The organism is Diaphorobacter sp. J5-51, assembly GCF_001023515.1.
GTDB classification, from domain to species: Bacteria; Pseudomonadota; Gammaproteobacteria; order Burkholderiales; family Burkholderiaceae_C; genus Diaphorobacter; species Diaphorobacter nitroreducens.
The window spans coordinates 1-101,838 of the sequence record NZ_JSYI01000085.1; the positions used below are offsets into that span (position 1 = coordinate 1).

General features: G+C 66.3%; 92 protein-coding genes, 1 tRNA gene, 4 pseudogenes and 1 riboswitch. Of the genes and pseudogenes, 55 read left to right on the plus strand and 42 right to left on the minus strand.

The window, feature by feature from the left end:
- Positions 1-43: 43 nt before the first annotated feature.
- Both OX89_RS11960 and OX89_RS11965 read right to left on the minus strand, forming a co-directional pair.
- Positions 44-751, minus strand: a pseudogene (locus tag OX89_RS11960) (betaine/proline/choline family ABC transporter ATP-binding protein); the annotation flags it as partial.
- A 656-nt stretch (positions 752-1,407) separates the two neighbouring features.
- Positions 1,408-2,018 (minus strand): annotated as a pseudogene (locus OX89_RS11965) (TIGR00645 family protein).
- Between the two features lie 205 nt (positions 2,019-2,223).
- On the opposite strand from OX89_RS11965, the gene acs reads away from it, so the two are divergent.
- Positions 2,224-4,221 carry an acetate--CoA ligase gene (gene acs, locus OX89_RS11970; RefSeq protein WP_047350768.1) on the plus strand — a complete coding sequence of 666 codons (1,998 nt, stop codon included), beginning with the start codon at positions 2,224-2,226 and terminating at the stop codon, positions 4,219-4,221.
- 476 nt (positions 4,222-4,697) lie between these two features.
- A complete protein-coding gene (locus OX89_RS11975) occupies positions 4,698-5,207 on the plus strand; it encodes a hypothetical protein (RefSeq protein ID WP_011804503.1) in 510 nt (169 codons plus the stop codon).
- 86 nt (positions 5,208-5,293) lie between these two features.
- Here the strand turns inward: OX89_RS11975 and OX89_RS11980 are convergent, their stop codons facing one another.
- A complete protein-coding gene (locus OX89_RS11980) occupies positions 5,294-5,599 on the minus strand; it encodes a c-type cytochrome (protein WP_011804504.1) in 306 nt (101 codons plus the stop codon).
- A 108-nt stretch (positions 5,600-5,707) separates the two neighbouring features.
- Between OX89_RS11980 and OX89_RS11985 the strand changes: the two genes are divergently transcribed.
- Positions 5,708-5,950 (plus strand): TIGR04438 family Trp-rich protein, encoded by a 243-nt coding sequence (locus tag OX89_RS11985; RefSeq protein ID WP_011804505.1) that lies wholly within the window; start codon positions 5,708-5,710, stop codon positions 5,948-5,950.
- 132 nt (positions 5,951-6,082) lie between these two features.
- Here the strand turns inward: OX89_RS11985 and ilvD (OX89_RS11990) are convergent, their stop codons facing one another.
- Positions 6,083-7,777, minus strand: coding sequence for a dihydroxy-acid dehydratase (gene ilvD, locus OX89_RS11990; protein WP_047350769.1), 1,695 nt, complete (start codon positions 7,775-7,777; stop codon positions 6,083-6,085).
- A 229-nt stretch (positions 7,778-8,006) separates the two neighbouring features.
- Here ilvD (OX89_RS11990) and ilvD (OX89_RS11995) point away from each other — a divergent pair, with 229 nt between their 5' ends.
- On the plus strand, positions 8,007-9,863 hold the full coding sequence (ilvD, locus tag OX89_RS11995; RefSeq protein WP_047350770.1) for a dihydroxy-acid dehydratase: 1,857 nt from the start codon (positions 8,007-8,009) through the stop codon (positions 9,861-9,863).
- A 154-nt stretch (positions 9,864-10,017) separates the two neighbouring features.
- A complete protein-coding gene (locus tag OX89_RS12000; protein ID WP_047350771.1) occupies positions 10,018-10,446 on the plus strand; it encodes a PaaI family thioesterase in 429 nt (142 codons plus the stop codon).
- A gap of 13 nt (positions 10,447-10,459) precedes the next feature.
- On the opposite strand, the gene bfr is transcribed toward OX89_RS12000, so the two are convergent.
- Entirely contained in the window at positions 10,460-10,942 is a 483-nt protein-coding gene (gene bfr / locus OX89_RS12005) for a bacterioferritin (RefSeq protein ID WP_011804509.1), read from the minus strand.
- 181 nt (positions 10,943-11,123) lie between these two features.
- Here bfr and lgt point away from each other — a divergent pair, with 181 nt between their 5' ends.
- The 6 genes and pseudogenes from lgt (at position 11,124) to OX89_RS12035 (ending at position 17,804) form a co-directional block, all read left to right on the plus strand.
- Positions 11,124-11,948: a prolipoprotein diacylglyceryl transferase gene (gene lgt, locus OX89_RS12010; protein WP_199856238.1), complete on the plus strand. Its 825-nt coding sequence runs from the start codon at positions 11,124-11,126 to the stop codon at positions 11,946-11,948.
- A 235-nt stretch (positions 11,949-12,183) separates the two neighbouring features.
- The gene (locus tag OX89_RS12015) at positions 12,184-12,855 is read left to right on the plus strand and encodes a GntR family transcriptional regulator (RefSeq protein WP_011804511.1); all 672 of its coding nucleotides are present in this window, start codon (positions 12,184-12,186) and stop codon (positions 12,853-12,855) included.
- Positions 12,852-14,318, plus strand: coding sequence for a malonyl-CoA decarboxylase (locus tag OX89_RS12020; protein ID WP_047350773.1), 1,467 nt, complete (start codon positions 12,852-12,854; stop codon positions 14,316-14,318). The genes OX89_RS12015 and OX89_RS12020 overlap by 4 nt, the downstream gene beginning before the upstream one ends.
- A 35-nt stretch (positions 14,319-14,353) precedes the next feature.
- Positions 14,354-15,329, plus strand: a pseudogene (locus OX89_RS12025) (Bug family tripartite tricarboxylate transporter substrate binding protein); the annotation flags it as partial.
- Between the two features lie 67 nt (positions 15,330-15,396).
- A pseudogene (locus OX89_RS12030) lies at positions 15,397-16,223 on the plus strand (enoyl-CoA hydratase/isomerase family protein).
- 21 nt (positions 16,224-16,244) lie between these two features.
- Positions 16,245-17,804 carry a malonyl-CoA synthase gene (locus tag OX89_RS12035; protein ID WP_047350775.1) on the plus strand — a complete coding sequence of 520 codons (1,560 nt, stop codon included), beginning with the start codon at positions 16,245-16,247 and terminating at the stop codon, positions 17,802-17,804.
- Positions 17,805-17,909: 105 nt separating this feature from the next.
- Here the strand turns inward: OX89_RS12035 and OX89_RS12040 are convergent, their stop codons facing one another.
- Positions 17,910-18,353: a universal stress protein gene (locus OX89_RS12040; protein WP_011804516.1), complete on the minus strand. Its 444-nt coding sequence runs from the start codon at positions 18,351-18,353 to the stop codon at positions 17,910-17,912.
- Between the two features lie 103 nt (positions 18,354-18,456).
- Between OX89_RS12040 and OX89_RS12045 the strand changes: the two genes are divergently transcribed.
- The 9 genes from OX89_RS12045 to OX89_RS12085 all read left to right on the plus strand — a co-directional run bounded on the left by OX89_RS12045 (position 18,457) and on the right by OX89_RS12085 (position 26,409).
- A complete protein-coding gene (locus tag OX89_RS12045; protein WP_234305557.1) occupies positions 18,457-20,904 on the plus strand; it encodes a cation-translocating P-type ATPase in 2,448 nt (815 codons plus the stop codon).
- Entirely contained in the window at positions 20,904-21,041 is a 138-nt protein-coding gene (ccoS, locus tag OX89_RS12050; RefSeq protein WP_047350777.1) for a cbb3-type cytochrome oxidase assembly protein CcoS, read from the plus strand. Before OX89_RS12045 ends, ccoS begins: the two co-directional genes overlap by 1 nt.
- A gap of 65 nt (positions 21,042-21,106) precedes the next feature.
- Positions 21,107-22,546 (plus strand): cytochrome-c oxidase, cbb3-type subunit I, encoded by a 1,440-nt coding sequence (gene ccoN, locus OX89_RS12055; RefSeq protein ID WP_047350778.1) that lies wholly within the window; start codon positions 21,107-21,109, stop codon positions 22,544-22,546.
- 19 nt (positions 22,547-22,565) lie between these two features.
- Positions 22,566-23,198: a cytochrome-c oxidase, cbb3-type subunit II gene (gene ccoO, locus OX89_RS12060; RefSeq protein WP_047350779.1), complete on the plus strand. Its 633-nt coding sequence runs from the start codon at positions 22,566-22,568 to the stop codon at positions 23,196-23,198.
- Positions 23,199-23,229: 31 nt separating this feature from the next.
- A complete protein-coding gene (locus OX89_RS12065; RefSeq protein ID WP_047350780.1) occupies positions 23,230-23,367 on the plus strand; it encodes a cbb3-type cytochrome c oxidase subunit 3 in 138 nt (45 codons plus the stop codon).
- Between the two features lie 24 nt (positions 23,368-23,391).
- Entirely contained in the window at positions 23,392-24,309 is a 918-nt protein-coding gene (gene ccoP, locus OX89_RS12070; RefSeq protein ID WP_047350781.1) for a cytochrome-c oxidase, cbb3-type subunit III, read from the plus strand.
- A gap of 39 nt (positions 24,310-24,348) precedes the next feature.
- Positions 24,349-25,797, plus strand: a complete 1,449-nt coding sequence (gene ccoG / locus OX89_RS12075; RefSeq protein WP_047350782.1) for a cytochrome c oxidase accessory protein CcoG — start codon at positions 24,349-24,351, stop codon at positions 25,795-25,797.
- Between the two features lie 42 nt (positions 25,798-25,839).
- Entirely contained in the window at positions 25,840-26,112 is a 273-nt protein-coding gene (locus tag OX89_RS12080) for a FixH family protein (protein ID WP_047350783.1), read from the plus strand.
- Positions 26,113-26,139: 27 nt separating this feature from the next.
- Positions 26,140-26,409, plus strand: a complete 270-nt coding sequence (locus OX89_RS12085) for a hypothetical protein (RefSeq protein WP_047350784.1) — start codon at positions 26,140-26,142, stop codon at positions 26,407-26,409.
- Positions 26,410-26,452: 43 nt separating this feature from the next.
- Here the strand turns inward: OX89_RS12085 and fnr are convergent, their stop codons facing one another.
- The gene (gene fnr / locus OX89_RS12090) at positions 26,453-27,196 is read right to left on the minus strand and encodes a fumarate/nitrate reduction transcriptional regulator Fnr (protein ID WP_047350785.1); all 744 of its coding nucleotides are present in this window, start codon (positions 27,194-27,196) and stop codon (positions 26,453-26,455) included.
- Positions 27,197-27,367: 171 nt separating this feature from the next.
- Between fnr and hemN the strand changes: the two genes are divergently transcribed.
- The gene (gene hemN, locus OX89_RS12095; RefSeq protein ID WP_011804527.1) at positions 27,368-28,750 is read left to right on the plus strand and encodes an oxygen-independent coproporphyrinogen III oxidase; all 1,383 of its coding nucleotides are present in this window, start codon (positions 27,368-27,370) and stop codon (positions 28,748-28,750) included.
- 3 nt (positions 28,751-28,753) lie between these two features.
- Complete coding sequence (locus OX89_RS12100; protein WP_047350786.1) at positions 28,754-29,473, plus strand: sulfite exporter TauE/SafE family protein; 720 nt, start codon at positions 28,754-28,756, stop codon at positions 29,471-29,473.
- Between the two features lie 640 nt (positions 29,474-30,113).
- Here the strand turns inward: OX89_RS12100 and OX89_RS12105 are convergent.
- The gene (locus tag OX89_RS12105; RefSeq protein WP_047350787.1) at positions 30,114-30,458 is read right to left on the minus strand and encodes a cell division protein ZapA; all 345 of its coding nucleotides are present in this window, start codon (positions 30,456-30,458) and stop codon (positions 30,114-30,116) included.
- Complete coding sequence (locus OX89_RS12110; protein WP_015912724.1) at positions 30,455-30,694, minus strand: hypothetical protein; 240 nt, start codon at positions 30,692-30,694, stop codon at positions 30,455-30,457. The genes OX89_RS12105 and OX89_RS12110 overlap by 4 nt, the downstream gene beginning before the upstream one ends.
- Positions 30,695-30,728: 34 nt before the next feature.
- Positions 30,729-30,973: riboswitch (cobalamin riboswitch) on the plus strand.
- 79 nt (positions 30,974-31,052) lie between these two features.
- Between OX89_RS12110 and OX89_RS12115 the strand changes: the two genes are divergently transcribed.
- From OX89_RS12115 to OX89_RS12160, 10 genes are all read left to right on the plus strand, one after another.
- Positions 31,053-32,933, plus strand: coding sequence for a TonB-dependent receptor domain-containing protein (locus OX89_RS12115; protein WP_047350788.1), 1,881 nt, complete (start codon positions 31,053-31,055; stop codon positions 32,931-32,933).
- Positions 32,934-32,955: 22 nt separating this feature from the next.
- Complete coding sequence (locus OX89_RS12120) at positions 32,956-34,314, plus strand: cobyrinate a,c-diamide synthase (RefSeq protein WP_047350789.1); 1,359 nt, start codon at positions 32,956-32,958, stop codon at positions 34,312-34,314.
- On the plus strand, positions 34,311-34,913 hold the full coding sequence (locus OX89_RS12125) for a bifunctional adenosylcobinamide kinase/adenosylcobinamide-phosphate guanylyltransferase (RefSeq protein ID WP_199856239.1): 603 nt from the start codon (positions 34,311-34,313) through the stop codon (positions 34,911-34,913). The genes OX89_RS12120 and OX89_RS12125 overlap by 4 nt, the downstream gene beginning before the upstream one ends.
- Positions 34,910-35,800, plus strand: coding sequence for an ABC transporter substrate-binding protein (locus OX89_RS12130; protein ID WP_047350790.1), 891 nt, complete (start codon positions 34,910-34,912; stop codon positions 35,798-35,800). The genes OX89_RS12125 and OX89_RS12130 overlap by 4 nt, the downstream gene beginning before the upstream one ends.
- Before the next feature lie 44 nt (positions 35,801-35,844).
- The gene (locus OX89_RS12135; RefSeq protein ID WP_187148609.1) at positions 35,845-36,879 is read left to right on the plus strand and encodes an iron ABC transporter permease; all 1,035 of its coding nucleotides are present in this window, start codon (positions 35,845-35,847) and stop codon (positions 36,877-36,879) included.
- Positions 36,876-37,658 carry an ABC transporter ATP-binding protein gene (locus OX89_RS12140; RefSeq protein WP_047350791.1) on the plus strand — a complete coding sequence of 261 codons (783 nt, stop codon included), beginning with the start codon at positions 36,876-36,878 and terminating at the stop codon, positions 37,656-37,658. The genes OX89_RS12135 and OX89_RS12140 overlap by 4 nt, the downstream gene beginning before the upstream one ends.
- Positions 37,659-37,731: 73 nt before the next feature.
- On the plus strand, positions 37,732-37,983 hold the full coding sequence (locus tag OX89_RS12145) for a hypothetical protein (protein WP_157497435.1): 252 nt from the start codon (positions 37,732-37,734) through the stop codon (positions 37,981-37,983).
- Positions 37,984-38,020: 37 nt separating this feature from the next.
- Entirely contained in the window at positions 38,021-38,590 is a 570-nt protein-coding gene (gene cobO, locus OX89_RS12150) for a cob(I)yrinic acid a,c-diamide adenosyltransferase (RefSeq protein WP_047350792.1), read from the plus strand.
- A 15-nt stretch (positions 38,591-38,605) separates the two neighbouring features.
- Complete coding sequence (locus tag OX89_RS12155; protein ID WP_047350793.1) at positions 38,606-39,136, plus strand: methylated-DNA--[protein]-cysteine S-methyltransferase; 531 nt, start codon at positions 38,606-38,608, stop codon at positions 39,134-39,136.
- A gap of 170 nt (positions 39,137-39,306) precedes the next feature.
- Positions 39,307-39,567: an MAPEG family protein gene (locus OX89_RS12160; protein ID WP_199856240.1), complete on the plus strand. Its 261-nt coding sequence runs from the start codon at positions 39,307-39,309 to the stop codon at positions 39,565-39,567.
- A 282-nt stretch (positions 39,568-39,849) separates the two neighbouring features.
- Here the strand turns inward: OX89_RS12160 and OX89_RS12165 are convergent.
- The 3 genes from OX89_RS12165 to OX89_RS12175 form a co-directional block, all read right to left on the minus strand.
- A tRNA-Ser gene (locus OX89_RS12165) sits at positions 39,850-39,937 on the minus strand.
- Positions 39,938-40,008: 71 nt separating this feature from the next.
- Complete coding sequence (locus tag OX89_RS12170) at positions 40,009-40,335, minus strand: hypothetical protein (protein WP_047350795.1); 327 nt, start codon at positions 40,333-40,335, stop codon at positions 40,009-40,011.
- Positions 40,336-40,502: 167 nt separating this feature from the next.
- Positions 40,503-41,189: a DUF3334 family protein gene (locus OX89_RS12175; RefSeq protein WP_047350796.1), complete on the minus strand. Its 687-nt coding sequence runs from the start codon at positions 41,187-41,189 to the stop codon at positions 40,503-40,505.
- Between the two features lie 277 nt (positions 41,190-41,466).
- On the opposite strand from OX89_RS12175, the gene OX89_RS12180 reads away from it, so the two are divergent.
- Genes OX89_RS12180 through OX89_RS12190 form a run of 3 tightly spaced genes read left to right on the plus strand, consistent with a single transcriptional unit; the run spans position 41,467 to position 43,280 of the window.
- Positions 41,467-42,033, plus strand: a complete 567-nt coding sequence (locus OX89_RS12180; RefSeq protein WP_047350797.1) for a cytochrome b — start codon at positions 41,467-41,469, stop codon at positions 42,031-42,033.
- A 47-nt stretch (positions 42,034-42,080) separates the two neighbouring features.
- The gene (locus OX89_RS12185; protein WP_041838970.1) at positions 42,081-42,659 is read left to right on the plus strand and encodes a YceI family protein; all 579 of its coding nucleotides are present in this window, start codon (positions 42,081-42,083) and stop codon (positions 42,657-42,659) included.
- A 45-nt stretch (positions 42,660-42,704) separates the two neighbouring features.
- Entirely contained in the window at positions 42,705-43,280 is a 576-nt protein-coding gene (locus OX89_RS12190) for a YceI family protein (protein ID WP_015912739.1), read from the plus strand.
- 103 nt (positions 43,281-43,383) lie between these two features.
- Here the strand turns inward: OX89_RS12190 and OX89_RS12195 are convergent, their stop codons facing one another.
- Entirely contained in the window at positions 43,384-44,109 is a 726-nt protein-coding gene (locus tag OX89_RS12195) for a haloacid dehalogenase type II (protein WP_047350798.1), read from the minus strand.
- Between the two features lie 143 nt (positions 44,110-44,252).
- Here OX89_RS12195 and OX89_RS12200 point away from each other — a divergent pair, with 143 nt between their 5' ends.
- A complete protein-coding gene (locus OX89_RS12200; RefSeq protein WP_047350799.1) occupies positions 44,253-45,488 on the plus strand; it encodes an MFS transporter in 1,236 nt (411 codons plus the stop codon).
- 74 nt (positions 45,489-45,562) lie between these two features.
- On the opposite strand, the gene OX89_RS12205 is transcribed toward OX89_RS12200, so the two are convergent.
- The 8 genes from OX89_RS12205 to OX89_RS12240 all read right to left on the minus strand — a co-directional run bounded on the left by OX89_RS12205 (position 45,563) and on the right by OX89_RS12240 (position 56,610).
- Positions 45,563-46,702 (minus strand): FUSC family protein, encoded by a 1,140-nt coding sequence (locus OX89_RS12205; RefSeq protein WP_052952266.1) that lies wholly within the window; start codon positions 46,700-46,702, stop codon positions 45,563-45,565.
- A 4-nt stretch (positions 46,703-46,706) separates the two neighbouring features.
- Entirely contained in the window at positions 46,707-47,183 is a 477-nt protein-coding gene (locus OX89_RS12210; RefSeq protein WP_047350800.1) for a MarR family winged helix-turn-helix transcriptional regulator, read from the minus strand.
- 96 nt (positions 47,184-47,279) lie between these two features.
- Positions 47,280-49,589, minus strand: a complete 2,310-nt coding sequence (locus OX89_RS12215; protein ID WP_047350801.1) for an NADP-dependent malic enzyme — start codon at positions 49,587-49,589, stop codon at positions 47,280-47,282.
- Between the two features lie 189 nt (positions 49,590-49,778).
- Positions 49,779-51,266, minus strand: coding sequence for a nucleobase:cation symporter-2 family protein (locus OX89_RS12220; RefSeq protein WP_015912744.1), 1,488 nt, complete (start codon positions 51,264-51,266; stop codon positions 49,779-49,781).
- Between the two features lie 573 nt (positions 51,267-51,839).
- A complete protein-coding gene (locus OX89_RS12225) occupies positions 51,840-53,129 on the minus strand; it encodes a M20/M25/M40 family metallo-hydrolase (protein WP_047350802.1) in 1,290 nt (429 codons plus the stop codon).
- Between the two features lie 7 nt (positions 53,130-53,136).
- Entirely contained in the window at positions 53,137-54,906 is a 1,770-nt protein-coding gene (gene uraD, locus OX89_RS12230; protein WP_047350803.1) for a 2-oxo-4-hydroxy-4-carboxy-5-ureidoimidazoline decarboxylase, read from the minus strand.
- A 70-nt stretch (positions 54,907-54,976) separates the two neighbouring features.
- Complete coding sequence (gene puuE / locus OX89_RS12235) at positions 54,977-55,936, minus strand: allantoinase PuuE (protein ID WP_047350804.1); 960 nt, start codon at positions 55,934-55,936, stop codon at positions 54,977-54,979.
- Positions 55,933-56,610 carry a GntR family transcriptional regulator gene (locus tag OX89_RS12240; RefSeq protein ID WP_011804551.1) on the minus strand — a complete coding sequence of 226 codons (678 nt, stop codon included), beginning with the start codon at positions 56,608-56,610 and terminating at the stop codon, positions 55,933-55,935. The genes puuE and OX89_RS12240 overlap by 4 nt, the downstream gene beginning before the upstream one ends.
- Before the next feature lie 42 nt (positions 56,611-56,652).
- On the opposite strand from OX89_RS12240, the gene OX89_RS19280 reads away from it, so the two are divergent.
- From OX89_RS19280 to uraH, 3 genes are all read left to right on the plus strand, one after another.
- On the plus strand, positions 56,653-56,778 hold the full coding sequence (locus tag OX89_RS19280; protein ID WP_255352820.1) for a hypothetical protein: 126 nt from the start codon (positions 56,653-56,655) through the stop codon (positions 56,776-56,778).
- Positions 56,779-56,835: 57 nt separating this feature from the next.
- Positions 56,836-58,158 (plus strand): glycerate kinase, encoded by a 1,323-nt coding sequence (locus OX89_RS12245; protein WP_047350805.1) that lies wholly within the window; start codon positions 56,836-56,838, stop codon positions 58,156-58,158.
- A 321-nt stretch (positions 58,159-58,479) separates the two neighbouring features.
- Positions 58,480-58,830: a hydroxyisourate hydrolase gene (uraH, locus tag OX89_RS12250; protein ID WP_047350806.1), complete on the plus strand. Its 351-nt coding sequence runs from the start codon at positions 58,480-58,482 to the stop codon at positions 58,828-58,830.
- 186 nt (positions 58,831-59,016) lie between these two features.
- Here the strand turns inward: uraH and OX89_RS12255 are convergent, their stop codons facing one another.
- Positions 59,017-59,490 (minus strand): hypothetical protein, encoded by a 474-nt coding sequence (locus OX89_RS12255; RefSeq protein ID WP_015912752.1) that lies wholly within the window; start codon positions 59,488-59,490, stop codon positions 59,017-59,019.
- A 160-nt stretch (positions 59,491-59,650) separates the two neighbouring features.
- On the opposite strand from OX89_RS12255, the gene xdhC reads away from it, so the two are divergent.
- The gene (gene xdhC / locus OX89_RS12260) at positions 59,651-60,487 is read left to right on the plus strand and encodes a xanthine dehydrogenase accessory protein XdhC (RefSeq protein WP_047350807.1); all 837 of its coding nucleotides are present in this window, start codon (positions 59,651-59,653) and stop codon (positions 60,485-60,487) included.
- Between the two features lie 61 nt (positions 60,488-60,548).
- Here the strand turns inward: xdhC and OX89_RS12265 are convergent, their stop codons facing one another.
- Entirely contained in the window at positions 60,549-62,006 is a 1,458-nt protein-coding gene (locus OX89_RS12265) for an aldehyde dehydrogenase family protein (RefSeq protein WP_047350808.1), read from the minus strand.
- 117 nt (positions 62,007-62,123) lie between these two features.
- Here OX89_RS12265 and OX89_RS12270 point away from each other — a divergent pair, with 117 nt between their 5' ends.
- The 7 genes from OX89_RS12270 to OX89_RS12295 all read left to right on the plus strand — a co-directional run bounded on the left by OX89_RS12270 (position 62,124) and on the right by OX89_RS12295 (position 69,099).
- Positions 62,124-62,816 (plus strand): GntR family transcriptional regulator, encoded by a 693-nt coding sequence (locus tag OX89_RS12270; protein WP_047350809.1) that lies wholly within the window; start codon positions 62,124-62,126, stop codon positions 62,814-62,816.
- A 188-nt stretch (positions 62,817-63,004) separates the two neighbouring features.
- Complete coding sequence (locus OX89_RS12275) at positions 63,005-64,210, plus strand: urate hydroxylase PuuD (RefSeq protein WP_047350810.1); 1,206 nt, start codon at positions 63,005-63,007, stop codon at positions 64,208-64,210.
- Between the two features lie 33 nt (positions 64,211-64,243).
- Positions 64,244-65,527, plus strand: a complete 1,284-nt coding sequence (guaD, locus tag OX89_RS12280; RefSeq protein WP_047350811.1) for a guanine deaminase — start codon at positions 64,244-64,246, stop codon at positions 65,525-65,527.
- Positions 65,528-65,617: 90 nt separating this feature from the next.
- Positions 65,618-66,184, plus strand: a complete 567-nt coding sequence (gene dcd, locus OX89_RS12285; protein WP_011804563.1) for a dCTP deaminase — start codon at positions 65,618-65,620, stop codon at positions 66,182-66,184.
- A gap of 213 nt (positions 66,185-66,397) precedes the next feature.
- Positions 66,398-66,586 (plus strand): hypothetical protein, encoded by a 189-nt coding sequence (locus tag OX89_RS18600; RefSeq protein WP_157497437.1) that lies wholly within the window; start codon positions 66,398-66,400, stop codon positions 66,584-66,586.
- A 79-nt stretch (positions 66,587-66,665) separates the two neighbouring features.
- The gene (locus OX89_RS12290; protein ID WP_047350812.1) at positions 66,666-67,529 is read left to right on the plus strand and encodes a neutral zinc metallopeptidase; all 864 of its coding nucleotides are present in this window, start codon (positions 66,666-66,668) and stop codon (positions 67,527-67,529) included.
- 115 nt (positions 67,530-67,644) lie between these two features.
- Positions 67,645-69,099 carry a DEAD/DEAH box helicase gene (locus OX89_RS12295; protein ID WP_047350813.1) on the plus strand — a complete coding sequence of 485 codons (1,455 nt, stop codon included), beginning with the start codon at positions 67,645-67,647 and terminating at the stop codon, positions 69,097-69,099.
- A gap of 93 nt (positions 69,100-69,192) precedes the next feature.
- On the opposite strand, the gene OX89_RS12300 is transcribed toward OX89_RS12295, so the two are convergent.
- From OX89_RS12300 to OX89_RS12335, 8 genes are all read right to left on the minus strand, one after another.
- Positions 69,193-69,807 carry a nitrous oxide reductase accessory protein NosL gene (locus tag OX89_RS12300; protein ID WP_047350833.1) on the minus strand — a complete coding sequence of 205 codons (615 nt, stop codon included), beginning with the start codon at positions 69,805-69,807 and terminating at the stop codon, positions 69,193-69,195.
- Positions 69,808-69,871: 64 nt separating this feature from the next.
- Complete coding sequence (locus tag OX89_RS12305) at positions 69,872-70,420, minus strand: nitrous oxide reductase accessory protein NosL (protein WP_011804567.1); 549 nt, start codon at positions 70,418-70,420, stop codon at positions 69,872-69,874.
- Complete coding sequence (locus OX89_RS12310; RefSeq protein ID WP_011804568.1) at positions 70,417-71,232, minus strand: ABC transporter permease; 816 nt, start codon at positions 71,230-71,232, stop codon at positions 70,417-70,419. The genes OX89_RS12305 and OX89_RS12310 overlap by 4 nt, the downstream gene beginning before the upstream one ends.
- Before the next feature lie 20 nt (positions 71,233-71,252).
- Positions 71,253-72,185 carry an ABC transporter ATP-binding protein gene (locus OX89_RS12315; protein ID WP_011804569.1) on the minus strand — a complete coding sequence of 311 codons (933 nt, stop codon included), beginning with the start codon at positions 72,183-72,185 and terminating at the stop codon, positions 71,253-71,255.
- Positions 72,160-73,431 carry a nitrous oxide reductase family maturation protein NosD gene (locus OX89_RS12320; RefSeq protein WP_047350814.1) on the minus strand — a complete coding sequence of 424 codons (1,272 nt, stop codon included), beginning with the start codon at positions 73,429-73,431 and terminating at the stop codon, positions 72,160-72,162. The genes OX89_RS12315 and OX89_RS12320 overlap by 26 nt, the downstream gene beginning before the upstream one ends.
- Positions 73,428-76,049 carry a NosR/NirI family protein gene (locus OX89_RS12325; protein ID WP_047350815.1) on the minus strand — a complete coding sequence of 874 codons (2,622 nt, stop codon included), beginning with the start codon at positions 76,047-76,049 and terminating at the stop codon, positions 73,428-73,430. The genes OX89_RS12320 and OX89_RS12325 overlap by 4 nt, the downstream gene beginning before the upstream one ends.
- Positions 76,050-76,150: 101 nt before the next feature.
- Positions 76,151-78,088, minus strand: a complete 1,938-nt coding sequence (gene nosZ / locus OX89_RS12330) for a TAT-dependent nitrous-oxide reductase (RefSeq protein WP_047350834.1) — start codon at positions 78,086-78,088, stop codon at positions 76,151-76,153.
- 11 nt (positions 78,089-78,099) lie between these two features.
- Positions 78,100-78,360: a hypothetical protein gene (locus tag OX89_RS12335; protein ID WP_234305558.1), complete on the minus strand. Its 261-nt coding sequence runs from the start codon at positions 78,358-78,360 to the stop codon at positions 78,100-78,102.
- A gap of 320 nt (positions 78,361-78,680) precedes the next feature.
- Here OX89_RS12335 and OX89_RS12340 point away from each other — a divergent pair, with 320 nt between their 5' ends.
- On the plus strand, positions 78,681-79,121 hold the full coding sequence (locus tag OX89_RS12340) for a cytochrome c5 family protein (RefSeq protein ID WP_172206568.1): 441 nt from the start codon (positions 78,681-78,683) through the stop codon (positions 79,119-79,121).
- An 18-nt stretch (positions 79,122-79,139) separates the two neighbouring features.
- A complete protein-coding gene (locus OX89_RS12345) occupies positions 79,140-80,228 on the plus strand; it encodes an FAD:protein FMN transferase (protein WP_047350817.1) in 1,089 nt (362 codons plus the stop codon).
- 106 nt (positions 80,229-80,334) lie between these two features.
- On the opposite strand, the gene OX89_RS12350 is transcribed toward OX89_RS12345, so the two are convergent.
- Complete coding sequence (locus tag OX89_RS12350) at positions 80,335-81,180, minus strand: symmetrical bis(5'-nucleosyl)-tetraphosphatase (protein ID WP_047350818.1); 846 nt, start codon at positions 81,178-81,180, stop codon at positions 80,335-80,337.
- A gap of 338 nt (positions 81,181-81,518) precedes the next feature.
- Between OX89_RS12350 and OX89_RS12355 the strand changes: the two genes are divergently transcribed.
- From OX89_RS12355 to OX89_RS12365, 3 genes are all read left to right on the plus strand, one after another.
- Positions 81,519-81,815, plus strand: coding sequence for an H-NS histone family protein (locus OX89_RS12355; RefSeq protein WP_011804577.1), 297 nt, complete (start codon positions 81,519-81,521; stop codon positions 81,813-81,815).
- A gap of 389 nt (positions 81,816-82,204) precedes the next feature.
- Positions 82,205-85,123, plus strand: coding sequence for an aconitate hydratase (locus OX89_RS12360; protein WP_047350819.1), 2,919 nt, complete (start codon positions 82,205-82,207; stop codon positions 85,121-85,123).
- 126 nt (positions 85,124-85,249) lie between these two features.
- Positions 85,250-86,494, plus strand: a complete 1,245-nt coding sequence (locus tag OX89_RS12365; protein WP_047350820.1) for an FAD-dependent monooxygenase — start codon at positions 85,250-85,252, stop codon at positions 86,492-86,494.
- Positions 86,495-86,581: 87 nt separating this feature from the next.
- On the opposite strand, the gene OX89_RS12370 is transcribed toward OX89_RS12365, so the two are convergent.
- From OX89_RS12370 to OX89_RS12385, 4 genes are read right to left on the minus strand one after another with little or no spacing between them, the layout of a single operon-like run.
- Positions 86,582-87,844 carry an MFS transporter gene (locus OX89_RS12370; RefSeq protein WP_047350821.1) on the minus strand — a complete coding sequence of 421 codons (1,263 nt, stop codon included), beginning with the start codon at positions 87,842-87,844 and terminating at the stop codon, positions 86,582-86,584.
- Between the two features lie 59 nt (positions 87,845-87,903).
- Positions 87,904-88,602 carry a LytTR family DNA-binding domain-containing protein gene (locus OX89_RS12375; protein WP_199856241.1) on the minus strand — a complete coding sequence of 233 codons (699 nt, stop codon included), beginning with the start codon at positions 88,600-88,602 and terminating at the stop codon, positions 87,904-87,906.
- Entirely contained in the window at positions 88,599-89,705 is a 1,107-nt protein-coding gene (locus OX89_RS12380) for a sensor histidine kinase (protein WP_047350822.1), read from the minus strand. The genes OX89_RS12375 and OX89_RS12380 overlap by 4 nt, the downstream gene beginning before the upstream one ends.
- A gap of 43 nt (positions 89,706-89,748) precedes the next feature.
- Positions 89,749-90,069, minus strand: a complete 321-nt coding sequence (locus OX89_RS12385) for a 2TM domain-containing protein (protein ID WP_047350836.1) — start codon at positions 90,067-90,069, stop codon at positions 89,749-89,751.
- Between the two features lie 231 nt (positions 90,070-90,300).
- On the opposite strand from OX89_RS12385, the gene OX89_RS12390 reads away from it, so the two are divergent.
- Positions 90,301-91,125, plus strand: a complete 825-nt coding sequence (locus OX89_RS12390) for an undecaprenyl-diphosphate phosphatase (RefSeq protein WP_047350823.1) — start codon at positions 90,301-90,303, stop codon at positions 91,123-91,125.
- A gap of 5 nt (positions 91,126-91,130) precedes the next feature.
- On the opposite strand, the gene OX89_RS12395 is transcribed toward OX89_RS12390, so the two are convergent.
- The 4 genes from OX89_RS12395 to mutS form a co-directional block, all read right to left on the minus strand.
- Entirely contained in the window at positions 91,131-92,921 is a 1,791-nt protein-coding gene (locus OX89_RS12395; protein WP_047350824.1) for a diguanylate cyclase, read from the minus strand.
- 108 nt (positions 92,922-93,029) lie between these two features.
- Positions 93,030-93,845, minus strand: coding sequence for an alpha/beta fold hydrolase (locus tag OX89_RS12400; protein WP_047350837.1), 816 nt, complete (start codon positions 93,843-93,845; stop codon positions 93,030-93,032).
- Positions 93,846-93,853: 8 nt separating this feature from the next.
- The gene (locus tag OX89_RS12405) at positions 93,854-94,681 is read right to left on the minus strand and encodes a proteasome-type protease (RefSeq protein WP_047350825.1); all 828 of its coding nucleotides are present in this window, start codon (positions 94,679-94,681) and stop codon (positions 93,854-93,856) included.
- 166 nt (positions 94,682-94,847) lie between these two features.
- A complete protein-coding gene (gene mutS / locus OX89_RS12410) occupies positions 94,848-97,439 on the minus strand; it encodes a DNA mismatch repair protein MutS (RefSeq protein ID WP_234305559.1) in 2,592 nt (863 codons plus the stop codon).
- Between the two features lie 306 nt (positions 97,440-97,745).
- Here mutS and OX89_RS12415 point away from each other — a divergent pair, with 306 nt between their 5' ends.
- On the plus strand, positions 97,746-99,398 hold the full coding sequence (locus OX89_RS12415; protein WP_047350827.1) for a tyrosine-type recombinase/integrase: 1,653 nt from the start codon (positions 97,746-97,748) through the stop codon (positions 99,396-99,398).
- A gap of 132 nt (positions 99,399-99,530) precedes the next feature.
- Entirely contained in the window at positions 99,531-100,112 is a 582-nt protein-coding gene (locus OX89_RS17820) for a helix-turn-helix domain-containing protein (protein WP_052952267.1), read from the plus strand.
- 9 nt (positions 100,113-100,121) lie between these two features.
- On the opposite strand, the gene OX89_RS12425 is transcribed toward OX89_RS17820, so the two are convergent.
- Positions 100,122-101,507: an AAA family ATPase gene (locus OX89_RS12425; RefSeq protein ID WP_052952268.1), complete on the minus strand. Its 1,386-nt coding sequence runs from the start codon at positions 101,505-101,507 to the stop codon at positions 100,122-100,124.
- Positions 101,504-101,838: hypothetical protein (locus tag OX89_RS19130; protein WP_234305560.1), on the minus strand; the 335-nt coding region annotated here is incomplete at its 5' end. The genes OX89_RS19130 and OX89_RS12425, both read right to left, overlap by 4 nt.

Below are 101,838 nucleotides of genomic sequence, written 5' to 3' on the forward strand. Positions count from 1 at the left end.
CGCGATGGGAATGGAATCACTGTCCGCCATCAGTGGAATGCGCAGCGATGCGGTCGCCGATGCGCATGGCCTCGTCCAGGTCGTGCGAGATGAAGACGATGGTGCGGCGCTTGATCTGCTGCAGGCGCAGCAGCTCGCTTTGCATCTCGGTGCGGATGATGGGGTCCAGCGCGGAGAACGCCTCGTCCATGAGCAGGATGGACGGGTCGGCTGCCAGCGCGCGCGCCAGCCCCACGCGTTGCTGCATGCCGCCCGAGAGTTCGTCGGGGTAGCTGGCGCCCCAGGCGCCCAGGCCCACCTGCTGCAGGGCCTCCTGCGCTGCCTGCTGGCGCTCGGCACGGTCCACTCCGGCGAGTTCCAGCCCGAAGGCGGCGTTGTCCAGCACCGTCATGTGCGGCATCAGGGCGAACGACTGGAACACCATGCTGATGTCCTTGCGCCGCAGCGCGCGCAACTCGCGGTCGCCCAGGCGGTTGATGTCCTGGCCGTCCACCAGGATGCGGCCGCTGGTGGGCTCGATCAGGCGGTTGAGCATGCGCACCAGCGTGGACTTGCCCGAGCCCGACAGGCCCATGACGACGAAGATTTCGCCGGCCTCGATGGTGAAGCTGGCATCGAACACGCCGATGGAATGGCCCGTGCGCTCCAGGATCTGCTGCTTGCTCAGGCCCTGCTGCACCAGGCGCAGCGCTTCCTGCGGCGAGTCGCCGAAGACCTTGAAGACATGGTCGATGATGATTTGCTTGGCCACCGTGTGGGTCCTTCCTCGGTTGTGACGGGTTGAACGGGCCCCTGCCGCACCAATGGCGGCAGGAACGCAAAGGCCAAAGCGGCACACACGACCCCGATGCGGCGTCCCCGCGAGGGCACGCGCGTCGCCAATCGACGGGCGCGGCCTGCAGGGCCGGGAAGAGGGCGGACACGAAAAGTGACCAGATCGGCCCGAATGGCACGCGAACGGTGCGCAAGGGCCTGGGTGCGCGGCGCAAGAGGTCTGGCTGAGGACTTGCGCAGTCACGCGGGTACCGTGCGCCGCGCATTGGCGGCAGGGCACCCTGGGGCATCAGGGGCGAATACTTCGGCCTGTGTGCCAGGGCCGCCAGCAGTGGGAGGCGCGTTGGCACGGGGCGCTCTCGGGCAACGCAGCCACAAAGAGCGAATTACCTGCGTGGCAGGTTGTAAAACACCGTGAAAGTATAGTTATTCGGTATTTTTTAGTCAAAAAACGGGTTTTTTGATTTGTGCTATTTCGCGCGTGGACGGATGGCAGGCTCGCCGATCGCTGCAAAATTAATAGCTGCTCGCGCTTGCTGCATGGGCGCTGGAGGGCTTTTGAAGCAAAAAACCCATGGAGCGCGGGCGTTCCATGGGTTTGCGGGCGATTGGCCGGGTGACCGGCCGCATGCCTCAGTGCTTGTCCTCGGAAGTGTGCAGCAGCCGGTCGGTGAGTGCGATGGCCAGCGCGCTGAACAGGAAAGTGACGTGGATGATGGTCTGCCACATCAGCACCTTCTCGCTGTAGTTGGCGGCGTTGATGAAGGTCTTGAGCAGGTGGATCGAACTGATGCCGATGATCGACAGGCCCAGCTTCACCTTGAGCACCGAGGCGTTCACATGGCCCAGCCACTCGGGCTGGTCGGGGTGGCGATCCAGGCCAAGGCGGCTCACGAAGGTCTCGTAGCCCCCGACGATCACCATGATGAGCAGGTTGGAGATCATCACCACATCGATCAGCGCCAGCACCACCAGCATGATCACCGTCTCGTTGAGCGAGGTGACGGGCGCGTCCGGCTTGTAGCCGATGCTGGTGATGAGCGCCTGCAGCGCGGCCTCGTGGCCGAAAGCCGCTTCCACCAGGTGCCACAGTTCCAGCAGGAAGTGCCAGACATAGACGCCCTGGGCGGCGATCAGGCCCAGGTACAGGGGCAGTTGCAGCCAGCGGCTGCAAAGATCAGGGCGGGCAGGGGGCGCAGCGGGGCGTTTGCCATGTGGGCGGAATGGGGGGAAGGGGAAGTCATGGTGACGGGAAATGCGTCGGGAAGGTGAGGCGCGCCATTTTAGGGGCAGCCCGTTTCGCCCCGAAGACATGCCACCGTCAGGCATTTCACGCATGCCAGGGCATGGCGCTGGAGCGCTGCCGTATGCTGTGGCGCTCCGTCAGTGGCCTGTAAGTACCAGGGCTGAAAGTACCACTCAAAATTCTTAGCTTCAGGAGACAAACCCATGAGTGCATCGTCCAATGCCATCGAATCCGTATTGGTGGAGAACCGCGTCTTCCCGCCTGCCGATAGCGTGGTGAAGGCGGCCCGCGTGTCGGGCATGGCCGGCTACGAGGCCCTGTGCGCCCAAGCCAACAAGGATCCCGAGGGCTTCTGGGCGCGCCTGGCGCGCGAGCACCTGCAATGGACCAAGCCGTTCACGCAGACGCTGGACGAGTCCAAGGCGCCGTTCTACCAGTGGTTTGCCGACGGCGAGCTCAACGCCAGTGCCAACTGCCTGGACAAGCACATGGGGACGCCGGTCGAGAACAAGGCCGCCATCCTCTTCGAGGCCGACGACGGAACCGTCACCCAGGTCACTTACCGGCAACTGCTGGAGCGCGTGAGCCAGTTCGCCAATGCCCTGAAGGCGCACGGCGTGCAGCAGGGCGACCGCGTGCTCATCTACATGCCGATGGGCGTGGAAGGCGTGGTGGCCATGCAGGCCTGCGCGCGCATCGGCGCCACGCACAGCGTGGTGTTCGGCGGTTTCTCTGCCAAGGCGCTGAACGAGCGCATCATCGATGCGGGCGCCGTGGCGGTGATCACGGCCAACTACCAATTGCGCGGCGGCAAGGAACTGCCCCTGAAGGCCATCGTGGACGAGGGCCTGTCCATGGGCGGCTGCGACAGCATCAAGAATGTCTTCGTATACCAGCGCACGGCCACGGCCTGCGACATGGTGGCGGGGCGTGACAAGACCTTCTCCGAGATCCTGGCCGGGCAGAGCACCGAATGCCCACCCACGCCCGTGGGCGCGGAGCATCCGCTGTTCATCCTCTACACCAGCGGCTCCACGGGCAAGCCCAAGGGCGTGCAGCACAGCACCGGCGGCTACCTGCTGTGGGCCAAGGTGACGATGGAGTGGACCTTCGACATTCGCCCCGACGACGTGTTCTGGTGCACGGCCGATATCGGCTGGATCACGGGCCACACCTACGTGGCCTACGGTCCGCTGGCTGCGGGTGCCACGCAGGTGGTGTTCGAGGGCGTACCCACGTACCCCAACGCCGGGCGCTTCTGGCAGATGATCGAGCGCCACAAGGTCACGGTGTTCTACACGGCGCCCACTGCCATCCGCTCGCTCATCAAGGCGGCCGACTCCGACGAGAGCGTGCACCCCAAGAACTGGGATCTGTCGAGCCTGCGCATCCTGGGCAGCGTGGGCGAGCCCATCAACCCCGAGGCCTGGATGTGGTACTACCGCCATGTGGGCGGCGAGCGCTGTCCCATCGTGGACACGTTCTGGCAGACCGAAAACGGCGGCCACGTCATCACCCCGCTGCCGGGTGCCACGCCGCTCGTGCCGGGTTCGTGCACCTTGCCGCTGCCGGGCATCCAGGCCGCCATCGTCGATGAAACCGGCAAAGACCTGCCCAACGGCGCGGGCGGCATGCTCGTGATCAAGCGGCCCTGGCCCTCGATGATCCGCACCATCTGGGGCGACCCCGAGCGCTTCAAGAAAAGCTATTTCCCCGAAGAGTTGGGGGGCACCACCTACCTGGCCGGCGACGGCGCCGTGCGCAGTGCCGACCGTGGCTACTTCCGCATCACGGGCCGCATCGACGACGTGCTGAACGTGTCTGGCCACCGCATGGGCACGATGGAGATCGAGTCCGCCCTGGTCGCCAAGACGGACCTCGTGGCCGAGGCAGCCGTGGTGGGCCGTCCCGACGACCTGACGGGCGAGGCGATTTGCGCCTTCGTGGTGCTCAAGCGCTCGCGCCCCACGGGCGAGGAGGCCAAGCAGATCGCCACCGAACTGCGCAACTGGGTCGCCAAGGAGATCGGCCCCATCGCCAAGCCCAAGGACATCCGCTTCGGTGACAACCTGCCCAAGACCCGCAGCGGCAAGATCATGCGCCGCCTGCTGCGCTCGATCGCCAAGGGCGAACCCATCACCCAGGACACCAGCACCCTGGAAAACCCCGCAATCCTGGATCAGTTGGCGCAGTCCAACTGATGCAGGAGTCGCCGCAAGGCGCCGGCGCGCAGCGCTTGCGGGGTTGGACGGCACTCATATCTGCGCAGCAGATGTGACGTGCTGGCAAAAACATTGGATCAGTTGGCGCAGTCCAACTGATGCAGGAGGCGCCGCAAGGCGCCGGCGCGCAGCGCTTGCGGGGTTGAACGGCACTCCTATCTGCGCAGCAGATGTGGCGTGCCGGCAAAACCTGCATCGGTGGGCCCAGCCTTGCGGGTGAAGGGGTGCCGCGAGGCGTCGGCGTCCAGACTTTGCAGACCCAAACCGCTTCTTGCCAGGCGGCTTTTTTCGTTTCGGGCGAAGCAGTTTTGAACCCTGGCGTTGTAGGAGCAGGGCGCAAATACCGGGTTGGGCCATGACGGGCGTGCCGCCATGGGGTACAACCCGCGCATTGGCCGCACATCCCGTGGGTTGAACACAGATAGCGGTCCAGCTGGCCATCAGGAGTCCCTTGCATGAAGCTCAAAACCCTCATCCTTTTATTGATCGTCGTGGCCATCGGTGCGTTGGCAGCACTCAATTGGGCGACGCTCTCGGTGCCCACCGTCGTTTCATTGGGCGTGGCCACGGTGCAGGCGCCCCTGGGGCTCATCATGCTGGGGCTGACCGTCCTGCTGGGGGCCTTTTTCTTGGCCTATGTGCTGACGCTGCAGGGCTCTGTGCTCATGGAAACGCGCCGCCATGCCAAGGAGATGGCGGCGCAGCGCGAACTGGCCGACCGGGCGGAGGCATCGCGTTTCACGGAGCTGCGCCAGTTCCTGGAAACCCAGCACCGCACGGGCTACGACGCCCTGATGGCGCGCCTGGACGCGCTGGAGGCGCGCCTGAGCGCGCGGGCGCAGGAATCGGACAACATCACTGCCGCCTACGTGGGACAGTTGGAAGACCAATTGCACCGCCGGGGCGAGCCGAAAGCCGTACAGCCCGTGCCGCCGGTGCGCACCGAGCCGGAACTCAGGCTCTGACGGCCCTTACGCCATAAAAAGGCCGCAGAGCGTGAGCGCTGCGGCCTTTTTGCAGGGCGCGCCGCGAAGGCGCTTTCCCCTCTGGATTACTTGAGCGACAGGACCCAGGTCGCCAGCTTCTTGGCGTCGGCGGCGTTCACCTGGGCGTTGGCGGGCATGGGTACGGGGCCCCACACGCCGGAACTTCCCTTCATGATCTTCTCGGCCAGCTTGTCTGCGGCGCCTGCTTGGCCCGCGTATTTGGCGGCAACGTCCTTGTAGGACGGACCCACCAGCTTCTTGTCCACGGCGTGGCAAGCCATGCAGTTCTTGGAGGTTGCCAGGGCCTGGTCGGCGAATGCAGGGGCTGCAACCGACAGCGTCATGGCGAGGGTGATCAGTGTGCGCTTCATCGCGGGGTTTCCTCTAGGGTTGGGGTACATTTAGCCTTCAATGGGATTGTAGTGTTCGCCGTTGACGGGCTCCAGGCCAAAGCTCGCGCGGCACCAAAGGATGTGACCATGTATGCGCTGCTTTTAGGCATCTTGTTGATACTTCTCAAATATCTGGAGATCGGCCCTGTGGCGAATTGGTCATGGTGGTGGGTGTTGTCTCCTTTTGCGGTAGCTGCGGCCTGGTGGGCCTGGGCGGATGCCACCGGCTACACCAAGCGCAAGGCCATGGAAAAGATGGACCAGCGCCGCAAGGACCGCATCAACAAACAGAAGGAATCCATGGGCATGGGTCCGCGCCGACCGCGCTGAGGGCTTCTTCCCTGTCCAGACAACCCGCAGCGGTGCACGCGCCCTGCGGGTTTTTCTTGGGCGGTGCTGGCGCAGCAATGATCCTGTTTTGATAGCTGCTGGCGCTTATTGGATAAGCGTTGGCGGCATTTTTCATGAAAAGTCATCCAGCACCGCACCCTTGCTGGCGCTGGAGGCGTTGAAGGCAAACTTGGCCTGCACGCCCCGCATGTAGCGCGGCGTGGGTGGCTGCCAGGCGGCGCGGCGCTGTGCCAGCGTGGCGTCGTCCACGTGCAGCTGCAGCAGCAGTTGGTGGGCGTCGATGGTGATTGTGTCGCCCTCATGCACCAGCGCAATAGTGCCCCCCGCAGCCGCCTCGGGCGCGACGTGGCCCACCACCATGCCCCAGGTGCCGCCCGAGAAGCGCCCGTCGGTGATCAAGCCCACGCTTTCGCCCAGGCCCGCACCGATCAGCGCGCCCGTGGGGGCCAGCATCTCCGGCATGCCCGGGCCACCCTTGGGGCCGAGGTAGCGCAACACCATCACGTCGCCCGCGACGATCCTGCCGTCCAGGATGGCCTGCAGCGCCGACTGCTCATCGTCGAACACACGCGCGGGCCCGGTGATGACGGGGTTCTTCAGCCCGGTGATCTTGGCCACGGCGCCCTCGGGACTCAGGTTGCCCTTGAGGATGGCGAGGTGCCCCTCGCGGTACAGCGCCTTGTCGATCGGGTGAATCACGTCCTGGTCCGGCCGTGGCGCGTCGGGTACGTCGGCCAGGGTTTCGGCGATGGTTTTGCCGGTGATGGTCATGCAGTCGCCGTGCAACAGGCCGGCATTCAGCAGCACCTTCATCACCTGGGGAATGCCGCCCGCGCGGTGCAGGTCGACGGCCAGGTACCGGCCGCTGGGCTTGAGGTCGCAGATCACTGGGACCTTCTTGCGCATGCGCTCGAAGTCGTCGATGGACCACTCCACACCCGCCGCGTGCGCGATCGCCAGGAAGTGCAGCACCGCGTTGGTGGAGCCGCCCGTGGCCATGATCACGGCCACGGCGTTCTCGATGGCCTTGCGCGTGACGATGTCGCGTGGCTTCAAGTCCTTGCGGATGGCCTCGATCAGCACCCGGGCGGATTCGCGGGCCGAGTTCATTTTCTCGTCGTGCGGATTGGCCATGGTGGAGGAGTAGGGCAGGCTCATGCCCAGCGCCTCGAAGGCCGAGGACATGGTGTTGGCCGTGTACATGCCGCCGCACGAACCCGTGCCCGGGATGGCGTGCTGCTCGATGTCCTTGAGTTCCTGGTCGGTCATCCTGCCTGCCGCGTTCTGGCCCACGGCTTCGAACACGCTCACGATGTTCAGGTCCTGCCCCTGCCAGCGGCCCGGCAGGATGGTGCCGCCATACACGTAGATCGCCGGCACGTTGGCGCGCAGCATGCCCATCAGGCCGCCGGGCATGTTCTTGTCGCAGCCGCCGATGACGACCACGCCGTCCATCCACTGGCCCTGCACGCAGGTCTCGACGCAGTCGGCAATCACCTCGCGGCTCACCAGGCTGTACTTCATGCCCTCGGTACCCATGGCCATGCCGTCGCTGATGGTGGGCGTGCCGAAGACCTGGGCGTTGCCGCCCGCTTCCTCGATGCCTGCGATGGCCGCGTCGGCCAGGCGTTGCAGGCCGCTGTTGCAGGGCGTGATGGTGCTGTGCCCGTTGGCCACGCCCACCATGGGCTTGGCGAAGTCGCCCTCCTGGTAGCCCATGCCGTAGAACATGGAGCGGTTGGGCGCGCGCGCCTTGCCCTGGGTGATGTGGGCGGAGCGGCGGTTCAGCGGCAGCGGGTCGGTCATGGCGGGTCCTGCTTCTGCGGTGGCGAGACGGCCGAGTGTGGACGCCGCCGCAGCGGCTGTCCATGCGGGTGAATGCGGGGCCCGGGCGCCAGCGTGGGTACCGGGGCTACGACATAATCAAACGGTTTTGCCTAGGGCGGGGCTCAAGAGGTTTCCGCTGCGGCGCGCGCAGGCCCCCAAGCGCACGGGCCCATCGACTTTCCTGAGCCACTCATCTCCCGCAACCACGATGCCCGCATACCGTTCCAAAACCTCCACCGCCGGCCGCAACATGGCAGGGGCCCGCTCCCTGTGGCGCGCCACCGGCATGAAAGACGCCGATTTCTCCAAGCCCATCATCGCGGTGGTCAACTCGTTCACCCAGTTCGTGCCCGGCCATGTGCACCTGAAGGACCTGGGCCAGCTCGTGGCGCGCGAGATCGAGGCCGCCGGCGGCGTGGCCAAGGAATTCAACACCATCGCCGTGGATGACGGCATCGCCATGGGCCACGACGGCATGCTGTATTCGCTGCCCAGCCGCGACATCATTGCCGACAGCGTGGAATACATGGTGAACGCGCACTGTGCCGACGCCATGGTCTGCATCAGCAACTGCGACAAGATCACCCCCGGCATGCTCATGGCCGCCATGCGGCTGAACATTCCGGTGATCTTCGTCTCCGGCGGCCCCATGGAGGCCGGCAAGGTGCAGCAGGCCGTGCCCGGCACCAGCACCATCCAGATCAAGAAGCTGGACCTGATCGACGCCATGGTGATGGCCGCCGACGACAAGGTGAGCGACGCCGACCTGGCCGAGGCCGAGCGCAATGCCTGCCCCACCTGCGGCTCCTGCTCGGGCATGTTCACCGCCAACTCCATGAACTGCCTGACCGAGGCGCTGGGCCTGTCCCTGCCCGGCAACGGCACCGTGGTGGCCACGCACGCCGACCGCGAGCAGCTCTTCAAGCGCGCGGGCCGGCGCATCGTGGAGCTGGCGCGCCAGTACTACGAGCAGGGCGACGAGCGCATCCTGCCGCGCTCGGTCGGCTTCAAGGCCTTCGAGAACGCGATGACGCTGGACATCGCCATGGGCGGCTCCACCAACACCATCCTGCACCTGCTGGCCATTGCACAGGAGGCCGGCATCGACTTCAGCATGGCCGACATCGACCGCCTGTCGCGCAGCGTGCCGCAGCTGTGCAAGGTCGCACCCAACACCGACAAGTACCACATCGAGGACGTGCACCGCGCCGGCGGCATCTTCGCCATCCTGGGCGAGCTGGAGCGTGCGGGCAAGCTGCACACCGACGTGCCCACCATTCACGCACCCACACTGGGCGAGGCGCTGGCGCAGTGGGACGTGACGCGCACGCAGGACGAAGCCGTTCAGACGTTCTACAAGGCCGGCCCCGGCGGCGTGCCCACGCAGGTCGCCTTCAGCCAGAGCGTGCGCTGGCCGAGCCTGGACCTGGACCGCGCCGCGGGCTGTATCCGCTCCGCGGAGCACGCCTTCAGCAAGGAAGGCGGCCTGGCGGTGCTCACCGGCAACATCGCCAAGGACGGCTGCGTGGTCAAGACCGCGGGCGTTCATGAATCCATCCTGGTCTTCGAAGGCCCGGCGCATGTGGTCGAAAGCCAGGACGAGGCGGTGGAGAACATCCTGGCCGACAAGGTCAAGGCCGGCGACGTCGTGGTGGTGCGCTACGAGGGCCCCAAGGGCGGCCCCGGCATGCAGGAAATGCTCTACCCCACGAGCTACATCAAGTCCAAGGGCCTGGGCAAGGCCTGCGCGCTGCTGACCGACGGGCGCTTCTCTGGCGGCACCTCGGGCCTGTCCATCGGCCACTGCTCGCCCGAGGCGGCTGCCGGCGGCGCGATCGGCCTGGTGCGCGACGGCGACCGCATCCGCATCGACATTCCCAACCGCACCATCAACGTACTGGTGAGCGACGAGGAGTTGGCCCAGCGCCGCGCCGAGCAGGACGCCAAGGGCTGGAAGCCCGCCCAGCCACGTCCGCGCAAGGTCTCGGCCGCGCTCAAGGCCTATGCCAAGCTCGTGACGTCGGCCGACAAGGGCGCCGTGCGCGACGTGTCGCTGCTGGACTGACGTGGTGCGGTGCACGCCCATGCCGGGCGTGCGCTCCTGATTTATGAGCTGCTCGCGCTGGACGGACGCGATTTACAGGTGCGTTTAAGCTTCAAATGGCCACGCTGCCAGCGCCAACAGCTCTTTTTGTTGTAGCAACGAAATGCCATCGCCCATGAACGAGTTCCAGCAACGCATCGCAGCCAGCTTCGCGGCACAAGGTTTGATGGCCACCCTCGGCGCCCGGCTGGCGCTGGTGGCGGAGGGTGAGGTGCATATCGAGATGCCGTTTTCCACCCACCTGTCGCAGCAGCAGGGCTTCGTGCACGCGGGGGCCATCACCAGCATCGTGGACAGCGCCTGCGGCTACGCGGCGCTGACCCGCTCGCCCCCCGGCTGCGAGATCGTCACGGCCGAATTCAAGACCAACTTCATGCGGCCCGCGCTGGGCCGGCGCTTCCTCGCCGTTGGCAAGGTGCAAAACGCCGGGCGCATGCTCACCGTGTGCACCGGCGAAGTGCGCGCGTACACGGGCGACGGGCCCGACTACAAGGTGGTGGCGTTGATGCAGGCCACCATGGTCAACGTGCCGGCCGGCGCCTGAGAGCGCCGCAGCCTCACGAGCCCGAAGGGCCGCCCGCCTGGGTCTGCAGGTAGTTGGGCAGGCCGATCTTCTCGATCAGGCCGAGCTGCTTTTCCAGCCAGTAGGCGTGGTCTTCCTCGGTGTCGCGCAACTGGGCCAGCAGCATGTCGCGGCTCACGTAGTCGCGGTGGGATTCGCACAGGGCCATCGCGGCCTTCAAGCGGGCCTGCACGGTGTATTCGGTGTCCAGGTCCTTGCGCAGCATCTCCTGCGCGGATTCGCCGGGCGTGAAGTCGTGCGGGCGCATGTCAGGGCGCCCGCCCAGCATCAGGATGCGGCGCAGGATGGCGTCGGCATGCTGGGTTTCCTCCTCCATCTCGTGGCCCATGCGCTCGTACAGGCGGGTGAGGCCCTGGTCCTCGTACTGGCGGGAGTGGATGAAGTACTGGTCGCGCGCGGCCAGCTCGCCGCGCAGCAGATCCTTGAGGCAGTCGATGACTTCCGGGTGGCCTTGCATGTTGGTGTTCTCATGGGGGTGGTGATGGCGTGAGTATCCGGCGCCTTGCGCGCCGGTTCAATGGCGGCCGTCAATTACCGGGCATGGGCGCCCTGGATGCGGGCCGTACGCAGGCGCATTCTCATCCTGGCAGCGTTGGACAGGCGCGGGCGTGTCACGGCCCTGCGGCACAATGCCCGCCATGCTGATGTACCCCCAAATCGACCCCGTGGCCCTGCAGGTCGGGCCTTTGTCCATCCACTGGTACGGCCTGACCTATCTGGCCGGTTTTGCGCTGTTCATGTTCCTGGGCATGCGGCGCCTGAGCCACCAGCCCTACGCATCCCTGCGTGGCGACCAGGCGTGGTCGCGCAAGGACGTGGAGGACATCCTGTTCCTGGGCGTGCTGGGCGTGGTGGTGGGCGGGCGGCTGGGGTACTGCCTGTTCTACAAGCCGGGCTACTACCTGAGCCACCCGCTGGAGATCTTCTACGTGTGGCAGGGCGGCATGAGCTTTCACGGCGGGTTGCTGGGCGTGATCGGCTCCATGCTGTGGTTTGCGCATTCGCGCCGCAGGCCCTGGCTGCAGGTGGCCGATTTCGTGGCGCCCTGCGTGCCCCCGGGGTTGGCGGCCGGGCGCATCGGCAACTTCATCAACGGCGAACTGTGGGGGCGCTTCGCGCCGCCGGATCTGCCCTGGGGCATGGTGTTCCCGCAAAGCGGCTCCATGCTGCCGCGCCATCCGTCGCAGATCTACCAGTTCCTGCTCGAAGGCCTGCTGCTGTTCGTGCTGCTGTGGCTGTATGCGCGCCAGCCGCGCAAGCGTGGCGAGGTAGCGGCGGCGTTCCTCGTGGGCTATGGCGTGCTGCGCTTCACGGCCGAATACTTCCGCGAGCCCGACAGCTTCCTGGGCCTGTTGTCGCTGGGCATGAGCATGGGCCAGTGGCTGTGCATCCCGATGGTGGCGGCCGGGGTGGCGATGTGGGTCTGGGCGCAGCGGCAGGATGCTCCGGAGGGATTTGCATAAAAGAAGGCGCCAGCGCTTGTCCAGCAAGCGCCGGCAGCTCTCATTTTTGATTGTTCCTTGCGGGCGGCGCGGTGGCGGAGTGTTGCCGCGTTGCGTCAATATGCCCCGCTAGGGATAGTCCCCATCCCGGCGGCTTGGCATGCTTTCATAATTATTGAAAATTACGCGAAATGATGCAGTTTCGCGACCCCTTGTGTGCCATTCGTGACGTCATAACGCCTGCCGCCCATTCACCATGCGCCGTCCGCCCGCCAATTCCCTGCACCACCAGGCCGCCGAGATGCTGCGTCAGCAGATCTTTGCGGGCGAACTGGCGCCGGGCAGCTTCGTGGACGAGGCCGCGCTGTGCGAGCGGCTGGCCGTGTCGCGTACGCCGCTGCGCGAGGCGCTCAAGGTGCTGGTGGCGGAAGGGCTGCTGCGCCATGAGCCGCGCCGCGGCTGCTTCGTGGCCGAGATCACGGAGCGCGATCTGCAGGAGATCTTCCCCGTGATCGCGCTGCTGGAGGGCCGTGCGGCCTATGAGGCCACCGAGCACGCAGGCCCCGCCGACATCGACGCGCTGCAGGTGCTGCACCAGCGCCTGCAGGACCATGCCGAGGCGGGGCGCATCACCGAATACTACGAAGCCAACTACGCCATCCACGAGGCCTTCATCACCCTGGCGGACAACCGCTGGCTGGCCCAGGTGATCGGCGACCTGCGCAAGATCCTGCGCCTGGCGCGGCACCAGACGTTGCAGGTGCCCGGCCGGCTGCAGCAGAGCCTGTCGGAGCACCGGCAGGTGTTCGCCGCACTCCAAAAGGGCGACGCCGCCGCGGCTGAGCAGGCCATGCGCAACCACCTTCTGGCGCAGCGCGACGCGCTGCGCGAGCTTGCACGCAACCACCCCTCACGGATCACACCATGAACGCCGCCTCCACCTGGATCTCGCGCAACGTGGACCGCCTGCGGTCCGCAGACAGCAAAGCCGCCAGCAAGAACAAGGACAAGGACGGCGCAAGCGCCGCGTCGCCCAAGCCTGCGGCCGAACGTTCCACGCACGAGCGCCTGCAGGCCACGCTGCGCAGGAGCGGCGAGGCGCTGTCGCCCCGCGTGCTGCGCCGGTTGCTGACCGACCTGCAGGCAGTGGTGGCCCCGCGCGTGAGCGAGATCGAAGGCGGGCGCCGCGCGCAGGCCATTGCCGCGTGGTACGCCGAGGCCACGCCCGAAGAGCGGCGCGACCTGTGGTTGCTGATGTGCGAGCAGTTCGCGCCCGATGCCACGCGTTTCAAATCGGCCCAGCAGCGCTACGAGGCCGCCGCCGGCACCGATGATGCGCCCCAGGCCGAAGCCCACCTGCGCCGCGCCATGGTGTCGCCGCGTACACGGCTGCTGCAGCGCTTTGCGGTGTTTCCGGAAGGCATGCGCTTCCTCGTGGACTTGCGCGCCGAGCTGCTGCCCCTGCTCAAGAGCGACAAGCGCCTGCTGCCGCTGGACGCGGAGCTGGAGCAATTGTTCTCCACCTGGTTCGATGTGGCGTTCCTCGAACTGAGGCGCCTGTCGTGGGATTCGCCCGCCTCGCTGATCGAAAAGCTCATCAAGTACGAAGCGGTGCACGACATCCGCAGCTGGGCGGACCTGAAGAACCGACTGGACAGCGACCGCCGCTGCTACGGGTTCTTTCACCCCCGCCTGCCCAATGAGCCGCTGATCTTCGTGGAGGTGGCGCTGGTCAACGAGATTTCGTCCAGCATCACCCCGCTGCTGGACGAGGCCGCCGAGGCCGCCGACATCCAGCGTGCCACCACGGCGATCTTCTACTCGATCAGCAGCACGCAGACGGGGCTGCGCGGCGTGAGCTTCGGCGATTCGCTCATCAAGCACGTGGCCGAGACGCTCACGCAGGAATTCCCGCGCCTGCGCACTTTCGCCACGCTCTCGCCGATCCCGGGCTTTCGTTCCTGGCTGTCCAAGAACTGCGCCGCGCAGCTGGAGCAGCTCGACGAGAAGCGCCTGGCCGAACTGGGCCGCGCCGTGGGCTTCGAGCCGCCGCAGGCCGCGCATGTGCTGGCCGCGGCCGACAAGGCGCTGGAGCTGCCGCCCAAGTCACCCGTGCGCCAGCTGCTCATGCAGTGCGCGGCGCGCTACCTGGGGCGCGAGCTGCACGACGGCAAGCCGGTGGACCCGGTGGCGCGCTTTCACCTGGGCAATGGCGCGCGCGTGGAGCGGTTGAACTGGGCGGGCGACCCGTCGGCCAAGGGGCTCAAGCAGTCCTTCGGGCTGATGGTCAACTACCTGTATGACCTCAAGCGCATCGACAAGCACCACGGCCTGCTTGCGCAGGGGCGCGTGCCCGTGTCGGGCGATATCGACAGCCTGTGCCGTGACTGACGGCGCGCTGCCTCGGCGCCGGCGGGCGCGGCGGNCCGTGACATGCTGCGCGCAGCCGGCGCTGCGGGCCTGGCGCTGGCCACGGGCGGTGCCTGGGCGCAAGGCGCCAGCGGCTGGCCGACCAAACCGGTCAACATGGTGGTGCCGTTCCCCGCGGGCGGCGGCACGGATGCCTTTGCGCGCCCATTGGCTGCGCAGTTCGCCAAGTCCACGGGCAAGACGCTGGTGATCGACAACCGCGGCGGCGCGGGCGGCACCGTGGGTGCCAGCGTGGCGGCCAAGGCGCCAGCCGATGGCTACAACCTGTTCATGGGTGGCGTGCACCATGTGATTGCACCGTCCATGTACCCCAAGCTGGACTACGACCTGGAAAAGGACTTCGTGCCGCTGGCCTTGGTGGCCAACGTGCCGCAGGTGCTGGTGGTGAACCCGCGCAACGTGACGGCCACCAACATGAAGCAATTCATGGACTTCGTGAAGGCCAACCCCGCCAAGCTGAACTATGCGTCGGCCGGCTCGGGCACCTCGCACCACCTGGCGGGCGAGCTGTTCAAGCTGCAGACGGGGACTTTCATCACCCACATCCCCTATCGCGGCGCGGGCCCTGCGCTGCAGGACCTGATCGGCGGCAACGTGGACATGCTGTTCGACGGCCTGGGCTCGTCGGCCTCGCACATCAAGGGCGGGCGCATCAAGGCGCTGATGGTGTCGGGCTCCAAGCGCAACCCGGCCTTCCCCGACGTGCCCTGCGCGGCAGAGGTGGGCCTGCCGGACTACACCGTGTCCACCTGGTATGGCCTGTGGGCACCCAAGGGCACGCCGGCCGATCTGCAGGCGCGCATCGTCGAGGAGATCCGCAAGCTCGGCCAGGCCGAGGAGCTCAAGGCCATCTGGGCCGGCAACGGCGCGGAGTTCGGCACGCTGTCGCAGGCGGACTTCGCCAAGATGGTCAGCAGCGAGATCAAGCGCTGGGCGCAGGTGGTGAAGGCCTCGGGCGCCAAGCTGGAGTGATGTAGTCCCCCACTGCGGCGCCCCTCCAGTGGCGCCGCCGCCACCCCCACGAAGAGAGTCCGATCGCATGCCAGGTGAAGTTGTCGCGGCCATGGCCGCAGGAGAGGCCGCTGGCCGCGGCGTGGTGCGCGTGACGCTGCGCCACGAGGGCAGGCTCAACGCCATGTCGCGCGCCATGTGGCGCCAGTTGCGCACGGTGTTCCAGGACATCCAGCGCAGCGATGGCGTGCGCTGCGTGCTCATCGAGGGGGCAGGGGAGGCGTTCTGCGCGGGGGGGATATTTCCGAGTACCCCGCCTTTCGCTTCGACCCCGCGCAGCTGCGCGACTTCCACGAGAGCGATGTCTGGGGCGGGCTGGCGGCCATGCTGGACTGCGACGTGCCCATCGTCGCGCGCATCGCAGGCGCCTGCATGGGCGCGGGCGTGGAGATCGCCAGCTGCTGCGACATCCGCATTGCCGCTGCCGGCGCGCGTTTCGGCGCGCCCATCGCCAAGCTGGGCTTTCCGATGGCGCCGCGCGAGGCTGCCTTGGTGGCGGGCGCCGTGGGCGACGTGACGGCGCGCCAGATGCTGTTGGAGGCGGCCACCTTCAGCGCCGCCGAGATGGCGCAGCGGGGCTTTCTGAGCCGCGTGGTCGACACCGAGCAGCTGGACGCGCAAGCCCTGGGCACGGCGCTGCGCATCGCAGCCTTGGCGCCCGGTGCGGCCCGGCTCAACAAGCAGACCTTGCGCGCTATACGAAAAAATGTGCCGCTAGCGCCCGACCAGCAAGCGCAAGCAGCTTCTGATTTGATAGCGCATAACGCACTGGCCGACCCCTACGCCTATGCCGACAGCGCCGAACACCGCGAGGGCATCAACGCCTTCCTGGCCAAGCGCGCTCCCGTTTTCTGAATCCTTTGTGTGTGCACCACCATGAGCTCCTCCTCCCAGAACCTGTTTTCCGCGCTGCGCGCCGCCTTTCCTGCTGACCTGGACCAGACCGCCGTCGAGGCCGCCTCGGCCGCGGGCGCGCCGCTGCTCTACACCTGGCGCGACCTGGACCGCGCCAGCGCCCGCATCGCCAACCTGCTGGCATCGCTGAAGCTGCCCGAGGGCAGCCGCATCGCCGTGCAGGTGGAAAAGTCGGTCGAAGCCATGCTGCTGTACCTGGCCACGCTGCGCGCCGGCTACGTGTTCCTGCCGCTGAACACCGCCTACCAGAGCGCAGAGATCGAGTACTTCATCGGCAATGCCGAGCCGGCCGTGGTGGTCTGCACGCCAGGCAACTTCGGCTGGGTGTCGAAGATCGCCTTTACTGCCGGCACGCAACATGTGTTCACGCTGGGCGACGACCGCACCGGCAGCCTGCTGGAGCGCGCCGCGCACTTCGGCGACGAGCACCGCGCCATCCCGCGCAAGGCTGACGACCTGGCTGCCATCCTCTACACCAGCGGCACCACGGGACGCAGCAAGGGCGCGATGCTCACGCATGGCAACCTGCTGTCCAATGCCCAGGTGCTCAAGGACTACTGGGGCTGGAAGCCCGGCGACGTGCTGATCCACGCGCTGCCCATCTTCCACGTGCACGGCCTGTTCGTGGCCATCCATGGTGCGCTGATCAATGGCAGCAAGATGATCTGGATGGCGAAGTTCGACCCCAAGGCGGTGATCGCCGCCATGCCGCGCGCCACGGTGTTCATGGGCGTGCCCACGCTCTACGTGCGCATGCTGGCCGAGCCGGCGCTGACCCAGGCCGCGGCCAGCCACATGCGGCTGTTCATCGCGGGCTCGGCGCCGCTGCTCATCGAGACTTTCAAGGAATGGCAGGACCGCACGGGCCACACCATCCTGGAGCGCTACGGCATGAGCGAGACCATCATGCTCACCAGCAATCCCTACGCGGCCGACGCGCGCCATGGCGGGCAGGATGAGCGCCGCGGCGCCACCGTGGGCTTTGCGCTTCCCGGCGTGGGCCTGCGCGTGGTGGGCGATGACGGCCAGCCGCTGCCCGTGGGTGAGATCGGCAACATCCAGGTCAAGGGCCCCAACGTGTTCAAGGGCTACTGGCGCATGCCCGAGAAGACCAAGGAAGAGTTCAGCGCCGACGGCTGGTTCAAAACCGGCGACGTCGGCAAGGTGGATGAGCGCGGCTACGTGAGCATCGTGGGCCGCAGCAAGGACCTGATCATCAGCGGTGGCTACAACGTCTACCCGGCCGAGATCGAGGGCTACGTCAACGAGATGCCCGGCGTGGCCGAGAGCGCCGTGGTCGGCGTGCCGCACCCGGACTTCGGCGAAGTGGGTGTGGTGGTGGTCATCCCCAAGCCCGGTGCAAAGGTGGATGGCGACGCGGTCATCGCATCGCTCAAGAGCCAACTGGCCAACTTCAAGATTCCCAAGCGCTGCTTCGTCACCACCGAACTGCCGCGCAACACCATGGGCAAGGTGCAAAAGAACCTGCTGCGCGACCAGTACAAGGGGCTGTTCGCCTGAGCCGGCGCGGCATTGCAATGCAAAAAGGCGGCCTGGGCCGCCCTTTGCTATTTGGATGATAGCTGCTAGCGCTTGATAGCCGGGCGCTAGAGCCTGATTTGATGCTTAGCGCAGCACCAGCACCGGAATGTGCGAGTGCGTCAGCACGTGCTGCGTCTCGCTGCCCAGCAGCAGGCGCTTGATGCCCTTGCGGCCGTGCGAGGCCATCACGATCAGGTCGCACTTGTGCTTCTTGGCGGCGGCGATCACGGCTTCGGCGATCAGGTCGGACTTGGCGACCACGGTCTTCACGGTCACGCCTTCGTCGGTGCCCTGCACCTTGACCTTGTCCACCAGTTCCTGGGCCGCATCCGCCCACTGCTTCTCGATGCGCTTGATGTCCGCGGCGTCCACGGGCAGGCCGCCTTCGAAATAGCTGCGCGGATACCGGGGAACGACCTTCAAGGCGACCACCGACGCACCTGTGAGCCCCGCCAGCGAGAGCCCGCTTTCCACGGCCTTTTGCGACAGGGGGGAACCGTCGGTGGCGATCAGGATGCGTTTGTACATGTGCAGCTCCTCGTTTCGTTAAGAACGGTAAAAGCATAGAATAGTTCGTGGTCCATGTCTTAAGTCAATGAGTCCTTCGCGCAATCCGAATAGTCTTGAGGCTATGTCAAATCCTGATACCGACCCGTGGGCGTCGCCCCTCTCCACAGCTGCACCGGATGAGGTCGCGTTGCTTGATGACCCCCAGGAATGGCTGGCGTTCGGCCGTCCCTGCACCCCTGCAGGCAGCCCCTTGCCGGGTGGTGCCGCTGACCCTGCCACGGCCGACGCTGCAGCCACCGCGTGGGACTCCCATGTGGTGCTGGAGGGCATGCACTGCGCGGCCTGTGCCCTTACGATCGAAGACGCCCTGCGAGCCGTGCCGGGCGTGTTGCAGGCCGATGTGAGCGCCGCCACGCGTCGGGCCCGGGTGGTGTGGCAGCCTGGCCAAGTGAAGCCGTCGCAGTGGATGGAAGCCGTGCGCCACGCGGGTTACCGCGCCATGCCCGCCATGGATGCGTTTGCGCGCGACCAGCGCTTGCGCGAGAGCCGCCGCGCGCTGTGGCGCTGGCTGGTGGCGGGCTTTTGCATGATGCAGGTGATGATGTACGCGTGGCCCGCCTACGTGGCGCAGCCGGGCGACCTGTCGGGCGAGATGGAGCAGCTGTTGCGCTGGGCCTCATGGGTCATCACGCTGCCCATGGTGGTGTTTTCCTGCGGCCCCTTTTTTACCAGCGCGCTGCGTGACATTCGCCTGCGCCGCGTCAGCATGGACCTGCCCGTGGCGTTGGGCATGCTCATCACCTTCGTGGTCAGCATGGCGGGCACGTTCGATCCGACCGGCCCCTTTGGCCGCGAGGTCTACTACGACTCGCTGACCATGTTCGTCTTTTTCCTGCTCACGGGCCGCTGGCTGGAGTTGCGCCTGCGCGATCGCACGGCAGGGGCGCTGGAAGCCGTGATGAACCGATTGCCCGACAGCGTGGAGCGGCGGGCGGAAGACGGTAGCTTCACGCGCGTGGCCACGCGCCGTCTGCAGGCCGGCGACGTGGTGCGCGTGTTGCCGGGGGAGGCCTTTCCCGCGGATGGCCGCATCCTTTCAGGCGGTACCCAGGCCGACGAGGCGCTGCTCACCGGTGAATCCACGCCTGTGGACCGACCCGAAGGCAGCCGCGTGACGGCGGGCAGCTACAACCTGCGCGCACCGGTCACGGTGGAGGTTTTGGCGCTGGGCAGTGAGACGCGCTTTGGGCAGATCGTGTCATTGATGGAGAGCGCGTCTTTGCAAAAGCCCCGCCTGGCGCAGCTGGCGGACCGGGTGGCCCGGCCTTTCCTGGTGGCGGTATTGTTGGCCGCGGGTCTGGCGGCAGTGTGGTGGTGGCCGAGCGACCCCAGCCACGCCCTGATGGTGGCGGTGGCGGTGCTCATCGTTACGTGCCCCTGCGCGCTGTCTCTGGCCACGCCGGTCGCCATGCTGACGGCTGCGGGCACCTTGGCGCGGCGGGGCGTGCTGGTGCGCAACCTGCAAGGGCTGGAGGTGCTGGCCGCGGTGGATACGGTGGTCTTCGACAAGACGGGCACGCTGACCCGCGATGGGCTTGCGCTGCATGCCGTGCATGTGGCGCCAGGGGCCGGCTGGGGCGAGGGCGAGGCGCTGGCCCTGGCTTCGGCGCTGGCGGCGCATTCACTGCATCCCGCCTCGCGCGCGCTGGCATCCGCGGCGCAGTCTGCCGCGGCGCCCGCGGGCTGGACGGTCCATGCCGTGCAGGAGCTGCCGGGTGCAGGCCTGGTGGCCCGTGCATCGTCACCGTCACACGCCCAGGAAACGATACTGCGCCTGGGCTCTGCGGCCCATGCCCGCGTGCCCGCCGTGGACGGCGATGCGGGGCCGCAGGTCGTGCTGTCGATGGAATGCGAAGGCGCGGCAGTGGAAATCGCGCGGTTCGTGCTGAGCGAACAACTGCGCCCCGAGGTCGCGGCGGTCGTGCGCGGGCTGCGCGCCGAAGGCGTGGCGGTCGAGCTGCTGTCCGGTGACCGGGCCGAGTCCGTGCAACGGGTGGCTGCCCAGGCGGGCATCGGCCAGGCCCGGGGAGACTGCACCCCGCAGGACAAGCTCGCGCATCTGCAGACGTTGCAGGCGCAAGGACACTATGTGGCGATGGTGGGCGACGGCCTCAATGATGGCCCGGTGCTGGCGGGGGCGCATGTGTCGTTCGCGTTTGGTCGTGCGGTGCCGCTGGCGCAGTCCCAGGCCGATTTTGTGGTGCTGGGCGACAGCCTGGCGCTGGTGCCCCAAACCGTGATGCTGGCCCGCCGCACGCTGCGCGTGGTGCGCCAGAACCTCTGGTGGGCGGCGGGCTACAACGCGCTGTGCGTGCCGCTGGCCGTGGTAGGCTGGATGCCTGCCTGGCTGGCCGGGCTGGGCATGGCGCTCAGTTCGCTGCTGGTGGTGCTGAACGCCGCGCGCCTGGCGCGGGATCTGCCTGCACTGCCGTCGCCGGGACTGGCGCAACAGCGCCCGCACGGCACGGCACCCATCGATATCACCAAGACACGGCTGGAGGCCGCCTGATGGACATTCTTTATCTGCTGATTCCGCTGTCGGTCGTTCTTGTGCTGATGATTCTGGGAGGCCTGTGGTGGGCCGTCTACCGTGGCCAATTTGAGAACGTCGATCAGGAGGGGGAGCGCATTCTGAGGGACGGTTGATGTTCGTCAATAGGCCTACTGCGAGCTTGGTTAAAACTTTTTACTGCAAATACTAGAGGTGCCCGATGGATTCTTCACAAACAAGAGTTGCGCACTACGACGACACCGTAGTGCGCCAGTTTTCTATCATGGCTGTCGTATGGGGGGTGGTCGGCATGCTGGTGGGCGTTTTCATCGCCGCCCAGCTGGCCTGGCCTGAACTTAACTTCGGCATTCCCTGGCTCAGCTACGGGCGCCTGCGCCCCTTGCACACCAACGCGGTGATTTTTGCCTTTGGCGGCTGCGCGCTGTTTGCCACCAGCTTCTACGTGGTGCAACGCACCTGCCAGGCCCGGCTGTTTGGCGGGCCGCTGGCGGCTTTTGTGTTCTGGGGCTGGCAGCTGGTCATCGTGGCGGCAGCCATCAGCCTGCCGCTGGGCTTCAACCAGGTCAAGGAATACGCCGAGCTGGAGTGGCCGATCGACATCCTGATCACCGTCGTCTGGGTGGCCTACGCCATTGTGTTTTTCGGCACCATCGGCGTCCGCAAGGTCAAGCACATCTACGTGGCCAACTGGTTCTTTGGCGCCTACATCCTGGCCATCGCGCTGCTGCACATCGTCAACAACGTGGCGATTCCGGCGGGCTTCATGAAGAGCTACTCGGCCTATGCGGGCGTGCAGGACGCCATGGTGCAGTGGTGGTACGGCCACAATGCCGTGGGCTTTCTGCTGACGGCGGGTTTCCTCGGGATGATGTACTACTTCATCCCCAAGCAGGCAGGCCGTCCGGTGTATAGCTACCGCCTGTCCATCGTGCACTTCTGGGCCCTGATCTTCACCTACATGTGGGCCGGCCCGCACCACCTGCACTACACCGCGCTGCCCGACTGGACGCAGTCCGTGGGCATGGTGTTCTCGCTCATCCTGCTGGCTCCCAGCTGGGGCGGCATGATCAACGGCATCATGACGCTGTCGGGCGCATGGCACAAGCTGCGTGACGACCCCATCCTGCGCTTCCTGATCGTGTCGCTGTCGTTCTACGGCATGTCCACGTTCGAGGGCCCGATGATGTCCATCAAGACCGTCAACGCCCTGAGCCACTACACCGACTGGACCGTCGGCCACGTGCACTCCGGCGCGTTGGGCTGGGTGGGCCTGATCTCTATGGGTTCGCTGTACTACCTGGTGCCCCGCTTGTTCGGCAAGGACAAGATGCACTCCGTCAAGGCGATCGAGCTGCACTTCTGGATGGCGACCATCGGCATCGTGCTGTACATCGCCGCGATGTGGATTGCCGGTGTGATGCAGGGCCTGATGTGGCGCGCCATCAACCCCGACGGCACACTGACCTACACCTTCGTTGAAAGCGTGAAGGCGACCTATCCCTTCTACGTGATCCGTGTGTCCGGTGGCCTGCTGTACCTGGGCGGGATGATCGTGATGGCATGGAATGTGTGGATGACTGCGATCTCCGGCCGTTCGGTCAAGGTGGCAATCCCTGCCGTGAACGCGGCACACGCCTGAGTCCGAAGGAGCTTTACCCATGTCCAACAACAACACATCTGCTTCGACCGGCTTCACCCACGAAAAGGTGGAAACCAACAACTTCCTGATGATCGTGCTGATCCTGATCGTGATCGCCATTGGTGGTCTGGTCGAGATCGTGCCCCTGTTCTTCCAGAAGTCCACGACCGAGGCGGTCAAGGGTGTGGAGCCCTACAACGCCATGCAGCTGGTGGGGCGCGACATCTACATCCGTGAGGGCTGCTACAACTGCCACACGCAGATGATCCGCCCCTTCCGCGCTGAGACCCTGCGCTACGGCCACTATTCGGTGGCGGGCGAGTTCGTCTATGACCACCCCTTCCAGTGGGGCAGCAAGCGCACCGGGCCTGACCTGCACCGCGTGGGCGGCAAGTACAGCGACGAGTGGCACCGCATCCACCTCGTCAACCCGCGCGACGTGGTGCCCGAGTCCAACATGCCCGCCTATCCCTGGCTGGAGAAAAACGCGGTGGACCCCGCCAGCGTGGCACCGCGCATGAAGGCGCTGCGCACCGTGGGCGTGCCTTACACCGACGAGCAGATCGCCAAGGCCGGTGACGAGGTGAAGGGCAAGACCGAGATGGAAGCCCTGATTGCCTACCTGCAGGTCATGGGCCGTGCGCTCAAGTAAGCCCGACAACCGTTAGCCAAGGAGAAACACCATGGACGTTACTTCCATGCGCATTGTCGTCACGCTGGCTTCGATGGCCTGTTTTGTCGGTATCTGGGTTTGGGCCTACAGCGCCCGCAACAAGACCCGGTTCGATGAGGCGGAGCAGCTGCCGTTTGATCAAGATTGACCCCCACCAGAACGAGAACACCTCATGAGTGATTTCACCAGCAACTTCTGGTCGCTCTTTGTGACCACGCTGACCTTGGTTGGCATCGTCGGCTGCGGCATCCTGCTGTGGATGACCGGCCGTAAGAAGGTTTCGGCCACGGCCGACAACACCACGGGCCACGTCTGGGACGAGGATTTGGTCGAAATGAACAACCCCCTGCCGCGCTGGTGGGTGTGGCTGTTCGTCATCACCATCGTCTTTGGCCTGGGCTACCTGGCGGCGTACCCCGGCCTGGGCACCTATGCGGGCAAGCTGGGCTGGACCCAGCTGGGCGAGTACGAGGCCGAGATGAACAAGGCCAAGACCGAGCTGGAGCCGCTGTATGCGCGCTTTTCGGCCATGAAGCCTGAAGACATGGCCAAGGACCCGCAGGCCATGGCCATTGGCGAGCGCCTGTTCATGAACAACTGCGCGCAGTGTCATGGTTCCGATGCCCGCGGCAGCAAGGGCTTCCCCAATCTGGCCGATGCCGATTGGCTGCATGGCGGAACCCCCGAGAAGATCCGCGAGACGATCGAGAAGGGCCGTGTCGGCAACATGCCTCCGCTGGCCGCCGCTGTGGGCTCGCCCGAAGACGTGCGCAACCTGTCGCACTACGTGCTGAGCCTGTCGGGCAGCCCGCACGACTCGCTGCGCGCCTCGCTGGGCAAGTCCAAGTTTGGCGTCTGCGCTGCCTGCCACGGCATGGACGGCAAGGGCAACCAGGCCCTGGGCGCGCCCAACCTGACCGATGACATCTGGCTGCACGGCTGGGGCGAGGCCACGATCACCGCCATGATCAACAACGGCAAGGTCAACGAAATGCCCGCCCAGGCCGGCAAGCTGACCGAGGCGCAGATTGGGGTGCTGTCGGCCTATGTCTGGGGTCTTTCCGGGCGTCAGCAGGCGGCGGCGCAGTAACGCTGTAACCTGACACTTGTAGAGCACTGCACCTTCACCATGACATCATCCAGCGAGAAGCCCCCGCGCAAGGTCATTCCCATCACGCCGGTCGCCGCCGGGGATTCGTCCCAGGCGGAGATGGTGTCGCTGTACGAGGCGCAGAAAAAGATCTACCCGCGCTCCATCAGCGGCCTGCTCTCGCGCTGGCGCTGGGCCATGGTGTTCCTCACGCAGCTGGTCTTTTATGGCCTGCCATGGCTGGAATGGGGGCAGCGCCAGATGGTCCTTTTTGACCTGGGTGCGCGGCGGTTTTACATCTTCGGGCTGGTTCTTTACCCGCAGGATTTCATCTACCTCACGGGCCTGCTCATCATCTCGGCGCTGGCGTTGTTCCTGTTCACGGCGGTGGCAGGGCGGCTGTGGTGCGGCTTTACCTGCCCGCAAACGGTCTATACCGAAATGTTCATGTGGATCGAGCACAAGATCGAAGGCGATCGCAGTGCCCGCCTGCGCCTGGACCATGGCCCCTGGACCTTTGAAAAAATCCGCAAGAAATTCCTCAAGCAGGTGGTGTGGATTGCGGTGGCGCTGTGGACGGGCTTCACCTTCGTGGGCTACTTCGTGCCCATCCGCGAGCTGGGCGCCGAGCTGCTGGCCTTGCAGGGCGGCTGGCAGATCTTCTGGGTGCTGTTCTACGGCTTTGCCACTTACGGCAACGCGGGCTACATGCGTGAGCAGGTCTGCAAGCACATGTGCCCCTATGCGCGCTTTCAAAGCGCCATGTTCGACCGCGACACCCTGATCGTCAGCTACGACCCCGAGCGCGGCGAGCCCCGAGCCCCGCGCAAGAAGGACATCGACTACAAGGCCCAGGGGCTGGGCGACTGCATCGACTGCACGCTGTGCGTGCAGGTCTGCCCCGTGGGCATCGACATCCGCGATGGCCTGCAGTACGAGTGCATTGGCTGCGGCCTGTGCGTGGATGCCTGCAACACCGTGATGGACAAGATGCAGTACCCGCGCGGGCTGATCCGTTTTTCTACGCAGAACGGTGTGGCCAAGCGCTGGAGCCAGTCGCAGATGCTGCGGCGCGTGCTGCGGCCCCGCGTGCTGATCTACACCGCCGTGCTGGTGGCGCTGTGCGTGGCCATGCTGGCCAGCCTGGTCACGCGCACACCGCTGAAGGTGGACGTGGTGCGGGACCGCGCTGCGCTCTCGCGCATCGTGGCAGGTGGCAAGCTGGAGAACATTTACCGGCTGCAGATCATGAATGCCACCGAAGGCCCCCAGCGCTACCGCATCAGCGCACGCGGGCTTGAGGGGCTCGCTGTGGCCTCGGACGCCGAGGTCGAGATTGCCGCCGCCGAGTCCCGCTGGGTGGCGGTGCGGCTGCAGATACCGTATGGCACGGTGCCGCCGGGCTCGCACGCGGTGCAGTTTGATGTGCAGGCCCTGGGCAGCGCCGCCCATGTGACGGAAAAGTCCGTGTTCCTGGTGCCGCGCTGAGCCTGTTTTTTTTGCCACTGATTACCAGGAGTTCACCCCGCCATGCCTGCAAGCCCTACTCTGGAGACCACGCCTGAGCCGTGGTGGAAGTTTGGCCATGTCTGGCTCGTCATTGCCGGGCCGGTCATCGTCATCATTGCGGGCTTTGTCACCCTGTGGCTGGCCGTGTCGCGGCCCGACCCGGTGGTGGCCGAGGACTATTACCGCCAGGGTATCGAGATCAACAAGACGCTCGAAAACCCCGAAAAAAGCCTGGCCCCGGCCATGAAGGGCCGCAACCACGCGGCCACGCCCGTGCAGGACCAGCCGCGCTGAGCGCGCCCCCGGCAGGAGACCGCAAGCATGTGGACGCAACGACTGATGTGGATTGTCTGGCCCGCCTTTTTGACGGCGTGCGTGCTGGAGATGCTGGTGTTTGCCATGGTGGACCCGGAGGACCTGCACTGGTTTGGCCAGCCGCTGGCGCTGTCGCGCCTGGGCGTCTATACCGTGGCGTTCTTTGTGTTCTGGGCGGTGTCCATGGGCTCTGGCGCGCTGACCGCGCTGCTGGCGATGTCGTCGCGGGAGCTGAACCGCGACCAGGTGCCGGGCGACGACGACCCGACCGCCTGAGCCTGTCCCTGAGCCTGTCCCTGAGCCTGTCCCTGAGTCTGCCTTAGTGGCAGGCCTGCTGGCTGTTCACGATGCCCTTGAGCGCATCCGTATCCAGTATGCGCACGTGGCGCTGCTTGACTTCGACAATGCCTTCTTCCACGAACTTGGAAAACGTGCGGCTGACGGTTTCCAGTTTCAATCCCAGGTAGCTGCCGATCTCTTCGCGTGTCATGCGCAGCACCAATTCGGATTGTGAGAAACCCCGGGCATGCAAGCGTTGTACGAGATTCAACAGGAATGCGGCAAGGCGTTCCTCGGCACGCATACTCCCCAGCAACAGCATGACCCCATGCTCGCGAACAATCTCGCGGCTCATGATCTTGTGCACATGGTGCTGTAGTGCCGTTACTTCGCGCGACAACTCTTCAATACGATCGAAAGGCATGACGCATACTTCGGCGTCTTCAAGCGCTACCGCATCGCAAGTGTGACGGTCGCTCACGATGCCATCCAGGCCGATGATCTCGCCCGCCATTTGAAAACCCGTCACTTGGTCGCGACCGTCTTCGGTGGCGACACAGGTCTTGAAGAATCCGGTGCGGATGGCAAAAAGGGATGTGAAGGGTTCACCGTTCCGGAAAAGCGTGCCGCCACGCTTGATCTTGCGTCGTACAGCAACAATGTCATCGATGCGCTTGAGTTGCTGGTCGTCCAGACCCACGGGCATGCACAGCTCACGCAGATTGCAGTTTGAGCAGGCAACTTTGATGGTCTGGAGATTCGTATGCATGGGAACCCTGTTCATGGCTTGAGCTTACCTCTGAACGGCTGGGAGACATGGAATGCCGTAGGCCGTTGGACGACTTTGAGCCGAAGTCAAATTGTCGCCACAAGGACCTTATGGGCGCTTGATCAACGTCAAGGACTCATGGGGGACTCTACGGCACAGTGATGTGAAAGTGCAAGGAATCCCGTCATGACCGTTGTTACAACAGAGCTCCTGCGTCGCTTTGACGTTCCAGGGCCGCGCTACACCTCTTATCCGACTGCTGATCGCTTTGTCGAAGCCTTTGGAGAGCGGGAATACATTCTTGCGCTGCAGCAGCGTCGCGTGGGTTCGGTAGCCAAGGCGATGCCTTTGTCGCTTTATGTCCACATCCCGTTTTGTGAATCGCTGTGCTATTACTGCGCGTGTAACAAGATCATTACTCGGCATCCAGAGCGGGCAGAGGTCTACTTGCGTTACCTCAGCCGTGAAATCGACCTGCATACGGCGCACTGCGGTGTGGGTCAGCATGTGAGCCAGCTGCATTTCGGCGGAGGCACGCCTACTTTTCTGACGGATGACGGTTTGCGCGAACTGATGGGCATGCTGAGGCGCAGTTTCGTCCTCGTTCCGGGGGGGGAGTACTCCATAGAAGTGGACCCTCGGACCGTGGATGAAGCGCGGCTGGGATTGTTGGCGGAGCTGGGTTTCAATCGCCTGAGCTTTGGCGTGCAGGATTTCGACCCTGAAGTACAAAAGGCCGTGCACCGCATTCAGCCTGCCGAAAAGGTGTTCGCGTTGGTCGATGCGGCTCGGAAGCTCGGGTTTGAATCGGTGAACGTGGATTTGATCTACGGGCTGCCGCGCCAGACACCGGAGTCGTTTGATCGCACCTTGGAGCAGGTAGCCGAGCTGCGGCCAGACCGGATCGCGCTGTATGCGTACGCTCACTTGCCAGAACGCTTCAAATCGCAGCGACGCATCATCACGGCCGAGTTGCCCATGGCTTCGGCCAAGGTGTCCATGTTGGCCCGGTCACTTGATGTGTTCCAAGAAGCCGGCTACGTCTACGTGGGCATGGACCATTTTGCGCTGCCAGACGATGCGCTGGCGGTGGCCAAGCGGCAAGGCAGGCTGCACCGCAACTTCCAAGGCTATAGCACGCAGCCCGATTGCGACCTGATTGGTCTGGGCGTTTCTGCCATCGGGCGCGTGGGCGCTACTTACAGCCAAAACGTGAAAACGCTGGACGAGTATTACGACTGCATTAACCAGGGGCATTTGCCTGTGGTGCGCGGGCTGGCGTTGACCAAGGACGACTTGGTGCGTCGCGCAGTCATCATGGCGTTGATGTGCCAAGGTGAGTTGCTGTTTGAGCCGTTGGAACAGTCTTGGCTGATTGATTTCCGCAGTTATTTCGATGCGGAATTACAGCAACTGCAAGAAATGGCGGCTCAGGGCTTGGTGAAAATCAGTGATGAGGGCGTTGAAGTTACGCCCATGGGGTGGTATTTCGTGCGCGGCGTGGCCATGGTGTTCGACAAGTATCTACAGGCTGACCGCAACCGCGCTCGCTTTTCCCGGATTATTTGACCCATGCTGTGGACGCTGGCCACGACGGCCTTCCTGATGGGGTTGATGGGAGGGGCACACTGTTTGGCGATGTGTTCTGTTCCCTGCGCGGCGCTTACGGGGCTGGGTGGCACGCCGGACGCCACCCACACCATTCAATGGGCGTCCCGTCGCGGAATCTTCCAACGGGTAGCGCAGTTTCACGTGGGGCGCCTGATCGGTTACGGCGCCGCAGGGGCGGTGGTTGCGCTGGCCATGGAGCAACTCGCATGGCTGGGGCAAAGCACCTCGGCATTGCGCCCCCTTTGGACGCTGATGCACGTGCTCATCCTCGCGTGGGGCGGGATGATGATGGTGCAAGCGCAGCAGCCGTTGTGGGTTGAGCGGGCGGGGCGTGCTGCCTGGGCGAAGGTCAAGCCCTTGGTCTCTCGGCCTGGCGGGCTCCTGACCGCGGGTGTGGCCTGGGCGCTCCTGCCATGCGGCCTGCTGTATACCGCACTGTTGACTGCCGCACTCAGCGGAAGCGTGCTCCGCGGAGCCTTGTGCATGGTCCTGTTTGGCGTGGGAAGCGGTGTATGGCTGGTGCTGGGACCGTGGACATTTGGCCGCATTCGCGCTTGGATCGGCGTGAAGGGTGGGGCGTGGGTGTCTCGGCTGGCAGGTGGCGTGCTTTTTTCCCTGGGTGCATGGGCGCTATGGATGGAGGTTGTCCATGGGCAGCCGGCGCCGTGGTGCGTGCCCTGAAAACAGCGTTTTTTGGAACCACAGCGGCTCTGCGAAGCATGCCGTGGCAAGCGAATGGTGCAAACCGAGACGCTCAGGCGTGACGTATCGCTGTCAGATCTCTACCAGCGGAAGTGACGAGTCTGTTCTCATCGACGTGGAGAAATCCAGCTACGCATCGCTGCCTTACTGGATGCGCCATCGTGCGTATGAGGGCGCGCTGCGTGTCGGCGTGATTGCCGAAGGACTGGGAAACGCCCGAACCACGCCAGGATATTTGCCATCGGTGCGACGACTACCAAGGTCTGCTCTGTGCCTTGCAGATGGGTGGGTTGCGCGCGCTGGCCGCGGAGCGCCGGATTTTCTGAGCAGGTATTGAGGTCACTGGCACTCACCCGGAGCGAGGGCGCAAGCGATTACCGGAGAAAAGGTGTCTGCGAATGCCGCCGGACCGGCATCCTGAACCGGGGGTTCAGGTGGGCGAGGGCAGCCAGGCGTTGGGTTCATCTGACGCGAGATGATCACGCTCACCGGGCGATGTACCAAGCCCGTGCTCAATGAGCATTGGTTCAAGGAAATATAAAGCCCGGCAGCACCGCAGACATGTTCATTGTAGTGGGCTGCCCGTGTGCGGCCAGGGGCCAGGCTTTTGCCGTAATGGTTATAGGAGGCGCCCATCCTCGCCCAGCGCCTCGTCCAGGCGCAGGAGCAACTGCTGCACGCGCTCATCGCTGTCGTGCACGTGCGGCGCGACCGGGGTGGGGGCCATGCGCGCAGGGGCTGAGGCGGCTGCCAAATCGGCGGCTTCGCGGTCGGCGATCTCGAAAGCCAGGTTGAGGGCCGCCAGCACGGCGATGCGCTCGCGCGCGCGTACTTTGCCCGCGTCACGGATGCGCGTCATGGCGGTATCCACGCGCTCGACCGCCTCCAGCAGGCGCGACTCCTGGCCGTCCGGGCAGGCCAGGAGATAGCTTTGCTGGAGGATCTGTACCTCGATCTGCTTCATGGCGCGTCTTTCGTCTCGGCAGTGCCGGGGAGTTCGGGCTCGGCAGGCAGGCGGTCCAGCAATGCGTTCACGCGGGCACGGGCCGCCTGCAGGCGGGATTGGAGGGAATCGCGCTCCTGGGTGAGCGCCGCGACCTGTTGCGCCAACAGGGCATTGGTGCGCTGCAACTCGGCATGGCGCAGCAGCAGCCGCTCAACGCGCTCGGCGATCTGGTCGATGGAAGAGGGGGAGGCCATACGCTGCCGATTGTAGGGATCGGCGTGCGAACCATCGTAAAATTGCGCAGTTGGTGCTAGCGGCGTGGTTCACATGCCGCAGTTCAACGGGAAGCAGGGAGGGGCCCTCCGCCATGGAGTGCGTCCTGTGCCTGCGCTGCCCCCGCAACGGTCAGCGGATGAGCCGTACTTCGGCTCCCTCTTCATTGACAAGCCACTGAGCGCCTTGAACAAGCGTTTGGGAAGGCGATGCAGAGCGTTCCGCCAGCCCGGATACCGGCCAACGAGGTGGCTCCGCGTTTCCTTTTGTGAAACCTGGGCCGTTATGCCCAGGTGCCGACGGGGAGGTCGGCCGTGGCGATCTCTCTGTTTGCCCCACATGACAAACACCCGTCCGTTCAATGTGCGCTTGAGTGCGCTTTCCGTGCACGCGCGCGTCGCCGTGCTGCCGCTGGCGCTGGCCGCCGCTTTCCCCGCCGTGTCCCAGACCCTGCTGGCCCAGGCAGCCACAGAACCCCAACTGCGTGAAACCGTCATCACGGCAACCCGCGTGGCCCGGCCGCTGGCCGACATCGTGTCCGATGTGTCCGTCATCGACCGTGAAACCATCGAGGCCAGCGGCGCGGTAGGCGTCATTGACGTGATCTCGCGCCTGCCAGGCGTGCAGATCACGCGCAATGGCGGCCAGGGCAGCAGTGGCAGCGTCTACCTGCGCGGCGCGGAGTCGCGCTTTACCGCCGTGTACCTGGACGGCGTGCGCCTGGACTCGCAATCCACCGGCGGCGTGGTGTGGGAGCAAATCCCGTTGTCGCAGATCGACCGCATCGAGGTCGTGCGCGGGCCAGCGGCTGCTGTGTACGGCTCGGATGCCATGGGAGGCGTGATCCAGCTCTTCACCAAAAGGGGTGAGGGTGCGCCGGCGCCCTACGTGGGCGTGGGCCTGGGCAACCAGGGCACGCGGACGGTGCAGGCCGGCGTGAGTGGCGGCACCGAGCAGGTGGACTATGCGCTGGGGCTGTCGCATGAGCGCGCCGATGGCTTCAGTGCCCGCGTAGGCTCCGCCTACAACCCGGACAAAGACGGCTACCGCCGCACCTCTGCCAATGCCCGACTGGGCGTGCAGTTCGACACGACCCATCGCCTGGAGGGCACGCTGCTGGCCAGCAACCTCAACTCGCAGTACGACGGCAGCAAAACGGCCGACGACCGCAATCACCACCAATTGCGCACGGCCAGCCTGGCATGGCTGGCCAAGTGGAGCGACGTGTACAGCACGCGCTTGCAGGTCACGCGGGGGCAGAGTGAATACAGCACCCGGCCCAACTTCTACATGACCGAGACCACGCTGCACAATTACCTGCTGCAAAACGAGTGGCGCCTGGGCGCGCATCTGTTCACAGCCGCGCTGGAGCGCCGCGAGGACGAACTGCACAACCCCGCCACCGAGTTCGTGGGCGACCTCCGGCGTGACCGCTCACAGAACGCGCTCGCGCTGGGCTATGGCCTGAACCAGGGCGCCCATACGCTGCAGGCCAACCTGCGCTATGACGACGACAGCGAGTTCGGCGGCAAAAGCACGGGCAGCCTGTCCTATGGCTACGCCATTACGCCGCAGTGGCGCGTCACCGCAGCGGCCGGCACGTCCTTCCGTGCACCCACGCTCTACCACCGCTTCAGCGAATACGGCGCGCCCGACCTGCAGCCCGAGAAGGGGCGCAACGTGGAGCTGGGCGCGCGGTGGACGCAAGGAGAGAGCAGCGTGGGTGTCGTGGCGTACCGCAACCGCGTCAGCAACCTCATCAATTTCGGCGCCGCGGGCCGCTGTGATTCCAGCTTCGGCTGCTACGAGAACGTGGGCCGCGCCGAGTACAAGGGCGTGACGCTGTCGGCCGCGCACCGCATCGCGGGCGTGTCGCTGCATGGCTCCATCGACTGGCAGAACCCGCGTAACCTGGACAGCGGCAAACTGCTGGCGCGCCGTGCCAAGCGCTACGCCACGCTGGGTGCCGACACCTTGGTGGCAGGCTGGACGCTGGGGGCAGAGCTCTACGCATCTGCGCGCCGGTACGACAACGCGGCCAACACCAACGTACTGGGCGGCTACACCACGCTCAACCTCTACACCAGCAAGCGCGTGGCGCGCAACGTGACGCTGCTGGCCCGCGTCGACAACCTGGCCGACAAGGACTACCAGTTGGCGCGCACCTACGCCACCGGCGGCCGCACGTTCTACGTGGGCCTGAAGTGGGCGCCGCAGTAACGTCATCACCGACTGCCACACCATGAGCCGCTGTCCCGCCCTGGTCATCGCCGCGCCCGCCTCTGGGCAGGGCAAGACTACCGTCACCGCCGCTTTGGCGCGCCTGCACACACGCCAAGGCCGGCGCGTGCGGGTGTTCAAGTGTGGGCCCGACTTCCTGGACCCGCACTGGCACCAATTGGCCAGCGGCGCCCCCGTGCACCAGCTCGATCTGTGGATGACCGGCGCGGCAGATTGCGCGCAGCGCCTGCGCGCCGCGGCGGCCGAAGCAGACCTGCTGCTCATCGAAGGGGTGATGGGATTGTTCGACGGCGAGCACAGCGTGGGCGACCTGGCGCAGCGCTTTGGCATACCGGTGCTTGCGGTGGTGGATGCCTCTGCCATGGGGGGCACGCTGGGCGCCATCGTGCATGGGCTGCGGCACTACCGTGCGGGCTTGCCATGGGCCGGTGTCTTGGCCAACCGCGTGGCGGGCGACCGCCATGCGCAGATGCTGCGGGACGGCTTGGCCGACGCTGCGGACTGGCTGGGTGCGCTGCCACGGGTCGTGGGTGACGCTGCGGGCGGCAGGGAGCCTGGTGGCCTTCTGCCCGAGCGGCACCTGGGACTGGTGGCAGCGCACGAACTGCCCGATGCCCTGCAGCGGCTGGACGCCGTGGCCGATGCGCTGGCCGGCACGCCCCTGGGCCGCATGTCCGCCGCGGACCTGCAGCGCTGGGCAGTGGACTTCGGCGGCACGCCCGTGGGCGGTGCCGCCATCACGCCGCTGCTGGCCGGCCGCACCGTGGCCGTGGCGGCGGATGAGGCTTTCTGCTTCATCTACGAAGCCAACATCGATACCCTGCAGCAGCTGGGCGCGCGCGTGGTGCGCTTTTCGCCGCTGCGCGACGCTGCGCTGCCAGCCTGCGACGCGCTGTGGCTGCCCGGCGGCTACCCCGAGCTGCACGCCGATGCGCTGGCCGCCAATACGGCCATGCGCGACAGCCTGCAGGCGCACGTGGCGGCGGGTCGGCCCGTGTGGGCGGAGTGCGGCGGCATGATGGCGCTGCTGGAGTCCATCACCCTGGCCGACGGGCGCCGCGTGCCCCTGTGGGGGCTGCTACCGGGTCATGCCACCATGCAGCGGCGCCTGGCCGCGCTGGGGCCGCGCGCGCTGCGCATGGGCACGCATGAGTTGCGCGGCCACACCTTTCACTACTCGGTCACCGACAGCCCGGCCGCCGTGTGCGCACGCGCCCAGCGTCCGGACCCTGCAGGGGCACCGGACGACGGTGAAGCCGTGTACCGCCACGGCAGCATCCACGCGAGCTACTTTCACGCATGGTTTGCGTCCAGCCCGCAGGCGACCGCAGCCTTGCTGGGCGCGGAGGCGGGGCCATGAACGCGGCGCCGCAGACCACCATCGCCCGCAGTGAACTCATCCTGGGTGGACAAAAGAGCGGCAAGTCGCGCCGCGCCGAACTGCTGGCGCGCCAGTGGCTGCAGGCCGCGCCGGCACACCGCGCGCTGCTGCTGGCCACCGGCCAGCCGTGGGACGACGAGATGCGTGCGCGCATTGCCCGCCACCAGCGCGAGCGTGCCGAGCGTGTGCCCGGCCTGCAGACCGTGGAAGAGCCGCGCGATCTGGCCCACGCCCTGGCGTGCCACAGCACCCCACAGACCCTGATCGTCGTGGACTGCCTCACCCTGTGGCTCACCAACTGGCTCATGCCGGCCGACCCCCAAGATGTAGAGCAAAAACAGCCTCTAGCGCCCGATTGGCAAGCGCAGGCAGCTCACTTTTTTGAAGCGTTGACGCACGCGCCCGGCCCCGTGGTGCTGGTGGGCAACGAGATCGGCCTGGGCGTGATCCCCCTGGGGCGCGAAGTGCGCGCCTTCGTGGACGCGCTGGGCGCCCTGAACCAGCGCGCGGCGGCAGCCTGCCAGCGCGTCACGCTGATGGCGGCGGGCCTGCCGCTTGCCCTGAAGGACGCACCATGATGCCTCTTCGCTGGCGCCGCCAGCTTGCTGCCGCCGGCTGGCTGCTGGGCCTGCTGCTGGCCTTGCCCAGCGTCCACGCAGTAACCATCACCGACGACCGGGGCCGCGCGCTGCGATTCGACCAGCCGCCCCAGCGCATCGTGAGCCTGCTGCCGTCGCTGACCGAGAGCGTGTGCGAGCTGCAGCGCTGTGAGCGCCTGGTGGGGGTGGACCGCTACTCCAACTGGCCCGCGTCCGTGCGGCGCCTGCCCCAGGTGGGCGGCGGGCTGGACCCGAACATCGAGGCCATCGTCGCGCTGCGCCCGGACGTGGTACTGCTGTCCGTCAGCAGCCGCGTCAGCGACCGGCTGGAGGCGCTGGGCGTGAAGGTGCTGGCGCTGGACCACAAGACCCATGCGGACGTGCGCCGCGTGCTGGGGGTGCTGGGTGAACTGCTGGCCGTTCCGCCGGAGCACGGCGCGGAGCGCGTGTGGCGCGTGATCGATGCCGCCGTGCAGGCCGCCGCGCAGTCGCTGCCGCAGCGCGCGCGCGGGGCGCGGGTGTTCTTCGAGGTCAGCCGCGGCCCCTATGCGGCGGGGGCCAGTTCGTTCATCGGCGAGACGCTGGTGCGCCTGGGCGCGCGCAACGTGGTCCCGCCCGAGCTGGGGCCCTTTCCGCGCCTCAATCCCGAGTTCGTCCTGCGCGCACAGCCCGACGTACTGATGGTGGCGAACCGCAGCATGCAGCCCATGACCCAATACCCAGGGTGGAACCACCTGGCCGCGGTCAAGGCGGGCCGCGTGTGCGACTTCGGCCCCGAACTGTCAGACGTGGTGGTGCGCCCCGGCCCGCGCATGGCCGAGGCCGCGCGCATCATGGCCCGTTGCCTGGCGGAGAAGTACGAATGAGCGCGCGCCTCCCGCAGCCCTCTACCATGGTGGCGACCACCGCCATGCCAGCCACCTATGCCACCTCCTTGCACCCCGACGCCAGCGGCCGCCGCGCGCGCTGGCTGGGCCTGTGGCTGCTGGCCGCCAGCGTGGCCCTGCTGCTGCTCGGCGCCAGCGTCGGCAGCACGGGCTTTGGCAGCTTGCTGAACCTGCGCGGCGACCCGCTGGCGCAGCAGATCGTGTGGGACATCCGCCTGCCGCGCACGCTGGGCGCATGGCTGGCCGGAGCGCTGCTGGGGCTGGCGGGCGCCATTGCCCAGGGGCTCTTTCGCAACCCGCTGGCCGACCCGTACCTGCTGGGCAGCGCGTCGGGCGCGGCGCTGGGCGGCGCCGTGGCCATGGCCGTTCTGGGTGTGTCGCCCAGCACGGCGAGTTGGCTGGCGCGACTGGGCGTGACGGGCTTGGCCTTCGCGGGTGCTGCGGGCGCCGTGCTGCTGACGCTGGTGTTGGCCCGTGGTGTGCAACACACGCTACGCCTGCTGCTGGCGGGCGTAATCGTGGGCGTGGTGCTTGGCGCTGCGCGCGACCTGATCCAGGTGGCGCAGCCCGCCATTCTGGAGCCGATGCAGGTCTTCACCATGGGCAGTTCGGCCTTCGTGGGCTGGCAGGCCTGCGCCATCATGGCTGGCGGCTGGCTGCTGTGTGCCGCCACGGCCTGGGCGTTGTCGCGCCTGCTGGACGGGTTGATGCTGGGCGAAGCCACGGCCGCCAGCCTGGGCCTGCCCATCGTGCCCATGCGCGCTGGGCTGGTGCTGGCGCTGGCCCTGGCCACCGGCACGGCCGTGGCGCACACCGGGCTGATTGCCTTCGTCGGGCTGGCGGCGCCGCACCTCGTGCGATCGATTGCGCGCGTCACCCACCAGTGGCACGTATGGCTGTCCAGCCTGATGGGCGCGGTGCTGCTGCTGGCCGCCGACATCCTGGCGCGTTGGGTGGTGGCGCCGCAGGAACTGCCCGTGGGCGTGCTCACCGCCGCGCTGGGCGGCAGCTACCTGCTGTGGCTCATGCACCGCCGGGTGCTGGGAAGCTCGCTATGAAGAACATAGCTGTTAGCGCACGCCAGATAAGCGCCAGCATCGCAAATGCCTCTATGTTGCGCGGCATTGACCTGGACCTGCCCGCTGGCCGCTGGACCAGCGTGGTCGGCCCCAATGGTGCGGGCAAGTCCACGCTGCTCAAGGTGCTGGCAGGCCTGCTGCGCCATGCGCGTGTGCAAGGACGGGTGCAGTTGCTGGGCCGCGCGCTGGCCGACATTCCCCCGCGCGAGCGCGCCCGCCAACTGGCCTGGCTGGGCCAGAACGAGTCCGCCGCCGAAGACCTGCCCGCCTACGACGTGGCCATGCTCGGCCGCCTGCCGCACCGTGCCTGGATGGCGCCGGCCAGCGATGCCGACCATGCCGCCGTGCAGCAGGCGCTGCACACTACACAGGCGTGGGACTGGCGCGACCGTCCGCTGTCGGAACTGTCGGGAGGCGAGCGCCAGCGCGTGCTGCTGGCGCGCGCGCTGGCCGTGCAGGCGCCGGTGCTGCTCATGGACGAACCCCTGGCCAACCTGGACCCGCCGCACCAGACCGATTGGCTGCACACCGTGCGCGACCTGGTGGGGCAGGGCGGTACCGTGGTCAGCGTGCTGCACGAGGTATCCATCGCGCTGCAGGCCGACGACATGCTCATCATGGCCGCCGGCGGCGTGGTGCACCACGGGCCATGCCAGAGCACGGCCACGCACGCCGCGCTGGAGCAGGTGTTCGAGCGGCGCATCCAGGTGCGCGAGATCGACGGCCTGTGGGTGGCGCTGCCCCGCATGGAGCGGTGAACGCGCTGCGCCCCTTTTCCCTTGAACCCCTTGCGGCCGGCGGCCGGCCGCAGAGGGCATGGAGTGTGAACGCATGAATTTGGACGCCGGTTTTGCCCAGATCGCGCAGGTGCTGCTGTGGCCCGTGCCCGTGCGGGTGGCACTGGCCTTTCTCCGTGCCCTGTGGATGCGCGGCGCCATGCGCATGCAAGCCTGGCAGCGCTGGCGCCTGCCGCATCACCGTTCGCTGCGCGTGGCGCCGGGGCTGCCGATGGAGGAGCTGGCGCTGCAGTTGGTGCGCCACATGCGGCCTTCCAGGCGCGGCGTGCTCCATCGTTTCCCGTGACGGCTTGTTTTCCCCAGACTTCTTCTTGAGGCATTGCATGCAGATTGAAACTCCCCCCACCGAGAAACGCTACGACAAGGCCGAAGGCGAGCGCCGGGGCCTGGTCATCGTCAACACCGGCGACGGCAAGGGCAAGAGCACGGCGGCCTTCGGCCTGGCGCTGCGCGCGCATGGCCGGGGCAAGGCCGTGAAGGTCTTCCAGTTCATGAAGGTGCCCGGCGCCCGCTTTGGCGAGCACCGCATGTTCGAGCAGATCGGCCTGTCCATCGAAGGCCTGGGGGACGGCTTCAGTTGGAAGAGCAAGGACTTGGACCACTCCGCCCAACTGGCGCGCGACGGCTGGGCCAAGGCCCGTGCGGCCATCCTGTCGGGCGAGAACTTCCTCGTTGTGCTCGACGAAATCACCTATCCCCTGATCTATGGCTGGCTGCCACTGCAGGAGGTGCTGGACACCCTGGCGGCGCGGCCCAAGGACGTGCACGTATGCCTGACGGGCCGCCGCTGCCCCGAGGAAATCATCGCCATCGCCGACACGGTGACGGAGATGAAGCTCATCAAGCATGCGTTCCAGGCGGGCATTCCCGCGCAGCGCGGCATCGAGGACTAAAGGGGGCGCCGCGCCATGCTGTATGCGCAGACCATGCCTACCCCGCTGGGCGAGATGCTGGCCGTGGCTTCAGACCGGGGGCTGTGTCTGCTGGAGTTCGTGGGGCAGCCGGGTGTGGAGCGTGAGTTGGCCCAGGTGCAGGCTGCTCGCGGTGACGTCCTGCAGGAGAAGGGCAATGCGGTCACCGTGCTGCTGGCCAGTGAGTTGGCGGAATACTTCGGGCGCCGCCGCCGCGTGTTCGGTGTGCCGCTGGACCTGGTGGGCACGCCATTCCAGATCGCCGCGTGGCAGGCGCTGCTGGCCATCCCTTACGGCGAGACGCGCAGCTATGCACAGCAGGCGCGGACCATCCGCCAGCCCACGGCCACGCGCGCCGTCGCTGGGGCCAACGGGCAGAACAAGGTCTCCATCGTCGTGCCCTGCCACCGGGTGATCGGCAGCAACGGCAGCCTGACCGGCTTTGGCGGCGGCCTGCCGCGCAAGCGTGTGCTGCTGGCGTTGGAAGATACTTCCGCGCAGCGCGATTGGTTGAACGAGACGCCGTAACGGCCCCCACGCCCACACCGCCGCCGAACGCGCGGCCTTTTATCGCGCCATTGGCGCGCACCGCCAGCGCCGTCCAGAACCTTTGTCTGCAGCGCGAGCGCGGCCGCGTGCCGCTGGCACCGGTTGGTCCATGACGGCGAATGGGGGGTGCCCGGCGACCGGTGGCGTTGATGGCGGTGCGTGCCCACGGCAACACTGCCGAATATGCAGCCATGCTGGCGCTTCTGAGCTACCTGCTGGGTCAGCGGAGTTCGGCGGAATGGGTCAGCTGGGTGATGGTGGGCGTGACCGCGTCGCGCTATCTGTTGGTGATGGGCGTGTTGGCTTCTGCCACGTTGGCGCGTCCCAACTCTTTCCGTGCCGTGGGGGCGCTGGGGACCTATGTTGGCGGTACCGTACTCGCATTGGCGTTGCTTTTTGCAGCGGCATAGATGTGCTGCGCAACGGTCTTGGGCCGTTGTGTTTCGGGAGGGGCACCACGCACCGGCCATGAAAGAAGTGGTGCCAGGCGCACGCGAACCATGTCACTCGGCACACGCGCGCCTGAAGCTGCTGGAGGCGCTACGGGCGAGTCATTGCGCACCATGCTGTGAACGCAGCGCTACAGGCGGTTGTGCTATCACGGATTGACATGTGACCCTGGAAAACCCGCTTCATCCGCCCCCGAATGGACATAAAAAAGCGCCCTCGCGAGGCGCTGATTTTTCTGGCGGTGGCGGAGACTGTGAGATTCGAACTCACGGACGGTTGCCCGTCGGCAGTTTTCAAGACTGCTGGTTTAAACCACTCACCCAAGTCTCCGCGAAGCCGCCTATTGTAAGCGGGTGCGGGGCGGCGCGGTGCTTGTGGTTTGGCGCTGTGGGGGCTCGTCGTCAGCGCTTTAGCGCAGCCTCCAACTGGGCTTTGTTCATCTTGGAACGCCCGGGGATGCCGCGTCGGCGGGCGTCCTCGTAGAGTTGCTCGCGCGTGCGGCCTTGCGGGCCCTGGTGCGACCGCTGGCCTCCGCGTACCGGGGCAGGCGTGTCCTGCAGTGTGTGGGGATCGGCCTGCTTGGCCTCGCCGTGCTGGGCACGTTCCTTGTTCACGGTGCGTGCGGCGATTTCTTCGGCGGTGTCCCGCTTTTCGCCGCGCTCCAGCAGGCTGTCCTTGATGTGCTCGTATTGGCGCTCGCGTTTGGCGCTCCAGGTGCGTTGGGGCATGGTGGCACTCCGCTGTGGAAATGGCTTCCAGCCTAGAAGGCGTGTGCGGGCGCGCCGTCGGCACCAGGCCTCCTTTGTCGTAGGACGCGGGTGGGTTATGAGTGAAATTGGCTTTTAGCGCTTTACGGATAAGCGCTAACAGCTATATTTTCAATAGCAAAATGATGCTACATGCCGAGTGACCGGAGCAGCGCCTCGGTGTCGCCATCCGTTGCGCTGGCAGGGGCTGCCGCTGGCGCGGGTGCTGCCGCCTGCGCCATGAGTGCGTCGGGGTCGGGCGCGTCCTGGGGTTCGAAGTCGTAGAGCTTGATGAACTGTGTGCGGTCGATCGCCAGTTCCAGATAGAAGATGTTGTTGCTGCCCGTGTAGAAGGTCACGCGGCGGGCCTCGGGCTGGTCGAGGTTGGCGTCCACGCTCAGCACCACCTGTTGGTTCAGCACCAGCATCTTGGGCTGGTTCTGCGTGATGTGGGTCTGCAGTTCGCGGCGCACCTTGCCGGTGAAGTCACCCACCACCTGGTTCATCAGTTCGCCCATGACGTTGCTGACTTCGTCAGAGGTGAAAGAACTGGCCAGTTCCTGCGCCGACATCCCCATGCTGAGCATGTAGCGCTCGTAGATCTCCATGGCTGCGGCGGCCGAGAAATTGATGATCACCAGCCCCGAGAAGCCGCCGTCGAACAGCACGAAGCAGCCGATGTCGGGCTTCAGGCAGGTCTTGGTGATGCGCTGCACCATGCCTGAGTAGTGCACGGGGCCCTGGGTGGCGACCGACAGCACACGGGTCACGGAGTTGCACAGCGAGACCAGCACGTCTTCGGTGCCGTAGACGACGGAAGTGGAGGGAGGAGTCATGGGGATGCGGTGAAAGTGCGGCGACGGCGAACGCAAAGGTGGCGAAGGCCAATGCGCGAATCATGACATGCCCTGCTGCGCACGCGGGTGCGCGAGGGCCCCTGTCCAACGTGGTTAACCGCTGTCGTTCATAAATTTTGAATCGAAACATCAATACGGTTGAAACTTACCGCACGGAGCGCACTCTAGACTGCGTCACTTCACCAGAGCGCCGTCTCTGCTGCGGGTCCCATCCGCACAATCGCCGCGCACTGTTCCTCTACCGCCACCATTCCGTATGACCACCGCTTCCGCACCACGGCCCGCGCGCTACGGCGCCACCGCCATCGCCCTGCACTGGATCCTGGGCCTGTCCATCGTGGCCGTGATTTGTGTCGGCTGGTACATGACGGGGCTGCCGTTTTCGCCCCAGCGCCTGAAGCTCTACAACTGGCACAAGTGGGCGGGCGTGGCCATCCTGGCGCTGTCGGTGCTGCGGCTGCTGTGGCGCCTGACCCACCGTCCGCCCGCATTGCCTGCGGCGGTGCAGGCAGCCATGCCGCGCTGGCAGCAGGCCGCGCACCATGGCGTGCATTACCTGATGTATGCGCTGTTCCTCATCGTGCCGCTGGTGGGGTGGGCCTACAGCTCGGCCGCGGGCTTTCCCATCGTTTTTCTCGGCCTGGTGCCGCTGCCTGACTTTGTGCCGGTCAGCCCTGCCCTGGCGGAGGCCATCAAGCCCCTGCATGCCATCAGCGCCTACGCCTTGACCGCCCTGGTCGTGCTGCACGTGGCGGCAGCCGTCAAGCACCAGCTTATCGACCGTGACGGCCTGGTAGGCCGCATGCTGCCGGCGCGTGGCTGAGCCCGTTTCTCTTCCTGTCCTGATCCATGAATGGAGCATTCACCATGATGCAGTCGTCCCTTCCCCGTCTTGCTGGCATGGCACTGGCCGGCGCCGCGCTGCTGGCCGCAGGCAGCGCCTTCGCGCAGCAAAAGCTCGTGCCCGAGCAGAGCGAGATCGTCTTCGTGAGCAAGCAGATGGGCGTGCCCGTCGAGGGTCGCTTCAAGAAGTTTGATGCCCAGGTCGCTTTCGACCCCGCCAAGCCCGCCACCAGCAAGGTGGCGTTCACCGTGGATACCGGCAGTGCCACGCTGGGCGTGAAGGAAACCGATGCCGAGTTGCCCAAGCCCGTGTGGTTCAACGTGCCCAAGTTCCCGCAGGCCACGTTCCAGTCCAGCGCCATCAAGGCCGTGGGCGCAGGCAAATACGAAGTGGCCGGCAAGCTCAGCATCAAGGGCGCGGCGCATGACGTCGTGGTGCCCGTCACCCTGACCCAAAGCGGCGCCATCACCACCGCGGCGGGCAGCTTCGCCATCAAGCGCCTGGCGTTCAAGATCGGCGAGAACGAATGGGCCGACACGTCCATGGTGGCCGACGAGGTGCAGGTCAAGTTCAAGCTGGCCCTGACCGGCGTGCCCAAGCTTTAACGCTTCCCCTTTTTAATCACCAACCTCTACTACGGAGAAACCGACATGCGTTCCACCTTCCTGACCATCGCTGCCGCCGCTGCCCTGACCGCGGGTGCCGTGCACGCCCAGCCCGCCACGTACGCCGTGGACCCCACGCACACTTTCGCCACGTTCGAGATCAGCCACTTTGGCGCCAGCGTGAACCGCGGCCGCTTCGACAAGAAGGAAGGCACCGTGCAGTTCGACAAGGCCGGCAAGACCGGCAAGGTGGAGCTGACGCTGCACATCGACTCCGTCAATACCGGTACCGCGTCGTTCGACAAGCACCTGCAGAGCGCGGACATCTTTGACGCCGCCAAATTCCCCACCGCCAAGTTCGTGGGCGACAAGTTCACCTTCGAGGGCGACAAGCTCACGGCCGTGTCGGGCAACCTGACCATCAAGGGCAAGACGCAGCCCGTCACCCTGAAGGCCAACCAGTTCGCCTGCTACGACAGCCCGATGCTCAAGCGTGAAGTGTGCGGCGGCGACTTCGAGACCACGATCGATCGCACGGCCTTCGGCGTGGATTACGGCGTGCAGTACGGCTTCCCCAAGAACGTGCGCATCGTGGCGCAGATCGAAGCCGTCAAGCAGTAAGCCGGCAAATACACGGGCCCGGCTGTCCAGGTCCGTCCTCCTGCCTCAAGGGCTGGTGCCGTCAGGTGCCAGCCCTTTTTTCATTGCGCACGCAAAACGGCCTTTACGCCCCCAACTGGTCCGCCAAGTCCAGCAGGTCGCGGGCGTGCAGGTCGTTGCCTGGGCGTGGCGAGACATCCTTGGCGTGGCCCGCGCCGAACTCCAGCGGCCGCTCGATATAAGCCGTGCGCAGGCCGCAGGCGCGCGCGCCCGCCAGATCGTCGTGGTGGGCGGCCACCAGCATGACCTGCTGCGGTGGCAGCTCGAACACGCGGGCCACGCCCAGGTAGGTGGCGGGATCGGGCTTGTAGGCGCGAAAGACCTCGGCGCTCAGGATGCAGTCCCAGGGCAGGCCGGCGCGCTTGGCCATGTGGGTGAGCAACCCGATGTTGCCGTTGGACAGGGTGGTGATGGTGTAGCGGCGTTTGAGCCGCGTCAGCCCCGTCACGCAGTCGGGCCACGGGGAGAGCCGGTGCCACACGCGGTTCAGGTGCACGCGCTCTTCCTCGCCCAGGTGCGCCAGGCCAAAGCGCGGCAGGATTTCGTCGAGGATCTGGCGGTGCAGGGCGTCGATCAGCGTCCAGCCCTGCGCGCCGCTCATCACCCGCGCCATCGCTGGCTGGTAGCCCGCGCGCCAGGCCCGGGCGAAGGCGTCGGCGTCCACGCGGGGGTGGTGCTGCTGCATTTCGCGCACGATGCTGCCGTGCCAGTCCACCACCGTGCCAAAGGTGTCAAAGGCCAGCACCTGCACGGTGCGGGCGATCTCCTGAAGAGCGGAATCAGCGTTCATGGTCGGCCCTGTGATGGCATTGCGCCGCAGCGTAGCACCTGTATCGCGTACGTGCAGCCGCCCCAAGCCCGTGCGCCGGCGGGGAAGGGCCATGCGTGCTATGGTCGCGCGCCCTGGGGTTAACCCTGGTTTTCGATCTTTCCATGACTGTTTCTGCCACGCCCACTTCCAGCACCGCCACACCCCCCGCCGGTGCCGATGCCGCCAGCCCCGCGGACGAGCGCACGCTGGTGCGCGCCGTGCTGGCCATGGGCGTGGGAGGCTTTGCCATCGGCACCGGCGAGTTCGTCATCATGGGCCTGCTGCCTGAGGTGGCGCTTGACCTGGGCGTGAGCATTCCGCAGGCCGGGCACGTGATCAGCGCCTACGCGCTGGGCGTGGTGGTGGGCGCGCCGGTGCTGGCCGTGGCGGCGGCGCACTGGGGCCGGCGGGCGCTGCTCATGGCGCTGATGGCGGTCTACGCCCTGGGCAACTTTGCGTCGGCGCTGGCGCCAGGTTATGCGTCGCTGGGGCTGCTGCGGCTGGTCAGCGGCCTGCCGCACGGCACCTACTTCGGCGTCGCGGCGCTGGTGGCCGCGGCACTGTCACGGCCGGGCCAGCGCGCCCGGGCCGTGGGCTGGGTGATGCTGGGGCTGACCAGCGCGACGCTTGTGGGTGTGCCCATCGCGGCGGCGCTGGGCAATCTGCTGGGCTGGCGCGCGGCCTTCGTGTTTGTGGGGGCCATCGCGCTGGCGGCGGTGTTCATGGTGCGGCGCTGGGTGCCCGACATGCCCGCGCCGCAGGGCGCCAGCCCCTGGCGCGAACTGGGCGCGCTGGCGCGGGGCCAGGTGTGGTTCACGCTGGGCATCGGCGCCATCGGCTTCGGCGGCATGTTCGCGGTGTTCAGCTACATCAAGCCCACGCTACTGGAAGTGGCCGGCATGCCGGCGGCGCTGGTGCCGTTCACGCTGTCGCTGTTTGGCCTGGGCATGGTGGCGGGCAACCTGGTGGGCTCGCGCATGGCGGACCGCGCACTGATGCCCACCGTGGGCAAGCTGCTGTGGTGGTCGGTGGCGGTGATGGTGGTGTTCGTCGCGGCGGCGCACCACCCGCTGACGGCGGCGCTGTCCGTCTTCCTGCTGGGTACGGTGGTGGCCATCGGTCCCGCGCTGCAGATCCGTCTGATGGACGTGGCGGGCGATGCGCAGACCCTGGCGGCCGCGCTCAACCATTCGGCCTTCAACGCTGCGAATGCGCTGGGGGCCTGGCTGGGCGGTGTGGCCATCGCAGCGGGCGGCGGCTGGACTTCCACCGGCTGGGTGGGGGCGCTGCTGGGCCTGGGCGGCCTGGCTGTGTTCACAGCGGCGCTGGCCTGCGAGCGGCGGACACGGGCTCGCTGATCTGTTGTTTTGCTATCAAAAAAGAAGCTGCTGGCGCTTGTTTGACGGGCGCTAGGGGCCTTTTTTACCTTAAGTCACTGCGCGCGGCCATGGTGGCGCGCAAGGTACACCCTCTCGTCCAGCGACGACAGCACCAGCGCCAACACAATCCCTACCGCCGCGCCCAGGGTGGTATCGAAGATGCGTGACAGTGCCATTTCCGCCGCTTCGCCATGGTGCGCCATGTTCGTCATCAGCAGAGCCATCGGCGTCACGAAAATCTGGCCCAGTGCGTAGTTGAACCCGATCACCGCCTCGGTCAGCACCTGCAGCACGGCCACGGCCAGCAGCAGCGTCCAGAACGATGGCTCGGACGAGAGGATCGCCCAGGCGATGCCGGCGCCCACCACAGTGCCCAGCGTGCGCTGCCAGCCGCGGTGCACCGTGCCCGGCAGGTGCGCACCTTGCAGCACGGCCACCGCGCCAATCGACGCCCAGGCCGGGTGCGCCCAGCCCGCGGCGTGTGCCAGCAGGGCGGCCAGCGCGGCGCACAGCGCCACGCGTGCCGACTGCGCGGGTGCGTAACCCGGCGTGAGGGGCTTCGGGGCACGTGCCCCCGCCGTTGCCTGGACGGGTGTTGCGGCCGGTGGTGCTACTTCCAGGTCGCGCAGGCGGTCGGTCAGCAGGCACAACAGCCAGGCGGCGGCCACGCCCAGGGCGGTGGCGCCGGTGCGCCCGGCCAGTGCCAGCGCGCTGTCAACCGGACTGATCGCGGCGCTGGCCGCGAAGATGAAAATCACCGCTCCCGGCGCACCCATCTGCATGCGGTGGGCCAGTGATGCCAGCAGCCCTGCCATGGCCGACAGGGCCAGCAGCATGGCTACCGGTCCCAGCCCCGACCAGGCCAGCAGCGACAGCAGCGCCACGGGCATGACCAGCAGCGCCCCGGCCGTGAGGACGACGCCGCGGCGGCGGGCCAGCGGCGCGAAGCGCCCGAACAGTGCCGCCAGAGCGCCCAGGCCGCCGAAGCCCGCCACCTGGGCCCAGGGCGAGACATGCAGCAGCCCGGCAACCAGGATCACCGCCAACGCCACCTGCACACCGGCAATCGTGGCGTTGCGCACCGAGGCAGGGCGCTGCAGCGACAGGCTCTCCCGCAGCCGCGCGGATGCCAACGCCTGGCGCAGAGCGTGGCCGTGGGAGCTGGGAAGAAGAGGGCCGGTTGGCAACGCCATGGCATCAGTCCTCGTGCTGGGCGCTGGCAATGCGCGCTTCGATCTGCTCGAAGGCCTGCAGCAGGGTGCGGGCGGTGGCCTCGTCCAGATCGGCCAGCAACTCATCCTCGATGGCTGCAAGGCGCTTGCGGATGCCGTTGGCCGTGCGCTTGCCAGCGGCAGTGAGGCGCACGAGCTTGATGCGGCGGTCGCTCGCGTGCGCCTGGCGCTCGACCAGTCCCTGGGCTGCCAATGCGTCCAGCAGCCGTACCAGGCTGGAGCCGTCCAGCCCCACGGCGGCTGCCAGCTCGGTCTGCGAGATGCCGTCGCCCAGGCGGTGCAGGTGCACCAACGGCGTCCAGACGGCGTCGCTCAGGCCTTCGGCGGCCAGTTGTGCGTCCAGCGTCTTGCGCCAACGCCGGCCCAGGCCCACGAGCCGCACGCCCAGCAGGCGCTTGGGGTTGGCGGGGCGGGCGGCATCGGACGATGAGGCAGCAGTCATTTTGTTATTATAACAAATCATTTGAATTCAAATGATTTGTCAAAAAATAAGGGCCGCGCACCATGGACTGGCGGGCGGCCCTGCTGTGCGCTGCGCTTACTTGCGGCGCGCGGCGCTGCTGGCGACGGCCAGTGCGGTCATGTTCAACACCCGGCGTACGGTGGCTGCGGGCGTGAGGATGTACGCCGCGGCCGAGGTACCCATGAGGATCGGACCGACGGTGACACCGCCGCTGGTCGTGGTCTTGAGCACGTTGTAGAGGATGTTGGCCGAGTCGATGTTCGGGCAGATCAGCAGGTTGGCCGAGCCGGTGAGCGTGGAGTCCGGCAAATAGTTGTTGCGGATCTTGGGCTCCAGCGCGGCGTCGCCATGCAGCTCGCCATCGCATTCGATCTCGGGATGGCGGGCCACGAACAGGTCGCGGGCGGCGCGCATCTTGCGTGCCGAGGCGCGCTTGGACGAGCCGAAGCTGGAGTGCGACAGGAACGCCACCTTCGGCGGAATGCCAAAGCGCTGCACTTCCTGCACCGAGGACCAGGCGATGTCGGCCAGTTGCTCTGCCGTAGGGTCTTCGTTGACGTAGGTGTCGGCGATGAACAGCGTGCCGTTGTTGGTCGTCATCAGCGCGTTCAGCGCCGCGTATTGCTGCACGCCGGGTGCATGGCCCAGGATGCTGTGGATGCGTTCCAGGTGCGTCTCGTAGGTGCCCACCAGGCCGCAGATCATTGCGTCGGCATCGCCCAGCTTCACCATCAGCGCGGCGATGATGGTGTTGGAGCGGCGCACGGCTGCCTTGGCCACCTCGGGCGTGGCGCCGTCACGCTTCATGAGCTGGTGGTAGGCCTCCCAGTACTGGCGGAACCGCGGGTCGTCCGAGGGGTCGCAGATCTCCACGTCCTTGCCCGGCTGCATGCGCAGGCCAGCCTTGGCGATGCGTGCGGCGATCACCGCCGGGCGTCCGATGAGAATCGGGTGGGCGATACGGTCGTCGATCGCAAACTGCGCGGCGCGCAGCGCACGCTCGTCCTCGCCGTCGGCATAGGCCACGCGTTTTTGCGCGTCGGGCAGCGTCTTGGCGGCGTTGATCACCGGGCGCATCAGGATGCCGGTCTGGTACACGAAGCGCGACAGGCTCTCCTTGTATGCCTCCATGTCCTCGATGGGACGGCTGGCCACACCCGACTCCAGCGCTGCCTGCGCCACGGCGGGGGCGATCTTGAGGATCAGGCGCGAATCGAACGGCGTGGGGATCAGGTAGTCGGGGCCGAAGGTCAGCTCCTGGCCGGCATAGGCGGCAGCCACTTCCTCGCTGATGTTTTCCTTGGCCAGCGCGGCGATCTGGCGCACGCAGGCCAGCTTCATGGCCTCGGTGATCTTGGTGGCGCCGCAGTCCAGCGCGCCGCGGAAGATGTAGGGGAAGCACAGGACGTTGTTGACCTGGTTGGGGTGGTCCGAGCGGCCGGTGGCGATGATGCAGTCCGGGCGCACGGCCTTGGCCAGTTCGGGGCGGATCTCGGGCTCGGGGTTGGCCAGCGCCAGGATGATGGGCTTGTCCGCCATGGTCTTGACCATCTCGGCCGTGAGCACGCCGGGGGCCGAGCAGCCCAAGAATACGTCGGCGCCGTTGACCGCATCGGCCAGCGTGCGCGCGTCGGTCTTCTGTGCGTAGCGGGCCTTGGATTCATCGAAGCCGCCGGGGCGACCTTCGTAGATCACGCCCTTGGAGTCGCACATGAAGATGTTCTCCACCTTCACGCCCAGGCCCACCATCACGCCCACGCAGGCAATGGCGGCGGCACCCGCGCCCGAGACGGCGACCTTGACCTGGTCGATCTGCTTGCCCACCAGTTCCAGGCCATTGAGCAGCGCGGCGCTGGAGATGATGGCCGTGCCGTGCTGGTCGTCGTGGAACACCGGAATGTTCATGCGCTTGGACAGCTCGCGCTCGATGTAGAAGCACTCGGGCGCCTTGATGTCTTCGAGGTTGATGCCGCCCAAGGTGGGCTCGAGCGCTGCCACGATCTCGATGATCTTGTCGGGGTCGCGTGCGTCCAGTTCGATGTCGAACACGTCCACGCCGGCGAACTTCTTGAACAGGCACCCCTTGCCCTCCATCACCGGCTTGCCGGCCAGCGGGCCAATGTCACCCAGGCCCAGCACGGCCGTGCCATTGGTGATCACACCGACCAGGTTGCCGCGCGAGGTGTAGTCGAACGCCTTGGTCGGGTCGGCCTGGATGTCCAGGCAGGGATAGGCCACGCCAGGCGAGTAGGCCAGCGACAGGTCGCGCTGGTTGGACAGGGGCTTGGTGGGCGTGACGGCGATCTTGCCGCGCGTCATGTTGCGGTGGTATTCGAGCGCGGCTTCGCGCAGTGCCGCTTCAGCGGCAGACAGGGGCTGGGTCATACGAAATACGAATGGTGCGGTGCACAAAAAAACAGGCCAACGCGGGCCAGACAAGCTTACTGCATGCTGACGCAGACGGAGGGCCTGCACGGCAGCCTGCGTGGACGTCAACAAACCTTCCGCGCCCCGTGCGCCATACGGCACGCGGGGCGCGATCCTTCGGGTGGAAGGCGCGGGGCAGGGCGACGTTCAGTGGGCGTCGGCCTGCCGGGCGGCGAGCACGGCCGCAGAGGTGTCGCGGCTGGCTCCATTGAAGAAGATGTTCAGGACCACGGCAGTGATCGAGGCCAGCAGAATACCGGATTCGATCAGCGGATGGATGGCATGGGGCATCCACTGGCGGAAGTTGGGTGCGATCAGCGGGATCATGCCCACCCCGATGGACACCGCCACGATCATCGCGTTGTTGCGATTCTTCTGAAAGTCCACGTTCGACAGGATGCGGATGCCCGTGGCCGCCACCATGCCGAACATCACCAGCCCCGCGCCGCCCAGCACCACGGTGGGCAGCGACTCGATCAGCGCCGCCATCTTGGGCAGCACGCCCAGCACGATCAGGATCATGCCGCCCGCCACGCACACCCAGCGGCTCTTGACGCCGGTGACGGCCACCAGCCCCACGTTCTGCGAGAAGCTGGTGTACGGGAAGGTGTTGAAGAGGCCGCCGATCAGCGTGCCCAGGCCGTCGGTGCGCAGGCCGCGCGTGAGGTCGTCGCGCGAGATCTCGCGCCCCGTCATCTCGCCCAGGGCCAGGAACATGCCGGTGGACTCGATCATCACGACGATCATCACCAGCGTCATGGTCAGGATCAGGATGGGGTCGAACACCGGCAGCGCGATCTCGAATGGCAGCACCATATCGAACCACTGGGCCTGGGCCACTTTGTGAAAGTCCATCAGCCCCATGGACGCAGTGACCACCCCGCCCACGATGATGCCCAGCAGCACCGAGATGTTGGCCCAGAAGCCCTTGCCAAAGCGCGCCACCAGCAAGATGGTGAGCAGCACGACGCCCGAGATGCCCACGCCTGTCAGGTCGGCATAGCGCGGGTTGGGCAGCGTGGGCACCACGGCGAAGCCCTTGGGCACTGGCGGCAGCGAGGAGCCGGGCGCGCCGGCGGCGGCCTGGGCCTCGGCCAGCCACTTGAGGTGCTCCGGGTTGGGAACGGCCGGGGCCGTGGGCCCCACGGGGTTGCCGAAGATCCAGTTGATGCCTACGCGCATCAGGCTGATGCCGATCACCGCGATGATGGTGCCCGTGACCACCGGCGGAAAGAACCGCAGCAGGCCGCTGATGACCGGCGCGATGAGCATCGAGACCACGCCCGCCCCGATCACCGCGCCAAAGATCAGCCCCGCGCCCGCCTGACCGCCCGTGGCTTGCGCCATGGACACCATGGGCGCCACGGCCGCGAAGGTCACGCCCATCATCACCGGCAGCTTGATGCCAAACCACTGCGTGGCACCCCAGGCCTGGATGAGCGTGACCAGCCCGCAGACGAAGAGGTCGGCAGAGATCAGGTGCGCTACCTGCTCGGGCGGCAGGTTGAGCGCGCGCCCCACGATGAGCGGCACCGCCACCGCGCCTGCGTACATCACCAGCACATGTTGCAGACCCAGCGTGGCTGCGCGGCCCCAGGGCAGTTTTTCGTCAACCGGATGAACGTTCGTGGACATGGGTGTTCCTTGGAATCCTGGCTTGCTGTTCAAAGGGTTTCTGCCTGGCGGACAGGGTCGCCATTGCGTACGACAATCCATACAAAAACTGTATACAAAGTATGCGGAATTGCCTGTCGTAAGGCGACCCCGATCAAGGTCGAATTGCTAGGGCCTGTTCACACTATTTTTGCCAGTGCGAATGGCGTGAAAACCGCGCCAATCTAGGCGCGTGACGACGCCAAGGCCGGGGCCTTGGCTAGGAGGGCAACGACGAATGGCGCGGTTCTCACTCCGTTCCCTCCGGGTTGCGATCAAAAAGGGCCATTCGCGGCGTTGCCAAGCCTCGCTGGGGTAGCACCCCAGCTTCGTTTGGCGCCTTGCGCCTGGCCCTTTTTGATCGCAACGCATCTGGCAAAAATAGTGTGAACAGGCCCTAGGGGTTTGCCCTTGCTGCTTGCCAAGCGGCGGTGTCGGCTACCAACGGCGCAGCTACGCCCGGCGGTTGCTCGCCACCAGTCGGCGCGATGGGAGCGGCGCAGGGCGTAAAAAAGCCCGGCATGGGCCGGGCTGGAGCATTGGTGCGGCTGTGCGTCAGGCCATCAGGTCTGCTAGGCTGCGCGCTATGACCTTGGTGGCGCGGCGCAGGTCTTGCAGCACCACGCGCTCGTCGGCGCGTTTGGCATGCGATTCAAGCACCGTGCGCGGGCCCGCGCCGTAAATCACGCCGGGGATGCCGCGCTCCACATAGAGGCGCACATCGGTGTACAGCGGCGTGCCCACGGCGGGAGGCTTCTCGCCAAAGACTGCCTCGCCGTGTTGCTGGATGGCCTCCACCAGCGGCTGATTGCCGGGCAGCGGCGTCATGGCGTTGGCCAGCAGCAGTCGTTTGACGTCCACGCGTAGGGCGTCTGCGCTCCCGTAGCCGCGCTCGGTATTGAAGCCTTCCACCGCCTGGGTGATCACGGCGCGAATCCGGGCCTCGACCTCGGCGGGGTTCTCCTCCGGGATCATGCGGCGGTCGAGCTTCAGCACCACCTTGCCGGGCACCACGTTGGTGTTGGTGCCACCCTCGATGCGGCCGATGTTCAGGTACGGGTGCCGGATGCCCGGCACCTTCGACGTCACCTGCCGGTACTGCACATTCTCGGCATACAACGCGTTCATGATTGCCACCGCGCCCTGCAGTGCGTCCACGCCCGTGTGCGGCACGGCGGCATGGGCCATCTTGCCCTGCACGGTGACCTCCATCTGCAGGCAGCCGTTGTGCGCGGTGACCACCTCGTAGCTGAAGCCCGCGGCGATCATCAGATCGGGCCGGGTCAGTCCCTGCGCCAGCAGCCAGCCGGGGCCGAGCAGGCCGCCGAACTCCTCGTCGTAGGTGAAGTGCAGCTCGATCGCGCCCTGCGTGGGCTTGGCCACCGCTTCCAGCGCGCGCACGGCGAAGGTGAAGGTGGAGAAGTCGCTCTTGCTCACCGCGGTGGCGCGGCCATACATGGCGCCGCCTTCGATCTGGGCGCCGTACGGGTCCCTGGTCCAGCCTTCGCCCGGCGGCACCACGTCGCCGTGGGCGTTGAGGGCGATGGTGCGGCCCGAACCCGCGGGCCCATAGGGCCGGCGCACGATCAGGTTGGTGATGGACTCCATGCCGTAATCCTTGACCTCCTGCGCGGGAACGGCGTGTTTCTCGGCCTCGAAGCCGAAGGCATGGATCAGTTCAGCGGTGCGCTCGGCATGCGGTGCATTGTTGCCGGGCGGCGTGTCGGTGGGCACCTGCACCAGTGCTTGCAGAAAGCGCACCTGCTCGTCGAAGTGCTGGTCGATCCACGCATCCAGTGCGGCGTAGGTGGCTTGGCGGTCTTGGTTCATGGCGGAGCGTTCCATGGATGGGTTATTCGGCGGCCAACTGCTGCAGCACATGGCTGAAGGCATCCACCGCCAACTGGATGTCGTCGGCGGTGCTGGATTCCAGCGGGTTGTGGCTGATGCCGCCGTGCAGGCCGCGCACGAACAGCATGGCCTGCGGCATGATTTCGTGCAGTTTCATGGCGTCATGGCCGGCGCCGCTGGGCATGCGGTAGACGGGGACGCCCAGGGCGTCGACGGCCTTCTCCCAGCGGTGCTGCCAGGCGGGGGCGCTGGGGGCTGCGGCGACCTTCATGGCCAGCTCGGCCTTGTACTGCAGGCCGCGGCGTTGGGCGATTTCCTCCAGCTGGGCCAGCACGTCGGCCACCATGGCATCGCGCTGCGCATCGGTGGGCGCGCGCATGTCCATGCTGAAACTGCACTTGCCCGGCACCACGTTGATGGAGCCGCCTGGCACCTGCAGCATGCCGATGGTGGCCACGCTGTCGCCATCGCGCGCGGCGCGCTGCTCCATGTACAGCGCCAGCTCGGCCACGCCCAGGGCGGCGTCGCGGCGGCGGTCCATGGGCGTGGTGCCCGCGTGGCTGGCCATGCCCAGCATCTCGCAGACGTAGCGCACGCCGCCGTTGATGGACGTGACCACGCCCAGCGGGATGTCCAGTTCGTTGAGCACCGGGCCCTGCTCGATGTGCACCTCGATGAAGCCCAGGTAGCGGGCGGCATCGCGCCGCAGCTTGGGGATGTCGCCAATGCACAGGCCGGCGTGCTGCATGGCCTCGCGCATGGGGATGCCGTCGGCGTCCTTCTGGTCCAGCCATTCGTTGCGGAAGTCGCCGATGAGCGCGCCCGAGCCCAGGAAGGTGGCCTTGTAGCGCTGGCCTTCCTCCTCGGCAAACGCCACCACTTCGATGCCGAACGGCAGGCGCCTGGCTTGGCGGTGCAGCTCGCGCACGCAGGCCATGGGCACGAAGATGCCCAGACGCCCGTCGTACTTGCCGCCGTTGCGCACGGTGTCGTAGTGGCTGCCGGTCATCAAATACTTGCCGTCGGGTGTGGCTGGCTTGTAGCGGCCGACCACGTTGCCCACGGCGTCGATCTCGACCTCGTCAAAGCCGCAGTCGCGCATCCAGTGGCTGATGCGCTGGGCGCAGGCGCGGTGCGCATCGGTGAGGTAGGTGACGGTGAGCTGGCCTTTCTCGGCATAGCCCGGGTCGCTGTGCTGGGCCAGGCGCTCGTGCCAGTCCCAGACGTCGTTGCCCAGCACCGGCTCAGCGCCGAACTTGTCGTTCAGGCGGATCTCGGCAATGCGGTGGATGTTGCGCAGTGCCTCGGCGCGCTCGAAGTCGGGGTGGTTGGACAGGCGACGTGCGAAGGTGGCGATGATCTCCTGCCTCGACAGTCCCGTGCCGCGCGGCCCGCGCACCGCCAGGATGAAGGGAAAGCCGAAGCGGGCGTTGTAGTCGGTATTCAGTTGCTGGATGCGCGCGAACTCCTCGGGCGTGCAGTGGGTCAGGCCCGCCTGGCTTTGCTCGTTCGTGGACTCGGCCGTGAGCGCCTGCGCCACCATGGCCTTGCCCGCCAGCTCGGGGTGGGCGCGGATCAGCTCCAACTGCCGTTCCACGCCGGCGCCGTTCAGCACCTGCACCATGGCGTACTTGAGCTGGGCCAGCGAGCGGAAGGGGCGCAGCTGCAGCGCCGCCTCGGCGATCCAGGGCGAATGCTCGTACAGGCCGTCGAGCATCTGCAGGGCCTCGGCGGGGGAGGCGGCGTTGAGTTGTTCCAGGGTCCAGGCCATGGCGGTTCCTATAGCTATCAAAAAAAGAGCTGCTCGCGCTTATTGGATAAGCGTTACAGCCCGATTTGGCTTAAATGGCGGGTACGGGAAAGCGCTGCGCCCAGTGGCGCGCGAGGTCGATGCGGCGGCACACCCAGACGTGGTCGTGGTGCTGGATGTGGTCCAGGAAGCGCTGCAGCGCCCTGATGCGGCCGGGACGGCCGAGCAGGCGGCAGTGCATGCCGATGCTCATCATCTTGGGCGCGTTGTCGCCGGCCGGGTCGCCCTCGGCGTAGAGCGCATCGAACGTGTCCTTCAGGTACTGAAAGAATGGGTCGGCGTGCGAGTAGCCCTGCGGCAGCGCAAAGCGCATGTCGTTCACGTCCAGCGTATAGGGCACGACGAGCTGGTGGTGCGCGCTGCCGTCGCTCTTGGCCACCTTCATCCAGAACGGCAGGTCGTCGCCGTAGTAGTCGCTGTCGTAGGCAAAGCGCCCGTCATCGGCCACCAGGCGGTGGGTGTTGGGGCTGTCGCGGCCGGTGTACCAGCCCAGGCCGTGGTCGCCGCCCTGGCCGTAGAGCGTGTCGAAGATCTCCAGGCACTGCGCCATGTGGGCGCGCTCCACCTCCTCGGGCACGTTCTGGTAGTGGATCCACTTCAGGCCGTGGCAGGCCACCTCGTGGCCCAGTTCGGCAAAGGCCTGGGCCAGCTCGCGGTGGCGCTGCAGCGCGGTGGCCACGCCGAACACCGTGAGCGGCAGGCCGCGCCTTTCGAACTCGCGCAGGATGCGCCACACGCCGGCGCGCGCGCCGTATTCGTAGATGCCTTCCATGCTCATGTGGCGCTCGGGGTAGGCGGCCGGGTTGAACATCTCGGACAGGAACTGCTCGCTGGCGGGGTCGCCGTGGAGCACGCAGTTCTCGCCGCCCTCCTCGTAGTTCAGCACGAACTGCACGGCCACGCGGGCGTTGCCAGGCCAGTGCGGGTGCGGGGGTGTGCGGCCGTAGCCGATCAGGTCGCGGGGGTAGGGCGCCGTCGTGTCGTAGGTCATGGCGATACGGAGGAAAGGGCCATCGAAAGGTCGTTGGTCGGCAGGTCGCGGTCGAAGGTCAGGCCCGCCTCCACGTTGTCCAGGTGCTGCTGCATCAGCTGCACGGCCTGCGCCGCGTCGCCCGCGGCCAGTGCCGCGACGATGGCGGCGTGCTCCTCGTGCGAATGCTCGGCGGCGGTGGTGGACTGGTACATCAGCGTGATGAGGGCGCAGCGCGAGATCAACTCGCCCAGCAACTGGGCCAGCACGTCGTTGCCCATGAGCTCGGCCATGCGCACGTGGAAGTCGCCCAGCAGTTCGGTGCGCTGGCCCACGTCGTTGCCCTCCATGGCCTTCTTCTCGGCCGCGACATGGGCCTTCAGCGCGCGGATTTTCGCGGGCGTGCTCTGCGCCAGGAAGGCACGCACCATCTCGGCCTCCAGCATGCGGCGCACGGCGAACACCTGGCGCGCTTCCTGGACCGAGGGCGCGGCCACGAAGGCGCCGCGCGCGGGCTCCAGACGGATCAGGCGGTTCTGCGACAGCTGGAACAGCGCCTGGCGCACCAGCGTGCGCGACACGCCGAAATGGTCGGCGAGCTTCTGCTCGGCCAGCTTGGTGCCGGGCAACAGGCGGTGCTCGACGATGGCGCGCGTGAGGCTTTCGACGATGAAGCCGGTGGTGGAGGTTTCCATGCGGCCATCATAGTCGTGAAAGACAATTTTTGTATACAGTTTTTGTGGACTGTCAGGTGCTCGCGCAGGCAGATCAGCAGGTCGTTCGACACCGTCACGCCGGTGATCAAGGACGATACGGCGCGCTTTGCGCGACTGGTCAAGGAAGCCAAGGTTTCGCTGGATTGACGGTAGGGCTTGTGCCGGCCGCGTGCTTTGGATAATGCGCGGCGGAGACAACGACCCATGACCCTGACAGCCCCAGACCCCTTGCGCGACCCTCAGGCCTTCCTGCTGCACCTCTACCGCGTGGCGGTGCAGCGCGCCCAGCCCTTGCACAGCATGGCGCAGCATCTGCCGCTGCCGCCCAAGGGGCGCACCGTGGTGCTGGGCGCGGGCAAGGCGGGTGCCTCCATGGCGCAGGCGCTGGAGGCGCTGTGGCCGCAGGATGCGCCGCTGTCGGGGCTGGTGGTCACGCGCTACGGCCACATACCGCCGCGGCCCGAGGGGCTGGCGCAGCGCCTGGAAGTCGTCGAGGCCGCGCACCCCGTGCCCGACGCGGCGGGCCTGGCCGCGGCCGAGCGCATCCTGGCGCTGACCCGCGGGCTGACCGAAGACGACCTGGTGCTGTGTCTCATCTCGGGCGGTGGCTCGGCGCTGCTCACGCTGCCGGCCGAAGGCATCACGCTGGAGGAGAAGCAACGCATCAACCGCGCACTGCTGGAAAGCGGCGCCGCCATCGGCGAGATGAACTGCGTGCGCAAGCACCTCTCGCGCATCAAGGGCGGTCGCCTGGCGGCAGCCTGCGCGCCGGCGCGCGTCGTCACGCTGACCATCAGCGATGTGCCGGGGGACGACCCCTCCGTGATCGCCAGCGGCCCCACGGTCCCCGACGCCAGCACCTGCGCTGACGCGCTGGACATCCTGGCGCGCTACCGCATCGACATTCCCGCCGCCGTGCACACAGCGCTGCAGGCCGGTGCGCTGGAAACCCCCAAGCCCGGCGATGTCCGCTTTGCCGGCCATGCGGTGCACATGATCGCGACACCCCAGCAGTCGCTGCAGGCAGCGGCGGATGCGGCGCGCGCGGCGGGGGTGGCGGCGTACATCCTGTCCGACGAGATGGAGGGCGAGTCGCGCGAGGTGGGCAAGGTGCACGCCGCGCTGGCGCGTGCGGTGGCGCGCCACGGCCAGCCGTTTGCGCGGCCGTGCGTGATCCTTTCGGGCGGCGAGACCACCGTCACCGTGCGCCCGCGCGCCCCGGGCGCGCCGAAGGGGCGCGGCGGCCGCGCGGGCGAGTTCTGCATGGGCCTGGCGCAGGCGCTGCAGGGGCAGGAAGGGGTGTGGGCGCTGGCGGCCGATACCGACGGCATCGACGGCGTGGAAGACAACGCCGGCGCACGCGTGGCACCCGACACGCTGGCGCGCGCGGCGGCGCAGGGCGCACGCATCGGCGACCATCTGGACCGCAACGACGCCTACGGCTACTTCGAGCGGCTGGGCGATCTGGTCGTCACCGGGCCCACGCACACCAATGTGAACGACTTCCGCGCGCTACTTGTTTTGTAGCTTGCCGCGCCTGCTGTTGCTGGACTTCAGATGCAAATGCATCTGAACGTGGCTTCTATAAAGCGCTGGCAGCTCACTTTTTTGATCTGCTGGCGCAGGCGGCACGCTGCCTGAGTACGCGCGGCCTGCCGGCTGTTCCCCATCAGGGGATCCGCGCGGGAGCTGGCCTGGATGGCGCACCACAGGACGTGGCGTTATCGCGTACAAAAGTTGTATACACTTTGATCGTAGGGAGGGGGAGCGCATCACTTGCCTGCCCATTCGCCAGCGCATTCCTCATCACCATCGGCGGGCCGCGGCTTGCCATCAGGAGACTTCACCATGGGCCTCAGCACCCACGTTCTTGACACCATGCACGGTTGCCCCGCGGCGGGCATGGTGGTGGCGCTGTATGCCACGCAGGGTGACCAGGCCACGCTGGTCAAGCGCCTGGTACTCAACGCCGATGGGCGCACCGATGCGCCGCTGTTCGACAACGCCAGCCTGCGCACCGGCACCTACCGGCTGACGTTTGATGTGGGGGCGTATTTCAAGGCGAAGGGCGTGATGCTGCCCGAGCCCTCATTCCTGGACCGCGTGAGCCTGGACTTCGGCATCGCCCACGCCGACCAGCATTACCACGTGCCGTTGCTGGTCAGCCCCTGGAGCTATTCCACCTACCGCGGGTCCTGATGCTGCAAGCCCGCGCCGTGTGCCGCGCGGCGCAGGGCAAGGCGGAGCCAATTCCTTGCGAGTCGCGCATGCCTGCTTTGGGCGGGCTGCGGCGGTGCAGATGCCCGCAGTCGCTACGGCTATTGCTGTGATTCGCGCCTTGCAAACCAGGGCGCGCGCCATCGCGGGGGCCTGTGCGGCGGCGTCTTAGAGCTGGCCCTCGGTCAGCGTGTCGAGCTGAAAATTCCCGGACTTGTCCCACAGCCAGGTGTCGGTGTAGGTCACGCGCGCCATGCGCGTGGGCACGGGGAAGGGCGCTGCCGCGCGCACCGTGCGTTCGATCTCGGCCACCACGTCGGGCGCATGGCGGGGCGCACGCATCCAGCGCAGCGAAGTCACGCGGCCCGCACGGTCGATGTCCACCTCCAGCACGCCAATGGCGTGCAGCAGCGGCGGCAGCTTGCCCTTGTAGATGCGCGCTGCATTCAGGCCATAAATGTGGCTCGCGGCATCCTGCCGGTAGGCGCGCGGGGTGGCCGCGGACGACGCGCGTGCCGAGCCCTGCGCGGCCGGCACCGGACCGGTGACGCGCGCGTCGCTGCCCGGTAGGCGCGAGTCCTGGGCGGAGGGCGCCTCGGGCCCCGACTTGCAGGCCGAGACGATCGCCGCGACCAATGCCATCACCCCGGCGGGCAGCCACCACGTTCGGCGCGCACGGGATGCACGCTGGGCCGAAGAGGACGGGGCAGAAGGCAGCTGTGGCATGGTGTTTGTCGCTATGCTGTACCGCGGCCACGACCAAGGCGGTGGCGCGCATGAATCAAGCTGGAGGAATCAGCGAGTGAAGGCATTGGACTGCCTGCTGGAGCGTATCAAGACCGCACCCGCCTGCCTGGTGACGGTGGAGTCTACCCAAGGCTCGGCGCCGCGGGAAGCCGGGGCATGGCTGGCGGTGTTCGCGGTGGGCGACGACTTCGTCGGCACCATCGGTGGCGGCCATCTGGAACTGCAGGCGCTGCGCGAAGCGCGTGAACGCCTGGCGGAGCACCTGGCTGGCAACCCTTCGGGCATGCCGCTCGTGCGACATGCGCTGGGCCCCAGCCTGGGGCAGTGCTGCGGCGGCGTGGTGCAGCTGCGGTTTGAATGCGTGGGGGCTGCTGACGCGCCGGCCTTGCGCGAGCGCCTGGCACCGCGGCTGCGGCCGGTGGCGCTGTTCGGCGGCGGCCATGTGGGGCATGCACTGGCGCGGGTGCTGGCACCGCTGCCGTTTGCGCTGCACTGGATCGACAGCCGCGATGGCGTGTTCCCGCCGCAGGGGGGCGACGCGTCCGTGGTCTGTGAACAGTCCGACCCGGTACAGGCGGCCGTGCCGGGCCTGGCGCCGCAGTCCTTCGTGCTCATCATGAGCTTCAGCCATGCCGAGGACCTGGACATCGTGGCGGCGTGCCTCATGCGCCAGCGCGCGCGGGGCGATTTGCCCTTCATCGGCCTGATCGGCAGCCGCACCAAGTGGGCCACCTTCCGCCACCGGCTGGCGGCGCGGGGGTTCTCGGATACCGAGCTGGCGCAGGTGACCTGCCCGATCGGCGTGCCGGGCATCGCCGGCAAGCAGCCCGAGGTGATCGCCGTGGCCGTGGCCGCGCAGTTGCTGCAGCGGCTGGCTGGGGAATGCGTATAAAAATGGCCGCTGGCGCTTGTGGAGCAAGCGCTAGCAGCTATTAATACAGGAGTGTCGTGGGTCACGCCAGCGTATAGGCCGTCTTCACCGTCGTGAAGAACTCCTGCGCATAACGGCCTTGTTCCCGCGGGCCGTAGCTGGAGCCCTTGCGCCCGCCGAAGGGCACGTGGTAGTCCACCCCGGCCGTGGGCAGGTTCACCATTACCATGCCCGCCTGTGCATGGCGTTTGAAGTGCGTGGCGTATTTCAGGCTGGTGGTGGCAATGCCGGCGGACAGGCCGAATTCCGTGTCATTCGCCACGGCCAGGGCTTCGTCGTAGTCGCGCACGCGGATCACGCTGGCCACGGGGCCGAACACCTCTTCGCGGTTGATGCGCATCGCCGGCGCCGTGTCCACGAACAGCGCGGGCGCCATGAAGAAGCCTTCGTTGCCGCTGCCCGTGTGGCAGGCCACGCGCAGGCCGCCGGCCGCCAGCACGCCGCCCTCGGCCTTGGCGATCTCTACGTACGACAGGTCTTGCTCCAGCTGCGCCTGGCTCACCACAGGGCCCACGTCGGTGCCCGTGGCCAGCGCATCGCCCACTTTGATTTTCGCCATGCGTGCCTGGAGCGCATCGATGAACTTCGGGTAGATGCCCTGGGTGACGATCAGGCGGCTGGACGCCGTGCAGCGCTGGCCCGTGGAATAGAACGCGCTCTGTGCGGACAGCTCCACTGCCTGCGCGAGGTCGGCATCGTCCAGCACCACCTGCGGATTCTTGCCGCCCATCTCCAACTGCACCTTCTTGCCGTTCTGCACGCACGCCTGGGCGATGCCGCGGCCCACGCCGACCGATCCGGTGAAGCTGATGGCGGCCACGCCGGGGTGCTGCACCAGCGCCTCGCCGATCACGCGCCCGCGGCCCATCACCAGGTTGAACACGCCGGCGGGGATGCCCGAGCGGTGGATGATCTCGGCCAGCGCCCACGCACTGCCGGGCACCAGGTCGGCGGGCTTCAACACCACGCAGTTGCCGAACGCCAGGGCCGGCGCGATCTTCCAGGCGGGGATGGCCATGGGGAAGTTCCACGGCGTGATCAGACCCACGACGCCGATGGGCTCGCGCGTGACCTCCACGCCGATGCCGGGCCGCACCGAGGGCACGGTCTCCCCCGCCAGGCGCAGGCATTCGCCGGCGAAAAACTTGAAGATCTGCCCGGCGCGGGCGACTTCGCCGATGCCTTCTGCGCGGGTCTTGCCTTCCTCGCGCGCCAGCAGCGCGCCCAGCTCCTCGCGCCGCGCGAGGGTTTCATTGCCGATCTTGTCCAGCGCATCGTGGCGCGCCTGGATGCCCGACGTGCTCCATGCGGGGAAGGCAGCGGTGGCGGCCGCCACGGCGGCGTCCACGTGCGAGGCGTTGCCCTGGGCGTATTCGCCCACCACATCGGCCAGGTTGCTGGGATTGGTGTTGGGCGCGGCCTGGGACGTGGAAACCCATTCGCCGTTGATGAGCAGGCCGTGGGGGGAGGAAGCAGACATGGGAATCCTTGGGAAGTGTGTGGACGGAGAAAAGGAGAGGCGGGCACGGCCCTGAAGGCGTGTCATTTGAAATATTGGAACACTAATATATTAGTGCACGAATGCGAGAATCCATGTATGCCCATACTGACCAAGTTCCGCCTTGACCGTGCGCGCCTGGCCGCCCCGCAGGTCTTCGAAAGCCTGCGCGAGGCCATTCTGACGCTGGAGCTGGTGCCCGGCGCGATGCTGGTGCGCAGCGACCTGGCCGGGCAATTTGGCGTGAGCCAGACGCCCATCCGCGAGGCGCTGCTGCGCCTGGAAGAGGAGGGCCTGGTGGAAGTCTTTCCCCAGCACGCCACGCTGGTCAGCCGCATCGACGTGGCGGCCGCGCGTGAAGCGCACTTCCTGCGCCGCTCCATCGAGCTGGAGATCGTGCGCACGCTGGCGCTGCAGCCGCCTCCCGGCCTGGTAGTGCAATTGCAGGCGCAGTGCGCACTGCAGGAATCGCTGGCGGCCGCGCAGCGCTATGACGACTTTCTGGGAGCGGACCACGGCTTTCACCGCCTGATGTATGAGGCGGCCGGCGTCATGGGCCTGTGGGCGCTGGTGCGCCGCTACTCCGGCCATGTGGATCGCCTGCGCCGCCTGCACCTGCCCACCGCAGGCAAGACGGGCGTCATCATGCGCCAGCACCGGGCCATCCTCGATGCCATTGACCGGCAGAACGCTCCCGCGGCCCAGGAGGCGTTGCGCGAGCACCTGTCGGGCACGCTCAGCGCGGTGGATGACGTATGCGCCCAGCATCCGGATTACATCCTGCAGGGTTAGGGACAATCCCTGGGCCATTCCAGCGGCCGTTGCCAGAAAAGTGCATACACTTCCTGTTCACAAAACGGGTCGCAGCGGTGCCCCGGCAGCTTCCTGCCACGGTGCGCGGCCCCTCTTTTTCTGCTCAGAGCGCCCGCAGTGGTGAGCAGCTTGCAGGCGGCCCGCCGGGCCGCCAAGGTTGAAACACGATGGAAAGCTACTTCCTCGACTGGGCCAATCTGCTGCTGCGCTGGCTGCACGTCATCACTGCCATCGCCTGGGTGGGCTCCTCGTTCTACTTCGTCTTTCTGGACAGCAGCCTCACGCCGCCGGTCGACGAGGACCTGAAGCGCCAGGGCGTGAACGGCGAGCTTTGGGCTGTGCACGGCGGGGGCTTCTACCACCCGGTCAAGTTCAACGTGGCGCCCCCGAAGCTGCCGGACCATCTGCACTGGTTCTTCTGGGAGAGCTACACCACCTGGCTCAGCGGCTTTGCGCTGCTTACGGTTTCGTATCTGTGGAACGCGGGCATCTACCTGGTGCATCCGGCCGACCCGCTCATGTCGCCCGCCATGGCCATCGCGGCGGCACTGGCCTTCCTAGTGGTGTTCTGGCTGCTGTACGACGGCATCTGCCGCGTGTTCGGCCAGAAGACCAACGGCGATGCCATCGTGGGGACGTTGGTGCTGGTCCTGGTGTGCATCGCCGCGTGGCTGGCCTGCCGCATCTTCCCCGGCCAGGCGGCTTTCCTGCTGATGGGCGCGATGCTCGCCACCTCGATGAGCGCCAACGTGTTCTTCTGGATCATTCCCGGCCAGCGCAAGGTGGTGGCGGCACTGAAGGCCGGCCAGCCGGTGGACCCGGTGCATGGCAAGCGCGGCAAGCAGCGCAGCGTGCACAACACGTACTTCACGCTGCCGGTGCTGTTCGCCATGCTCTCCAACCACTACGGCTGGCTCTACAACCATGGGCAGAACTGGTTGGTACTGATCCTCATGATGTTCGCGGGCGCGGCCATTCGCCAGTTCTTCGTGATGCGCCACGGCTACAAGCTGGGCCGCAACGGCCATCCCTGGCCTTATGCGGCCGTCGGCGTGGTGGTGCTGCTGGGCGTGGTGGTATGGCTCAAGCCGGCTGCGCCAGCCGTGTCCGCCGCCGCGCCGGCCGCCGCAGGCTACGAACAACTGCACGCCGTCATGCAAAAACACTGCGTGGTGTGCCACAGCGCCAACACCGTCGCGCAGAAGAACGTGAAGTTCGACACCCCGCAGGACGTGAAGAGCCACGCGCAGCAGATCTACCAACAGGTGGTGCAGCTGCGCAAGATGCCATTTGGCAACCCGGGCGCACTGTCCGACGAAGAGCGCGAAACCTTCAAACGCTGGTACGAGAACGGCGCCAGCATCGCGCCCTGACGCCCCCCGGTGTTGCGGGCATCATCCGGAGCCATGCACCTTTACCGATCTGCGCTCCTGCGCTTTGCCGACGACGGCACGGCCCTGTACGAAGAAGACGGCCTGTTGGCCACCGCACCCGATGACCGGGGCGTGCAGCGCGTGCACGCCGCCGGCGCGTGGCGCGCGCTGGCGCCCCTTTATTTTTCTCAGGCCTCGCAGCCGGTGACCCACTGGCCTGGCCGCATCATTGCACCCGGCTTCGTGGACATGCATGTGCACTACCCGCAGCTGGACGTGATCGGCTCGCCCGCCGAAGGCCTGCTGCCCTGGCTGGAGAACTACACCTTCCCGCACGAGTCGCGCTTCGCCGATGCCGGCTACGCCGCCGGGGTGGCGGGCTTTTTTCTGGATGAGCTGCAGTGCAACGGCGTGACCACGGCGCTCACCTTCGCCACCTCGCATCCGGGCTCGGTGGATGCGCTGATGGCGCAAGCCCAGGCGCGGCGGCTGCGCCTGATTGCCGGCAAGGTGCTGCAAGACCGCCACTCGCCCGACGGCGTGCGCGACGCGACCGAGCAGTCGCTGATCGACACCGAGGCGCTGATCCAGCGCTGGCACGGCCAGGGCCGCCTGGGCTACGCCATCACGCCGCGTTTTGCCCCCACCAGCACGCCGCAGCAGCTGAGCGGCGCGGGTGCGCTGGCCGCGCGCTACCCCGACGTATGGGTGCAGTCCCATGTGGCGGAGAACCAGCAGGAGATCCGCTGGGTGCGGGAGCTGTTCCCCGGCACGCGCAGCTACCTGGATGTGTATGCCCGTGTCGGCCTGCTGCGTGAGCGCGCGGTGTACGCGCATTGCATCCATTTCGACGACGAGGACCGCGCCGCCATGCGCGAGAGCGGCGCGGTGGCTGCCGTGTGCCCCACGAGCAACCTGTTCCTGGGCAGTGGCCAGTTTGACTTTGCGGGCGCGGACCGCATGGGCTTCGGCTACGGCTTGGCCAGCGACGTGGGCGGCGGCACCAGCTTCAGCCCTTTCCACACGATGCTGGCCGCGTACTACGTAGGCCGGGAGGGGCAGACCAAGACGGGACTGAGCCTGGCGCCGCAACGGCTGTGGTGGCTGCATACCGCCGGTGCCGCGCGGGCGTTGGGGCTGGATGGCGTGGTGGGCAACCTGCAGCCGGGTTGCGAAGCCGACTTCGTGGTGCTGAATCCTGCAGCGACCCCGCTGCTGGCGCGGCGCACGGCGGGCGCCGCCCACCTGGACGAACTGCTGTTCGCGATGATCGTGCTCGGCGACGACCGTTTGATCGAGCGCACAGTCATTGCATGAAATATTTGCCTCTGACGCTTATGTATCAAGCGCCAGCAGCTATCATTTAAGTAGCTTTCATTCGCCTAGAATACGCGCCAGGAGTACCCCATGAGCATCAAGAGCGACAAATGGATCCGCCGCATGGCCGAGCAGCACGGCATGATCGAGCCGTTCGAGCCCGGCCAGATCCGGCAGCAGGACGGGCGCAAGATCATCAGCTACGGCACCAGCAGCTACGGCTACGACATCCGCTGCGCGCGTGAATTCAAGGTCTTTACCAACATTCACAGCACCGTGGTGGACCCGAAGAACTTCGACGAAAAGAGCTTCGTGGACTTCGAGGGCGACTACTGCATCATCCCTCCCAACAGCTTCGCGCTTGCGCGCACCGTCGAGTACTTCCGCATCCCGCGCGATGTGCTCACCGTCTGCCTGGGCAAGAGCACCTATGCGCGCTGCGGCATCATCGTCAACGTCACGCCGTTCGAGCCCGAGTGGGAAGGCTACGTGACGCTGGAGTTCTCCAACACCACGCCGCTGCCCGCCAAGATCTACGCGGGTGAGGGCTGCGCGCAGGTGCTTTTCTTCCAGGGTGACGAGGAATGTGCCGTGAGCTACAAGGACCGCAACGGCAAATACCAGGGCCAGCACGGGGTGACGCTGCCCAAGGCCTGAAGGACCTGTCTGAAGGACCGCGGCCTGGACCGTGGGGTGCGCGCCGACTCCTGCGCCGGCGCTTGCCGCCGTCCTACACGCGGGCTGGCCCTGCGCCGGTGGTACGGCTGCGTGGCGCTGCCTAGGATGGCTGCAGTGTTTCAGGAGTACTGCATGTCCCGCCCCATCCATGATCCCGCCTCCCCCGCTGCGCCACGGCCATGGGATCCGCCCGTGAAATCTGCGCCCACGCCCAGCCTCTGGATGTGGCTGGGTGCCGCCATCGTCATCCTTGCGCAGTTGTGGGTGCTGCAGGCGGTGGTGGAACGCCACACGCACCAAGCCCACGAACGGATGGCGAAGTACGTCAACCACACGCTGCAGCCGCGCCCGTCGCCGGACATGTTGCTGGCCGCGCAGTAGTGCGCGGCGCGAAATCCCGAGGGTGCCGCCGCGGGCGTAACATCGGCGGCTGGTGCGTCGTGCACGCAGGAGATCACCCATGAGATGGGAAGGCAATCGCGAATCGGACAACGTGGAAGACCGGCGCAGCGGCGGCGGGGGCGGCTTCATCGGCGGACGCTCGATCGGCATTGGCACCATCGTTGTGGCGCTCATCGGCTGGGGTGTGTTTGGCATCAACCCGCTGACCACCATCGGCGTACTGTCGGGCGGGGGCGCGCCGCAGGTCCAACAGGGGCCGGCCCAGCGTCCGCCGCAGGGCGACCGTGAGGCCGCCTTCGTCTCCACCGTCCTGGCGTCCACGGAGGATGTGTGGACGCAGGTGTTCCAGCAAGGTGGGGCGCAGTACCGCCAGCCCAAGTTGGTGCTCTACCGCGGCGCCACGCCCACGGCCTGTGGCACGGGGCAGAGCGCGATGGGGCCGTTTTACTGCCCTGGGGACCAGAAGGTGTACCTGGACATGGATTTCTTCGACACCATGAGTCGCCAGCTGGGTGCGCCAGGCGAATTTGCCCGCGCCTACGTGATCGCGCACGAGGTCGGCCACCATGTGCAGACCCTGCTGGGCACCACCGGCAAGGTGGACGGCATGCGCGGGCGCGTGAGCCAGCGCGAGCAGAACGCGCTGTCGGTTCGGCTGGAACTGCAGGCCGACTGCTACGCCGGCATTTGGGCCCACCATTCGCAACAGGCCAAGAACTGGCTGGAGCAGGGCGACATCGAGTCCGCGGTGAACGCCGCCGAGCAGATCGGTGACGACGCGCTGCAGCGCCAGCAGACCGGCACCGTGCGGCCCGATGCCTTCACCCACGGCTCCAGCGCGCAGCGCGTGCGGTGGTTCACGCAGGGGTTCAAGACCGGCAGTGTGCAAGGCTGCAACACTTTCAATGCACAGTCGCTTTGACACCGTGAACGCGCGCTAAGCCGTCGTTTTCGCGCCAAGCAGGAGGCGCCCCGGTACAGGCCGTTAACGGCCTTGTTGGCCTTCGCCGCTGCTGCAATGCGACAATAGCGGCTTCATGACACAACCCTATTCCACTCTTGCGCTGGCCGAGCCGCTCAAGCGCGCCGTAGCCGAGATGGGCTACGAGAACATGACGCCGATCCAGGCGCAGGCGATCCCTGTCGTGCTGACCGGCAAGGACGTGATGGGTGCGGCGCAAACCGGCACCGGCAAGACAGCGGCCTTTTCGCTGCCGTTACTGCAGCGCCTGCTCAAGCACGAGAACAGTTCAGCCTCTCCCGCGCGCCACCCTGTGCGCGCGCTCGTGCTGCTGCCCACGCGCGAGCTGGCGGACCAGGTGGCGCAGCAGATCGCGCTGTACGCCAAGTACACCAAGCTGCGCAGCACGGTGGTGTTTGGCGGCATGGACATGAAGCCGCAGACCATCGAGCTGAAAAAGGGCGTCGAGGTGCTGGTGGCCACGCCCGGCCGTTTGCTGGACCATATCGAGGCCAAGAACGCGGTGCTCAATCAGGTCGAGTACGTGGTGCTGGACGAGGCCGACCGCATGCTGGACATTGGCTTCCTGCCCGACCTGCAGCGCATCCTCTCCTACCTGCCCAAGCAGCGCACCACGCTGCTGTTCTCCGCCACCTTCTCGCCCGAGATCAAGCGCCTGGCCGGCAGCTATCTGCAGGACCCGATCACCATCGAGGTCGCGCGCCCCAACGAGACCGCCTCCACCGTGGAGCAGCGCTTCTTCGCGGTAGACGGCGACGACAAGCGCCGCGCCATCCGCCATGTGCTGAACGAGCGCGGCCTCAAGCAGGCCTTCATCTTCGTGAACAGCAAGCTGGGCTGCGCGCGCCTGGCCCGCAGCCTGGAGCGCGACGGTCTCAAGACCGCCGCGTTGCATGGCGACAAGAGCCAGGACGAGCGACTGAAGGCGCTGGAAGCCTTCAAGAGCGGCGAGGTGGACCTGCTGGTCTGCACCGACGTGGCGGCGCGGGGCTTGGATATCAAAGACGTGCCCGCGGTGTTCAACTACGACGTGCCCTTCAATGCAGAGGACTATGTGCACCGCATCGGCCGTACGGGCCGCGCCGGCGCATCGGGTCTGGCCGTCACGCTGGTGGCCAGCAGCGATACCCGCCTGGTGGCGGATATCGAGAAGCTCATCAAGAAGAAGATCGAGCTGGAACCGCTGGAATTGCAGGAAGATCGTCAGCGGGGCCGCTACAACGACGGCCGCCGCGCCTGGGGCGGTGACGATTCGGGCGAGGGCGCTCCAGCCGCCCCCCGCAGCCGCGAGCGCAGCGCGTACCGCTCTGCGCCTGCAGCGTCTCGCGATCCGTTCTTCGACAAGCCCTACGAGGCCGGCACCTCGGCCGGTGCGTCGGCGAGTTGGGAGGTGGCCCCCAAGGCATCGCCCGCGCGTGGCGGCATCTCCGCCAACATCAAGCCCAAGCGCAAATTACCCGCCTTGTTCAAGGCGCCGCAGGCCTCTACGGCCGAGCCATCAACCCACTGAAAACACAGGCCGCCGTTCAGCGGCCTTTTCAATAAAAAGTGCCCCTGGCGCTTTCGGAATAAGCGCTGGTAGCTATGTTTTTAATAGCTAATGCTAGGGGTGATTGTGCCCGCCAGGGCCCGCCAACTGCGCGATCAGGGGGGCATCCACGGCGCCAAAGGCGAGCACTGTGCCGCCGCGCTGTGCGGCAAAGGCCTGTGCGGCCTCCCGTGTCGAGAACGCGGGCAGATTGCCGGCGCGCATCGGCCCCCGCGCCGACGAGCCGTGCACGTAATAGGCAGACAGCGCGTCCGTCCAGCGGGCGCCGCCCGCGGCCGCTGGCCGCGTGGTGTCGGTGACGTAGTGCGCCATGATGTCCCGTGCACTGCGGCCGGGGCTGTAGCGGGCCACGTCCTGCAGGTACATGAACAGCGACAGGGGCGAGTCGAAAAACTGTGCGTCGCCATTGCGAAAGATGACCTGCGCCGCCCAGTCGGGCGAACGGGCGGGGAACATGCCACACACGGGACAGCGCGCATCCACCGGAATGGGGCGCGCTGCTGTGGGCGGCAGGCCCGACGCGGGGTCGTACGGCGTCGGGGGTGCGACGATGCACACGTCCGGCTCCAGAGCGGGAGCCGGCTGGGGCCGCAGCGCGCTGCGCAGGCCCGGAACGCCCCAGAGCCCGCCCGCCGCGGCTGCAAACGCCAGCGTGCCCGCAACCAGCATGCGCCTGCGGCGTGGCTGGTGCGGCGGAGGACTCAGCGTGGATGCAGACATGGTGCAAGGGCTGTTACATGCGGGTGTCGTGCAGCGCACCGCCGCTCAGGTCCACCATGTCGAGCTTGATGTCCGCAAAGCGCAGCACCTTGCCGCCATGTTCACCGGCGAACTTGGCCGCATCGGCCTCCTGCGCGAAGCTGGCGATGGTGGGGCCCATGGAGCCATGCCGCTTGCTGCCCAGCACGTAGACGGCGGTCTTGGCGTCGATCCAGTGGCCTTTGGGTTCGTTCCAGTCGGCCTTGCCCATGTCCTGCACGTACACGGCGCGCACTGCACGCACTTGTTCGCCGGCGAGCAGGGTGTTGAACAGTTCGATGGTGTCGCAGAAGAAGGAGGGCTTTTCCTGGCCCGCGTAGTGGATCTGCGCCTTGGGGCCGGGGTAGTCTGCAAGCAGCATGCCGTCGAGCTCGCAACTTGTGGAACGGTCGATCTCCACGGGCGCAAGGGACTGCTGTTCGGCTGCCTTGTCGCCGCAGCCAGCCAGCAGGCTGCTGGTGGCCAGCGCCGTGAAGGCGGCCATGCCCAGTGCACGGCGACGGGTGATGCAGGAACAGGTCATGGCTTGAATCTCCAGTTGGCGATGGCGAGCGGCAGGGCGATCCACGCCAGCATCACGCCACCCATGATTGCGGGGCTACCCAGCGACGAGGGAACGACGCTGGCGAGCCCGTAGAGCGTGCGCACGTCTTCGAGCGAGAACACATTGAGAATGCGGAACACGTCGGCCGGGTTCAGCAGCAGCAGCCAGGCGAACGCATCGCCCGCGAACTGCCCGCCCGTGGCCACCAGCAGGCCCAGCAGCAGCAAATCGAACACCAGCACGAAGAAGAACCAGGTAGCGATGGCCAGGCCCGAGGCGCGCGTGCGGTCGCGAGCCAGCACCGATAGCATCACTGCCAGGCTCAGGAATGCGAGGCCCAGCAATACCGAGCTGATCATGAAGCCGCCGTAGTGGAACAGGGCATTGGCGCTCATGTGGCGCCACAGCAGCACCGCCACCAGCCCGAAGCCCGCCAGGGTGGAGAGCGCCAGCGCAGCCGCCAAGCCCAGGTATTTGCCCAGCAGCAATTCCAGCCGGGTAATGGGCAGGGCCAGCAGCAGATCGAGTGAGCCGCGCTCGCGCTCGCCCACGATGGCATCGAACCCCAGCAACAGCGCAATCAGCGGGATGAGGTAGATGACCAGGCTGACGAGGCTGGCGATGGTGAACTCGATGGAGCGAAAGCCCACCGTGCCCTGCTGCGCGCCGCCGAAGTAGGCGATGACGAGTGAGAACACGGTGAAGACGAGGGCCACCGCAAGCACCCAGCGATTGCGCATGCGATCGCGGAATTCCTTGGCGGCGATGGTGAAGATCTGGGTCAGTTCCATGGGGCGTCGTGGTCAGGGTGTCAGTCGGCGAAGCCGAAGAACACGTCTTCGAGCGAGGGCTCCAGCAGCTTGAGGTCGCGCACGCGCGCGCCCAGTGGCGCGAGGGCGGCCAGCACGGCCATCTTCTGCTCGCGCGGGCAGTGCAGGCGCAAGCCTTCGGGCGTGTGCTCGGGGACGATGCCCGTCGCTTGCTCCAGCGCCTGTGCGGCGGCGGGCCGGTCGGCGGGTGCGATGTCCAGTTCGAACGACAGCGGCATGCGGGTTTGCTCGCGCAGCTGCTGCACGCTGCCCAGCGCCTGGATGCGGCCGGCCGAGAGAATGGCGAGCCGGTCCACGCGTTCTTGCAGTTCGGCGAGGATGTGCGAGGTGATGACCATGGTCACGCCCTCGGCCTGCAGGCCCCGCAGCGTGGCGTAGAAGTCGCGGATCGCCTGCGGGTCCAGGCCGTTGGTGGGTTCGTCCAGGAACAACACGCGCGGGCTGCCCAGCAATGCCTGCGCGAAGCCCAGGCGCTGGCGCATGCCCTTGGAATACTCGCGCACCGGGCGCTTGCCGGCGTGTGCCAGGCCCACGCGCTCCAGAATGTCCGCGCACTGCGCCAGCGGGGCGGATTTCAGCCGCGCGAAAAAGCGCAGCGTCTCCAACCCGTCCAGGTTGTCGTAGAGCACCACGTTTTCAGGCAGGTAGCCCAGTTGGCGGCGGGCGGCGCGGAACCCCCGCCCACCCACCTGGGCGCCTGCGATCAAAAGCGTGCCCTGCGTGGGCTTCACCAGGCCCAGCATCATCTTGAACAGCGTGCTCTTGCCTGCGCCGTTGTGCCCGATCAGGCCGAAGATCTCGCCCTTGGGGATGTCCAGGTCCACGCCGTCCACGGCGTGCAGCGCGCCGTAGTGCTTGCTGACGCCGCGCAGCGAGATGGCCACGTTGTCACTGGCCGGGGAAATGCTTGCCACGCCATTCACTCCATTGTTGATTGCTGGGCTGCATGCGCGGCTTCGGGTCCACGACCGATGGCACGCGCAGCACCGGGAACTGCCGGCCCACCAGGCGCAGGGCCTGCACGGCCGGGCTGGCCAGCAGCAGCTTGACGCTAGGGTGGCGCCAGGTCAGGCGGTCCACCATGTCGTTGGCCTCGTAGGGCGCATCGCCGACACCGTCGCCATCGCGGTCCCAGCCCAGGTAGTTGCTCCAGTGGTTGCCGCTCTTGGCGCCCCAGCGCTCGTCGCGCGCACCCACGTAGCGTACCTGCTCGCGGTTGGAGATGAAGTCGTTGCCTTCGACTTCGTTGTTCTTCGAGCCCGCGGCCAGGTGCACGCCGACGGTGTTGTCCACCACCAGGTTGTTGTTGAGCTTGATGTACTCCACGTCGTAGATGAAGAAGCCCCGGCTGTTGCCGGCCACGACGTTGCCTTCGATCACCGAATCCTGCAGCGTGCGCAGCATGATGCCGTGGTCGGAGTTGCCCCAGGCGCGGTTGTTGCGCACGGTCTGCTCGCGCACTTCCATCAGGGCCAAGCCGCCACGGTTGTAGTAGGTGTCGTTGTCCTCCCACAGGTTGTAGTAGGAGTTCATGTAGTGCGTGCCGTAGCGGCTGTGATGCAGCCGATTGCCCTTGAACAGCGCATGGTGCGAGACGTCCACGTAGAGCGCGTCGCGCACGAAGCTGATGTTGTTGTTCAGGATCTTTGCGCCTTTGGTGTTGTACAGCTGCACGCCGTTGCCACGCTGCGGGGAGGAGTATTCACGCTTGCCGGTGATGACGTTGTGCTCGATGAGCACGTCATTGGCCTTCTCGATCCACAGGCCGAAAAGGTTGTAGGTGAGGTCGCAGCGGCGTACGACGGCACGGTGGGCGCCAGGGTAGAGGTAGATGCCGGCGTTCTGATCCTTGAGGTCGTCACCCGAGTCGCGCACGATCAGGCCCTCGATCACCACGTCCGGTGCGGTGACGCGGATGGTGTCGCCCTGGTTGCCACCGCTGATGGTGGGGCGGTCCACGCCGCGCAACGTGAGGGGCTTGTCGATCACCAGATTGGCGCGGTACGTGCCCCGCGCAATCTCCAGCACATCGCCTGCCTTGGCTTTGCGCACGGCGGCGGTCAGATCGTCGCCCGCTCGCACATGGAGGGTGGCCGCCTGGCAGGCCCCGGCGAGGGTCATCGCCAAGGCCAGCATTAAGTGGGTGACGCCGCCCTTCATGGGGTGAACAGTCCCAGCGCCTGCAGCACCAGGAACAGCGCAGCACCGATCATCAGGTTCTTGAATCCTACGTAGCTCATCATGTCCATTACACCTGCAACGCGGTAATTGTCGCGCCACCATGGGCCGTCCTTGACGTAACGGCGGCCCGACAGGCGAATCAGCACTTCGTACACGCTCCAGCCGAACCACCAGCCGATGATGGCGCCCGACGAGAGGTGGCCCATGGCCGCCATGATCCAGGCGATGGTGGCCGCCACCGCCAGCGACAGCCCGGCGATCTGCAGCGCGCGCTGGCTGCGCCAGCCTTCGGCGCTCCAGGGCCAGAGATGGTCGCGCAGTTCCAGCAGTAGCCAGCTCATGAAGCCTACGTTGCGCTTGTGCGCGGGCAGCGTGGGTTCGGTGGGCATGCGCGGATCGGGTCCCTGGGCGGCCTTGGCCGATATCTGGTCCTGCACGGTGGCGGGGTAGATGGGGATGAAGTAGCCATTCTTGCCGATAGGCGTCATCTCCAAGCCGTCCTTCTCGCGGCGCTTGCGCTCCTTGGCCAGAGGCGGGCAGCCCTTGGTGTCGGTGTACAGGATCATGCAATCCAGGCAATGCAGGCATTCCCGGTGGTCGATGCGCCCGTCGGCGTCGATGGCCTGGGCTCCGCAACCCACTGCGCAGGCCTTGCAGCTGTTGCAGTCCTGCTTGCGCTTCAACCCGAACCAGCGGAAGGTGCTGGGCATGGCCAGCGAGGCGCCCAGCGGGCAGATGTACTTGCAGTAGGGGCGCTCGATGAAGATCGACACGCCGAGGATGGCGGCGACGAACAGGCCATAGGGCCATGCCCGGTTCATCACGCCGACCAGGAACGTGGTCTTGAAGGGTTCGACCTCGGCCAGCTTCTCGGCCAGACCCATGGAGAACATCGACACCGCCAGCAGGACGAAGAAGACGGCGTACTTGATCCACTTGAGCCGGTCATGCCACTTTTGCGGCAGCTGTGTCTGGAAGCGCTTCAGCCCGAGGGCCTTGGCGATCTTGAAGATCGCCTCCTGCAGCGAGCCGAACGGACACATCCAGCCGCAGAACAGCCCGCGCCCGAACAAGAAGGCGGTCACGATGATGAAGATCCAGAACAGGAAGATGAACGGATCGGACAGGAACAGCGACCAGGTCCACTGGAACAGGACGGAGTGGAACCAGGTCAGCACCTGGGTGATGGACGGCTGGGCCATGTAGCCAAAGCCGATCCAGAAGATGCTGATGGCCCAGAAGGTGTACTTGAAGCCATTGACCGGCCACTTGTTCTTGTGCGTGGACAGGCGGGTGAGCCTTTCGCGGAAGGCGTACACCACAGTGACTGCGATCAGCAGCAGGGCGAACAGGCTGATGGGCAGGGCCTGCGATTTCCAGATGCGTACCCAGGGGGCATCGGGTTCTTGCACCTTGGGGCGGCCGCCTTCGAGCAGATCTGCCGGCAACCAGTACTTGGACTCGAAGACGGCAAAGCTGCGATGGCCTGTGGCCCGATCGACCCGGTTGCCCAGGAAGGCGAATTTCCACGGATAGGCCGCAGAAAAGGCCTGCGAGCGGATGATGAAGATGGACGACTCGGTGTAGCGGGGTGCGCCGGCGGCCTCCAGGCCGTACAGGTTGAGGGAGTCCAGGTCGCGGAAGGTGAAGGAGTCGGCACCTTGCTTGACCTGCACACGGTCAAAAATGCCGCCGCGGACGAAACCTGATCCCTTGAAGGACTCCTGCCCGCCGGTCTTGATGACGAAAATGGCGCTCTCGCCTTCCTTGAGGCGTGAACGCAGGCTTTCGAAGCTGTTCTTGCCCAGCAGACTGCGGCCTACGTCGGGCTGGTTCAGGTCACCGAACCACATTTCGATGAAGGGCTCGGGGCCGCGCGGCAGGCCCACCTGTTCGGGCTTGACCAGCAATTGCTGCACTGCGCCCATCTTGACGAGTTGGGCCCAATCGTAGGTTTGTCCGGTGGTGACAAAGCGGGGCTGCTCGCGCACCGTGGGAGCAATGATGCCGGTCTGGCGTGCCACGGCCGAGCCCGAGGCCATGACCACCTGGTTCTGAGCCACCACGGTGACGGTGGCTCCGGAGATGGCGTCGACGCCGATGACGTTCTCATCGGGGCGGGAAGGGCCGACTTCGATGGTGTCGGTGACCGACTTGCCAATGTACTGGTTGTTGAAATTGATGAGTGCCGACTCCGGGATGCCCAGCAGCAGGATGGGCTCGGAGTGCTTGAGCACCTTCATGCCGACGAAGCGGCCCTGCGTGTCCATACCGATGAGCGTGACCACCGGCTTGCCCGAGTAGGCGGGCGTGTCGGTGATGTCGGTCGACAGCATGACGTAGCCCAGAAGCTTCTTCTGGGCCGAGTCGTTGTCATACGCCTCGACATAGGGCGGCTGGCCCTTGCGCGGCGAAAAATGCGTAGCGCCCGGAAATACTTCGGTGCACGGCAGCAGCGCGCACATGTCGGGCGTGGTGGCCAGGTTCGCAGGCAGTTCCGCCTCGTAGGCTCCTGCGTGCGCCCGGGGCACCCAAAGCGGGGCGGCGAGGACCAGAGCAAGACAGAAAGCGGCTAACCGTGAACCTAGGGAAAACATTGCACTATCCAACTAATAGCAGGCGCCGCTTGCTGCGTCTGCGAAAGAAGCCAATTTGATTTGCAACCCTCCCAGGCCAGGCCCAGGAGGGTTGCGCATCATCAGGCTTCGACGATCATGCGCGTGCGCATTTCCAGGTGCAGCGCATGGCAGAACGTGGAGCAGTAAGCCCAGAACACACCGGGCTTGTCGGCGATGAAGGTCACCGACTTCGTCTCCAACGGGTTGATCACGAACTGGATGTTGTACTTGGGCACCGCGAAGCCGTGCGTCAAATCTTCGATCTTGTCGAGGTTCGTGAGGATCAGTGTGACTTCATCGCCCTTCTTGACGGTGAATTCACGCAGGCTGAAGGCAGGGGCCTGCGACGTGAGCTTCACCGTGACCTTCTTGCCGTTGCGGAAGACGCCGGATTCCTTGGCGTCCTTGACGGCCAGCGGGAACTCGTCCAGGTCGTAGACCTGCTTGGGCTTCACGATGTCACGCTTGAAGATGATGAAGTCGTGGGGCTCGCCGCGCACCGGGTGGTCGGCCAGCAGCACCATCTTGTCGCCCGAGATGTCGATCAGCTGCTCGTTCTCGGGGTGGAAGGGGCCCACGGGCAGGAAACGGTCCTTGGAGAACTTGCAACCCACGGCGAGGAACTTGCCGTCAGCGGCCACGGTTTCCGAGTGCGTGGCATTGATGTGCCCAGGCTGGTAGTGCACGTCCAGGCGGTCCACGACGTAGGTGGCGTTCTTGTCACCCTTGTGGAAGGCGATGGCCTTGTCGATGTTCCACTTGACGATCTGGCTGTCCAGGAACAGCGTGGTGTAGGCGTTGCCGCGGCCGTCGAAGGCGGTGTGCAGCGGGCCCAGGCCGATTTCCACCTCGGCGACGATGGCGTCGTCGAGCTTCTCGCTCTTGCCGTCGAACCAGTCCAGCACCTTGGCCAGCTCGATCACGGTGGCCGTGGGCGACAGCTTGCCGGCGCAGATGAAGTACTTCTGGTCGGGGCTGGCGTTCACGCCGTGCGGGTTCTTGGGAACGCTCACATAGGCGGTGAGAGCGGTCTTGGCATCCTTGTTGGCTTCGCGGGTGCCGTCCACCACGGGCACCTTGGACGTGCCGTAGGTCTTGAACTTGCCGGCCTTCACGGCTTCTTCGATGCGGGCAATGTTGAAGAACAGGCAGGCGTCGCGCTCGGCCGACATCATGTCTTCGTAGTGCACACCGTTCTCGGTGTTGTACTGGTTGGTCGCTGCCAGCTTGCCGTCGAACGACGTGGCCGTCAGGTCGCAGTTGCCGTCGATCAGGACCTGCCAGCGCACTTCCATGGTCTCGGCATCCACGCAGGTGAACATCGAGCGGTACTTCTCGGTGGCGTTCACATCCTTGCCGTCGTTGGGCAGGGGAATGCCGAATTCAGCGCCGCAGAACACGCGCGTGGTGTAGTTGATGTTGGGATCGACCGGATCGCGCTTGTCGGGGAAGATGCCGTGGAAGCCCTGCACGTTGGGCAGCTCGGTGATCTTGTCGCAGATGAAGTAGTCCAGACGGATGCGGGCGATGCGGCTGTTGATCTTGTCGTTGACCCAGGCGTAACGGCCGTCGTAGTTGCCGTCCTTGTACGAGCCGTGCAAGTGGTGGGTGTCCGCCACGGTGTAACGCAGGCTGCCGTCGGGCTTGGTGCCCATCACGGCCTTGGATTCGTTGGTGATGCCCCAGCCCACGAGGGCGTCAGGCACGAAGCAGGGAATGCGCAGAAGTTCACGACCGGAGGGCAGGCCCAGCACGCGAACGTCGCCGTTGTGGCCGCCGCTCCAAAGACCGTAGTAGGTATCGAGCTCACCGGGCTTGAGGTGCACGTTGGCGCCGGCGTGGGCGGCAGCGGGGGCGGGTGCCGGCGCGGGAGTGCCGGATGCTGCAGGGGCGGCCGCGGGCTTGTCGTTGCACGCGGCAACGCCCACGGTCAGTCCCGCCAAAGCAGCGGTATTGATGAACCGGCGGCGTCCCATGCCAACGGTTTCAGGGTTCAGGCTCTCTCTCTTGTCGCTCATGATGTCCTCTTTCAGGTAGTGCAAGCGGAAAATGGGGGCGCGCGCGCAGGTGGTGGCGCGGCCGTGGGGGCAACGGCCACCACACGAGGCGGTGGCAGGGGTACGGAATGGGTGATGGGCCAGCCCGGCACGGTCAGTACGGCGGGCTGCGGCGGTTCCATGCTGGGCAGGCACAGCGAGCAGTCCATGCCCAGGGTGTCGAGCACGGCATTGCTACCGGCATGGTGAACCACCAAGGTGGCGCCGCTGGCACTGGAACAGACCAGTTCCATGGTGCGCGGCTGAATGAGGGGGGAGGCCAGTGCCGCCCCAAAACCAAGGACGAACCACGCCACTGCCCACCAGCGTAGGAGGTTCAGGGAGCGGAGTTTATCCATGGCGGGAGTATGGGCTCTAACGGCGCGTGGTGGAAGCCACCTCTGCGGTGGTAGTGGCTAAATGTTCACTTCGAATGTTTCTTTCGATGTTGATTTACATCAAATGAATGATTCTGGAAACTACCAAACTGACGACCCATTGAAGGGCAGGCTCGTTGCATGGGGCGCTGGCTAAGATGCCCTTTTGGTTTTGGACGTCAACAAGAAAGGCTTTCATGAAAAAAACATCTCTCACGATGGCACTGGCCGCCGCAACCCTGCTGCTCGCCGCCTGTGGCAAAAACGAAGCTCCGGCGCCCGCACCTGCTCCTGCACCCGCTGCGCAAGCACCGGCTCCCGCGCCTACCCCCGCTCCCGAGCCAGCCGCTCAAGCACCTGCCGCCGCCCCCGCAACGGCTGAGAACACCGTCGGTAAGAGCGTGTTCGGCAAAACCTGCGCGATGTGCCATGCGGCCGGCGTTGCAGGGGCTCCCAAGCCTGGCGATAAGGCCGATTGGGCGCCGCGTATTGCCCAGGGCAAGGACACGCTCTACAAGCACGCCATCGAAGGCTTCACCGGCAGCAAGGGCATGATGCCCGCGCGCGGCGGCGCGGCTTCGCTGAGCGATGACGAAGTAAAGGCCGCCGTGGATTTCATGGCTGACCAGTCGATGTAAGGACCGGAGGGGCTCGCGATGAACTCAGATCGGTGCATGCCGGCGGTAGGCAACCGGTGGACGCGGCGGCGCTTCGCCCTCGCGCTGCCGCTGCTGGGCGCGCTGGCGTACCTCGAACCGCGCCAGGCTTTGGCTGGCATGGTGGAGGGCGCGCAGCCCCTGGTGCGCGCGAGCCGTACCCTCATGGGCACACGCGTGGACATCGCGGCTGCCGTTGGCAATGGCCGCGATGCCGGCGCTGTGCAGCAGGCGATGCTGCACGCATTCGCGGAAATGGAGCGCCTGGAGGCGCTCATGAGCCGTTACCGGGAGGGCAGCGACGTGGCGCGGCTCGGCGCGGCCGCCGGCCGGCATGCCGTGCACGTGGCCCCGGAAGTGATGCAGGTGCTGCGCACGGCGCGTCGCCTGCACCAAGAAAGTGCTGGCGCCTTCGATCCCACCGTCGGTGCACTGCGGGGCTGGCATTTTGAGCCCGGCCACGAAGCCGCGCCGGCACCTGAGGAGATCGCTCAGGCGCTGCGTTTGGTGAACGCGCGCCACCTCGTGCTGGACGAGCGCGCAGGAACGGCCTACCTTGCGCGGCCGGGCATGGGGTTGGATCTGGGCGGCGTGGCGAAGCTACCTATTTTGCAGGCGGGCTTGCAAGTGCTGGAGCGCGCTGGCGTCACGGATGCGCTGGTCAACGGCGGTGGCGATGTCCTGGTCATGGGCCGGCAGCACGACCGTCCCTGGCGTGTGGGCGTGCGCAATCCCTCCGCTCCGGCGCAGCTGCTGGGCGTACTGGAGCTGCAAGGGCGCGGCGTGGTGGCATCGTCCGGCGACTACGAGCGGGGCTTCCTGCGTGCAGGACGCCGCCTGCACCATGTGCTCAACCCCCGCACGGGTTGGCCCACGGAAGGTGTGCCTGGCGTGGCGCTCCTGGCCGAGCGTGTTGAAGAGGTCAACGGCTGGGGCACGGCGCTGATGGTGCAAGGGGCTGCGGCCGCACCTGCATGGCATGCGGACCACGCACATGTCGAAGCCCTCGTGGCGAGCGCTGATGGCACGCGCTGGAGCTCCCCTGGAATGCTCGCCGCGCTGCGGCCAGTGCCGGCGCGCGCAGGATGAAAACGCTTTCTTCGCGGGTCAGCGGCGCCACGAAGAAAGCTTTTGGCGATTTGCGGCTCAACTGACGGAACAGCAAGCGCTCCAAGCTATATTGTTGATAGCATGCCTAGGCGCCGGGCATTTGCGCCTGCGGGCATTCCACGTGGCAGCGCTCGCGGTCGGCCAGTGTCGTGCCGAAACGCACCGCGCTCAGACAGCCGCCCCACACGCAACCGGTGTCCAGCCCGAGGACGTCCGCCCGATCCAGCCAGCCCAACGTGGACCAGTGGCCAAAGGCGATCAATGTGTTCAGCGTGCGACGCCCGGGTGCGTCAAACCACGGCACCAGCCCTGGAGGCGCCTCGGAGGCGCTTTCGGTGCTCTCGAAATCCATACGGCCCTCGGGTGAGCAAAAGCGCATGCGCGTGAGCGCATTCACGATCACGCGCAGGCGGTCCGTTCCCTGAAGTTCCGGGCTCCACAGGTCGGGAGAATTCCCGTACATCTGCTGCAGAAAACCGGCGAACTCCTGGCTTTGCAGGACGGCTTCGACTTCGCCGGCATATGCCAACGTCTCCTCTGCCGTCCATTGTGGCAACACGCCGGCATGCACCATCAGCAGGTCGCCGCCGCCATGGTGCACCCGCCGCGCCAGCGGCTGGTGCCTCAGCCATTCGAGCATCTTGTCCCGATCCGGCGCCAACAGGATGCCCTGCAGCGTGTCGCGCCGCGACGGTCGGCGCGTGCCGTAGGCTGCAGCGAGCAGGTGCAAATCATGGTTGCCCAGTAAAGGCCGCACGCTGTCCCCGAGGGTGATGCATCGGCGCAGCACCGCGGCGGAGTCCGGGCCGCGGTTCACCAGGTCACCCAGCACGTACAACGTGTCCCGGCTGGGAGAAAAACCAATGGTGGCGAGCAGGCGTTCAAAGGCGTTGTCGCAACCCTGGATGTCGCCCACACAATATAGAGCCATATTCTTAGAACAGAGTCAGGAGCAGCGGCGATTGTGCGCGCCAACTGGGTGGAATCGGTGGTTATTTGAAGGGCTATGCGACGCTGGCAAAGTGCTGCGCAAACCAGAAACGTTAGTTCTAGTTGAATCAAATCACCATTTTGGTGCAAGCAATGATGCGGGTGCATTGGTGTACCTGCGCGAGAAAAGGTTCCTTGAGGGTGTCCATGAGAGGTAGTGATCTGGGCTGGGGTTGTTCGTTGCTTTTTTATGCGGCCAATTGCCATGAACTTGTAACGGGATTGGGTTTAGGACTTTATAATCCGCGTGCCCATTAATCCTTAACGCTCCATACCTCCATGACCGTCAGCTACAAAGAACTGTTGAAACAGCGTGAAGCCCTTGAGCAGCAAATCACCGAGGCGCGACGCCGTGAATTGACGGCTGCTATCTCGCAGGTGCGCGAACTGGTGGCGGAATATGGCCTGACGCAGCAGGACGTGTTCCCTGCAGGCCGCACGGGCCGCGTTTCTGCAACCAGTGGAACCAAGGTCGCGCCCAAATACCGCGACCCCGCCACGGGCCAGACCTGGACGGGCCGCGGCAAGGCGCCGAAATGGATTCAAAACGAAGACCGCGAGAAGTTCGCTATTTGAACACCACGTGGCGGCGCGGCTCGGCGCAATTCTCCGGGCCGACCTAACCGCTGTTTTGCGTGTGATTTGAAGAACCCGCTGGGGCGTGGCCTTGGCGGGTTTTGTCGCTTATGAGGGGTGCAGTATTCGTGGCGCGGTGCGCGGCAATATGGTTGCGCGTCAAAGGCCCCTGCTGATGTCAGACACTCGGCAAAGTGGCCCACGCACCGATTAACGGATACGGTGCAGGAGCGGTGGAACGGTGCTTTCTGGCCGCGCGGCGACCGCAGAACGCGTATTCATTTAAATCCGATTGCCCCCAGCGTGGGGTAAAGGTATTTCGCGATGCGTTGGCTCTGCAGTGCGGCGCTGCCAAAATGGGCTCTGTCGTTACCCACAGGAGTTTTTGTATGGCAGCCTCCCGCAACCCCGGTCACGCTTTTGCTTCCACGCTCGCTACGTTTGCCACGGCAGCGGGGAAGAGCGGCAAGTTCTATTCGCTGCCTGCGTTGGCGCGCCAGTTTCCGGGGGTGAACCGGCTGCCCGTGTCCCTGCGCATCGTGCTGGAATCCGTACTGCGCAATTGCGATGGCCGCCGCATCACTGCAGAGCATGTGGAGCAGTTGGCTCGCTGGGCGCCCAATGCGCCGCGCAAGGACGAGATTCCGTTCGTGGTGTCGCGCGTCGTGCTGCAGGATTTCACGGGCGTGCCGCTGCTGGCCGATTTGGCCGCGATGCGCAGCGTGGCCCAGCGCCTGGGCCACAACCCCCGCAAGATCGAACCGCTGGTGCCTGTGGACCTGGTAGTGGACCACTCCATCATGGTGGACTACTACGGCACGAAGAAGGCCCTCGACCTGAACATGAAGCTGGAATTCCAGCGCAACCGCGAGCGCTATGAGTTCATGAAGTGGGGCATGCAGGCCTTCAGCACTTTTGGGGTGGTGCCTCCGGGCTTTGGCATCGTGCACCAGGTGAACCTGGAATACCTCGCACGCGGCGTGCACAAGGGCAACGACGGCGTGTACTACCCCGACACGCTGGTGGGCACCGACAGCCACACCACCATGATCAACGGCATTGGCGTCGTGGGCTGGGGCGTGGGCGGCATCGAGGCCGAGGCCGCCATGCTGGGCCAGCCGGTGTACTTCCTCACACCCGACGTGGTGGGCTTCGAACTCTCGGGCCAACTGCGCGAGGGTGTCACCGCCACCGACCTCGTGCTCACCGTGACCGAGATCCTGCGCCGCGAGAAGGTGGTGGGCAAGTTCGTGGAGTTCTTTGGAGAAGGCACGCGGACCCTGGCGCTGCCCGACCGCGCCACCATCGGCAACATGGCACCGGAATATGGGGCCACCATGGGTTTCTTCCCGGTGGACGAGAAGACCATCGACTACTTCCGCGGCACGGGGCGCACCAAGGCGGAGATCGATGCGTTTGAAGCGTACTTTCGCGCACAAGGCCTGTTCGGTGTGCCGCGCGCGGGGGAGATCGACTACTCGCAGGTGGTGCGCCTGGATCTGGGGGATGTCACCCCCAGCCTGGCCGGCCCCAAGCGCCCGCAGGACCGCATCGAACTGGGCAACGTGTGCCGCCAGTTTGCCGAGCTGTTTAGCAAACCGGTGGCCGAGTCGGGTTTCAACCAGCCCGCTGAGCTGCTGCACACGCGCCACCATATCCACCGGCGCATGGCGCCCGTGACCGAGGGGGCCCCCAGCGAAAAACCCGTACCCGAAGGGGCGCCGCGTTTCCTGGTCGAGATGGAGCAGAACAAGCCGCGCCTGGAGGTGCAGCACGAAGACGCGGCGATCCATTTGCCCGCCAAGGGGGCGGACCCGACCATCGGCAACGGCGATGTGCTGATCGCGGCGATCACCAGCTGTACCAACACCTCCAACCCCAGCGTACTGCTGGCTGCGGGCCTGCTGGCCAAGAAAGCGGTGGAGGCAGGGTTGCGGGTCGCGCCGCACATCAAGACCTCGCTGGCGCCGGGCTCGCGCATCGTGACCGAATACCTCACGCAGACCGGGCTGCTGCCCTATCTGGAAAAGCTGGGCTTTGCCCTGGTGGGATATGGCTGCACGACCTGCATCGGCAATGCGGGCGATTTGGCGCCCGAGCTCAATGAGGTCATCACCAGCAATGACCTGGTGTGTGCCGCGGTGTTGTCGGGCAACCGCAATTTCGAGGCGCGCATCCACCCCAACCTCAAAGCCAACTTCCTGGCCAGCCCGCCGCTGGTGGTGGCCTATGCGATCGCGGGCACGGTGCTCAAGGACCTCATGACCGAACCGGTCGGCAAGGGCAAGGGCGGGCGCGACGTGTACTTGGGCGACATCTGGCCCAGCAGCGACGAGATCCATGCGCTCATGAAGTACGCCATGAACGGCAAGGCCTTCAAGGAGAACTACGCCAAGGTCAAGACCGACCCCGGAGCCCTGTGGAACAAGATCCGCGGGGTGGACGGAGACGTCTATGTGTGGCCCGGCAGCACCTACATCGCGGAGCCGCCATTCTTTGCGGATTTTGCTCTCGATTCAGTAGCTGCCAGCGATGGTAAACAGGGCGCTGCAGGCCAAAAAACCTCGGAATCCGTGATGGGTGCCCGCATCATGGCGCTGTTCGGTGACTCCATCACCACGGACCACATCTCTCCCGCAGGCTCCATCCCGGAAACCTCTCCCGCCGGCCAGTGGCTGCTGCAGCACGGGGTGGCCAAGCCCGACTTCAACAGCTACGGCGCGCGCCGCGGCAACCACGAAGTGATGATGCGTGGCACCTTTGCCAACGTGCGCATCAAGAACCTCATGCTCCCGCCGCTGGCCGACGGCTCGCGCGAGGAGGGGGGCGTCACCATCTTTCAGGGCGAGGGACCGATGCAGGGCCAGAAGATGTTCATCTTCGACGCCGCGATGCACTACATCGCCAACAAGACGCCCACGGTGATCTTCGCGGGGGAGGAATACGGCACCGGCTCCAGCCGGGACTGGGCGGCCAAGGGCACCCAGTTGCTGGGCATCAAGGCGGTGGTGGCGCGCAGCTTCGAGCGCATCCACCGTTCCAACCTCGTGGGCATGGGGGTGCTGCCGCTGCAGCTGCGCGACAACGACTCGTGGCAGAGCCTGGGCCTGCAAGGCGACGAGGTGATCGACGTGATTCCAGACCCCGCGCTCACACCGCAAAGCGAGGCGCGCTTGGTCATCCGCCGTGCGGATGGTTCCTGCCAGGAAGTGGCCGTCACCCTGCGCATCGATACACCCATCGAGGTGGACTATTACCGTGCGGGCGGCATCCTGCCGTATGTACTGCGGCAGTTGCTGAGTGCGTGATTCCATCTCTTAGGACGCGATGCTGCGGCCCCAGGCGGTGCGATCTGGTCTGCGCGCCGTGGGATTGCGCCATGCCTGGTGCACCGCTGATAGCAGGGTGGCTGCCGGTGGGCGGACAATCGGTCCATGCAGAAACAAGTCTTGATCGCAGGCGGTGGCATTGGAGGATTGGCTGCCGCCCTGGGTAGCTCGCGTGCCGGGTGGGAAGTGCGCCTCTTCGAGCGTGCCGCGGAGTTCACCGAGGTGGGCGCCGGCGTGCAGATCGGCCCGAACGTGGTGCGCCGACTGCAGGCATGGGGCCTGCAGGGCGCGCTGCAGGCCGTGGCCGCCTTCCCCGAGCGTCTGCAGGTGCGCAGTGCGCTCACCGGCGCTGAGTTGGCGGCGCTGCGCCTGGGCAACACCGCCATCGAGCGCTACGGCGCCGCCTACGCCACCATCCACCGTGCGGACCTGCACGGCCTGCTGCTCGATGCATTGCGCGAGCGCACTGGTGTGCACCTGAACCTGGGCCATTCCATCGTGCACCATGCGCAAGACGGTGGCGTGGTCACCGTGCGCGTAACGCGCCACCGCCCGGCAAGCGCCAGCGAGGGCGGTGCGCAAGATCTGCTGATCGAAGGCGATGCGCTCATCGGCGCCGACGGCCTGCGCAGCGGCACGCGCATGCGTTTGCTGGGTGAGACGCCCACGCGAGTCTCCGGCCACCTGGCCTACCGCGCCGTGGTGCGCCAGGACGCGCTGCCCCAGGCGCTGCGCAGCCAGCAGGTGACCGCCTGGCTGGGGCCGCGCCTGCACGTGGTGCAGTACCCGCTGCGCCGTGGCGAATTGCTGAACGTGGTGGCCATCCGCCACGGGCAGCCGCCGGCCGACCTCGATTCCTGGGACCATGGCGCCAACGCGGCCGATCTGGAGGCCGCGCTGGCCCGCACCTGCACGCCGCTGCAGGACTTGATTCGCGCCGTGCCCCAGGCGGGCAGTGGCTGGCGCCTGTGGCCGCTGCTGGACCGCCCGCCCGTCGCCGGCCCGCAAGAGATGGTGCAGGGGGTGGTGGCGTTGCTGGGCGACGCGGCACACCCCATGCGGCCCTACCTGGCGCAAGGCGCCGGCATGGCCATCGAGGACGCGGCCGAGCTGCAGCGCGCCCTGGCCATGCACGACCTGGAAGTGCCGCTGCGCCTGCGCCGTTACGCGCTCAACCGCTGGCAGCGCAACGCGCGCGTGCAGGAGCGCTCGCGGCGCAACGGGCGCATCTTCCATGCCACGGGCCTCGTGCGCTGGGGGCGCGACACGGCGTTGCGGCTGCTGGGAGAGCGGCTGCTGGACGTGCCCTGGCTCTACCGGGGCGACGGCTCCAGCGCCAGCTCGCTGTGAACGTGCGCTGGAGCAGTTTGCACCTGATGCTATTTAATTGATAGCTGTTTGCGCTTATACCGTAAGCGATAACGGCAGATTTGACTGCTATCTTTCACCCTGCGGCGGATGCGGCAGCAGCCGAAACGCCAGCGCCGCCAACGCGAGCAGCCCGGCGATGCAGGCCATCACCGCCACGTAGGGATCGGCCCCCCCGCGCTTGGCAAGGGACGCCACCAGCCCCGTGAGCCACTGCATGGCCGCCACACCCAGGAACATGGCCATGGTGAACACCGCCATGGCCCGCCCTGTGAGCGCCGCCGGGTAGGCCGCGCGCACGTCCGCGTACTGCAGCACGATGAAGCCCGACAGCAGCCCCACGGCCAGCATGCAGGCCACGTCCAGCGGGGCGGAGTGCGGCAGCACCATGGCCGCGAACAGGACCGCCATGGCCAGGGTGCAGGTCACGATCCAGCGGCGGCGCCGGGCGGGGCCGGGGTCGATGCGGCCGAACAGCATCGGCCCGCACAGCGCCACCACCGACAGGGCCAACGCCACGTTGCCGCTTTGCACCAGAGAGAAACCGTGGCGCTCGATCAGCATGGGCCCCAGCCACAGGCCGCGCAGGGAGATGAGCGCCGCATAGGTCACCGCGCCCAGCACCACGATGCCCCAGGTGTGCGGCACGGCGAACAGCGCGGCGAAGCGCAGCACCGCCTCGCGCACGGACTCGCGCGGGGCCTCCTGCTGCGCCGGCGCGGCGACGGGCTCATGCACGCTGCGCCAGATCCACAGCCAAGCCGCCAGCGCCAGCGCCGCCAGCACCACGAAGCCCGCGCGCCAGGACCACTGCTGCACCAGCCAGGCCAGCGGCGTGCCGGTGAACAGCATGCCCAGCGTACCCAGCGCCATCGCCATGCCCGACATCGCCGCGAAGCGCTGCGGCGCGAAATGCCGTGCAATGAACACCGTGCACACCAGGAAGGCCGGCGCGCAGCCCACGCCGATCAGCGCCTGGCCCACCAGCAGCGCGCCGTAACCGGGCGCCAGCGCCGACAGCAGCGCCCCCGCGATACACAGCGGAAACGCCGCCAGGATCGTGCGGCGCACGCCATACAGGTCGATGCCGATGCCCATGAAGAGCTGCATGGCGCCAAAGGCGAAATGGAAGGTGCCCGCGAACACCCCCAGCGCTTGCGGCGACAGCCCGAAGTCCGCCTGCAGCGGCGCGGCCATGATGGCGGCCACGGTGCGAAAGGCCGAGCTCAATGCGAAGCCCGAGGTCAGCGCCACCAGCATCAGCAGGGCGGCGCGCGGCGCCATGGCGATGGGGGCGGGTGGAAGCGGCGCGGCGGAGGGGGCGTTGGGCATGGGGCCCGAGGCTACACCGGACGCGGCGCGCGTGCAGGCGCGTGCGCACCGGCCCGCGCTTACATGGCCTTGAACAGCGGCGCATACAGTCGGCTCACCGCCAGCCGCTCAGGCCGGCCCCGCAGCTGCAGATGCATCCGGCCCGCTTCGTCGCGTATGGCGCTGGCGATGGCGGCGGCACGTACCAGCGTGCCCCGGTGCACCTGCCAGAAGTCGGCCGGATCGAGCTGCCCGGCCAGTTCCTTGAGTGGCGTGCGGATCAGGTATTCACGCTCGGCGGTGAGCACACGCACGTACTTGTCGGCCGCCTCAAAGTACACGACCTCCTGCACAGGCACGAGGTGGATCTGCGTGCCGCTGCTGGCCTGGATCATGCGCAGCGACGCGCCGCCGCCCGCTGGAGCCTGCGTCGATCCGCCCAGCCCTGGGGCCTGCGCCAAAGCGCGCAACTGGGTCAGCGCTTGCTCCAGCGCCGGCAGCGCGCCAGGGGCGGCGCGCTGTGCCAGCAGTTGCTGCAGCCGCTGCACCGTCTGGCGCAGCCGCGCGGGCTGGACCGGCTTGAGCAGGTAGTCCACCGCCTGGGCTTCAAAGGCCTGTACGGCGTATTGGTCGTAGGCGGTGACGAAGACCAGCGCGGGAAAGGCTGCGGTATCGGGCCAGGCATCGGCCAGCTCTGCCGCCGCCTCCAGGCCGCTCTGGCCGGGCATGCGGATGTCCAGCAGCAGCACGTCGGGGCGCAGCGGCCAGCAGCGGCTCATCCTCGGCAATCAGGGCTCGGGGGAACGTCGAGTGCATGGTGCTTCAAGGGAAAAGTGATGATGCAGGCCGTGCCCTGGGCGCTAGCAGCTATCAATTCGAGAGTGCCAGCGTCGCCGTACAGGGTGGCGAGGCGCTCGCGCACCTGCTGCAGGCCAAAGCGCGCAGTGGTCGTGCCCGCGGTGCCCGTGGGTGGTGTGTAGCGCAGGCCCGCGCCCGTGTCACGCACGGCCAGCTGCACGCGCGCCGCCGGGGTGCCGCCCTGCAGCAGCGCGGCCTGTACGTGGATGTGGCCACCCTGCACCTGTGGCTCCAGACCGTGGCGGATGGCGTTCTCCACCAGCGGCTGCAGCAGCAGGGGCGGGACGGGCACGTTGCGCAAAGCCTCGGGCAGTTCCAGGGTGTAGTCCAGGCGCGGGCCCATGCGCACGGCCATGAGGGCCAGGTAGTCCTGCAGCCGCGCGAACTCGTCGGCCAATGGGTGCAGCGCGGCGCGCGATGCGCCCAGGGTGGCGCGCAGGTAGGCGATGAAGTGGTCCAGCATCTCCTGGGCGCGCGGCGGATCCGTGGCCACCAGCACGCGCAGGTTGGCCAGGGTGTTGAACATCATGTGCGGCTCCAGCTGCGTTTCCAGCAGCTTCAGGCGTGCCTCGGCCGCGTCACGCTGTACCTGGGCCACGCGCGCCTGCAGAAAGCGCGCCTTGCCCCGGCTGTGGAAGAAAAACGAGATGGATGCGCTGGCCGCGATGGTGACGACCAGGGTGGACACGGCCTCGTGCCCGCGCAGCCAGGCCAGGTCGCCCAGTGCGCCGCCGTTGTACAGGTGTCCCACCACCGAGCCGGAGACAAAGCCCATGGCCGTGCCCGCAAAGATGAGTACCGCTCCCCATGGCCGCCGCGGCCACGGAATGGCGCTGTGGCGTGTGAGCGCCATGCGCCCCAGGTCCACCGTGAACCAGCTCACCAGGCCGATGGTGAGCGAATACACCAGGTTCGCATCCCAGGGCGTGGATCTCGCCAGTGTGACGCCCAGCGCCACCAGGCAGCAGAACGCCGCCGTGGTCAGCAGCCGGCAGAGGAAGGCGATGGGGTGGTTGACGCTCATGGAACAGGCGGGGTGCGAGCCATTGTGCTGCAGGGCCGGCCCGTCATTGCGGTGCCGAGTCGTTGTGGCCGCTGCGCTCGCGTGCCAGCGCCGCCCGCTCGCGTGCGACAAGCGCTTCGCGCCAGTGGGCTCCGGGCAGGGCCAGCCACACGACCGCCCCATGCAGCAGCAGGCCCAGGCCCCAACCGAGAGCGGGGTAGGGTGTCCAAGTCCGCCCCTGCATCAGCGCCAGGCCCGCCAGCGCCAGCTGGACGGTGAGGTAGACGCACGCGTGCAACAGCCAGCCCAGCTTGGCACCCGCGCGCCGCCGGGCCAGGCGGTCGAGGGTATCCGGGCGGTTCGGGGAATGAAGAGAGTGATGCATGGCGCGTCTCCAGACGGGGTACTGCACCCCGTTGCCGTACTGTGCAAGGAGAGGGGCCCACCAAACAGTGCATTGCGACGAACGGCAGCCGCGTGGCGCGGGCGGTTGCCTGGCGGGCGCGAGCGGAGCCGTTCTGGCGTATGGCCCGGCAGGACACAGGGCGTGACACCCGTGTCACGCCGCACGGGGCTGATAATCCGCGCTTTGCTTTTCCGCTGTCAGGACGCTTGCGTGGACACTCTCTTGCTGCTCAAGGCCGCCATCATGGGCGTGGTCGAAGGGCTGACCGAATTCCTCCCCATCTCTTCCACCGGCCACCTGATCCTGGCCGGGTCGCTGCTCGGGTTTGACGATGCCAAGGCCAAGGTCTTCGACATCGCCATCCAGACCGGCGCCATTTTCGCGGTCATTCTGGTCTATTGGCAGCGCATCCGCGCGACGCTGGTGGCGCTGCCCACCGAGCGGCAGGCGCGTCGTTTCGCCTTGAACGTGCTGATCGGCTTTCTCCCGGCCGTGCTGCTGGGCCTGTTGCTGGGCAAGGCCATCAAGGCGCATCTGTTCACGCCGGTGGTGGTGGCTAGCACCTTCATCCTGGGCGGCTTCGTCATCCTCTGGGCCGAGCGGCGCCAGCAGGCCGCCGTGCGCATCCATTCCGTGGACGACATGACGCCGCTGGACGCGCTGAAGGTTGGCCTGGTGCAGTGCCTGGCCATGGTGCCCGGCACCAGCCGCAGCGGTGCCACCATCATCGGCGGCATGCTGCTGGGGCTGTCGCGCAAGGCGGCCACCGACTATTCGTTCTTTCTCGCCATCCCCACGCTGATCGGCGCAGGCGTCTACAGCCTCTACAAGGAGCGCGCGCTGCTGTCGGCGGCCGACATTCCGCTGTTTGCCGTAGGACTGGTGTTTTCGTTCATCAGCGCCTGGCTGTGCGTGCGCTGGCTGCTGCGCTACATCAGCTTGCACAGCTTCGTGCCGTTCGCCTGGTATCGCATCGCGTTTGGCCTGGTGGTGCTGGCCACGGCATGGAGCGGCCTGGTGACCTGGGCCGAATAACCGCGTCAGGACGACGCCAGCGCCAGGTCCCCCTTGTTGCGGCGCACGCAGAACTTGCCCCGCTGCTTGCCGCTGTACATGGCGGCATCCGCCAGGCGGATGAGGGTGCCGGCGTCGCAGGCGTCGTCGGGCGCGAGTGCGTAGCCGATCGTCAACCCCACGCGGATCTCGACGCCCTGCACGTAAAACGGCGTCAGGAAGGATTCCAGCAGTGCGATCCCGAGATCGTGCGCCTGCATCACGCTGGGCAGCTGCTGTGCCATGACGACGAATTCGTCCCCGCCCAGCCGTGCGATCAGGTCGGCGTGGCGCAAATGGGCGCGCAGCCGCTGCGCCACGGCCACCAGCAGCCGGTCGCCCACGGCGTGCCCATGCTGATCGTTGACGGGTTTGAAGCCGTCCAGGTCCAGCATAAACACGGCCAGCAGCCGGTCGGCTTGCGCGTGGGGCAGCGCGGCGCCCAGGGCTGCGTCCAGGCCGCGCCGGTTGGGCAGGCCGGTGAGGGGGTCGGTGCGGGCCAGCGACATGAGCGCGTCGCGCTCCCGGCTGGCGTCCTGCACTGCGTCACGCAGGCGTGCGTGGCGCAGGCCCAGCATGCGCATGAACAGCAGCATGTTGACCACGGCTGCAATCTGGAAGAGGTGCATGGGCCAGAATCGGGCGGGGAGCTCCCCATGCACCAGCAGAGCGAGCGCGACGGCGGTGCCGATATAGACCAGCCATGCGAGCAGCAGTGTGTGCCCCACGGGGTCGTTCTCGTGCATGCGCCGCGCGGCCACGGGCAGGCTGACCAACGCCGGCAGCGGCCCCAGAAGTGCCAGCGTGGCGAGGGTCGCGGGCGTGTTCAAAACGTTTGACAGGAACGCGGCGCAGAGCAGGACGGACAGCGCGGCTCCTCCCTGCATGGTGCGCAGAAATCGACCGGGCCGGTTGTCGCGCGCCAGCGAGTGCCCCATGAACAAGAAGGCGCCGATCACCGCGATGCAGACGAACAGCGGGCCGGCGTGCTGCTGCATCCAGGGGTGGTGCCCCCAGATGAACAGGGTGCCGATGCCAAAGAAGTGGATGGAAAACCCCGCGCTGCCCAGCACCAGCAGCGCGTAGTAGGCGAACACCTTTTCCCGTAGCGCAACGGCCTGCAGCAGACCGTAGATGAACAGGCACAGCGCCAGGCCCACGAACAGGCCCTGCAGCATCTGCTCGCGCAGCATGGGCGCAGCCATGTCTCGCCAGGTGCCGATGCGCAGCGGGACAATCATTCCGCCCATTGTGCGCACGCGCACCAGCAGCTCGTAAGTGCGTTCGTGCTCCAGCGCCAGAACCACCGCGGGGGTGCGCCAATCCAGCGCGTGGGGGCTGGGCTGCTGCAGGTTGCCCAGGGCGTGATGCTGCAGCACCTCGCCGTCCGCCACCAGATAGACGTCGAGTTCGTTCAGCAGCGGGAAGTCCACATTGATGACCCAGGGCCCTGCGCGCGCCTGGGGGACCAGTGTCGCCTTCAGCCACACGGCATCCGGGCGCACGCCCAGTGAACCGCCGCGCGTCACAGGTGCCACGAACGCCGTGGGCGTGGCCAGTATCTCCTGCACCGTGCGTGCCAGCGTGGGGTCGGAGCGCATGCACAGGTGGGCCCACAGATCCACGGGGCCCCTGCCCGGCTCCAGCACCGTGGCTCTGCAGGCCTGCGCCGGGCCGGGGTGCAGTGCGCCGAGCAGGCACAGCATTCCGCCCAGCACCGCGCGCAGCCGCGCGCCGCCAGGCGAAATTCCGCACCAGAGCAACAGCAAGAGCCGCATCGCACCCTCCGCAGGAGGTTCAAATGTATCACCGCGTAACGACTGCGGTGTGAGCGGATAGAGGGCAAGTCGCCGCGGGCTGCCGCGGGCTGCCGCGGGCTGCGCGTGTCAGGAATCCGCGATGTGGGCCAGGTTCAGCAGCGCGGCTTCGATCGCCGCGGCCGTGGCGCGGGGCTGCTCCATGGGAAAGAGGTGACTGCCGTCCAGCATCGTCACGCGGCCCTGGGTGATGCGCTGGGTCATCGCCATGCCCACCTGGCGCATCTCGGCGGAATCGCGCCCGCCGATGAAGGCGGCCGGGCAGCGCAGCGGATGCGCGTGCAGCAGCCGGGCCAGGTTGTGGGGCAGGGTGTTGTAGATCTGGGTTTCCACCGCGCGGTCAAAGGCCAGCACGCGCTTGCCGTCCTGGTCCTGCAGGCCGTGTGACACGTAGTCCCGCAGCACGCGCGGGTCCCAGTGGGCGAAGGCCTTCTTGCGGCGAAAGTGCTCCAGCGCCTCCTCGTTGCTGGACCAGCTGTTGCGCCGCGCGCGGCTCACGCGTCCGGGCGAGACGGCGCCCACCACCTGCGTCTGCTTGGCGACCCCCAGGGCACTGGCGCGCCAGCCGCCGATGAGGGGCGAGTCGATCAGCACCACGCCCCGTGCCAGCTCGGGGTGGCGCGCTGCGGCCATCACGCTCAGGAAGCCCCCGAGCGAATGGCCCACCAGGAAGGCCTGTTCGCCGCTGCGCTGCTGCTGCTCGGCGGCAAAATCCGCCAGGTGCTGCACCAGGTGGGGCCAGTTGTTGCTGACGGGGTATTTCTCGTCATGGCCATAGCGTTCGATGGCGCTGACGCGAAAGCCGCGCTCGCGCAGGTCATCGAACAGCACGCGGTAGGTGCCGGCGGGGAAACTGTTGGCGTGGGAGAAAACGATGCAGGCCATGGAACGGTTCACACGAGCTTGTCGCGCGGTGTGGTGATCTTCTTGATGGGCCGGCTGCGCAGGGGCTCCACGCGGATGGGCACTTCGGTCACGCCGCCGTTCCAGGCCGGGTCCTCGATGCTGTCGAACACCTGGCGCAGCTTCTCGCCCCAGCTGTCGTGCAGCATGCGGAAGTAGGGGTTGTGCTCGTCGATGCACACGATCTTGTCGGTGGCGAGGCGCCCCTCCTCGTACACCACGAGGTCCAGCGGCAGGCCGACCGAGAGGTTGGACTTGAGCGTGCTGTCCATGGACACCAGCGCGCACTTGGCCGCCTCGCTCAGCGGCGTGTGGGGCGTGATCACGCGGTCCAGCACGGGCTTGCCGTACTTGGACTCGCCCACCTGGAAGTACGGCGTCTCGGCCGTGGCCTCGATGAAGTTGCCTGCCGAATACACCTGGAACAGGCGCATGCCCTCGCCCTTGATTTGGCCGCCCAGCAGCAGCGAGACGTTGAAGTCCACCCCCGCGCGCTGCAGTGCGGCGCCGTCGCGCTCGTACACGCGGCGCACCGCCGAGCCCAGCACGCGCGCCACGTCGAACATGCTGGTGGCGTTCCACAGCGTGATGGGCGTGCTGTCGCCGGGCTCCTGGATCTGCTCGACCTGCAGGATTTCGCGCACCGACTGCGAGATGCTCAGGTTGCCGGCCGACAGCAGCACCATGAAGCGGTCGCCGGCCTGCTCGTAAACCATCATCTTGCGAAAGGAACTGATCTGGTCCAGCCCGGCGTTGGTGCGCGAGTCGGACAGGAACACCAGGCCGGCGTTGAGCTTGATGGCGACGCAGTACGTCATGGGATGGGCTGTGAAGGCGAAGAGGGCGAGTGTAGGGCGCTTTGCCGGGCGGCCGTGTCGCGGCTGCGGCGCTGCGGCGGGCGCAGGGCGGGCATGCTCATGAGGTTGTATTTGCTACCATAAACATAGCAGCTAGCGCTTTACTGGTAAGCGCTAGAGCCTTATTTTATTCAAAACCGGGCGTGCTCAGCCGCTTGAGCTGGTAGAGCGCGTCCAGCGCCTCGCGGGGCGACAGCTGGTCCGGGTGGATCTGCGCCAGGGCGGATTCCACGGGGCTCACGGTTGCCACCTCGGGCGCGGGCGGCGGAGCGAACAGGTCCACCTGCAGCTCATCCTCGCCCGCGCGTTCTTCCAGCGCGGCGAGCGTGTGGCGCGCGTGGTGCAGCACGGCGGCGGGCACCCCCGCCAGCTTCGCCGCCTGGATGCCGTAGCTGCGGCTGGCGGGGCCGGGCTGGATCTCGTGCAGGAAGACGATGTCGTGGCCGGACTCGGTGGCGCCCACGTGCACGTTCACCGCGTGCGGGTGGCGCGCCGCCAGTTCGGTCAGCTCGAAGTAATGCGTGGCGAACAGCGTGAACGCGCGGGTCTTGTCATGCAGATGGGTGGCGATGCCGCTGGCCAGCGCCAACCCGTCGAAGGTGCTGGTGCCGCGGCCGATCTCGTCCATCAGCACCAGGCTGTGCGGCGTGGCGGCGTGCAGGATCTGCGCCGCCTCGGTCATCTCCAGCATGAAGGTGGACTGGGCATTGGCCAGATCGTCGGCCGCGCCGATGCGGGTGTGGATCGCGTCGATGGGGCCCAGCCGGCAGGCCGCGGCCGGCACGTGGCTGCCCATGCTCGCCAGCAGCACGATCAGGGCGACCTGCCGCATGTAGGTGGACTTACCGCCCATGTTGGGGCCGGTGATGATCTGCATGCGCGCGTTGGCGTGCAGGCGCGTGTGGTTGGGGATGAAGGCGCCGCTGGACGTTTCGGCCAGCCGGGCCTCCACCACGGGGTGGCGGCCCGCCTCGATGTCGATGCAGGGCTCGTTGACGAATTGCGGTGCGCACCAGTTGAGCGTGAGCGAGCGCTCGGCCAGCGTGCACAGCACGTCCAGCGTGGCGAGCGCCTGTGCCAGCCGCGTGAGCCGCGGCACGTGGGGCTGGAGCTGGTCGAGCACCTGCTCGTAGAGCCACTTCTCGCGCGCCAGGCCGCGCTCCTGCGCCGACAGGGCCTTGTCCTCGAAGCTCTTCAGCTCGGGCGTGATGAAGCGCTCGGCGTTCTTGAGCGTCTGGCGGCGGCGGTAGTCGCCCGGCACCTTGTCCACGTGGCTGCTGGTGACCTCGATGTAGAAGCCGTGCACCTTGTTGAACTGCACGCGCAGGTTCGGGATGCCGGTGCGCGCCTTCTCGCGCGTCTCCAGGTCGAGCAGGAAGTCGTCGCAGTTGTTCTGTATGGCGCGCAGCTCGTCGAGCTCGGCGTCGAAGCCCGGGGCGATCACGCCGCCGTCGCGCACCAGGGCGGCGGGCTCCTCCAGGATGGCGGCGCGCAGCAGCGCCGTGCATTCCGCCGGGGGCTGCAGGTCGTTGAATATTTCAGCCAAAAAGGCCTCTGGCGCTTGACTGGACTGCGCCAGCAGCTCTGATTTCTGTAGTGTGCTGCACAGCGCCACCAGCTCGCGCGGGCGCACCTGGCGCAGCGCGATGCGCGCGGTGATGCGCTCCACGTCGCTCACGCCGCGCAGTTCGCTGCGCAGGAGCTGCCACGGGCCCTGGCCGCTGCCGGCGCCGCGCAGCGCGGCCGTGGCCGCCAGGCGCTGGCGCGCGTCGCTGCGGTCGCGGCGCGGCTCCAGCAGCCAGGTCTTGAGCAGGCGGCTGCCCATGCCGGTCATGCAGGTGTCCAGCAGCGAGAACAGCGTGGGCGCGTCCTCGCCGCGCAGGGTCTTCACCAGCTCCAGGTTGCGCCGCGTGGCCAGGGGCAGGTGGATCAGTTCGTCGCTTTGCTGTACGCGCACGCCGTGCACATGGGTGAGTGCGCGGCCTTGCGTGTGCTCGGCGTACTGCAGCAGCGCGGCGGCGGCGGCGTGGGCGTGGGGCAGGCCCTCGGCATTCCAGGCCTGCAGGCTGGCCGCGCCGAGGTGTTCCAGCAGCTTGCGCTCGCCCAGGGCACCATCGAACTGCCAGTCGGGCCGCAGGCTCATGGGGCAGGTGAACACGCCGCCCTGGCGCAACTGGGTCAGTTGTTCTTCAAAGCGCTGGGTGATGCCCGCGCTGTAGATCACCTCGCTGGGGGCAATGCGTGCGAGCCAGGTGCCCACGTCGGCCTGTGCACATTCGGCCAGCTGCACCACACCCTGGGTGACGGAGAGCCACGCCAGGCCGCAGCGCGCACGCGCGCCCTGGTGCACGGCCAGCAGCATGGACTCGCTCTTGTCGGACAACAGTTCGCTATCGGTGAGCGTGCCGGGGGTGACCACGCGCACCACCTTGCGCTCCACGGGGCCCTTGGCGGCGCCCACTTCGCCCACCTGCTCGGCAATGGCGACCGACTCGCCCATCTTGATGAGGCGGCCCAGGTAGTTCTCCAGCGCATGAAAGGGCACGCCCGCCATGGTCACCGGCTGGCCGGCCGACTGGCCGCGTTGGGTGAGGGTGATGTCCAGCAGGCGCGCGGCCTTCTCGGCATCGGCGTAGAAAAGCTCGTAGAAGTCGCCCATGCGGTACAGCAGCAGCGTGTCGGGGTGCTGGGCCTTCAGGGCCAGGTACTGCTGCATCATGGGGGTGTGACTTTCCAGCTCCTTCATCCCTTCAGATGGAAGCTTGCTTACACCGCCATGATCATCTTTTTTCTTTGTCATTCAAATACTTATCGAGACTCTGCCGTCGTCGCTCACCTTCACTTACCGTCAATTGCCCTCATCTGTCAGCAGCAGCGACGGGGACCAGATGGGGATGATTGTCTCTGACTGCCAGCTGTGATAGATTTTAGTCCCCATTTGAATAATAAATTCAATAAAATCAAAGACTTGGCTGCAAAAATCAGTCCCCAATCCAGCCCGCAGTCGTTCTGAGTTTCATAGGCCATGCAGAAAGACCAAGAAGCCTTCGTGTCCGAACCCTCGGTCGTCCCATCCCGCCAGCACAAGGACAAGGATCGCAGCCCATCTTGGCGGGCAGAGTTGAACGACAACTACTGCAAGCTGAGGCGGCTGGAGCTGCCCCCCACCGGTTACGACGAAAAGGGCAAATTGGTCTTCGCGGCAAAGCCTGTCGCATCTTCGCAACCCTACATCTTATGGGACGTCTCCCGAGACGCTCCGCCCGGTTTTGGCCTGAAGGTGGGCAGGAAGAAGGTATACATCCTGCGTCGCAAGGTCATGGGTAGATCGATGCTCGCCACCGTTGGCAATTTCGCTGACTTCAATCGCATCCAAGACGCCCGAGCAAAAGCGGCGGAGCTGGCCCGCACGATGATCGAGACGGGCCAGAACCCCAACACCTTGGCTCGGCAGGTCAATGCTGCTGAGGTAACACTGCGCCAGGTGATGGCCGCTTATCGTGAGCACTGGACGACACGGACACAAAAGCCGGCCGCACGTGAGTCCTTGAAGGTATTCGACCGGGTGGCGCGCCAGCACGATGCTTGGGGCTGGGCGGATCGCAAGGTGCGAGAAATCGACGACAACGAGATCATCAAGAAGTTCTTAGAGACTCACAAAGCGACCCCGACCGCGACAGAGCAGGCGTTCCGTTGGCCCACCCGGGCGATCGACTGGTTCATTGAGAACGAGAAAATCAGAGCCGATGCGCAGGACCGCGAGCCCGCGCTCAAGGGCAACCCTTTCAAGACGCTGGCCCTCAACGGCTACTACCGCTCCAAAGAGCAAATCGAGCAGGAGCGGCACGAGAAAGGCAAGCGTAATCCCCTGCGGCCCTCTGCGGACCTGGGGCCATTTCTCGAAGCATGCTGGTCTAAGCGCCTCATTAACGACAACATGACCGGCATTCACTACCTAATGCTTATGTTGCTCTGGGGGTGCCGCAAGAGCGAACATGCGGGCCTTGTGTGGGGTGAGTTGCTGGATGAGCTTGGCGAGACTGGTAAAGGGCGGCGCTCAACCAGCCATGTCTGGCTCAAAGATCATCCGGATTGGGGGCCATACGTCTTTTTCTACAAGACAAAGAACGGTCGCTCGCATCGCTTGCCGATCACGCCGATGGTCTTGGAGTTGTTAAGGCAGCGCCAGCGGTGCGCTGCTGATGAGGCCATCCGCCGTGGCTTCCATGCAAAGTCCCGACCATTCGTATTTCCCGCGCGCAGCAGGTTTTCAAAGACAGGGCATTACATGGACGCGACCGACCTGCTCGACGACCTGCGTGAAGAGATTGGCTTGGAAAAGCTCAACCGGCACGACCTGCGCCGCTCGTTTGGTGCGGTGATGACTTCGCTGGGCATCGACGAGGTAATCAAGAGTCGGTTCCTCAATCATGCTCGCGCAAACGTGACGGATACCTACACGCAGGCAGAGTGGCAGTTGCTGCGGGAATCGATGGTGAAGATCGAGCAAGCGATCCTCTCCAAAGCCCCGAACGTGTACAACGCCCTTAAGCCAGCGGATTGGCCGCCACTTCCTGCGCCTGCACCGCATGTCTGCCGTCCACCGAAACCCCGATCGGGACGACCGCGTAAAGCCGTCAATCTCAATGGTGGAGCGGTGACGAACGATGCTGATTAATTGATCGTTCAGGACCAAAGTTTGGCTGCGAATTTATCATTCAGATCGTGAAAAGCTCAGGTGACGTGTGCAGGTGTAAGCAGGCGATTAAGACCACGCTTCACTGCCGGAGAGTTTTGGGGAATTTGATCGATGGCTCGAAATGACAAGGAAACGCTGATTCGAGATCTGGAGGTACTCCGGGCTCTTCATCTTTTACCGGATCTTGCTGCTCTGACAACGGAGGAGGCAGCTGTTTTGCTGCGTGTATCCCCAACGACGCTGGAGCGCCTGCGGAAGGGGGGCTCGGGGCCTCCATATATACAGGGCGGCACGAAAGGAGCGAAAGGCACAAATCAGAAGATCACCTACCTCAAGGCAGATCTTCTTTCCTATCAGCACAGCCTGAAAGTCCAAAGCAGCATGTCCGCCGCCGTCCGAAAAGGGCAGGCGTTCCTGCTTCCGTACGCTAAACCTATACCGAAGAGGTCGGATTTCGATCTCGTCACAAAGCGTCCCTTCTACATGATGAGTGCCGAGTTGGAGATATTCCGATGCGTACTCGATGTGCCAATGTCTGAGTTCATCAAAAATTTGGGTGAATTCAGGATTGCTTGGTTAAACCCGGTTCATGCTGCGATGTTGAGTTGGGCGGATTCGGGTTCAAAGGCGATTTACGTTGAAGAGATCCAGGGTGCTCTTGAGCAGACCATGAAAATCTTGAAGTCAATGTGACTTTTGTCCTCAGACGAACCCCATCGACAGTTTCGTTTGCGTGCGAAACAGCGTGGTCAGGTCGTCCAGCACGAGGTGGTTCCGCCCCGCTGACATGGCCGCTCCGACCGCCAACTCAAGCCGGACCTTCAACGTCCTTGGCGTCTGATCTCCGATCAGCGGCGCCAACTCCCGAGGTAGGCGTGTCAGGAAGTGAATTCCTAACTCCCGAACGGTCGACTCCAACATCTGTTGGGCAATGCCGAACATCGCATTCCCACTGGGTGGCTCAATCTCGTAAACCAGAACCCTGCTGAGGATGGGATCCGGGATACGGCGGATGTCGTTCGCGGTAATGATCCATCGCACCAGAGAAGCATCGAAGACGATGCCTGGCAGCGCCTGGTCCTCAAATACACGCGCGGTTTCCTCCTCAAGCAGGGTGTAAAGCGGACCCATTGGGTCATACCGATCGGAGGAGACTTTGTCGATCTCGTCCAACACAACCACGGGGTCTGCACATGGTGGGTTGCCCTGAATGCCGAAGGCGATCGCAGTGAACAATTGGCCTGGTTGAGAGTTGGACCAAAAGGTGCTGCTGCCTGCCAAGGAGGCCCCGTTGGTTGCGCTGGCCATGTCAATGCTCAGGCATCCCGTACCTAGCAACACCGCCAAGCGGCGCGCGAACGCGGTCTTGCCCACCCCTGGTGGCCCGACCAGCAAGATCGGAGGCATGCGGACGCGCCGGGCGCCGGCGGCGATCAAGCTCAGATGCGGCTGCACCACCTGATCCACCACCGTGGCAAATGCCGGAAACTCACCCCGCAGTGTTCCCAGATCCCGGAGCCATGAATGGTCCGGTTGACTCCTCGGGCGCTTGGTGCCGTAGGCCAGGAGCTTCTTCAGTGCCATCTGCATCTTCTGGCGGGATTCACCATCGATCGGTAGTTGCTGAATCAGCGCTGCCGTATCGGCCAGCCCCGGATCAAACACTTGCACCGTGCTGCGATCCACTCCGTCTTCGATCAGCGATCGCACGAACGCTTCCATGGATGCCTCCCCCTCCGTATCCGTTCCCATGCCCGTTCCTGCTTCGGTACTTGGCTTCAACGTCTCGGCTTGGCGATGAGCCTCTGGCTGAGCGGACTTGGGGATCCAAGGAAACATGAACCCCATGCTCCGAACCAAAAGCAGCAGAGACTGCCTTTCGCGCCGGGACAGTGCCGGGGTCGTGTGCACTTTGACTCCAAGCCAGAACGGACCCTTATGCAGCTCAAGGGCGAACAAGGCTCGGCGACCGCTGAGGTGAATGGCCAGACTGACGGCCAGCACTTGATAGGCCTCGAGCGCCAAAGCATCATCCCCATCCGGGACGACCACCGACAGCTCCGGAAACCGAGGGATTGGCAGCTTCATCGTTGCGCTCCTTGCAGTGGTCCAACGACCAAGGGAACGCAAGCGCCGGCGCACAGAATCAAAACGCTCGCCACCAGAACCTCCCGCGATCCGCCAGCCAGGGCGTAGATCACGGTGCCCAGGCAGGCGATCACGTTGAGGGCGTGCGACTGCCAAGGCAAATGCCGCAGCAGGGCGGTGAAGGTGGGGTAGCGAAGCCCCTCTTCAACGCAGAGAGCCGCGCGCAGTGCACTGACGGCGCCAAGGCATACCGCCAAAGAATCAAGGATCGGGGACACAAAAACTGGGAGTGTCAGGATTTCTGTGTGTGAGGCTGTTGAATCCGTCACTC

What these genes read in the sequence shown, in the direction of transcription:
- dcd (WP_011804563.1), top strand. Translation starts at nt 65,618, where the DNA reads ATGAGCATCAAGAGCGACAAATGGATCCGCCGCATGGCCGAGCAGCAC.
- OX89_RS11985 (WP_011804505.1), top strand. Translation starts at nt 5,708, where the DNA reads ATGTATGCGCTGCTTTTAGGCATCTTGTTGATACTTCTCAAATATCTG.
- OX89_RS12375 (WP_199856241.1), bottom strand. Translation starts at nt 88,602, where the DNA reads ATGAGCCGCTGCTGGCCGCTGCGCCCCGACGTGCTGCTGCTGGACATC.
- OX89_RS12040 (WP_011804516.1), bottom strand. Translation starts at nt 18,353, where the DNA reads ATGTACAAACGCATCCTGATCGCCACCGACGGTTCCCCCCTGTCGCAA.
- OX89_RS12350 (WP_047350818.1), bottom strand. Translation starts at nt 81,180, where the DNA reads ATGGCTCTATATTGTGTGGGCGACATCCAGGGTTGCGACAACGCCTTT.
- OX89_RS12255 (WP_015912752.1), bottom strand. Translation starts at nt 59,490, where the DNA reads ATGGCATTGGTCGCGGCGATCGTCTCGGCCTGCAAGTCGGGGCCCGAG.
- bfr (WP_011804509.1), bottom strand. Translation starts at nt 10,942, where the DNA reads ATGCAAGGCCACCCGGAAGTCATCGACTGCCTCAAGGATCTGCTGCGC.
- OX89_RS12220 (WP_015912744.1), bottom strand. Translation starts at nt 51,266, where the DNA reads ATGTCCACGAACGTTCATCCGGTTGACGAAAAACTGCCCTGGGGCCGC.
- OX89_RS12170 (WP_047350795.1), bottom strand. Translation starts at nt 40,335, where the DNA reads ATGCCCCAACGCACCTGGAGCGCCAAACGCGAGCGCCAATACGAGCAC.
- OX89_RS12310 (WP_011804568.1), bottom strand. Translation starts at nt 71,232, where the DNA reads ATGGAACTGACCCAGATCTTCACCATCGCCGCCAAGGAATTCCGCGAT.
- OX89_RS12115 (WP_047350788.1), top strand. Translation starts at nt 31,053, where the DNA reads ATGACAAACACCCGTCCGTTCAATGTGCGCTTGAGTGCGCTTTCCGTG.
- OX89_RS11975 (WP_011804503.1), top strand. Translation starts at nt 4,698, where the DNA reads ATGAAGCTCAAAACCCTCATCCTTTTATTGATCGTCGTGGCCATCGGT.
- OX89_RS12245 (WP_047350805.1), top strand. Translation starts at nt 56,836, where the DNA reads ATGACCCTGACAGCCCCAGACCCCTTGCGCGACCCTCAGGCCTTCCTG.
- OX89_RS12100 (WP_047350786.1), top strand. Translation starts at nt 28,754, where the DNA reads ATGCTGTGGACGCTGGCCACGACGGCCTTCCTGATGGGGTTGATGGGA.
- mutS (WP_234305559.1), bottom strand. Translation starts at nt 97,439, where the DNA reads ATGATGCAGCAGTACCTGGCCCTGAAGGCCCAGCACCCCGACACGCTG.
- OX89_RS12155 (WP_047350793.1), top strand. Translation starts at nt 38,606, where the DNA reads ATGCTGTATGCGCAGACCATGCCTACCCCGCTGGGCGAGATGCTGGCC.
- ccoN (WP_047350778.1), top strand. Translation starts at nt 21,107, where the DNA reads ATGGATTCTTCACAAACAAGAGTTGCGCACTACGACGACACCGTAGTG.
- OX89_RS12275 (WP_047350810.1), top strand. Translation starts at nt 63,005, where the DNA reads ATGGAAAGCTACTTCCTCGACTGGGCCAATCTGCTGCTGCGCTGGCTG.
- OX89_RS12210 (WP_047350800.1), bottom strand. Translation starts at nt 47,183, where the DNA reads ATGACTGCTGCCTCATCGTCCGATGCCGCCCGCCCCGCCAACCCCAAG.
- OX89_RS12195 (WP_047350798.1), bottom strand. Translation starts at nt 44,109, where the DNA reads ATGAACGCTGATTCCGCTCTTCAGGAGATCGCCCGCACCGTGCAGGTG.
- OX89_RS12415 (WP_047350827.1), top strand. Translation starts at nt 97,746, where the DNA reads ATGCAGAAAGACCAAGAAGCCTTCGTGTCCGAACCCTCGGTCGTCCCA.
- OX89_RS12300 (WP_047350833.1), bottom strand. Translation starts at nt 69,807, where the DNA reads ATGCTGGTTGCGGGCACGCTGGCGTTTGCAGCCGCGGCGGGCGGGCTC.
- OX89_RS12185 (WP_041838970.1), top strand. Translation starts at nt 42,081, where the DNA reads ATGCAGTCGTCCCTTCCCCGTCTTGCTGGCATGGCACTGGCCGGCGCC.
- guaD (WP_047350811.1), top strand. Translation starts at nt 64,244, where the DNA reads ATGCACCTTTACCGATCTGCGCTCCTGCGCTTTGCCGACGACGGCACG.
- OX89_RS12015 (WP_011804511.1), top strand. Translation starts at nt 12,184, where the DNA reads ATGCGCCGTCCGCCCGCCAATTCCCTGCACCACCAGGCCGCCGAGATG.
- OX89_RS12360 (WP_047350819.1), top strand. Translation starts at nt 82,205, where the DNA reads ATGGCAGCCTCCCGCAACCCCGGTCACGCTTTTGCTTCCACGCTCGCT.
- OX89_RS12110 (WP_015912724.1), bottom strand. Translation starts at nt 30,694, where the DNA reads ATGGCCTCCCCCTCTTCCATCGACCAGATCGCCGAGCGCGTTGAGCGG.
- OX89_RS12240 (WP_011804551.1), bottom strand. Translation starts at nt 56,610, where the DNA reads ATGGAAACCTCCACCACCGGCTTCATCGTCGAAAGCCTCACGCGCGCC.
- OX89_RS12295 (WP_047350813.1), top strand. Translation starts at nt 67,645, where the DNA reads ATGACACAACCCTATTCCACTCTTGCGCTGGCCGAGCCGCTCAAGCGC.
- OX89_RS12130 (WP_047350790.1), top strand. Translation starts at nt 34,910, where the DNA reads ATGATGCCTCTTCGCTGGCGCCGCCAGCTTGCTGCCGCCGGCTGGCTG.
- OX89_RS12035 (WP_047350775.1), top strand. Translation starts at nt 16,245, where the DNA reads ATGAGCTCCTCCTCCCAGAACCTGTTTTCCGCGCTGCGCGCCGCCTTT.
- OX89_RS12200 (WP_047350799.1), top strand. Translation starts at nt 44,253, where the DNA reads ATGACTGTTTCTGCCACGCCCACTTCCAGCACCGCCACACCCCCCGCC.
- OX89_RS12355 (WP_011804577.1), top strand. Translation starts at nt 81,519, where the DNA reads ATGACCGTCAGCTACAAAGAACTGTTGAAACAGCGTGAAGCCCTTGAG.
- OX89_RS12335 (WP_234305558.1), bottom strand. Translation starts at nt 78,360, where the DNA reads ATGGAACTGGTCTGTTCCAGTGCCAGCGGCGCCACCTTGGTGGTTCAC.
- ccoS (WP_047350777.1), top strand. Translation starts at nt 20,904, where the DNA reads ATGGACATTCTTTATCTGCTGATTCCGCTGTCGGTCGTTCTTGTGCTG.
- OX89_RS12365 (WP_047350820.1), top strand. Translation starts at nt 85,250, where the DNA reads ATGCAGAAACAAGTCTTGATCGCAGGCGGTGGCATTGGAGGATTGGCT.
- puuE (WP_047350804.1), bottom strand. Translation starts at nt 55,936, where the DNA reads ATGACCTACGACACGACGGCGCCCTACCCCCGCGACCTGATCGGCTAC.
- uraH (WP_047350806.1), top strand. Translation starts at nt 58,480, where the DNA reads ATGGGCCTCAGCACCCACGTTCTTGACACCATGCACGGTTGCCCCGCG.
- OX89_RS12105 (WP_047350787.1), bottom strand. Translation starts at nt 30,458, where the DNA reads ATGAAGCAGATCGAGGTACAGATCCTCCAGCAAAGCTATCTCCTGGCC.
- OX89_RS12020 (WP_047350773.1), top strand. Translation starts at nt 12,852, where the DNA reads ATGAACGCCGCCTCCACCTGGATCTCGCGCAACGTGGACCGCCTGCGG.
- OX89_RS17820 (WP_052952267.1), top strand. Translation starts at nt 99,531, where the DNA reads ATGGCTCGAAATGACAAGGAAACGCTGATTCGAGATCTGGAGGTACTC.
- OX89_RS12190 (WP_015912739.1), top strand. Translation starts at nt 42,705, where the DNA reads ATGCGTTCCACCTTCCTGACCATCGCTGCCGCCGCTGCCCTGACCGCG.
- OX89_RS12215 (WP_047350801.1), bottom strand. Translation starts at nt 49,589, where the DNA reads ATGACCCAGCCCCTGTCTGCCGCTGAAGCGGCACTGCGCGAAGCCGCG.
- OX89_RS12080 (WP_047350783.1), top strand. Translation starts at nt 25,840, where the DNA reads ATGCCTGCAAGCCCTACTCTGGAGACCACGCCTGAGCCGTGGTGGAAG.
- OX89_RS12175 (WP_047350796.1), bottom strand. Translation starts at nt 41,189, where the DNA reads ATGACTCCTCCCTCCACTTCCGTCGTCTACGGCACCGAAGACGTGCTG.
- OX89_RS12290 (WP_047350812.1), top strand. Translation starts at nt 66,666, where the DNA reads ATGAGATGGGAAGGCAATCGCGAATCGGACAACGTGGAAGACCGGCGC.
- fnr (WP_047350785.1), bottom strand. Translation starts at nt 27,196, where the DNA reads ATGAACAGGGTTCCCATGCATACGAATCTCCAGACCATCAAAGTTGCC.
- OX89_RS12340 (WP_172206568.1), top strand. Translation starts at nt 78,681, where the DNA reads ATGAAAAAAACATCTCTCACGATGGCACTGGCCGCCGCAACCCTGCTG.
- OX89_RS12345 (WP_047350817.1), top strand. Translation starts at nt 79,140, where the DNA reads ATGAACTCAGATCGGTGCATGCCGGCGGTAGGCAACCGGTGGACGCGG.
- OX89_RS12265 (WP_047350808.1), bottom strand. Translation starts at nt 62,006, where the DNA reads ATGTCTGCTTCCTCCCCCCACGGCCTGCTCATCAACGGCGAATGGGTT.
- ccoO (WP_047350779.1), top strand. Translation starts at nt 22,566, where the DNA reads ATGTCCAACAACAACACATCTGCTTCGACCGGCTTCACCCACGAAAAG.
- OX89_RS12120 (WP_047350789.1), top strand. Translation starts at nt 32,956, where the DNA reads ATGAGCCGCTGTCCCGCCCTGGTCATCGCCGCGCCCGCCTCTGGGCAG.
- OX89_RS12425 (WP_052952268.1), bottom strand. Translation starts at nt 101,507, where the DNA reads ATGAAGCTGCCAATCCCTCGGTTTCCGGAGCTGTCGGTGGTCGTCCCG.
- OX89_RS12225 (WP_047350802.1), bottom strand. Translation starts at nt 53,129, where the DNA reads ATGGAACGCTCCGCCATGAACCAAGACCGCCAAGCCACCTACGCCGCA.
- hemN (WP_011804527.1), top strand. Translation starts at nt 27,368, where the DNA reads ATGACCGTTGTTACAACAGAGCTCCTGCGTCGCTTTGACGTTCCAGGG.
- OX89_RS12400 (WP_047350837.1), bottom strand. Translation starts at nt 93,845, where the DNA reads ATGGCCTGCATCGTTTTCTCCCACGCCAACAGTTTCCCCGCCGGCACC.
- uraD (WP_047350803.1), bottom strand. Translation starts at nt 54,906, where the DNA reads ATGGCCTGGACCCTGGAACAACTCAACGCCGCCTCCCCCGCCGAGGCC.
- nosZ (WP_047350834.1), bottom strand. Translation starts at nt 78,088, where the DNA reads ATGAGCGACAAGAGAGAGAGCCTGAACCCTGAAACCGTTGGCATGGGA.
- OX89_RS12395 (WP_047350824.1), bottom strand. Translation starts at nt 92,921, where the DNA reads ATGCGGCTCTTGCTGTTGCTCTGGTGCGGAATTTCGCCTGGCGGCGCG.
- ilvD (WP_047350769.1), bottom strand. Translation starts at nt 7,777, where the DNA reads ATGACCGACCCGCTGCCGCTGAACCGCCGCTCCGCCCACATCACCCAG.
- lgt (WP_199856238.1), top strand. Translation starts at nt 11,124, where the DNA reads ATGCTGATGTACCCCCAAATCGACCCCGTGGCCCTGCAGGTCGGGCCT.
- ilvD (WP_047350770.1), top strand. Translation starts at nt 8,007, where the DNA reads ATGCCCGCATACCGTTCCAAAACCTCCACCGCCGGCCGCAACATGGCA.
- OX89_RS12065 (WP_047350780.1), top strand. Translation starts at nt 23,230, where the DNA reads ATGGACGTTACTTCCATGCGCATTGTCGTCACGCTGGCTTCGATGGCC.
- OX89_RS12320 (WP_047350814.1), bottom strand. Translation starts at nt 73,431, where the DNA reads ATGAAGGGCGGCGTCACCCACTTAATGCTGGCCTTGGCGATGACCCTC.
- OX89_RS11980 (WP_011804504.1), bottom strand. Translation starts at nt 5,599, where the DNA reads ATGAAGCGCACACTGATCACCCTCGCCATGACGCTGTCGGTTGCAGCC.
- OX89_RS12000 (WP_047350771.1), top strand. Translation starts at nt 10,018, where the DNA reads ATGAACGAGTTCCAGCAACGCATCGCAGCCAGCTTCGCGGCACAAGGT.
- OX89_RS12125 (WP_199856239.1), top strand. Translation starts at nt 34,311, where the DNA reads ATGAACGCGGCGCCGCAGACCACCATCGCCCGCAGTGAACTCATCCTG.
- OX89_RS12085 (WP_047350784.1), top strand. Translation starts at nt 26,140, where the DNA reads ATGTGGACGCAACGACTGATGTGGATTGTCTGGCCCGCCTTTTTGACG.
- OX89_RS12370 (WP_047350821.1), bottom strand. Translation starts at nt 87,844, where the DNA reads ATGCCCAACGCCCCCTCCGCCGCGCCGCTTCCACCCGCCCCCATCGCC.
- OX89_RS12405 (WP_047350825.1), bottom strand. Translation starts at nt 94,681, where the DNA reads ATGACGTACTGCGTCGCCATCAAGCTCAACGCCGGCCTGGTGTTCCTG.
- cobO (WP_047350792.1), top strand. Translation starts at nt 38,021, where the DNA reads ATGCAGATTGAAACTCCCCCCACCGAGAAACGCTACGACAAGGCCGAA.
- acs (WP_047350768.1), top strand. Translation starts at nt 2,224, where the DNA reads ATGAGTGCATCGTCCAATGCCATCGAATCCGTATTGGTGGAGAACCGC.
- OX89_RS12145 (WP_157497435.1), top strand. Translation starts at nt 37,732, where the DNA reads ATGAATTTGGACGCCGGTTTTGCCCAGATCGCGCAGGTGCTGCTGTGG.
- OX89_RS12045 (WP_234305557.1), top strand. Translation starts at nt 18,457, where the DNA reads ATGTCAAATCCTGATACCGACCCGTGGGCGTCGCCCCTCTCCACAGCT.
- OX89_RS12305 (WP_011804567.1), bottom strand. Translation starts at nt 70,420, where the DNA reads ATGACCTGTTCCTGCATCACCCGTCGCCGTGCACTGGGCATGGCCGCC.
- OX89_RS12385 (WP_047350836.1), bottom strand. Translation starts at nt 90,069, where the DNA reads ATGCATCACTCTCTTCATTCCCCGAACCGCCCGGATACCCTCGACCGC.
- OX89_RS12205 (WP_052952266.1), bottom strand. Translation starts at nt 46,702, where the DNA reads ATGGCGTTGCCAACCGGCCCTCTTCTTCCCAGCTCCCACGGCCACGCT.
- ccoG (WP_047350782.1), top strand. Translation starts at nt 24,349, where the DNA reads ATGACATCATCCAGCGAGAAGCCCCCGCGCAAGGTCATTCCCATCACG.
- OX89_RS12180 (WP_047350797.1), top strand. Translation starts at nt 41,467, where the DNA reads ATGACCACCGCTTCCGCACCACGGCCCGCGCGCTACGGCGCCACCGCC.
- OX89_RS12140 (WP_047350791.1), top strand. Translation starts at nt 36,876, where the DNA reads ATGAAGAACATAGCTGTTAGCGCACGCCAGATAAGCGCCAGCATCGCA.
- OX89_RS12380 (WP_047350822.1), bottom strand. Translation starts at nt 89,705, where the DNA reads ATGAGCGTCAACCACCCCATCGCCTTCCTCTGCCGGCTGCTGACCACG.
- OX89_RS12135 (WP_187148609.1), top strand. Translation starts at nt 35,845, where the DNA reads ATGCCAGCCACCTATGCCACCTCCTTGCACCCCGACGCCAGCGGCCGC.
- ccoP (WP_047350781.1), top strand. Translation starts at nt 23,392, where the DNA reads ATGAGTGATTTCACCAGCAACTTCTGGTCGCTCTTTGTGACCACGCTG.
- OX89_RS12270 (WP_047350809.1), top strand. Translation starts at nt 62,124, where the DNA reads ATGCCCATACTGACCAAGTTCCGCCTTGACCGTGCGCGCCTGGCCGCC.
- OX89_RS12160 (WP_199856240.1), top strand. Translation starts at nt 39,307, where the DNA reads ATGGCGGTGCGTGCCCACGGCAACACTGCCGAATATGCAGCCATGCTG.
- OX89_RS12325 (WP_047350815.1), bottom strand. Translation starts at nt 76,049, where the DNA reads ATGTTTTCCCTAGGTTCACGGTTAGCCGCTTTCTGTCTTGCTCTGGTC.